Origin of the sequence: Streptomyces aculeolatus, from assembly GCF_020400605.1 — a bacterium.
In the GTDB taxonomy this organism is placed as follows: Bacteria; Actinomycetota; Actinomycetes; order Streptomycetales; family Streptomycetaceae; genus Streptomyces; species Streptomyces aculeolatus.
Genome location: NZ_JAINRD010000018.1, coordinates 112998 through 197591, shown reverse-complemented (window position 1 = coordinate 197591; position 84594 = coordinate 112998). Strand labels below are relative to the sequence as shown.

General features: G+C 71.6%; 64 protein-coding genes and 4 pseudogenes. 31 read left to right on the top strand and 37 right to left on the bottom strand.

The window, feature by feature from the left end:
• Positions 1–154 precede the first annotated feature (154 nt).
• The 5 genes from LG396_RS26795 (at position 155) to glyA (ending at position 8839) form a co-directional block, all read left to right on the top strand.
• On the top strand, positions 155–2368 hold the full coding sequence (locus LG396_RS26795; protein WP_225796718.1) for a family 20 glycosylhydrolase: 2214 nt from the start codon (positions 155–157) through the stop codon (positions 2366–2368).
• Between the two features lie 307 nt (positions 2369–2675).
• Positions 2676–4106: a Gfo/Idh/MocA family protein gene (locus tag LG396_RS26790; RefSeq protein WP_078524265.1), complete on the top strand. Its 1431-nt coding sequence runs from the start codon at positions 2676–2678 to the stop codon at positions 4104–4106.
• Positions 4107–4260: 154 nt separating this feature from the next.
• Complete coding sequence (locus LG396_RS26785; protein WP_225796726.1) at positions 4261–5196, top strand: beta-sandwich domain-containing protein; 936 nt, start codon at positions 4261–4263, stop codon at positions 5194–5196.
• Between the two features lie 365 nt (positions 5197–5561).
• Complete coding sequence (locus LG396_RS26780; RefSeq protein WP_078524267.1) at positions 5562–7298, top strand: BCCT family transporter; 1737 nt, start codon at positions 5562–5564, stop codon at positions 7296–7298.
• Positions 7299–7558: 260 nt separating this feature from the next.
• The gene (gene glyA / locus LG396_RS26775; RefSeq protein ID WP_308190127.1) at positions 7559–8839 is read left to right on the top strand and encodes a serine hydroxymethyltransferase; all 1281 of its coding nucleotides are present in this window, start codon (positions 7559–7561) and stop codon (positions 8837–8839) included.
• A gap of 36 nt (positions 8840–8875) precedes the next feature.
• Here the strand turns inward: glyA and LG396_RS26770 are convergent, their stop codons facing one another.
• Genes LG396_RS26770 through LG396_RS26755 form a run of 4 tightly spaced genes read right to left on the bottom strand, consistent with a single transcriptional unit; the run spans position 8876 to position 16436 of the window.
• Positions 8876–9514, bottom strand: coding sequence for a sarcosine oxidase subunit gamma (locus tag LG396_RS26770; protein WP_225796717.1), 639 nt, complete (start codon positions 9512–9514; stop codon positions 8876–8878).
• A complete protein-coding gene (locus tag LG396_RS26765; RefSeq protein WP_225796716.1) occupies positions 9507–12701 on the bottom strand; it encodes a sarcosine oxidase subunit delta family protein in 3195 nt (1064 codons plus the stop codon). Before LG396_RS26765 ends, LG396_RS26770 begins: the two co-directional genes overlap by 8 nt.
• Positions 12702–12712: 11 nt before the next feature.
• Positions 12713–13945 carry a sarcosine oxidase subunit beta family protein gene (locus tag LG396_RS26760; protein ID WP_225796715.1) on the bottom strand — a complete coding sequence of 411 codons (1233 nt, stop codon included), beginning with the start codon at positions 13943–13945 and terminating at the stop codon, positions 12713–12715.
• A 52-nt stretch (positions 13946–13997) separates the two neighbouring features.
• Positions 13998–16436, bottom strand: coding sequence for a GcvT family protein (locus tag LG396_RS26755; protein WP_225796714.1), 2439 nt, complete (start codon positions 16434–16436; stop codon positions 13998–14000).
• 300 nt (positions 16437–16736) lie between these two features.
• Here LG396_RS26755 and LG396_RS26750 point away from each other — a divergent pair, with 300 nt between their 5' ends.
• Complete coding sequence (locus LG396_RS26750; protein ID WP_018840793.1) at positions 16737–17483, top strand: IclR family transcriptional regulator; 747 nt, start codon at positions 16737–16739, stop codon at positions 17481–17483.
• A gap of 50 nt (positions 17484–17533) precedes the next feature.
• Here the strand turns inward: LG396_RS26750 and LG396_RS26745 are convergent, their stop codons facing one another.
• The 4 genes from LG396_RS26745 to LG396_RS26730 form a co-directional block, all read right to left on the bottom strand.
• Entirely contained in the window at positions 17534–18667 is a 1134-nt protein-coding gene (locus LG396_RS26745) for an aromatic ring-hydroxylating oxygenase subunit alpha (protein WP_225796713.1), read from the bottom strand.
• 67 nt (positions 18668–18734) lie between these two features.
• Complete coding sequence (locus tag LG396_RS26740; protein WP_225796712.1) at positions 18735–19925, bottom strand: NAD(P)/FAD-dependent oxidoreductase; 1191 nt, start codon at positions 19923–19925, stop codon at positions 18735–18737.
• Positions 19922–20284, bottom strand: coding sequence for a bifunctional 3-phenylpropionate/cinnamic acid dioxygenase ferredoxin subunit (locus LG396_RS26735; RefSeq protein WP_037751222.1), 363 nt, complete (start codon positions 20282–20284; stop codon positions 19922–19924). The genes LG396_RS26740 and LG396_RS26735 overlap by 4 nt, the downstream gene beginning before the upstream one ends.
• A 223-nt stretch (positions 20285–20507) precedes the next feature.
• Positions 20508–21593: an S-(hydroxymethyl)mycothiol dehydrogenase gene (locus tag LG396_RS26730; RefSeq protein ID WP_225796711.1), complete on the bottom strand. Its 1086-nt coding sequence runs from the start codon at positions 21591–21593 to the stop codon at positions 20508–20510.
• A 391-nt stretch (positions 21594–21984) separates the two neighbouring features.
• Here LG396_RS26730 and LG396_RS26725 point away from each other — a divergent pair, with 391 nt between their 5' ends.
• The gene (locus tag LG396_RS26725; protein ID WP_225796710.1) at positions 21985–25575 is read left to right on the top strand and encodes an NB-ARC domain-containing protein; all 3591 of its coding nucleotides are present in this window, start codon (positions 21985–21987) and stop codon (positions 25573–25575) included.
• Positions 25576–25743: 168 nt separating this feature from the next.
• Positions 25744–28278: a twin-arginine translocation signal domain-containing protein gene (locus tag LG396_RS26720; RefSeq protein WP_225796709.1), complete on the top strand. Its 2535-nt coding sequence runs from the start codon at positions 25744–25746 to the stop codon at positions 28276–28278.
• Between the two features lie 302 nt (positions 28279–28580).
• Here the strand turns inward: LG396_RS26720 and LG396_RS26715 are convergent, their stop codons facing one another.
• The 4 genes from LG396_RS26715 to LG396_RS26700 form a co-directional block, all read right to left on the bottom strand.
• Positions 28581–28874, bottom strand: a complete 294-nt coding sequence (locus tag LG396_RS26715; RefSeq protein WP_225796708.1) for a DUF1330 domain-containing protein — start codon at positions 28872–28874, stop codon at positions 28581–28583.
• A 33-nt stretch (positions 28875–28907) separates the two neighbouring features.
• The gene (locus LG396_RS26710; RefSeq protein ID WP_225796707.1) at positions 28908–30341 is read right to left on the bottom strand and encodes an MFS transporter; all 1434 of its coding nucleotides are present in this window, start codon (positions 30339–30341) and stop codon (positions 28908–28910) included.
• Entirely contained in the window at positions 30338–30796 is a 459-nt protein-coding gene (locus LG396_RS26705; protein WP_225796706.1) for a MarR family winged helix-turn-helix transcriptional regulator, read from the bottom strand. Before LG396_RS26705 ends, LG396_RS26710 begins: the two co-directional genes overlap by 4 nt.
• Positions 30797–31034: 238 nt before the next feature.
• Positions 31035–31565 carry a MarR family winged helix-turn-helix transcriptional regulator gene (locus tag LG396_RS26700; RefSeq protein ID WP_225796705.1) on the bottom strand — a complete coding sequence of 177 codons (531 nt, stop codon included), beginning with the start codon at positions 31563–31565 and terminating at the stop codon, positions 31035–31037.
• Positions 31566–31604: 39 nt separating this feature from the next.
• Here LG396_RS26700 and LG396_RS26695 point away from each other — a divergent pair, with 39 nt between their 5' ends.
• The 3 genes from LG396_RS26695 (at position 31605) to LG396_RS26680 (ending at position 34947) form a co-directional block, all read left to right on the top strand.
• Positions 31605–32531, top strand: a complete 927-nt coding sequence (locus LG396_RS26695) for an EamA family transporter (RefSeq protein WP_225796704.1) — start codon at positions 31605–31607, stop codon at positions 32529–32531.
• A gap of 375 nt (positions 32532–32906) precedes the next feature.
• Positions 32907–34376, top strand: a complete 1470-nt coding sequence (locus tag LG396_RS26685) for an MFS transporter (RefSeq protein ID WP_225796703.1) — start codon at positions 32907–32909, stop codon at positions 34374–34376.
• 4 nt (positions 34377–34380) lie between these two features.
• On the top strand, positions 34381–34947 hold the full coding sequence (locus LG396_RS26680; protein ID WP_225796702.1) for a TetR/AcrR family transcriptional regulator: 567 nt from the start codon (positions 34381–34383) through the stop codon (positions 34945–34947).
• Positions 34948–35103: 156 nt separating this feature from the next.
• Here LG396_RS26680 and LG396_RS26670 read toward each other — a convergent pair whose 3' ends face one another.
• The 4 genes from LG396_RS26670 to LG396_RS26655 all read right to left on the bottom strand — a co-directional run bounded on the left by LG396_RS26670 (position 35104) and on the right by LG396_RS26655 (position 40184).
• Positions 35104–35766, bottom strand: coding sequence for a response regulator (locus LG396_RS26670; protein ID WP_027745783.1), 663 nt, complete (start codon positions 35764–35766; stop codon positions 35104–35106).
• Positions 35763–37262, bottom strand: a complete 1500-nt coding sequence (locus tag LG396_RS26665; RefSeq protein WP_372483569.1) for a sensor histidine kinase — start codon at positions 37260–37262, stop codon at positions 35763–35765. Before LG396_RS26665 ends, LG396_RS26670 begins: the two co-directional genes overlap by 4 nt.
• Positions 37263–37330: 68 nt before the next feature.
• Entirely contained in the window at positions 37331–38824 is a 1494-nt protein-coding gene (locus tag LG396_RS26660; RefSeq protein ID WP_225796700.1) for a glycosyltransferase family 39 protein, read from the bottom strand.
• A gap of 523 nt (positions 38825–39347) precedes the next feature.
• On the bottom strand, positions 39348–40184 hold the full coding sequence (locus LG396_RS26655; protein WP_225796699.1) for a helix-turn-helix domain-containing protein: 837 nt from the start codon (positions 40182–40184) through the stop codon (positions 39348–39350).
• A gap of 121 nt (positions 40185–40305) precedes the next feature.
• Here LG396_RS26655 and LG396_RS26650 point away from each other — a divergent pair, with 121 nt between their 5' ends.
• Positions 40306–40635: an antibiotic biosynthesis monooxygenase family protein gene (locus LG396_RS26650; protein WP_225796698.1), complete on the top strand. Its 330-nt coding sequence runs from the start codon at positions 40306–40308 to the stop codon at positions 40633–40635.
• A 94-nt stretch (positions 40636–40729) separates the two neighbouring features.
• On the opposite strand, the gene LG396_RS26645 is transcribed toward LG396_RS26650, so the two are convergent.
• The 6 genes from LG396_RS26645 to LG396_RS26620 form a co-directional block, all read right to left on the bottom strand.
• Positions 40730–41956, bottom strand: a complete 1227-nt coding sequence (locus LG396_RS26645; protein ID WP_225796697.1) for an ABC transporter permease — start codon at positions 41954–41956, stop codon at positions 40730–40732.
• Positions 41953–42726, bottom strand: a complete 774-nt coding sequence (locus LG396_RS26640) for an ABC transporter ATP-binding protein (RefSeq protein WP_037751261.1) — start codon at positions 42724–42726, stop codon at positions 41953–41955. The genes LG396_RS26645 and LG396_RS26640 overlap by 4 nt, the downstream gene beginning before the upstream one ends.
• Entirely contained in the window at positions 42723–44069 is a 1347-nt protein-coding gene (locus LG396_RS26635) for a peptidoglycan-binding protein (protein WP_225796696.1), read from the bottom strand. The genes LG396_RS26640 and LG396_RS26635 overlap by 4 nt, the downstream gene beginning before the upstream one ends.
• Positions 44066–44620 carry a hypothetical protein gene (locus LG396_RS26630; protein ID WP_225796695.1) on the bottom strand — a complete coding sequence of 185 codons (555 nt, stop codon included), beginning with the start codon at positions 44618–44620 and terminating at the stop codon, positions 44066–44068. Before LG396_RS26630 ends, LG396_RS26635 begins: the two co-directional genes overlap by 4 nt.
• A 144-nt stretch (positions 44621–44764) precedes the next feature.
• Positions 44765–46297, bottom strand: coding sequence for a sensor histidine kinase (locus LG396_RS26625; RefSeq protein ID WP_225796694.1), 1533 nt, complete (start codon positions 46295–46297; stop codon positions 44765–44767).
• Between the two features lie 59 nt (positions 46298–46356).
• On the bottom strand, positions 46357–47085 hold the full coding sequence (locus LG396_RS26620; RefSeq protein WP_100301862.1) for a response regulator transcription factor: 729 nt from the start codon (positions 47083–47085) through the stop codon (positions 46357–46359).
• A 565-nt stretch (positions 47086–47650) separates the two neighbouring features.
• Between LG396_RS26620 and LG396_RS26615 the strand changes: the two are divergent.
• Both LG396_RS26615 and LG396_RS26610 read left to right on the top strand, forming a co-directional pair.
• Positions 47651–47746 (top strand): annotated as a pseudogene (locus tag LG396_RS26615) (IS5/IS1182 family transposase); the annotation flags it as partial.
• 253 nt (positions 47747–47999) lie between these two features.
• On the top strand, positions 48000–48887 hold the full coding sequence (locus LG396_RS26610) for an MIP/aquaporin family protein (RefSeq protein WP_225796693.1): 888 nt from the start codon (positions 48000–48002) through the stop codon (positions 48885–48887).
• 157 nt (positions 48888–49044) lie between these two features.
• On the opposite strand, the gene LG396_RS26605 is transcribed toward LG396_RS26610, so the two are convergent.
• Positions 49045–49971, bottom strand: coding sequence for a LysR family transcriptional regulator (locus LG396_RS26605; RefSeq protein WP_225796692.1), 927 nt, complete (start codon positions 49969–49971; stop codon positions 49045–49047).
• Between the two features lie 102 nt (positions 49972–50073).
• On the opposite strand from LG396_RS26605, the gene LG396_RS26600 reads away from it, so the two are divergent.
• Both LG396_RS26600 and LG396_RS26595 read left to right on the top strand, forming a co-directional pair.
• Positions 50074–51225: an aldo/keto reductase gene (locus tag LG396_RS26600; protein ID WP_225796691.1), complete on the top strand. Its 1152-nt coding sequence runs from the start codon at positions 50074–50076 to the stop codon at positions 51223–51225.
• A gap of 328 nt (positions 51226–51553) precedes the next feature.
• Positions 51554–53092: a CYTH and CHAD domain-containing protein gene (locus tag LG396_RS26595; RefSeq protein ID WP_225796690.1), complete on the top strand. Its 1539-nt coding sequence runs from the start codon at positions 51554–51556 to the stop codon at positions 53090–53092.
• Positions 53093–53340: 248 nt separating this feature from the next.
• On the opposite strand, the gene LG396_RS26590 is transcribed toward LG396_RS26595, so the two are convergent.
• The 4 genes and pseudogenes from LG396_RS26590 to LG396_RS26575 form a co-directional block, all read right to left on the bottom strand.
• On the bottom strand, positions 53341–54105 hold the full coding sequence (locus LG396_RS26590) for an SDR family NAD(P)-dependent oxidoreductase (protein WP_225796689.1): 765 nt from the start codon (positions 54103–54105) through the stop codon (positions 53341–53343).
• A 94-nt stretch (positions 54106–54199) separates the two neighbouring features.
• A complete protein-coding gene (locus LG396_RS26585; protein ID WP_225796688.1) occupies positions 54200–55021 on the bottom strand; it encodes a helix-turn-helix domain-containing protein in 822 nt (273 codons plus the stop codon).
• Between the two features lie 124 nt (positions 55022–55145).
• Complete coding sequence (locus LG396_RS26580) at positions 55146–56141, bottom strand: NHL repeat-containing protein (protein WP_225796687.1); 996 nt, start codon at positions 56139–56141, stop codon at positions 55146–55148.
• 514 nt (positions 56142–56655) lie between these two features.
• Positions 56656–56835 (bottom strand): annotated as a pseudogene (locus LG396_RS26575) (GmrSD restriction endonuclease domain-containing protein); the annotation flags it as partial.
• A 249-nt stretch (positions 56836–57084) separates the two neighbouring features.
• On the opposite strand from LG396_RS26575, the gene LG396_RS26570 reads away from it, so the two are divergent.
• Positions 57085–57561, top strand: a complete 477-nt coding sequence (locus LG396_RS26570) for a hypothetical protein (protein WP_225796686.1) — start codon at positions 57085–57087, stop codon at positions 57559–57561.
• Positions 57562–57778: 217 nt separating this feature from the next.
• Here the strand turns inward: LG396_RS26570 and kilB are convergent, their stop codons facing one another.
• From kilB to LG396_RS26545, 5 genes are all read right to left on the bottom strand, one after another.
• A complete protein-coding gene (kilB, locus tag LG396_RS26565; RefSeq protein WP_225796685.1) occupies positions 57779–58264 on the bottom strand; it encodes a plasmid transfer protein KilB in 486 nt (161 codons plus the stop codon).
• Between the two features lie 536 nt (positions 58265–58800).
• Positions 58801–59136 (bottom strand): hypothetical protein, encoded by a 336-nt coding sequence (locus LG396_RS26560; protein ID WP_225796684.1) that lies wholly within the window; start codon positions 59134–59136, stop codon positions 58801–58803.
• A gap of 142 nt (positions 59137–59278) precedes the next feature.
• The gene (locus LG396_RS26555) at positions 59279–59902 is read right to left on the bottom strand and encodes a hypothetical protein (RefSeq protein ID WP_225796683.1); all 624 of its coding nucleotides are present in this window, start codon (positions 59900–59902) and stop codon (positions 59279–59281) included.
• A 653-nt stretch (positions 59903–60555) separates the two neighbouring features.
• The gene (locus LG396_RS39960; RefSeq protein WP_372483567.1) at positions 60556–60906 is read right to left on the bottom strand and encodes a hypothetical protein; all 351 of its coding nucleotides are present in this window, start codon (positions 60904–60906) and stop codon (positions 60556–60558) included.
• 170 nt (positions 60907–61076) lie between these two features.
• Complete coding sequence (locus LG396_RS26545) at positions 61077–62945, bottom strand: serine/threonine-protein kinase (protein WP_225796723.1); 1869 nt, start codon at positions 62943–62945, stop codon at positions 61077–61079.
• A gap of 831 nt (positions 62946–63776) precedes the next feature.
• Between LG396_RS26545 and LG396_RS39955 the strand changes: the two genes are divergently transcribed.
• A complete protein-coding gene (locus tag LG396_RS39955; protein ID WP_225796722.1) occupies positions 63777–63941 on the top strand; it encodes a DUF6313 family protein in 165 nt (54 codons plus the stop codon).
• A 14-nt stretch (positions 63942–63955) separates the two neighbouring features.
• On the top strand, positions 63956–65017 hold the full coding sequence (locus tag LG396_RS26535) for a pentapeptide repeat-containing protein (RefSeq protein WP_225796682.1): 1062 nt from the start codon (positions 63956–63958) through the stop codon (positions 65015–65017).
• Positions 65018–65233: 216 nt separating this feature from the next.
• Here the strand turns inward: LG396_RS26535 and LG396_RS26525 are convergent, their stop codons facing one another.
• Entirely contained in the window at positions 65234–66058 is an 825-nt protein-coding gene (locus LG396_RS26525) for a lipase family protein (RefSeq protein WP_225796681.1), read from the bottom strand.
• 250 nt (positions 66059–66308) lie between these two features.
• On the opposite strand from LG396_RS26525, the gene LG396_RS26520 reads away from it, so the two are divergent.
• A protein-coding gene (locus LG396_RS26520; RefSeq protein ID WP_225796680.1) for an IS3 family transposase occupies positions 66309–67489 on the top strand; the annotation gives its coding sequence in 2 pieces (ribosomal slippage) (positions 66309–66593 and positions 66596–67489; 1179 coding nt in all).
• 184 nt (positions 67490–67673) lie between these two features.
• Here LG396_RS26520 and LG396_RS26515 read toward each other — a convergent pair.
• Entirely contained in the window at positions 67674–67934 is a 261-nt protein-coding gene (locus LG396_RS26515) for a DUF6192 family protein (protein ID WP_225796721.1), read from the bottom strand.
• A gap of 336 nt (positions 67935–68270) precedes the next feature.
• On the opposite strand from LG396_RS26515, the gene LG396_RS26510 reads away from it, so the two are divergent.
• The 3 genes from LG396_RS26510 (at position 68271) to LG396_RS26500 (ending at position 72500) form a co-directional block, all read left to right on the top strand.
• Positions 68271–69551 carry a nucleotide sugar dehydrogenase gene (locus LG396_RS26510; RefSeq protein ID WP_225796679.1) on the top strand — a complete coding sequence of 427 codons (1281 nt, stop codon included), beginning with the start codon at positions 68271–68273 and terminating at the stop codon, positions 69549–69551.
• Positions 69548–70951, top strand: a complete 1404-nt coding sequence (locus LG396_RS26505; RefSeq protein ID WP_225796678.1) for a glycosyltransferase family 2 protein — start codon at positions 69548–69550, stop codon at positions 70949–70951. The genes LG396_RS26510 and LG396_RS26505 overlap by 4 nt, the downstream gene beginning before the upstream one ends.
• A gap of 91 nt (positions 70952–71042) precedes the next feature.
• Entirely contained in the window at positions 71043–72500 is a 1458-nt protein-coding gene (locus LG396_RS26500; protein ID WP_225796677.1) for a polysaccharide deacetylase family protein, read from the top strand.
• On the opposite strand, the gene LG396_RS26495 is transcribed toward LG396_RS26500, so the two are convergent.
• Positions 72493–72906: a transposase gene (locus LG396_RS26495; RefSeq protein WP_225796676.1), complete on the bottom strand. Its 414-nt coding sequence runs from the start codon at positions 72904–72906 to the stop codon at positions 72493–72495. The two genes, LG396_RS26500 and LG396_RS26495, sit on opposite strands and share 8 nt — an antisense overlap.
• Positions 72907–72973: 67 nt before the next feature.
• Positions 72974–73156, bottom strand: a pseudogene (locus LG396_RS26490) (NF041680 family putative transposase); the annotation flags it as partial.
• Positions 73157–73544: 388 nt separating this feature from the next.
• Between LG396_RS26490 and abc-f the strand changes: the two are divergent.
• The 5 genes and pseudogenes from abc-f (at position 73545) to LG396_RS26465 (ending at position 78941) form a co-directional block, all read left to right on the top strand.
• On the top strand, positions 73545–75179 hold the full coding sequence (gene abc-f, locus LG396_RS26485; protein ID WP_225796675.1) for a ribosomal protection-like ABC-F family protein: 1635 nt from the start codon (positions 73545–73547) through the stop codon (positions 75177–75179).
• 81 nt (positions 75180–75260) lie between these two features.
• Positions 75261–76931: an ABC-F family ATP-binding cassette domain-containing protein gene (locus tag LG396_RS26480; RefSeq protein ID WP_225796674.1), complete on the top strand. Its 1671-nt coding sequence runs from the start codon at positions 75261–75263 to the stop codon at positions 76929–76931.
• Between the two features lie 356 nt (positions 76932–77287).
• Positions 77288–78121, top strand: a complete 834-nt coding sequence (locus tag LG396_RS26475; protein WP_225796673.1) for an oxidoreductase — start codon at positions 77288–77290, stop codon at positions 78119–78121.
• A gap of 27 nt (positions 78122–78148) precedes the next feature.
• Positions 78149–78331 (top strand): annotated as a pseudogene (locus LG396_RS39810) (hypothetical protein); the annotation flags it as partial.
• A gap of 118 nt (positions 78332–78449) precedes the next feature.
• Entirely contained in the window at positions 78450–78941 is a 492-nt protein-coding gene (locus LG396_RS26465; protein WP_263979623.1) for an SDR family NAD(P)-dependent oxidoreductase, read from the top strand.
• Between the two features lie 1109 nt (positions 78942–80050).
• Here LG396_RS26465 and LG396_RS26455 read toward each other — a convergent pair.
• Entirely contained in the window at positions 80051–80638 is a 588-nt protein-coding gene (locus LG396_RS26455) for a hypothetical protein (protein ID WP_225796671.1), read from the bottom strand.
• Positions 80639–81302: 664 nt separating this feature from the next.
• Between LG396_RS26455 and LG396_RS26450 the strand changes: the two genes are divergently transcribed.
• From LG396_RS26450 to LG396_RS26440, 3 genes are all read left to right on the top strand, one after another.
• On the top strand, positions 81303–81713 hold the full coding sequence (locus LG396_RS26450) for a hypothetical protein (protein ID WP_225796670.1): 411 nt from the start codon (positions 81303–81305) through the stop codon (positions 81711–81713).
• Complete coding sequence (locus LG396_RS26445) at positions 81689–82165, top strand: site-specific integrase (RefSeq protein ID WP_225796669.1); 477 nt, start codon at positions 81689–81691, stop codon at positions 82163–82165. Before LG396_RS26450 ends, LG396_RS26445 begins: the two co-directional genes overlap by 25 nt.
• A gap of 895 nt (positions 82166–83060) precedes the next feature.
• Positions 83061–84149 (top strand): PP2C family protein-serine/threonine phosphatase, encoded by a 1089-nt coding sequence (locus LG396_RS26440; protein ID WP_225796668.1) that lies wholly within the window; start codon positions 83061–83063, stop codon positions 84147–84149.
• Positions 84150–84594: the final 445 nt, after the last annotated feature.

Here is an 84594-nt window from a genome sequence, read left to right as displayed (position 1 = left end):
ACGGCACGTCGTCTCGGGCCTGACGGCCGGCTCGGTGAAATAAGGCAGACGGCGGGCGGAGACCGAACTCTTCTTTCCCGCCGTTCGACACCCGGGCAATCGTCCGGATGATTTCCTCACCGATATCCCTGTCAGACAGAGGTGAATTGCAACCATGCGTCGTTCGCTACCAGTACTCATAGCGGTCCTTGTCGGCCTCTTCAGCTCCCTCCTCGCGCCTGCCGCGGCCGCCCCCGACCCGCGCGCCGAAGGCGGCCCACCACCCGTGGTACCCCGGCCGGCACAGTGGGAGGACCTCGGCGGCACCGTCGACCTGACCGCCCGCTCGCGCATCCTGCTCGATCCGGGCTCCCGTACCCGTACGACGACCGGGGCCGGCCGCCAGGAGCTGCCCGGTCCGGCCCGGCAGACCGGGCAGGGCCTGGCCGAGCAGTTGCAGGCCGACATCAGGTCGGTCACCGGGCTGCGGCTCGCGATCAGCAGCGGGCCCGCGAAGCCCCGGCCCGGCGACATCCACCTCCGGCTCACCGACGACGCCGAACTCGGCGCCGAGGGCTACCACCTGGACAGCTCGAGCGCGATCAGCATCGAGGCGGCCTCCACGCACGGTCTGTTCTACGGCACCCGAACCCTGCTGCAGACGCTGCGCGCCGGCTCGTCACACCGCGCCGTGCCGCGCGCCCGCAGCACCGACGTGCCCACGCAGCAGGTGCGCATGGTCCAGCTCGACGCCGGTCGCAAGTACTGGGAGATGGACTACCTGGAGAACCTGATCCGCCGCATGGGTGACATGAAGCTCAACACCCTCTTCCTGCAACTGTCGGATTCCGAGGGGTTCCGCCTCTACAGTCCGAAGTTCCCCGGACTCGCCGAGCGCGAGCACAGCTACAGCCGCGCCGACATCGAGCGGCTGAAGGCACTGGGCGCCCGCCAGCACGTCCAGATCATGCCGGGCATCGACGTGCCGGGGCACGCGACCGTGATCAGTGAGGCGTTCGGAATCGGCTTCGGCTCGGGCGCGAACCCGTGCACCGCCGCGCACACCCACTCCCACCTCACCCCGGACTGGATCATCGACATCACGGACCGGGACGCGATCGAGGTGACCAGGAGGCTCGTAGCCGAGTTCACCGACTGGTTCGACGCCCCGCTGTTCAGCATCGGCGCCGACGAACTGCCCGGGCAGCTCGCCGAGTGCCCCCGGGTGAAGCGCCACCTCGCCGAGGACCCGGACGTCAGCACCCTCGGGGACCTGCTCAACAGCTACATCAACACCCTCGACGACGTGGTGACGGCCCACGGCAAGCGGACCGCCATCTACAACGGCACCGAGCACCTGGCAGCGCCGCAGCAGCAGGTCAACTCCCCCGTGGTCTTCCTGACCTGGGAGGGGACCGGCACCGACCCCATCATTCCGGGCCACGACGAGATCGCCATCGGCCCCTTCTACGTGACGCCGAACAACTACCACAACCTCTACCCCGACGAGCGGTGGATGTACGAGACGTGGGTGCCGAACACCGCGGACGACATGCTCGGCTCCGGCGTGATGAACTGGGCCGACTACAACTTCTGGGCCGAGGACCAGTACTTCGAGCAGGTCATGGCCGCCCCCCGGGCACTCCTCGCGGACCGGGCCTGGAACGGCTCTGCGGCCCCCGACACGCTCGCCGGGTTCCGGGCCCGGACGGCCGCGCTCGGTGACCCGCCCGGCGTCACCACCGCGCCACAGACGCCCCGGACGGACGACGGCCGCCCCAGCCACCACTGGACGTTCGACGCCGCCTCGTACCCGGCCGGCTGGACGTACGCCAGCAGCCCGCCCAACACGATCATGGCCGAAGACGTCGCCGGCGACCTGCCCGGCACGACGTACATCATCAACAACCCCACCCTCGTCGAGGACGGGGTACGCGGCCAGGCGTTCCGCTTCGACCACAACCGGGACGGGGTGGGCTTCGGCGGCACCGACGTCGCAGCGCCCTGGACCGCCTCCGCATGGGTCAAGCTCACCGCGACCACCAGCGACCAGGTGCTGCTCAGCTCCCGCGCCGGCGCCCTGAAGCTGCAGCAATACGGCAGCGGCAAGGTGGGCTTCACCCGCTTCGGCGCCGCCGACCACAGCTTCGACTACACCGTGCCGCTGAACCGCTGGGTCCACCTGACCTGGGTGGCGGAGCCGGACCGCACCACCCTCTACGCCGACGGCGAACCCGCCGGCACCGTGAACGCCTCGATCCCCCTCCCGCTGCGCTCCATCGGCACGCCCAACGCCGGCGTCCGCGGTGACCTCGACGAACTCGTCACCTGGGACGAGGCGCTGACGCCCGCACAGGTGCGGGAGCGCTACGCCGCATACGGGCGCTGACCGGCCGACGGGCAACTCGAACGACCGCGCTTCCTGGCTGCGGCCGGCCTTGCGGAGTGCCCTGGTGCTCCGCAAGGCCGGGAGTCTGCGGTGATCGTCCAGCTCTGGCGATGCCCTTTTGCACCGGTGTGTCCGGTGTCAAGTCCACCCAGCTGCAACGTCCGGGCCGACCTGGACAGAGGACGCCAACGCCGCACGCTTTGCTTGAAGTTGCTTGAAAAGAGCAACTTTCGCGCACATATTGACATGCTGTTCTGCCTCCGGGAGATTCTTGGGCACCAGCGATGTCCAAGCCGGGGAGCAACACATGCAGGAAGCATCTGGAGTCTCGAGACGCGCAGTACTGGGCGGAGCAGCGGCCACTGGAGCCATGGCCGCGCTGGGCACTGCGGGCACCGCGAGGGCCGCCGAAACGACCGGAACGGCCGGGACGCCCGGTCGGCCGGCGGGGCAGACCTCGATGGTGAAGCAGGCCTTCGACGTGTACCCGACCGTGCGGGTCGGGGTGATAGGAATCGGCAACCGCGGAAGCGGGATGGCCAACGGGTGGGCCGCCGTGCCCGGATGCGTGGTGCGCGCGGTCTGCGATGTGCGGGCCCCGCGCGCGAAGGCCAAGGCCGATCAGCTCGCGGCGGACGGCAAGCCGAGGCCCCTGGAGTTCGGCGGTTCGCCGGATGCGTACAAGGAGATGCTCAAGCGCGACGACATCGACCTCGTCTACATAGCCACCCCCTGGGAGTTCCACTACGAACAGGGCAAAGCCGCGTTGCTCGCCGGGAAGCACGTGCTGGTCGAGTTGCCCATCGCCACCGAGCTGGACCAGTTGTGGGATCTGGTCAACACCTCGGAGCGGACCCGTCGTCACCTGCTGCTCTCGGAGAACGTCTCCTACGGCCGCAACGAACTGGCCATGCTGCGCATGGCCCACGACGGCGCCTTCGGCGACATCACCAACGGCCACGGTGGCTACCTTCACGACCTGCGCGAACTGCTGTTCTCCAACACGTACTACACCGACTCCTGGCGGCGGCTGTGGCACACGCGCTCGACCGCCTCCTTCTACCCGATGCACGGCCTGGCCCCCATTGCGGCCGCGATGGACATCAACCGCGGAGACCGGATGGTCACCCTGCGCGCCACCGCCACCGAGCCCAAGGGACTGGCCGACTACCGAGCCCGGTTCGTGCCCGAGGGACACCCGTCGTGGCAGGAGACGTACGTCAACGGCGATCTCGTCACCTGCTTGATCGACACCGCCGACGGCCGCATCATCCGGGCCGAGCACGACGTCAGCTCGCCTCGCCCCTACAGCAGGATCAACACGATCGCCGGCAGCCGCGGAATCTTCGAGGACTACGCCGGCCCGTCTCCGACCGGTGGCCGGATCTACATCGAGCCCGACCACGGCGGCCATTCCTGGCGGGACTTCAAGTCCTACCGTGACGAGTACGACCACTGGCTGTGGAAGAAGATCGGCGACGACGCCGCGAACAACGGCGGGCACGGCGGCATGGACTACGTGCTGCAGTGGCGCACGGTCCAGTGCATGCGTGCCGGCCTGGTACCGGACATGGACGTGTACGACGCGGCGGCATGGTGCTCGCCGGTGCCACTCAGCGTGATGTCGCTGGAGAACAAGGGGCGTCCGGTCCCGGTGCCTGACTTCACCCGCGGATCCTGGGTGAACATTCGCCTCGGTCTCGACACGCGCGAGTCGGACATGCCGCCCGTGGCCTGAGCAGGGCTCACCCACGTCGTCCCGGATCCACTCCACTCAACCCCGGGCCGCCCATCGGTCCAGTCTCCCCGGAGGAGAGGAAACGCTCATGCCGATCGAGCCATCCCGCACCGCCCTGTCCCGAAGATCCTTCGCCGTAGCCGGAGCGGGGGCCGTGCTGCTGCCCGCCACCGTCCTCGCAGGCACGGCTCGCGCCGCCGACGCCGCGCAGACCGAGGTCACCGTCTCTCCCATCGACCTCGACGGACCGGCCGTCACCACCGTCACCGTCACCGTCCGCAACACCGCTCCCAAGCGGCTGCGTGACGTGCGCGTGAGCTTCTCCGGGCCCGTCGGCTGGGTGGTCGAGCCGGAGGAACGGGCCGTCAGGGGCGGCATCGACCCGAACAGCCACGCCACCGTGACCTTCGAACTGCTGGTCCCGGCACCGAGTTCCGGCTTCCAACTGCTCAACTTCACCGCGACCGCACTGTACGAAGGCGGCGACGGCCTCACCCGCGCCACCGTCACTCGTACGGAGCGACGCGGCGAGCCACTGCCCACGCTCGCGGCGGCCTACAACAACGTCGGCATCACCGACGAATCGAACACCGCGCCGGGCGACTTCGACGGCGGCGGCAACAGCTTCTCCGCCCAGAAGCTCGCCGACGTGGGTCTGAGCCCGGGCGCGTCCGTCACCGCGCTCGGCGCCGATCTGACCTGGCCGGACACCTCGCCGGGAACCAAGGACAACGCGTCCAGCGGCGGCCAGGCGATCTCCCTCAGCGGATCCGGGAGCAAGCTGGTCTTCCTCGGCTCGGGGGTCGGCAACAACGCGGTGGGCACCGCCCGGGTCTTCTACACCGACGGCACCAGCAGCACCGGCAGCTTCGGCTTCCCCAACTGGTCGTTCCAGAACGTCACCGACCACGGCGCGACCCAGATAGCCGCGTCGAACGGCCGCAACCGGCAGGACGGGTACGGGAACGCAGGCGTCACGTACAGCGTCTTCGCCCATTCCGTGCCCCTCGATGCGGGCAAGACGGTGGATCTGGTGGTGCTGCCGGGGCAGGGCGGCATCCACATCTTCGCCATGGCCATCGCCGGCTGAAGTACCACGCGCAGCCTCCGAACCATCGCTGAAGCCGGGCTTGTCGTGTCCTCCGACCGGCGGACAGGACAAGCCCGGGCCTCCCCCGCGCCACTCGCCCGTTCAGCGCGATCAGATCGCTTCGAACCCTCTCGCTCCAGCACCTGAGAGGCACACGACAGCCGGGACCCTCCGCCTCATCGTGTCGAGAGGTCCTACGGCCGGGCTGCCGTCGGAGGTCTTGACGGCCGGGACCAGGGGCTGCTTCCCTGTTGCGCCTACAGAACCGATGTCCCTCATTGCGCAACGTACGTTGCCGCCGCTCCAAGCCTCCCCCCGCTGCGCACGCGCATAACAAAAGGAACGAGAGCATGCCCGCTCCGAACATGGCGAAGCCCCCGAGCGACGGTCCGGACAAGGGCTCCTTACCAACGGGGATACGTCGAACCGATCCGGTGGTCTTCGGCGTCACGGCGGCACTGACCCTCGCCTTCCTCGTATGGGGAGCCCACGACTCCGACTCGCTCGCCGACGTCTCCGGCAACCTGCTCTCCGACGTCATGCGCAACACCGGCTGGGGGTTCGTGCTCACGGCCTCCGCGTTCGTCGTGTTCGCGCTGTGGCTGGCCGCGAGCCGCTACGGCAGGATCACGCTCGGCCGGGAAGGCGAGAAGCCGGAGTTCCGCACGGTCTCATGGGTCGCGATGATGTTCAGTGCGGGCATGGGCATCGGGCTGATGTTCTGGGGCGTGGCCGAGCCGGTCAACCACTACACGACGGCGCCGCCCAACACCTCGCCCGAGGACTCGGGCGAGGCGATGACGACGTCGATGTCCACGACCCTCTTCCACTGGACGCTGCACCCGTGGGCGATGTACGCCGTGGTCGGCATGGCCATCGCGTACAGCGCGTTCCGGCGCGGGCGCCGGCAGACCATCAGCGCGGTCTTCACCCCGCTCATCGGCGCCCGCCACGCGAACGGGAACGCGGGCCGCGTCATCGACATCCTCGCCATCGCCGCCACCCTCTTCGGCTCCGCGGCCTCGCTGGGGCTCGGCGCACTGCAGATCGGCAGCGGCATCCAGGAGATGGACTGGATGGACGAGGTCGGCACGAACCTCCTGGTGGTGATCATCGCCTCGCTGACCCTGGCGTTCGTGCTGTCGGCCGTGTCGGGGATCGCCAAGGGCATCCAGTGGCTGTCCAACATCAACATGGTGCTGGCGGTCATGCTGGTCGTCTTCGTCTTCGCGGCGGGCCCGACGGTGCTGATGCTGGATCTGCTGCCGACCTCGGTCGGCGCCTTCCTCGGCGACCTGCCCGACATGGCGGCCCGTACGGAGGCGAGTGGCGGCGAGGGCATCAGCGGATGGCTGAGCGACTGGACGGTCTTCTACTGGGCCTGGTGGATCTCCTGGACGCCGTTCGTCGGCATGTTCATCGCCCGTATCAGCCGGGGCCGGACGATCCGGCAGTTCGTCGGCGGCGTGATCCTGGTGCCGAGCGCGGTGAGCCTGGTGTGGTTCGCCGTCTTCGGCGGGGCGGCGATGCGCCAGGAGGAGCAGGGCGCCGACCTCATGGGCGAGACGACCGAGGGCCAGCTCTTCGCGGTGCTGCGCGACTACCCGATCGCCACCGTGACCACGCTGGTCGTGATGATCCTCGTGGGCATCTTCTTCGTCTCCGGGGCCGACGCGGCCTCGATCGTGATGGGCACGCTCTCGCAGCGCGGCACTCTGGAGCCCGACCGGCTGGTCGTCATCTTCTGGGGCGCCCTGACGGGCGGCGTGGCCGCGGTCATGCTGCTGGTCGGCGACGGCGAGAACACGGCGCTCACCGGGCTGCGGGACCTCACGATCATCGCGGCCGTGCCGTTCGCGCTGGTGATGATCGGGCTGTGCGTCGCGCTCATGCGCGACCTGCGGCGCGACCCGGTCATCCTGCGCAGCGAGAAGGCCGAGGAAGTCGTGGAGACGGCGGTCATCAACGGACACCAGCAGTACGACGGCGACTTCGAGATCGCCATCACCGCCTGCGGCGACAACGGTGCGCCCTCCGCACCTCTGGACGAGCCCCAGCCGGCGGACGGTCCGGCCGCCGGCGGTCCGGCGGCCCCGGGCTGACGCCGCGGGGCTCCGCCGTCAGCACCTCCGCACCGGTATCTCGCGGCACCCGCCGCGAGATACCGGTGTTCGTTTTCCGGCAGGGGAACGGGTGTTGCCCATGACGCAGCATGAATCACATTGCGGAACCTCATCACTCCGGAGACCTTGACCGGGTCATCTCGCGCTTGCAGTATGTTGCGTATCGCTCAGCATGTTGCTTATTACGCACTACATGCGCGCGCAACGCGCTCCGCGCGCCCCACATGAGGGAGCTGCAGATGACCGTCATGAACACGTCCCTGCAGGAGCTCGACCCGGAGATCGCCGCCGCGATCGGCGCCGAGCTGAACCGCCAGCAGACCACTCTGGAGATGATCGCTTCCGAGAACTTCGCGCCGGTCGCGGTCCTCCAGGCCCAGGGCTCGGTGCTGACGAACAAGTACGCCGAGGGCTACCCCGGCCGCCGCTACTACGGCGGCTGCGAGTACGTCGACGTCGCCGAGCGGATCGCGGTCGACCGGGTCAGGGACCTGTTCGGCGCCGAGTACGCCAACGTCCAGCCGCACTCGGGAGCATCCGCCAACCAGGCCGCCCTCTTCGCGCTGGCCGAGCCCGGAGACACCGTCCTCGGCCTCGACCTGGCCCACGGCGGCCACCTGACCCACGGGATGCGGCTGAACTTCTCCGGCAAGCAGTTCCACGTGGTCGCCTACCACGTCGACCCCGGGACCGGCCTGGTCGACATGGCCGAGCTGGCGGAGCTGGCCAGGGAGCACCGGCCGAAGGTGATCATCGCTGGCTGGTCGGCGTACCCCCGGCAGCTGGACTTCGCGGAGTTCCGCCGGATCGCCGACGAGGCCGGCGCGTACCTGTGGGTGGACATGGCGCACTTCGCCGGTCTGGTCGCGGCGGGCCTGCACCCGAACCCGGTCCCGTACGCGGACGTCGTCACCTCCACCACCCACAAGACGCTCGGCGGCCCGCGCGGCGGCGTCGTCCTGGCCGGGAAGGGCTTCGCGAAGAAGCTGAACTCCGCCGTCTTCCCGGGCTTCCAGGGCGGCCCCCTGGAGCACGTGATCGCGGCCAAGGCGGTGGCCTTCAAGGTCGCCGCCACGGAGGGCTTCAGGGAACGGCAGCGCCGTACGGTCGAGGGCGCCCGCATCCTGGCCGAGCGCCTGACCGACCCGGACGCACGCAAGGCCGGGGTGAACGTCCTCACCGGCGGCACGGACGTCCACCTGGTCCTGGTCGACCTGCGCGAGTCGGAGCTGGACGGCCGGCGGGCCGAAGACCTCCTGCACGAGGCGGGCATCACCGTCAACCGCAACGCCGTGCCCGACGACCCGCGCCCGCCGATGGTCACCTCGGGGCTGCGCATCGGTACGCCGGCCCTGGCTACCCGCGGCTTCACGGCCGGGGACTTCCGGGACGTCGCGGACGTCGTCGCCGAGGTGCTGAAGACGCCCGCAGCCGCCGGTTCGGAAGGCTTCGGTCCGCTGCGGGCCCGGGTGGCTGCCCTGGCCGGCAAGCACCCGCTCTACCCGGGCCGGAACACGTAAACGGCGCTCACGCCCCGGGGCGGCCGCCGTCGCCGGTCACGACGCGGGGAGGGCGGCGGCGGCCGGCCGGCCCGTGATGTACTCAGTCGCCGCGTCGAGCAGCCAGTCCGTGAGATGGCCGGCGAACGACGCGCGGACCAGCACCCAGAACCCGGCCCGGGGTTCGTCCCGGGCGACCACCACGGCCTGGGTACGGCCCAGGGTCGTCTGGGCGCAGCGGCCGGCGCCGAAGGCACGCGGGTGCAGGTCCAGCGGGCAGCCGTGGGCCAGGAGGTCCCGGGCCCGCGGGCCGGAGACGAGGAGCGTGGTGCGCTGGCCGGAGACGTCGGCGACGGCGACGGGTTCGTCCCCCGCGGCCTCCCGGATCCGGCTCTCCAGCTCCCGCCCGCCGCGGGGCGGGCCGACGACCAGCCATTCGTCCGGGCCCAGCCACAAGGCGGTGAACTCCCCGGCGCGCACCGCGGTGTTCGGTTCGAGGGGGAGGCGGAAGCCCAGCGCCGGCCCGAGGGCGTCCACCGCCGGCCCCTTGGGGTCCAGCCGCACGTCGACCTGGGTCAGGAAGGGGACTTCGGCCAGCCGGACCGCGCCTTCGGACGCACGTGTGGCGGCGGCCAGGCGGCCGGCCGCATGCTCCAGCGGGCTGCGGAGCGGGGTGTCCGGGGTGGTGTCAGCCATCGCGGCGGGCTCCCTCGGGGTCGTAGAGGACGGGGCTTGCGACGGTCACCGGGATCACCCGGTCGCCGACGGCCGCGTGCAGCCGCTCGCCGATACGGTCCCGGCCGCCCTTGACCAGGGCGAGCGCGAACGTCCGGCCGAGGGCCGCGCTGCGGTAGCTGGAGGTGACGTGGCCGAGCATCGGGACGGGCGGCGCGGGCAGTTCGCTGCCGGCGACCAGGTGGGTGCCCTCGGGCAGGAAGGCGCCGGGGTCCTCGGGGAGCAGGCCCACCAGGTGCTTGCGGTCGGGGCGGACGGTGTCGGCACGGGCGTGCGAACGCTTGCCGATGAAGTCCGGCTTCTTCTTCGACACCGCCCATCCCATGCCGAGGTCCTGGGGGGTGACGGTGCCGTCGGTGTCCTGGCCGATGATCGGGTAGCCCTTCTCCGCCCGCAGGACGTGCATGGTCTCCGTGCCGTACGGCGTGATGCCGTCGGGCGCGCCGGCCTCGTACAGCGCTTCCCAGAGACCGAGGGCGTGCCACGGCGAGACGTTGATCTCGTAGGCCAGTTCGCCGGAGAAGCTGATCCGGCACACCCTGGCCGCGATCCCCGCCACCGTCGCGTCCCGCCACGCCATGAAGGGGAAGGCGTCGTTGTCCACCGCCAGCCGGGGCGCGAGCGCACCGAACACCCGGCGGGCACGCGGGCCGACCAGAGCGACGGTGGCCCAGTGGTCGGTGACGGAAGTGCAGTGGACCCGCAGTTCCGGCCACTCGGTCTGCAGCCACTCCTCCATCCAGTCCAGGACCGCGGCCGCGTTGCCCGTGGTCGTGGTGGCGAGGAAGCGGTCCCCGGCGAGGCGGATGACCGTTCCGTCGTCGAAGACCATCCCGTCCGGGCGGCACATCACGCCGTAGCGGATCCGGCCGGGTTTCAGGGTGCTCATCATGTTGGTGTAGAGCCGGTCGAGGAAGACGGCGGCGTCCGGGCCCTGGACGTCGATCTTGCCGAGGGTGGAGGCGTCCATGAAGGCCACGGACTCGCGGGCCGCGCGGCACTCGCGGAGCACGGCGGCCGCCATGTCCTCGCCGTCCCGCGGGTAGTACCACGGCCGCTTCCACTGGCCCACGTCCTCGAAGCGGGCGCCGTGCGCGGCATGCCAGGGGTGCAGGGCGGTCACCCGCACGGGGTCGTACAGCGCTCCGCGGGCGCGGCCGGCGAGCGTGGCGAAGGAGACGGGGGCGTAGGGCGGCCGGAACGTGGTCGTGCCGAGCTCCGAGACGTCCACCCCGAGCAGTTCGGCGACCACGCCGCCGGCCAGGGCGCCGGAGGTCTTGCCCTGGTCGCTGCCGGTGCCGGCCGTGGTGTAGCGCTTGGTGTGCTCGACCGAACGCATACCGGCGCCGGTCGCCCGCGCCAGGTCGGCGACGGTGACGTCCCGCTGGAGGTCGACGTAGCGGTGGGCGCCCGAGGCGCCGGGCACGGAGTGGACGTGCATGGGCGGCGTGTGCGGCTGTGCGGCGAACACCGGGAGGTCCGGCGCCGTCGGCGTGCAGCCCTCGGCCCCGGCGGCGCGGGCACCGGCGTCCGCCCCCTGCGCCAGTGCCGCGGCCGGGTCGGACACGCCGCCCGCGCCGCCCACGGCCTCGACCGCCTGCCGGCAGGCGGCGGGGACGAAGGAGCCCAGCGCCTCGTCGTAGCGCAACTCGCCGCCGGCCTGGCTGAACAGGTGCACCGCCGGGTTCCAGCCGCCGGACACCAGGAGCAGGTCGGCGGCGAACCGCTGCCCGGTGGACTCTCCGTACGGGGCGACCGTCACGGCCGTGAGGCGGTCGTCGCCTTCGGTGGCGGTGACGGCGTGCCCGGCCAGCACCCGGATGCCGGCTGCCTCGGCGCGGTCGGCCCACTCCCCCGGTTCTGCGCGGGTGTCGACGATCGCCGCGACCTCGGCGCCCGCACCGTCCAGGTCGATCGCCGCGGCGTAGGCGCTGTCGTTGGTGGTGAAGACGACGGCCCGGCGGCCGGGCAGGACGCCGTGGCGGTTGACGTAGGCGCGGGCGGCGGAGGCCAGCATCACCCCGGGGCGGTCGTTGTCCGCGAAGGCCAGCGAGCGCTCGTGGGCCCCGGTGGCGAGGACGACGTGGCGTGCCCGGATGCGCCAGACGCGTTCGCGGGAGACGTGCGCCGGCGCCGCGGCGCCGAGGTGGTTCGTACGGCGCTCGACGGCGAGGAGGTAGTTGTCGTCGTAGTAGCCGAAGACGGTCGTACGGGGAAGGAGGCGCACCTCGGGTTCGGCGGCGAGGCGCCCGGCGGTCTCCTCGACCCAGTCGAGGCGTTCGCCCGTGCCCAGCAGGCTCCCGCCGGGTCCCGGCCGGTCGTCGGCGAGGATGACGCGTGCTCCGCCGTGCGCGGCGGCCGCCGCCGCGGCGAGTCCCGCCGGTCCCGCGCCGACCACCAGGACATCGCAGTGCGCGTGTACGGCGTCGTAGCGGGCCGGGTCCGGCTCCTCGGTGAGCCGCCCCCGGCCCGGCAGGCTGTGCGCCACCAGACCGTCGTACAGCTCGAGGGTCGTCGCGGGCACCATCGTCTCCGGGAAGGTGCCCGCGACGCGGACGACGGCGTTGGGCTCCTCCACGCCGGCGGTGAAGATACCGCGCGGGCGGCCGTCCCGGACGCTCGTACCGCACCGGATGACGCCGTTCGCGAGGAGGGCGGAGGCAAGGGTGTCGCCTCGGCGGCCCCGGTACGCGGTGCCGTCGAAGGTGAAGGTGAGCGGCGTGCCGCGGTGGTCCCGGGCGCTTGCGGCGCGGCGCGGCGGGCGGCCCTCGGCGGGGCCCCCGGCGGTCGCGGCGCGCCCGCGGCCCGTGTCCTGCCGTTCCGGCTCCGGAGGGATCCGGCGGTGGGACGCCGGATGGACGGGATCCGGCTCCGCGGAGGCGGGCGGCCACTCCCCCGACTGGTACACGGCCAGGACCTCGTTCGTCGAGGTGTCCCGTACCGCGTTGAACCAGCGGCGGCAGCCGGCCGCGTGGCTCCACCGCTCGGCGAAGGGGCCCTGCGGGTTGGCGCGGAAGAACAGGTAGCGGGCCCACTCCTCGTCGGTGAGGTCGGCCGGGGCCTGCGGATACGGCACGTGTGCCTGGCCGCCGTAGCGGAACTCGGCCTCGTCGCGGGGCCCGCACCACGGGCAGGTGATCAGCAGCATGGTTCGGCTCCCTAGTGGGCCACCGCGGCCGCGCCGTGCTCGTCGACGAGGGCGCCGGTGGTGAAGCGGTCGAGCGAGAAGGGGGCGGCCAGGGGGTGCGGCGTGTCGTGGGCGATGGTGTGGGCGTAGACCCGGCCGACCCCCGGCGTGGCCTTGAACCCGCCCGTGCCCCAGCCGCAGTTGAGGTACAGGTTTTCCACCGGGGTGAGCCCGACGACGGGCGAGGCGTCGGGGGTGATGTCGACGATGCCCGCCCAGGTGCGCAGCACATGGGCGCGGGCGAAGACCGGAAAGAGCTCCAGGGCCGCGGACATCTGATCCTCGATGATGTGGAAGGCGCCGCGCCGGGTGTACGAGTTGTACGCGTCGACGCCCGTGCCCATGACCAGTTCGCCCTTGTGCGCCTGGCTGACGTACACGTGCACCGTGTTGGACATGACGACCGTCGGGTGCACCGGCTCCAGGAGTTCGGAGACGAGCGCCTGCAGCGGGCGGCTCTGCAGCGGCAGTTCGAGGCCGGCCATGGCGGCGAGGACCGACGTGTGGCCCGCGGCGCAGAGCGCGACCTTGCCGGCGGCGATCGGACCGAGCGTGGTCTCCACGCCGACGACCCGGCCGCCGGCCTGCCGCACCCCGGTGACCTCGCAATTCTGGATGATGTCGACGCCCGCGGCGTCGGCGGAGCGGGCCAGGCCCCACGCGACGTGGTCGTGCTTGGCGATGCCGGCGCGCGGCTGGTAGGTGGCGCCCAGCACGGGGTAGCGCACGTCGGGTGAAACGTCGACGATCGGGCAGACCTCTTCGACCTGCTCGGGGCCGAGCCATTCGGCGTCGACGCCGTTGAGCCGGTTCGCCTCGACGCGGCGCACGCCTTCGCGTACGTCCTGGAGGTTGTGGGCGAGGTTCAGCACGCCGCGCTGGGAGAACTGCAGGGGGTAGTCGAGTTCCTCCGTCAGCCCCTCCCACAGCCTGAGGGCGTGCTCATAGATGCCGGCGCTCTCGTCCCACAGGTAGTTGGAGCGGATGATGGCGGTGTTGCGGGCCATGTTGCCGCCCGCCAGCCAGCCCTTCTCCAGCACGGCGACGTCGGTGATTCCGTGGTTCCTCGCCAGGTAGTGGGCGGTGGCGAGGCCGTGTCCGCCGCCACCGACGATCACCACGTCGTACGCACGCTTCGGGTCGGGGTTGCGCCACAGCCGGTCGGGGTGCTCGGGGAGGCCGGCGCCGGGTGTGCGGGAGCTCATCGGACGTCTCCGTCTGCTGGAAGGGGCGGATACGGCGGGCACGTCGGCGGCGCTAGCCGCGGAGCCGGGACATCGCCGGGTCGAACAGGGGCTCCTCGGCGACGACCGCCTCGACGGTCCGGTCGAAGTAGCCGATGTGCAGGGCGGTCCCGGGGACGGCGAGTTCCGCGCGGAGCCATGCGTAGGCGATGCCCTTGCCGATCGTGTAGCCGTACGCGGCGCTGGTGACGTACCCGGCCGTGCGGTCGCCGTCGTACACCGGCTCCTTGCCCATGACGACCGCCCGCGGGTCGTCGACGGTGAGGCAGGTCAGCCTGCGCCGTACGCCGTCCCTGCGGCGCTCCAGCGCGGCCTTGCCGATGAAGTCCTCCTTGTCGGGCCTGACGGCGAAGCCGACGCCGGCCTCGTAGGGGTCGTGCTCGTAGGTCATGTCGGTCCCGAAGGAGCGGTAGCCCTTCTCCAGGCGGAGGCTGTTGAAGGCGCCGCGGCCCGCGACGATGCCGCCCAGCGGTCCGGCCGCCCGCCGCAGCGTGTCCCACAGCTTCCGGCCCAGGTCGGCGGTGGTGTACAGCTCCCAGCCCAGCTCTCCGACGTAGCTCAGCCGCATGGCCGTCACCGGAACGCTGCCGACGTGGGCGCGCTTGGCGCGGAAGTACTTCAGGCCGGCGGCGGAGAAGTCCTCGTCGGCGAGCGGCTGGAGCACCTCGCGGGCGAGCGGTCCCCACAGGCCGATGCAGCAGGTGCCGGGGGTGATGTCGCGGACCTGGACCGTGCCGTCGGCGGGGAGGTGGCGGGTGAGCCAGTGCAGGTCCAGGTTCCCGTTGGCGCCGACCTGGAAGAGGTCGCGGCCCAGCCGGGCGACGGTGATGTCGCTGCGGATGCCGCCGTCGTGGTCGAGGAGCAGGGTGTACGTCACCGAGCCGACGGACTTGTCGACCTTGCCGGTGCACATGCGCTGCAGGAAGGCGGCGGCGCCCGGGCCGCTGACCTCCAGGCGCTTCAGGGCCGTCATGTCGTACATCGCGACGGTCTCCCGGGTGGTCTGCGCCTCCGCGCCGACGATGGGCGACCAGTAGCGGGCGGCCCAGTCGTTCGGGGTGGGGACGGAGCGGCCCGCGACGAGGGGGGCGTTGGCCTCGTACCACTGCGGGCGCTCCCAGCCGTTCGCCTCCAGGAAGAAGGCGTCAAGCTCCTGCTGGCGGCCGTGGAAGGGGCTGGTGCGGATCGGGCGCGGCTCCCCCGCCGGCTGCAGCGGGTGCAGGATGTCGTAGACCTCGACGAAGTTCCGGCAGTCGCGGGCCAGGACGTACTCCGGGGCCAACTGGTGCGGCTCGAAGCGGTTGACGTCGCACTCGTGGAGGTCGAAGGAGGAGCAGTAGCCGTCGACGAGCCATTCGGCCATGGCCCGCCCGACGCCCGCGGAGTGGGTGACCCAGACCGCCTCGGCGACCCAGAAGCCCGCGACGTCGGGGGACTCGCCGAGGAGCGGATTGCCGTCGGGGGTGAAGGAGAACAGGCCGTTGATGCCCTCCTCGACCTTCGCCTCCTGCGTCGCGGGGAGCAGGGAGCGGGTCTCGGTCCAGGCGTCGGCGAAGTCCTCCTCGGTGAACGCCAGCACCGAGGGCATCCCCTCGGCCTCGTCCACGGACAGGATGTCGTCCGCGGAGACGGGCATGGGGCGGTGGCCGTAGTAACCGATGCCCAGGCGGTCGAAGCGGTCGCGGTAGTAGAGGTCGGCGTCCTGGTGCCGCAGGATCGGGCGCACCGCCTCCTCGCCCTGGCCGGCCAGGGCGGGGACCGGTCCGGTCCAGGCGAACTGGTGGGCGAGCGGGGTGAGCGGGAGGCTCATGCCGGCCATGCGGGCGATCCTCGGGCCCCAGATGCCGGCGCAGCACACGACGATGTCGGCGGGCAGTTCGCCGTGGTCGGTGCGGACGCCGGTGACGCGGCCTCCGCTCTGCAGGACGTCGAGGACCTCGTGGCGGGCGAGGAAGCGGACGCCGCGCGCGGTGGCCCGGCGGATCTGCGCCTCGACGGCGGGAACGGCCTTGGCCAGCCCGTCCGTCGGCACCAGGAGACCGCCGAGGACCCTGTCCCGGTTCAGCAACGGGTGCCGCTCGGCGCACTCCTCGGACGTCAGCAGGCGGGCCTCGACGCCCCAGGCGGTGAGCCAGCCGTACCGGCGGTGCAGCTCCGCGAGGCGGTCGGGGGCGGTCGCCACCTCCAGACCGCCGACCCGCAGGAAGCAGGGCTCGCCCGCGACCTCGAGGGAGCAGAACTTCTCGACGGTGTAGCGGGCCAGTTCGGTCATGGTCTTCGACGGGTTCGCCTGGAAGACGAGCCCGGGGGCGTGCGAGCTGGATCCGCCGGTGGCGGGGAGCGGGCCCTGGTCGACCACGGTCACTTCGGTCCAGCCTCGCGCCGAGACCTCGTCCGCGAGCGCCGCGCCGACGACGCCCGCTCCGATGATGACCACTCGGGGTCCCGCCATGGCCGCACCTCCGGATTGAAAGCCCAGTCCAGTGGTTGCTATATACGCAACATGACTCGTTCTACGCAACAAATGTTCGCGGCGGGCAGGCGGGGTGTCAAGGGGTGCCGGGGCGCTCGGACGCACGCCGCCAGGTCCGTGGGGAGCGGTCCGGCGGCGCCATCCACGGCCAACGGCCGCAACCGGGTGCGGCTTCCGTTCCCTCGCGTCACGCTCAGTAGCGTTGTTTACTGTGGGTATAGTTTCGTTGTGAGCAACGACAATCCTTTTTCCGAAACCCCGACACCGCCCGCCGGCGGGGTGCAGTCGGTCGACCGCGCCATCAGCGTTCTGGAGATCCTGGCCCACCACGGTGAGGCGGGGGTGAGCGAGGTGGCCGCGGAGATCGACGTGCACAAGTCCACCGCGTTCCGCCTCCTCGGCGCCCTGGAGGCCCGCGGTCTGGTGGAACAGGCCGGTGAACGCGGCAAGTACCGCCTCGGCTTCGGCATCGTGCGCCTGTCCGCCTCGGTGACGGGACGCATCGACATCACCCAGCAGAGCCGTCCGGTCTGCGAGCGTCTGGCCGAGGAGCTCGGCGAGACCGTCAACATCGCCGTACTGCAGGAGCACTTCGCGATAAACCTGTACCAGGTGCGCGGCCCGGGGGCCGTCGCCGCGCAGAACTGGGTCGGCCAGCTGACCCCGTCGTACGCCACGTCGAGCGGCAAGATCCTCCTGGCCCACCTGCCGGCTGAGGAACGCGCCGCACTGCTGGCCGAGACCAGCCTGAAGAAGGTCACCCCGCACACGATCTCCGCGAAGACGAAACTCGAGAAGCACCTCACCGAGGCCCGCCGGCGCGGCTACGCGTGGAGCCTGGAGGAGCTGGAGGTCGGGCTCCACGCCATGGCCGCTCCGATCCGCAACCGGTACGGAGACGTCGTCGCGGCGGTGAGCGCCTCGGGACCCGCGTACCGGCTCACCGAGGAACGCCTGCACGAGCTGTCCGAGTTGCTCGTCAAGGGCGCGGAGGAGATCAGCCATCGGATCGGCTACCCGGACTGAGCTGCCCGGCCGCCGGCTGCTCCGGCCGTCGCGCCCCCGGGCGCCGGGCGCTACCGCGGCTGCCGCGTGCCCAGGCGCTCGCGTACCCAGTCGTGGAAAGCGCCGATGTGGTGCTCGCTCGGCACCAGTACCCCTCCCTTGGCGTACATCCGTGAGCTCATTCCGGGCTGCGTGCGCTCGCACGCCTCGAAGTCCTGCCGGTTGACCCGGTCGAAGAGCTCGACCGACCGGCTGAGGTCCCTGCCGCCGTCGACGACGTGCGGGAGGTACAGCCAGTCGCACTCGACGACCGTGCGGTCGACGGCAGCCGGACGGACCCGGTGGAAGATCACGTGGTCGGGGACGAGGTTGATGAAGACCTGCGGCTTGACGGTGATCGCGTAGTAGCGCCGGTCCTGGTCCTCGGCGACGCCGGGGATGCGGTCCATGCCCGCGGAGCCGTCGACGGTGAAGCCCTCGATCTCCGCACCGAACTCGGCACCGTGGCCGACGTAGTACTGGGCGGCCAGGCCGTCGGTGAACTCGGGGAGCACCTCGGTGAGTTCGGGATGGATCGTGGCGCAGTGGTAGCACTCCATGAAGTTCTCGATGATGAGCTTCCAGTTGGCCCTGACGTCGTAGACGATCCTCTTGCCGACCGAGAGGCCGCCGATGTCGTAGTGCTCGACCGCCTCCGCGTCGCCCAGGCGGGCGACGACGTCGCCGACGACATCCTCCTCGAAGGAGGGCGGATGCTCCGCGAGGCAGACCCAGACGTAGCCGAGCCATTCGCGGCTGGCCACGCTCGCCAGGCCGAACTCGGTGCGGCCGACGTCGGGCATCCTGGTGAGGTTCGGCGCCGCGATGAGCTTGCCCGTCAGGTCGTACGTCCAGGCGTGGTACGGGCACTGGAAGGCCCGCGCGACCTCACCGCTCTCCTGCGTGCAGAGCTTCGCTCCGCGGTGCCGGCAGACGTTGAAGTAGGCGCGGACGGAGCCGTCCCGGGCGCGGGTGACGAGGATGCTCTCGCGGCCCACGTCGACGGTGCGGAAGGCGCCGGGCTTCGCTATGTCCGACGCGCGCGCGACGCAGAACCACATGGTCTCGAAGATGCGCTCCTGCTCCAGGGCGAAGACCGCGGGATCGGTGTAGGAGGAGCCGGGGAGGGTGGCGATCAGGCTGTCCGGCAGGCCGGTCGAGGTCACGGTGCACTCCTCGGCAATCGTCGTGGATCCGTCATGGGCGACCGCGGCAGGGGATGCCCCGGCGGTGTCAGGCGGCCGTGGGCGTGAGCTGCTTGCGCCAGCGGGTGAACATCCGCGGCTGGTTCATACCGAGCACGGCGACCGGATGGCCCGCGCGCCGGTAGACGGCCAGGACGTTGCGGTCGTCCGGGGCGCCTTCCTCGATCGTCACGCTGTCGGCGCCGGACGCGTGACCGGCAAACTGGATGCGCACCCCGTACTGGTCCGACCAGAAGTACGGCGGCCGCGGCGGCCGCGGGTGCGCCGCCCCGCCGGAGAGCAGCGTCGCGACGGCCAGGTCGGGGCGCTCGCGCGCGCCGGTCCAGTGCTCGACGCGGCGGTGGGCGCCCGCGAGCGGGTCGTGCCAGTTGGCGCAGTCGCCGACCGCGACCACCCCGGGCACGCTGGTACGGCCGTCCGCGCCGCACTTGACGCCGTTGTCGAGCGCGACGCCGGATCCCTCCAGCCACCCGACGCACGGCCGGGCACCTACACCGGCCAGCACGACGTCGGCGGGGATTTCGCGGCCGTCGTCGAGCAAGACCGCGCCGGCCCGCCCCCGGACACCGCCCGTAGAGGACCGCCCGGTCCCGTCCACGCCCCTGACGCCGACTCCGCACAGGAGCCGTACGCCGTGATCCGCGTGGAGGGCCGAGACGACGCCGCCCATGGTCTCGCCGAGCGGCCCCGAGAGCGGCGTCGGGGCCGCCTCGACCACCGTCACCTCGTGGCCGAGGGCGCTGGCGGTGGAGGCGACCTCGGCACCGATGAACCCGCCGCCGATCACCACCAGCCTTCCGCCCGAGGCCAGTTCCGCCCGCAGCCTGCGGGCGTCGTCCAGGGTGCGCAGGACGTGCACCCCGGCCAGCCCTTCGGTGCCGGGGAGGGTGCGCGCCGCGGCGCCGGTCGCGATGACGACGCCGTCGGCGCGGACCTCCCGGCCATCGGCGAGCCGGACGGAGGGGCGCGTGCGGTCGAGCGCGGTGGCGCGGGCGCCGAGCAGCCAGTCGGCCCGCAGGTCCTCGTCGTCCGCCTCCAGGGCGAGTTCCGCCTCGCCGATGTCCCCGGCGAGGAACTCCTTCGACAACGGGGGCCTGTCGTACGGGCGGTGGCGCTCGTCCCCGATGACGACGAGCCGCCCGTCGTAGCCCTGGCGCCGCAGTGCCCGCGCCGCCGACAGCCCGGCCAGCGACGCGCCCACCACGGCCACGGTCCTCACCCGCCGGCCCCGGCGAGCCGGGCCGCGACGCAGGCCGGCAGGTTGGGGGCGGCCGTGGACAGCTGGACGTAGATCATGCCGTCCTCGATCACGACCTCGTGGGTCCGCACGGGCCGCTTGGCCGGCGGCGCGTCGACGGCGCCGGTCCTCAGGTCGAACTTGGAGGCGTGCAGCGGACACTCCACCCAGCAGTCCTCCAGCCAGCCGTCGGCGAGCGAGGCGTCCTGGTGGGTGCATGTGTCGTCGATGGCGAAGACCTCGCCGGCATCGGTGTGGAACACCGAGACGGGCGGGTCGCTGTCGAGCCGGAAGGCCTCTCCCCGCGGAAGGTCCGCGAGTCGGCACGCGGGAATCATCATGACACCTCGGTGCGTATGGCGAAACAGAATGCGGTCAGCGCAACATCAGTCTGCGGCGGCCCCTCCCCCTTGTCAAGGCGTTTGCGGGCCACCCAGTTGCCTATGAAACAACTTCAATCTCCATACGAAACGTTGACGGAGGGGAGCGCAACGCCGGAACCGGCCTCTCCCAAGGACGGGCCGGCGTGCGCACCCGCACACCGGCCCGGGTCCAGGTCGACGGTCAGAGGACGACCACGGAGCGCAGCACGCCGCCCTCGCGCATGCGCTCGAAAGCCGCCTCCACACCGTCCAGCGCGATGGTCTCCGTGACGAAGGCGTCCAGGTCCAGCCGGCCCTGCAGATAGAGGTCGATGAGCATCGGGAAGTCCCGGCCCGGCAGACAGTCGCCGTACCAGGACGACTTGAGCGCACCGCCCCGGCCGAAGACGTCGAGCAGCGGCAGCTCCAGCTTCATCTCCGGGGTCGGGACACCGACGAGGACGACCGTGCCGGCCAGGTCGCGGGCGTAGAACGCCTGCTCGTACGTCTCGGGGCGGCCCACCGCCTCGACGACCACATCGGCGCCGAAGCCGCCGGTCAGCTCCCGGATCGCCGCGACGGGGTCGGCGTCCCGGGAGTTGACGGTGTGGGTGGCGCCCAGCTTCCCGGCGACCTCCAGCTTGCGGTCGTCGACGTCCACCGCGATGATCTTCGCCGCGCCCGCCAGGTACGCCCCGGCGACCGCGGCCGCGCCGACCCCGCCGCAGCCGATGACGGCCACGCTGTCGCCCCGCCCGACCCCGCCGGTGTTGACGGCCGCACCGAGGCCGGCCATGACCCCGCACCCCAGCAGACCCGCGGCGGCTGCCGACGCGGCCCGGTCGACCTTCGTGCACTGCCCGGCCGCGACCAGCGTCTTCTCCGCGAACGCGCCGATGCCCAGCGCCGGCGACAGTTCGGTGCCGTCGGCCAGGGTCATCTTCTGCTTAGCGTTGCGGGTGTCGAAGCAGTACCACGGCCGCCCGCGCAGGCAGGCACGGCACTGCCCGCACACCGCCCGCCAGTTGAGGATGACGAAGTCGCCGGGGGCCACGTCGGCGACGCCCGCGCCGACCGACTCCACGATGCCCGCGGCCTCGTGGCCCAGCAGAAAGGGGAAGTCGTCGCTGATGCCCCCCTCGCGGTAGTGCAGGTCCGTGTGGCAGACGCCGCATGCCTCGATCCGTACGAGCGCCTCTCCCGGCCCCGGGTCGGGGACGGTGATCGTTTCCAGGCTGACGGGGGCTCCTTTCGCCCGCGCGACGACGGCACGTACCTGATGGGTCATGGCCACTCCTCGACTCATGTTGCTTATTGCGGCACGCGGTTCATGTACCGCAACACAGAATCGTGGCGTGCCGGACCGGGGTCAAGGTGCGCCCCAGGACGACGAGCGTGGGCCTGCGGACATCCGGGCTGCCCGGTGAACGCACCGCCGGACCTCGTCCACTCCGCTGCACGGATTCACTCGCGGCTCGACGGCGCCACCGGCGACGGGACGTGTCGGCGGTGCACTCGGGCCTAGACTCGGTCAGACCCTAGGACAGGCGCGAAACGGGGGTGCGGGAGTGCGGCGGCAGACGGGAGGGGCACTCCTCGCCGGTGTCGGCGTCCTCGTCGGGGGGTTACAGGGGTCCTCCGACGTGTCACTGCCCGGCGGATGGGCAGTCTTCGGGGCGTTGGCCCTGGCCGGAGGCGGCGTTGCCGCCTGGGGGAGCTGGCGGCAGGAATCCGCGCCCGCCGCCCCGGCCCAACCGCCCGCACCCGAGCCCGGCACCGTCCCGGCGTGGTTCGTCGACCGCGAGGAGCGGCGGCGGGCCGAGGACGCGGTGTGCGAACTCGGATCGACGGTGGGCATCACCACGTCGCTGTGGGGCGCGGGGGGCTTCGGCAAGACCACGCTCGCGGAGATGGTGTGCGCCGGCCCGCGGGTGCGCAAACGGTACGAGGGCGGGGTGTACCGCTTCACGATCGGCCGGGAGGTACGGGGCCGGGCGGACATCACCGCACGGGTCGCCGAGATCACCCGGTTCATCACCGGGGACGGCGAACAGTTCACCGACCCTGCCGACGCCGGCCGGCACCTGGGCCGGCTGCTCGACCAGCGCAAGCCGGTCCTGCTGCTCCTCGACGACGTGTGGACCGCCGAGCAGTTGGATCCCTTCCTCCACGGCGGCAGGAAGTGCCTCCGGCTCGTCACCACCCGCGTCCCGGCCCTGCTGCCCGCCGGAGCCCGCGCGATCCAGGTCGACCAGATGACGCTCGACCAGGCCCGTACGGTCCTGACGTGGGAACTCGACGACCTGCCGCCGCGGACCACCGGCGCCCTGCTGGACACCACCGGTCGCTGGCCCCTGCTCCTCCGCCTCGTGAACCGGCAGATCCGAGCGCGCGCCGACACCGGACAGAGTCCGGCCGGGGCCGCCCAGGAGGTACTGCAGGAGCTGCTCCTCCACGGCCCCCAGGGCGTCGATCCCAGGCGCGTCACCGTCGACGTGGACCGCCCGGAAGAACGTCGGCGTGCGGTCTCCGCCACCGTCGAGGCGGCCACCGGGCTGTTGCCCGAGGGCGGCAGGGCGCGGTTCGCGGAACTCGCGGTCTTCGCGGAGGACGAGGCGGTGCCGCTGCCGCTGATCGCCCGCCTCTGGGCGGCCAGCGGCGGGCTGAGCGAACGCGACTCCCGACTTCTGTGCAGCGAGTTGGCAGGGCTGTCCCTCCTTTCCCTCACCCCGGAGAACAGCGGGCGCGTCAGCCTGCACGACGTGATCCGCGACTACCTTCTCAGCACCCACCCCCCGTCCCGGCTCGTCGCGCTCCATCGCGAGCTGACCGAGGCTGCGGCCGAGGGCCTTCCCGGCGCGGGACCGCCGCTCGGTTACGGGGAGACCCGCTACACCGCGTGGTGGGAGCTGGCGGACGGCTACCTCCAGGACCACCTGATCGAACACATGGTGGCGGCGGAACGCGTGGAGTTGGCCGAGGCCGTCGCCAGTGACCTCCGCTGGGTGGAGCAGCGGCTGGTCCGCCACGGCGCCAACGCGCCCGTACGCGACCTGAGCCACATCCCGACCGGCCTCGCGGGAGCCCGCGCCCGCGCCCTGGCCCAGTGCACCCATCTCCTGGCCCCCGCCGACCCGGCCCCGCTCGTGCTGAACACCCTTTACAGCAGGCTGGCGTTCTCGCCGCCCTGGAGCGGCCAGACCACCGACCGCCTGTCCGGCCGTCCCGCACTGCCGCTCCTGGCCGACACGGTCTCCCCACCCGACCTCCCGGACCAAACCCTGCTCGCCACCCTGACGGGCCACACGTGGGATGTGCTGTCGGTGGCGATCTCCCCCGACGCCACCTGGCTCGCCTCCGCCGGCGACCGGACGGTCCGCCTGTGGGACCGCGTGAGCGGCGCCTGCACCGCAACGCTCACCGGCCACACCACAACCGTCAACGTGGTGGCGATCTCCCCCGACGGCACCTGGCTCGCCAGCGGTGACACGGACGGAGCGGTGCGGCTGTGGGACCGCGCCAGCGGCAGATGCACCGCCACCCTCGCCGGCCACACAGCCCGGGTCACATCGGTGGCGATCTCGCCGGAAGGGACCTGGCTCGCCACCGCCGGCGACGACGCGAAGGTGCGGCTGTGGTCCCAGATCAGCGGCAAGTGCATCGCCACCCTCAACGACTTCGGCGGAAAGCCGGAATCGATGACGATCTCCTCGGACGCGCGCTGGCTCCTGGTGTGCGCGGACAGGAAGATGCACCGCTGGTCCCCCACCACCGGCACGACCGTGTACCCCTTGGCCGACTACGCGGCAGGAGGTCTGTCAGTCGCGATCTCCCCTGACGGGGCATGCCTCGCCGCCGGCTCCGCGGACGGGACGGTGACGCTGACCGGTGGTGGGTGGATCGAACGAGGGGGCCTCACCCCTCGTACCCCCGGCACCGCCCCGGTGACCTCGGCGGCGATCTCCCTTTCCCGCCGCCGGGGCACGGCCCGCAGAGCGGACCTGACGCCGCTGTCGCCACTCCCGTGGAACCCCGTCGGTTCCCGGCCCATCGAACTCACCGGCAACCCCGACCCGGTGCAAGCGGCGGCCTTCTCCACTGATGGCGGCTGGCTCGCCACCGGTGACGACATGGGGAACGTCCGCCTGTGGGACCGCGCCACCGGCCTGTGCCTGGGCATCCGCGCCGGCCACACCAAGCGGGTGAACGCGGTGGCGATCTCACCGGACGGCACCTGGCTCGCCACCGCCGGCGCGGACGCGACGGTGCGGCTGTGGGACGCGAGTGCCGGAGTGATCGGGCCCGCTTCGGCGGTGCCGCTCCGGGACGGCGATCCCGCACGCCGCGGCCCGGGTACGACCGCACGGCCGCGCGGCGGGCCCGAAACCGCCGTCGACGCCTTCACCGGCCACAGCGGCTGGGTCTCGGTGGCGGTCTCACCGGACGGCACGTGGCTCGCCACCGCCGACGAGACGGGGAACGTACGCCTGTGGGACCGCACCACCGGCGACTGCACGGCCACCCTCTCCCACGTTCCCGGCGACACCTACGCATCAGGCCGCGTCTCCCGCGTCTCGGTCGCGATCGCGCCGGACGGCACCTGGCTTGCCACCAGCGACAGGCCGGGGCGCCTCCGGCTGTGGGACCGCGCCGGCGGCCCGTCCCGCGTCTTCCGCGGCGGGCACCCACTCGGGCCGGTGGCGATCTCCCCCGACGGTCTGTGGCTCGCGACCGGTGGCGACAAGGAACTGCCGTTGTGGGACAGCCGTACCCACAGACGTACCGCGCTCCTCACCGGTCACACACGCGCGGTGACATCGGTGGCGATCTCCCCCGACGGCACCCGGGTGGCCACCGCAGCCGAGGACGCGACCATACGCGTATGGGACGCGGCGTCCGGCGAGTGCACCATCACGGTCAACGCCCCTCGAGTGCACTCGGTGGTGTACTCCCCCGACGGGACCTGGCTGGCCTCCGCCGGCAACGACGGGACCGTACGCCTGTGGGACTCGATGACCGGCGAGTCCACGGCGGTCCTCACCGGCCACGCCGACCGCGTGAACGCGCTGGCGGTCTCACCTGACGGCAACTGGCTCGCCACCGTGGTCCCGGGCGGGGAGATCCAGGTGTGGAACGTCCACGACCCGAGCCTCGCGACGCTCGTCCGCACCGACGACGAGCTGACGGGCTGCGCCTGGGCGGGCCGCACCCCGGTCCTCGCCGCCGCAGGCGCCCGCGGCCAGCACCTCTTCGAGCTACGCACCCGTTGACAGGCTCAGGCGGCGTACTCAGCGCACGCGCGAGCGCTTCACCACGCGCATAGGACCCGCCTGTTGATTTCTGATTGTTTCTGTGGGGTATCTGGACGGTTGATGCGTACGGTCGTACGGTCCCAGCGTGCCAGGGCGACACCGGCCTTCGAAGGGACACGGCAACGTATGTCCACGGATGTGCAACCCCCCAACAGACGGTCCTTCCTCGCCCGCTCGGCCGCGGCCGTCGTCGGCGTCGCCGCGGGCGCGCCGCTGATCCTGCCTGCGCGGGAAGCCGCGGCCGCCGGCGGCCGGGCGGGCACCCCGCCGCCGGAGGTGTCCGGCGTCTTTCCGTCACTTGCGATGTTCAACGACGAGGGCGAGTGCGGGACCGGTGCCGTCGTCCCCTGGGCGGGCCGGCTCTGGGCCGTCACCTACGGTCCGCACCTGGTGCGCGGCTCCAGCGACAAGCTGTACGAGATCACCGGGGACTTCCGGCAGGCCGTCCGGCCCGAGAGCGTCGGCGGCACGCACGCGAACCGGATGATCCACGCCGAGTCCCAGCAGTTGTTCATCGGCCCGTACGTGATCGACGGGTCCGGCGGGGTCCGGGTGATCCCCCGCGCCGAGATGCCCGGCCGGCTCACCGGGACCGCCCGGCATCTGACGGCTCCCGCAGAGCGCGTCCACTTCGCGACGATGGAGGAGGGCCTCTACTCCGTCGACGTCGACACCCTCGAGGTCTTCGGCCACATCAAGGACGGCAACGGCGGCCTCACGAGCCCGACCAACCCGGCCACGATCGACTCCGCGCTGCCGGGCTACCACGGAAAGGGGCTGTACACGGGCGCCTCCGTCCTCGTCTACAGCAACAACGGCGATGCCGCCCCCGAGGCCCTGACCGACCCGCGCACGACCTCGGGCGCCCTCGCCGAGTGGAACGGCGAGGGCGACTGGTCGCTGGTACGCCGCAATCAGTTCACCGAGGTGACCGGACCCGGCGGCATCGCCGGCGGCAACACCGGCCCCGACGACCCGGTGTGGGCCGTCGGCTGGGACTACCGCTCGCTGATCCTGATGGTTCTCCACGGCGGTGGCTGGCACACCTACCGGCTGCCCAAGGCCGGCCACTGCTACGACGGCGCGCACGGTTGGAACACCGAGTGGCCGCGTATCCGCGACATCGGCCAGAGCAGTCTGCTGATGACCATGCACGGCGCCATGTGGCACTTCCCGCCGGGCTTCAAGCCGGGCGCGACGAGCGGGATCTCGCAGCGCTCCACCTATCTGAAGGTCGTCGGGGACTTCTGCCGCTGGGGCGAGAACGTCGTCTTCGGCACCGACGACACCGCCCGCAACGAGTTCCTCAACAAGCGGCGGCACAAGGGGAACATCGTCGGCCCCGGCCAGTCCCAGTCCAATCTGTGGTTCGTCCGCCCCGACCGGCTCGACCGGCTCGGCGTACGTCGCGGGCAGGGCGCCGTGTGGGACGACGAGCCGGTCGAGGCCGGCAGCGTCTCCGACCCCTTCCTCTTCGCGGGCTTCGAACGACGCGCGCTGCATCTCACCCACACCGCACCGGGGCAGGTGCAATTCGCCGTGGAGATCGACCGCGAGGGCACGGGATCCTGGACGCCCCTGACCCGGATCACCGTGCCCGCGGGCGGCTACCGGTGGACCGGCTTCCCCGCCGGCCTGCGCGCCGAGTGGGTGCGCCTGCGACTCGACCGCGACTGCCCCACCGTCACCGCGACGTTCGCCATGTCGGACAAGGACCGGCGCCCGAGCACCCCGGCCGCCCTCTTCGACGGCCTCGCCGGCGTCGGCGACACGGCGGTCTCCGGCGGTCTGGTCCGGGCACGCGGCGCCGACCTGCGCACCCTCGCCCTGGTCGCCGACCGCCCGGCGGGTTCCGGCGGGCAAGAGCCGGTCGGCTACTACGAACTCGACGGCGAACTCGCCCTGCGCCGGGTGGACGACCCCGACTCCGCGCAGTACCACCGCGACAACGTGGCCATCCCCACCGACGTCCTGACCGTCGACAGCGCGTCCGTGCTGGTCGTCGACGACGCCGGCCGACGCTGGCGGCTCCCCAAGGGCGACCCGGCCTTCGACGGCGACGGCCCCCTGGGCCCCGAGCGTCTGGACCGCGAAGTGGTGACCGAGCGCGACCTGTTCAACTGCCACGGCACGGCCTACGAACTGCCCGCCGAGAACGCGGGCGGCTTCGCCAAGATGCGTCCGATCGCCACACATAACCTGCGCATCAAGGACTACTGCTCCTACGTCGGCCTCGTCGTCCTCTCCGGCGTACGGGACGACGCACCGGCGGGCAAGCACATCCTGCGCTCCGACGACGGACGGACCGCGCTCTGGGTCGGAGCCGTGGACGACCTGTGGCAACTCGGCCGCCCACGCGGCGAGGGCGGCCCCTGGCGGGAGACCGGCGTCACGGCGGGCGTCCCCTCCGATCCGTACCTGATGACCGGCTACGACGACAAGCGCGTCCGCCTGTCGCACGACGCCCCGGGCCCGGTCGGCATCACGCTCCAGGTCGACCTCACCGGAGACGGCAGGTGGTGCACCTACCGGACCTTCACCGTCGGCACCGGCGTTACGGTCTCGCACACCTTCCCCGACGACTTCTCGGCCTACTGGGTACGGTGCGTCGCGGACAGAGACTGCACCGCCACGGCCCGACTGACCTACGGACAGCCCTGACACGACGCGATCGCCCCGCGAGGAAGGGCGCGGGGGCTCAAGCAGGAGTGGCACCCGCCCGCCGGACACAGCGACCACGGCGACTGCGATCGCCCTCCACCTCGCGGTGGCCCCCGCGCAGTTGCGGCACCTCCACACCCCCGCAGCACCGAAGACATGCTCGCGCGGTTCGCGGTGACGGCATCTCGCCGCCTGGACGACGTACGCGAGCAGTTCACCGCCCTCACCCAGCGGACCGGTGATGATCTGAACCGCAGTCGTGTGAGCGAGGAAGCTTCAGGGAAGATCCGACCGGACCTCGGTCAGTCAATGCCTTCGACGATGCGGAAGTCGCGCTCGACGCCGTCGGAGAGGGCGACCAGCGCCTCCTGGTAGGCCGCACTCTCGTACGCCGCGACGGCCTGCTCGAAGCTGTCGAACTCGACCAGGACGGTGCGCTCGGCGATTCCGGCGTCATACGCCACGACCCGACTGCCGCGGGCGAGGGTCCGGCCGCCCCCGGCCTGGACGGCCGGAGCGGCCAGCTTGTTGTAAGCAGCCAGCTTCTCAGGGTCTGAAATGGTGCGGTAGGCGCTGACCCAGTAGCCCTTGGGCATGGAACCTCCGATGTGGGGATGAACGCATCTGACTTACGGGTGGGTCTCGGACGAGCATCGGCGGGCAAGAGCGAGGCTTGCCAGCGTCGTGATCGCCATGGCGCCGATGCCGACCAGCGCCGCGGTGGTGTAGGCGCCGTCGTCGGGGAAGCGGTGACCTGGGCCAGTGCCCGCGGTGAGGATCAGGCCGCCGATGGCGCTGCCCAGGGAGTACCCGACGCTGCGGACGACGTAGTTGAAGCTCATGGCGCTCGACGTCTCGCTCTCGGGGGTGACGGCCAGGATGACGCCGGGCATCGCGGCCGAGAAGCCGCCGACGCCGAAGCCGAGCACGCCCATCGCCACGAACAGTTCTGCCAGGTCCGACCGGGCCGCCGCGAACAGGGCGAACCCGCCGCCGACCACGACGGCGCTGCCGGCCAGGAGCAGGGGGTCGGCGATACGCGTCCGGACCCGCGGCGTGAGCTTGCCGGCGACGAACCCCAGCACCGAGAACGGGATGAGGACCAGCCCGGCGACGAAGGTCGTCAGCCCGAAGCCGTAGCCGGCGCCGGGCGGCGTCTGCGCGTACCGGGTGATGAGGGTGAGCAGGAGGTACATGCCGATCCCGCCGGCGAACATGGCGAGGTTCGCCCCGGCGACTGCCGGGTGCCGCACCGCCCGCACATCGACCAGGGGCGTCGTGCTGCGCAACTCGATGAAAACCCAGACGCAGAGCAGCACCACGGCGACGACGGCGAGGCCCGGCGCCACGGCGAGGTACCGGCTCCACAGATTCCGTTCGCCGGCGAGGAACAGCACCAGGAGCAGCGCAGCGGCCAGGACGACCGCGCCTGCCACGTCCACGTGGGCGGAGCGGCCTTCGGGGGCTTCGGGTATGAAGCGCCACGCGGTCAGGAGGGCGGCGGCGGTGACGACCAGGCCGAGGCCGTAGGCGGCCCGTACCCCGCCGAACTCTGCGAGCAGTGCGGCCAGCGGGTAGCCGACGCCGGCCCCGATGACCGAGACCACCGAGATCAGGGCGATCACGGCCGCGCTGCGCTCCTCGGGGAGGTGGTCCCGGGCCACGCCCATCATCAGCGCCGTCAGCCCGAGCCCGACGCCCTGGGCCACCCTGCCGGCCAGCAGCCACGCGAACGGCAGCGGCAGCACGGTGAGCGCGCTGCCGGCGACGACGACCGCCAGCGTGGCGAGGATCGTGGCCCGCCGGTGCGGGCCGGCCCCGAGCCGGCCCAAGAGCGGCGTGGCAACGGCGCCGCTGAGCAATGCGACGGTCAGCGTCCACTGCGCGCTGCCGAGAGAGACGTGGAACGAGGTCGCCACGCTGGTGATGAGCGGCGTCCCGAGGCTGCCGACCGCCGCCACGACCAGAGCGATGAACACCAGGGCGGGGACCAGCAGCCTCGCCTCGGAACGCGCCACCGGCAACGCCTTCGCCGCGACCCCGCCGACCGGCTGCCCGGTCACTGCTTCGGCCCTTCGCGGTCCTGGCTTTCGAGCTCTGCCAGATGCTTCAGCGCCGGAAGGGCCGCCATCAGCGCCTCGATCTCGTCGCCGGAGAGCTCGCCGATCAACCGCTCGAACGCGTGGACGCCCGCCTGGCGCCGCGTCCGGACATAGGAGGCGCCGGCCTCGGTCAGGCACACCAGCGTGACCCGCTTGTCGGCCGCGTCGCCCCGCCGCTCGACCAGGCCGGACTCCTCCATCACCCGTACCAGGGCGGTCATCGCGGGCTGGGTGACACCCTCGACCGCGGCCAGATCGGTGATACGCCGCGGGCCGGTCCGCTCCAGGGTGGCCAGGGTCGCGGCGGACGTCAGGCTCATATCCCGCGGCAGACGTCTCACGGCCCTGGTGGCCAGGCCGTAGAGGGCCGCCCCGATGGCGGTGGACGCGCCAGGAGCGGCTTCGTGCCGACTCATGCCAGAACCATAGCATTTTTATATTCATTGCTTATGTAAATACCCGGGCGGCTACGACGCAGGGGCCATGGTGCTTGCCGGCAAGAACTCCTGGAGACCACCGACCGGTTCGCCGCGGCGCTGGAAACGGTGCGGGGCCGGCAGCTCGGCTTCCTGACCGGCGAAGTCCACGAGGCCGCCGAGGACCTCGCCGCAACCGTCGCGATGCTCCCGCCGCACCGCACCCCCCAGCCAGGGGTCAAGTCCCGTCCGGCTGCTCCAAACGGGCCAGCCACGCGGTCAGGAGGGTCCGCAGTTGGGCTGCCTCCTCGGGGGAGACTGCGTCGAGGAGGTCGCGCTCGTTGCGCATGTGGTCCGTGAAGGCCCGGTCGATCAGCTTGCGACCGGCCGATGTGAGGGCGACCACGCGGCCGCGGCCGTCGCTCGCCGAGCGGCGCCGGGTGACCAGCCCGTTGCGTTCCAGACGGTCGATCCGCTTGGTCATCGCGCCCGTTGTCACCATGGTGTGCGCAGCCAGTTCGCCGGGCGCCCGCTCGTACGGGTCCCCGGCCCGCCGCAAGGCCGCCAGCACGTCGAACTCGCCCTCGCTCAGCCCGTACTGGTCGTAGACGAGGCACAGCCGCCGCGTCAGCAGGGCACCCAGCCGGTGCAGCCGGCCGATCACCGCCTGCGGCGTGACATCCAGGTCCGGGCGCTCCCGAGCCCACTCGGCCTGGATCCGGGCGACATGGTCCAGGGGTGCTGTGCTGCTCTCCTCCACAGGGGCCATGCTAGCGCACTAGCTTCCAAGGAAGATATATTCGCTTCCATGGAAGCTACCTTGCGCTGGTCGGCGATCACGGCGATCGCACCGGTGGCGTGGGGCACGACGTACTACGTCACCGGGGAGTTCCTGCCGCCCGAACGACCGCTGTACGGCGCGGCGATACGGGCCCTGCCGGCCGGGCTGCTGCTGCTCGCCGTGCGCCGGGCGCTGCCGCGCGGCTCGTGGTGGTGGCGGTCCCTGGTGCTCGGCGTGCTGAACATGGGCGGATTCTTCGCCCTCGTCTACGTGGCCGCGCAGCGCCTGCCGACCAGCGTGGCCTCGACCGTCATGGCCACCGCCCCACTGGTCATGACGGTGCTGGCCTGGCCCCTGGTCCGCGAGCCGCCGCGAGCACGCCATCTGGCAGCGGCGGTGACGGGCGCGGCCGGCGTGTGCATCATGCTGCTGACCGCGAGCGCGTCGATCGATCCCGTCGGCATCCTCGCATCGGCGAGCGCCATGGCGATGTCCTCATGCGGCTACCTCCTCGCCAAACGCTGGAGCGACGGCACCGACACCCTGGCCACGACGGCATGGCAGCTCGTGGCCGGCGGCCTGATCCTGCTCCCGGCGGCCGCGGCCGTCGAAGGCCGGCCACCGGCCCTCGATGCTCCGGCACTGCTCGGGTTCGGCTACGTCGCGCTCGTCGCCACAGCGCTCGCCTTCGCCGCCTGGTTCGCCGGCCTGCGCCGGCTGCCGGCGGCGACCGTCGGCCTGGTCGGCCTGCTCAACCCGGTCACCGGCGTACTGCTGGGCACCGCGGTCGCGGACGAGACGCTGACCGGACGCCAACTAGCGGGGCTGGCACTGACCTTGGCGAGCGTGGCCCTCGCCCGTCCCGCCACACGCCGAGCCGAGCGAGGCCGGACGGCCGACGAACCGCTCGTCACCTCTGCTCGTCCTCCGGGATCAAGGACAGCAGGCGGTTGATGTGGTCGACGACCAGGCGCAGTCAGGTCGTCGGAGCCTCGAACGCCGGCTGGTTGGTGCGTGTTCCCTCGGCGGCCGCACGCAGTCGGCGCAACGGGTCGTCGTACACGGCCGCGACCAGCGCTTGACGCGTCGGAAGGTACCGGCTGAGCGTCGCGTTGCCGACGCCGGCGGCGCGAGCGATGTCGCCCGAGGGACCGGCCCCGGCATCGGTGCACCTCGGCCAGCAGGTGGGCGGTCTCGTCGGTGCGCGGGAGCGCTGCCTGGGGTCACCAACGAACTGGGTGCTTTCCTTCCGCACAAGTGAATTTCTATTCACCTGATACGGTGAATAGAAATTCACCGCATCGTGCCGAGTCACCGGAGAGCGCGTAAATGACGGAACCCGCCCCGATACCCGGCCTGCGGGGTCGGTTCACCATCCCGTCACTGGCCTTCGGCGGGATCCTGATGGCGGTCATGCAGACCGTCGTCGTACCGCTCCTTCCGGACCTGCCGAGGCTTACCGGCGCCTCGGCGGGAACGGTGTCCTGGACGGTGACCGCGACACTGCTCGCAGGCGCCGTACTCACTCCGGTGCTCGGCCGGGCCGGCGACATGTACGGCAAGAAGCGGGTGCTCATCTCGGCGCTGACGCTGATGACGGTCGGGTCGGTGATGTGCGCGCTCTCCTCCGATATCACCGTGATCATCACGGCCCGTGCGCTGCAGGGTGCGGCGGCCGCCGTGGTACCGCTGTCGATCAGCATCCTGCGCGACGAACTGCCGCCGGAGCGCCGCGGATCGGCCGTCGCGATGATGAGCTCCACCGTCGGGATCGGTGCCGCCCTCGGCCTGCCGCTGGCTGCCCTGGTGATCCAGTACGCCGACTGGCATGTGATGTTCTGGCTGACCAGCGCCCTGGGCGCGCTGGGAATCGCAGCCGTTGCCTGGGCGGTACGGGAGTCGCCGGTCCGCGAGCCGGGCCGCTTCGACGTCGTCGGCACCCTGGGGCTCGCCGCTGGTCTGGTGTGCCTGCTGCTGGGCGTCTCCCAGGGCGGGCAGTGGGGCTGGACCAGCGGCCCCATCCTCGTCCTCTTCCTCGCCGCCGTGGTCGTCCTGGCCCTGTGGACGTGGCATCAGCTGCGCGCGAAGGCACCACTGGTGGATCTGCGACTCGCAGCACGGCCGCGGGTCGGCCTGCCGCATGTGACCGCCCTGCTGACCGGCTTCGCGTTCTACGCCAACACCCTGGTGACGGCCCAGTTGGTGCAGGCGCCGAAGGCCACCGGCTACGGGCTCGAACTGTCCATCGTCGCCACCGGCCTGTGCCTGCTGCCCGGCGGTATCACCATGCTCCTGTTCTCGCCTGTCTCCGCCCGGATCTCCGAGGCCCGCGGGCCGCGCGTCACCCTGGCGCTGGGCGCCGCCGTCATCGCCTGCGGCTATGCGGTGCGCATCGCCGACAGCCGCGATCTGTGGATGATCATCGCGGGTGCGACGGTGGTCTCGACCGGCACCACCCTGGCCTACTCGGCGCTCCCCACCCTGATCCTGCGCGCGGTCCCGGCGGAGCAGACGGCCTCCGCCAATGGCGTCAACGTTCTGATGCGTACGATCGGCCAGGCCACGTCCAGCGCCGCCGTCGCAGCCATCCTGGTACACCACACCAGTGAAGTCGGCGGTGTCCAGGTCGCCACGCTGCACGGCTATCTGCTGACATTCACCATGGCCGGCGCAATCGCCCTCGTGGCGTGCGCCGCAGCCCTGGTCATCCCGCGCGACGCGGCGGCGGCCGAACCGCCGCGCCAGGCACGCCGCGGGGTCCACGCCGTCGCCCCGGAGAGGACCGAGAAGGGAGCGTAAGGGCATGAGCACCCCCGCACCCGCCCCCCGGCGGGACGCCGAGACGAGCAAGCTCGCCATCCTCCGCGCGGCCCGGTACCTGCTGGCCCGGCGCCCGCACGCCGAGATCACTCTGAAGGACGTTGCCGAACGCGCCGGGGTGAGCCCCCCGCTGATCGTGAAGTACTTCGGCAACAAGAACGCCCTGTTCGCCGGAGTCATGTCCTTCGAAACCGACGCCCGTGCTCTGCTGGACGCCCCCCTCGGCGAGCTGGGTGCCCACATGGTCCGGCACATCCTCGAAGGCCAGCGCGAACGGGGCGTCGACCCGCTCCTGCGGATCGCTTTCGCTCCGCTGCACGGTGAGGACGGCGATGTCCTGCGGGTGAACTTCCGTACCCAGGTGGTGGATCATCTCGCCCGCCGCCTGGCAGGCCCCGACGCCGGGTTGCGTGCCGAGCTGGCCGTGGCCCAGTTGGTGGGCCTGGGAGTGATGTACGGGATCGCGCGCGGCCCCGAGCTGCGCACGGGGGCGATCGAGGACGTGGTGCGGCGCTTCGCCCCGACGGTGCAGGTGCTGCTGACACCGTGACGCCGTCGGACGGTCCGCCAGCACGGATCGCGCCACGCTCCGTCGGATACTCGACTCCTGCCTGCTCACCGACGCCGAGTACGCCGCGGTTCCGGACGGCTGGCGGGCGCTGTCGACCGTCTTCGACGCGCTGCTGGGCGTCCCCGCCTGACCCGGTCAGCCCGCGGGCTGTACGAGGCGCGTCTCGTAGGCGAAGATCGCGGCCTGGGTGCGGTCCCGCAGCCCCAGCTTCTCCAGGACCCGGCCCACATGGGTCTTGACCGTGGACTCGGCGACCACGAGGCGGGCCGCGATCTCGGCGTTGGACAACCCCTGCGCGATGAGGGCCAGGACCTCGGTCTCGCGGCCGGTGAGACCGGCGACGCGGGTCTCCGCCGGGAGGTTCAGCACCGGCTTGCGCTCGGCGAAGACGGTGATCAGGCGCTTGGTGACGGTGGGCGCGAGCAGGGCCTCCCCGGCGGCGACGACGCGGACGCCCTCGGCGAGCTGGCGGGCCGACGCGTCCTTGAGGAGGAAGCCGCTGGCGCCGGCGCGCAGGGCCTCGTAGACGTACTCGTCGAGGTGGTACGTGGTGAGGATCAGGACCTTGGTGCCGAGCCCGGCGCCGGCGATCCGGCGGGTCGCCTCCAGACCGTTGACCTCCGGCATCCGGATGTCCATGAGCACGACGTCGGGTGCGAGCAGGCGCACCTGCTCCACCGCCTCGCCGCCGTCGGCGGCCTCGCCGACGACCTCGATGCCGGGCTGGGCGTCGAGCAGCACGGTGAACCCCTCGCGCACCATGGACTGGTCGTCGGTGATGAGCACCCGGATGGTCATGTGCCGGCCGCCGTCTCGCGGATACCCTCGGCGGATCCGGCCACGGGGGCGGCGCCGCGGACGTCGGCGGGGGCGGGGGCGGCGTCGTCGGCCGGGCCTTCGAGGGGGTCGTCGGCGGGTTCGTCGGTGAGGAGCAGCACGGCCACCTCGTAGCCGCCGTCGGGGGTGTCGCCCGCGGTCATCCGGCCGCCGAGCATCGCGACGCGCTCGCGCATCCCCGTGACGCCCTGCCCGGCGCCGTGCGACGGCGGCCGCTCGCCGGCCGGCGCCTCATTGACGATCCGCAGGGCGAGACCGCCCAGGACGTACGACAGCTCGACCTTCGCGGGGGCGCCCGGGGCGTGCCGCAGGACGTTACTCAGGGCCTCCTGGACGATGCGGTACGCCGACAGCTCGACGCCCTGCGGGAGTTCGCGCCGCGCGCCGGTGACGGTCTTCTCGACGGTCAGGCCCGCGTCGCGGACGTTGCCGAGCAGCCGGTCCAGGTCGGCGAGGGTCGGCTGGGGGGCGGACGGCGTCTCGTAGTCCTCGGTGCGTACGACGCCCAGGACGCGCCGGAGTTCGGCGAGCGCGGCGACGGCGTTCTCCCGGATCGTCGCGAAGGACGCGGTCAGTTCGGGCGGCGGGTTCTCCACCCGGTAGGGCGCGGCCTCCGCCTGGATCGCGATGACGGACATGTGGTGCGCCACGACGTCGTGCAGCTCGTGCGCGATGGACGTCCGCTTCTCCAGCCGCGTACGCCGGGAGCGCTCCTGGGCGGTGAGCGCCCCGCTGGCCTCGGCACGGCGGCTGGCGGCGGTCCAGCCGCGTACGGAGACGGCGACGGCGACGACGACCGCCGACGCCACGGCCATTTCTACGACGTTCGCTCCGTCGTTGACCCGCGAACCCGCGCACAGCCACTGCGCGACGGCACTGGTCAGGACCGTGAGGAACCACATCGCGACAGCGGTTCCCGTGCCGCGGCGCAGCGCGGCGACCGTCAATACGACCAGGTGCGAGACGAAGGTCGCGTACGCCCAGGGCCAGGCGTCCGCCCAACTGACCGTGGCGGCGATGCCGAAGCACATCACCATGGACAGCCACCAGGCACCGACCGGCCGGAAGAGGACCAGCAACAGAGGGAGGGCGGCGGCGAGTCCGACGGGAAGCCCCACGTGATTTTCCTCAAGGGTGCCGAGGTCGGCAAAGCCGTCGTCCGCGGCGGACCAGTACCAGCCGCTGCCCCAGCCGAAAAGGAACAGGGCGAGCGCGACGATCGCCATGTGCGGCAGCCGGACGGCCACGCGCCTGACGGCGGGCGGGACGCCCCGCACCACCGGGGCGTCCGAAGGCAGCACGGGCAGCGGCGTCAGCGCGAACGCTTCCCTGAACAGCTCGCGGCGCGTCGCACGTGTCCGGTGCATCGCACGGCCCAGCAGCCGCCAGCCGTCCCGGATCACCTCGAACTCGCCGCGGACGCGGGGGGCTTTGCGTGTGGACTCGGTCACCCGCACACCGTACGGGCGTGCGGGGCCCGGCGGCGTCCTTCCGGATACGGATCCGGGCGGGTCCTCCTCAGGTACTACGCCGGGTCGCAGCGGCCGGGCCGGGCGTAGACCGTGACGCGCGCGCCGTGCACCTCCGTGGTGCCGCAGGGGCGGAAGTGCGCCCGCAGGACTGTCCGTTTCACTTCTTCGACGCGGGCGGCGTCGGCCGGTGCTCCGACCGGGTCGCGCAGCGCGATGATCCGGTCGGCCCGGAGCATCCGGGCGTGGACGGCGGCGGGCGGCAGTTCCATGCCGTAGAGGGTCCCGGACGTACGCGGGTCCTTCCGCAGGGCGAGGTCGACCAGCCCGGCGTACGCCGCGGGGTCGGCCGCCTGCCAGCCGCGGCGCCTGCCCGGCATGAAGAGCAGCCCGTCGCCGGGCCGCCCCTGCGCCTGGACGGCGCGGGCGATGGCGCCAAGGTCGTCCTGGCGGCTCTCCGGGCCGCGCAGATGCAGCCCGACCGGGACCAGCGCGACCAGCGCGCCCGCCGCGGCGAGGGCTGCGAGCAGCCGCCGGTGGCACCGGCGGCGCCAGAGGTGGTCCAGCGCGGCGCCGAGGAGCAGCGCGAGGCCGACCTCCTCGTAGAGGACGTAGCGGGAGACGTAGAGCGGCACGATCGCGGAGGAGAGCAGCAGGAGTCCGCCGGGCAGGATCAGCAGCGCCAGTGCCATGGACCGCAGCGGCCGCGCGGCCGCCGGGAGGAGCGCGGCGCAGAGCAGGCCGGCGAGGGCGGGGACGACGTAGCCGAGGAGCGCGCCGGCGCCGGGCGGTCCTATCCAGGCCACCTGCGCCGACTGCCGGGAGCTGAGCACGGCCAGCGGGGCCAGCGCCGCCGCCACTGCGCCCGCCGTCCGGGTCCAGGCCCGCCGGTCGCGGCGGGAGCGCGGCGAGACCCACAGGACGGCACCGTGCGCGGCGACGGCGAGCACCGCGAACTCGTGCAGCAGGCAGCCGGTGAGGGCCACCGTCCCGTAGCCCGCCCACAGCCGGGTCCGGCGCTCTTCCAGGGCGCGTACGAAGAGCCAGGTCGACCAGGTGACGGCGGCGCAGACGAGGGCGTACGAGCGGCCCTCCTGCGCGTAGCGCTGGACCGCGGGCAGCAGCGCGAAGGCCACGCCCGCGAGCAGCCCGGCGCGGGGCCCCGCCAGGCGGCCGCCGAGCAGCGCGACGCCGGCGGCCGCGGCGGACATGGCGAGCAGCGAGGGCAGGCGCAGCGCGTACAGGCTGTCGCCGAACACCGCGAACACCCCGTGCATCAGCAGGTAGTACAGGCCGTGGACCGCGTCCACGGTGGCGAGCGCGTCGAGGAGTTCGGGGAGGCCGCGCCGCGCCATGTCGTACGTGGCGGCCTCGTCCCACCACATCGACCCCCGTCGGGTGAGCCCCCACAGCCCGAGGACGAGGGTGACGACGGCGGGGGCCAGGGCGAACAGCCATGGCGGCGGGTCGGACCGGCGGAGGATGGCGCCTGCGGGCAGGGCGGGCGCCTGAAGGCGGCGGGCGGGGGCGGCGGGCCGGGTGAGGGCCATGGGCGGTCTCCTGTACGCGGGGCGACACGCGCGCCGCCCGCCCGCCGTTGCCGGCTGCGGACCCGCGGCCCGGCGGTTTCAGGGCAGGGGGCGGTAAGGCGGCGGCGGAGCTAGGGGTGCGGGTGAGGCGGTGGCGGAGGACGGCGGGCGGCGTGCGCTCACTCGGGAAGCGGGGCGCCGCGCGTCTCTTCGGTACGAACGCTGGGGTTTCGGTCCCGCCACAAACTAGGACGGCGGCGGCCCCGGGCACCTCCCCCGCGATGCGGAACCCCGAAGGTCCGCCTCAAGTACCGGACGTGAAGACGATCTTCGCAATCTCAGCCGTTCAGGTGCCCATGTGTTCTTAACATGCGTTCTGTCCCGATTCGCCTCCCTACGCGATTACTCGGCTCGGCGGCCCGGGGAGGGACGTATGGGTGAGGGGCGGACCGGTGGCGCGGCGGTGGTCCGGGGCCGGTCAAGGAGGGCCGGGGTCGATTCGGCTGGTCCCCGGCTGTTCTCGCGGTCACGGACACCGCAGGGGCTACGCGGGCGGACCGCCCGGGCCGTCGGTGCCGAGGAGACGGCGCAGCGCGGTGGGCGGGTGGCCGACGTGGGTGCGCAGCGTCCGGGTGAGGTGGGCGTGGTCGGCGAAGCCGAGATCGGCGGCGAGGCCGGACAGGTCGGACTCGCCGGCCTCGATGCGGTCGAGGGCGTGGTGGATGCGCAGTTGAAGACGGAACTGGCTGAGTGTCCGCCCGTGGTGGCGGTGGAAGATCCGGCTGAGGTGGTGCGGTGAGACGCCCAGCGCACGGGCCAGTTGTGCCGGGGAGAGCCCGGCCGGGTCGGCGGCCAGCAGATCGCGGGCGTCGCGCACGATGCGCCGCTGGGCCCGCAGCGTGGCCGGGCGCTGCGCCCCGGCGGGCCGCGGGGCGGGCTGCCTCAGGACGGCGGTGGCCAGCCGGATCGCCTCTTCGAAGACGGCGAAGGGGTCTGCGCCGCGCCGGGTGTGCCGCAGCAGGAGGCGGTGGCGCAGTTGCGTGCGGCCGTCGACGGCGACGGGCCGGTCGGGCAGCCCCGCGCCGCCCGCGGTGAGGTCGTCGAGCAGGGGCGGCTCGAGGGTCAGGACGGTGCACATGTCGCGGGCGCCGGCGCCGTGGGCGATGGTCTGCTCGTCGCCGGGGGCGGCGGCGAAGGCGCTGACCGGATCGAGGGTTGCCTGCCAGCCCCGCAGCCGCACGGCGTACGAGCCCCGGCGGCCGAGGACCAGCGCGTGACGGGCGTGGGCTTGCACGGGCCACCAGCGGTCGGTGTCGGAGTGCATCCGCTGCTCTTCGAGGGTGAAGCCGTCACCCCGGGCGAGAGGCGTGGTGTGCCGCATCGACTCATCGTAGGCCGGGGTGCGGATGAGCACGGATGTTCAAGCCGGAGCCCTGTGGCCGGGCCGAGACTGTCGCCCGGGGAAGACCCCCACCCCGCAACCGTACGAGAGGACACCGGCGATGATCCTGCGTGACTGGAGCGCGACCGCCACCCCCGAGGGCGCCGGCGAGTACACCCGGCACTTCACGGCCGCCGTATTGCCGCGGCTGCGTGCGCTACCCGGCTTTCACTCCGCCTTTCTGCTGACCCGGACCGACGCGGGGCTCGTGCACATACGGGTACTGACCGTGTGGGAGTGCTTCGACGCTGTCCGTGCCCTCGCCGGCTCCGATCCGACGGTCGCCGCGGTCGAGCCCGCGGCCCGGTCCGTCGTTCTCGACTACGACCGCACCGTCACCCACTTCGAGATCGCGGACCTGCCCCCGGTGGCCCTGGACGCCCGCCCGTGACCGGTGCGGAACCCGGCGGGGCCCGGGCCGGGGCCCGGCCGGGGCTCCCGCGGGTTTGACGGGCATCATGGTGGCCTGAGGCTGCCGGTGAGTGTCACCTGGCGGCGAGGGCTTCCGTGGGAGGCAGGCGGGCGGCGCGGACGGCGGGGTAGAAGCCCGCGAGCGCGCCGATGGCGAGGGTGGCACCGACACCGCCGGCCATCGCCCACAGGGGTACGACGGCGGGCCAGCCCTGGTACGAGGCGTAGCCGGCGGTGACGCCGATGCCCAGCAGTACGCCGCCGATCCCGCCGAGGGCGGACAGCAGCAGCGACTCGCAGAGGAACTGGGTGCGTATCTGGCCGCGGGTGGCGCCCAGCGAGCGGCGCAGGCCGATCTCCGCGCGCCGCTCCAGCACCGAGATGACCATGGTGTTGGCCACCCCGACGCCGCCGACCAGCAGCGCCACTGCTCCGAGTCCGAGCAGCAGCCCGTTCAGCGCGTCGTCGGTGGCCTCCTTGGCCGCCAGCGCGTCGGAGGGGCGGGAGACCTCGACGGAGGTCGGCTCCTGCGGGTTCGCCGTGGCGCCGAGCACGGCCTGGACGTCCTCGACCGCCGTTTCCTCGGTGCGCGTGTAGATGGTGGTCGCGTAGCCGTTGAAGCCGACCTCCTGCTCCGCGGCCGGCCAGCCGATGAGGGCGGCGGCGTCGAGTTCGGGGGCGAGTTCCGTGGGGGCGAGCAGGCCGACGACGGTGAACCACCGCCCGCCCAGCCAGACCTGCACCCCGGGTCCGGCGGCGTGCACGCCCAGTTGGGCCGCCGCGTCGGGGCCGAGTACGACGGCCGGGTAGGCGGTGTCGGCGGTGTTCAGCCAGCGCCCGCCGGTGACCCGGGCGCCGACGGTCGCGGGCAGGTCGGTGCGTGCCGCGTAGACGCCGATGCCGCCGGTTTCCTCAGCCGGTATGCGGTCGTTGCGGTAGACCCGGGCCTCGGTCAGGCCGACGGCGGAGACGGACTGGACGGGGGCGATGTCGCCGATCATCTCGGTGGCCTCGGCAGGCAGGTGGGCCTCGCCGCCGCCGACGGTCTCACCGGGCGCGACGGTGAGCAGGTTGGTGCCCAGTGCGTCGAGCTTGCGGTCCAGTTCCTCCGTCGAGGAGGTGGAGATGCCGACCACGCCGATCATGGCGGCGATGCCGATGGCGATGCCGAGCGCGGAGAGGAACACCCGCGCGGGGCGCGAACGCAGCCCGGAGCCGCCGGTGCGCAGCACGTCGAGGGGGCTGAGCCGGGCGGGGCGGAGGCGCCGGGCGGGGGCGGCCGGTGGTGCGGTGGCGGTCACGGCCTTGCCTCCCGGAGGGCGCGGCGGTCGCGGGCGCCGGGACGGTCGGCACGTGTGGGGCCGGTGCGGCCGCCCCCGTCGGCGGTGTCGGTCTCGATCCGCCCGTCCCTGAGCCGTACCTCGCGGGGCAGCGCGGCGGCGATCTCCCGGTCGTGGGTGATGACGACGACGGTCGTGCCGGCCCGGTGCAGGCCGTGCAGCAGCTCCATCACCGCCGCCCCGGAGCGGGAGTCGAGCGCACCGGTGGGCTCGTCGGCGAGCAGCAGCGCCGGTGCGCCGGCCACCGCACGGGCGATGGCCACGCGCTGTTTCTCGCCGCCGGAGAGCTGGTGGGGTTCGTGCCCGAGCCGGTGTCCCAGGCCGACGCGGCGCAGCGTCTGCTCGGCCAGCCGGCGCCGGCGGCGCAGCGGCCGGCCGCTGTAGAGCAGCCCGTCGGCGACGGCGTCCAGCGCCCGTACCCCCGGCGCCAGGTGGAACTGCTGGAAGACGAAGCCGATGGCGGTGGCCCGCAGCGCCGACAGCTCACGGTCGGTCAGCTCGTCGATGTCGTGGCCGTCCACGCGGACGGCGCCGGTGGTGGGGCGGGCGAGGGTGCCCATGATGTTGAGCAGGGTGGACTTGCCGGAGCCGGACGGGCCGACGACGGCGAGCAGTTCGCCGCGGCGTACGGTCAGGTCGGCGCCGGCCAGGGCGTGCACGTCCGCGTACGTCTTGGACACGCCGTGCAGCTCCAGCACGGGGGTGGCGGGGGCGCCGTTCGCGTCGGTCACTTCGGGACTCCCACGACCATGCCGGCGCTGACGCCCTCGCCGGAGACCTCGACCATGCCGCCGGCGAAGATGCCGAGCTCGACGGGCACGTACGCGATGCCCTTGGCGCCGACCGTCTCCAGCGCGTAGCCGCCCTCCTGGAGCGCCACGAGGGCGTTGATCGGCACGGCGAGTACGTCCTCGCGGGTCTCGGCGGTGACCGTGACGTCGACGGGCGCGGCCTCATAGCGGCCCAGTTCCTTCTGCTTCCCGACCGCCAGGGTGACCGGCAGCGTGGCCTCCGCCGCGGCGCCCGGCGCCGCGTCGCCTCCGCCGGCGTCGGAGGGCTCGGCGGTGGCCGCGGTGCCCACGTCGGTGACCTCGGCGGCCACGGTGGTGCCGTCGGGCAGCTCGACGGTGCCCTCGGTGCCCTCGTCGACCAGGTCCTCGTACTGCACCTCCAGGTCGACGGTGACGATCCGCTCGGTGCCGGTCCAGGTCAGGATGGACCCCGAGGGGGCGCTGCCGCGTACGGCCTGGACGTCGGCGATCCGCCTGGCCCCGCCTGCGACGACGGCGTCCCCGATGGCGACGGTGCCGGTCTGTTCGCGCCCGAGGTCCTCCTGCCAGCTCTCGACGGCGCTCGCGGTGCCGTCGGTGTACGTGTCGTCGACGGTGAAGCCGGAGTGGCCGAGCGCCGCGAGGTTGGCTTCGAGCATCTGGACGTCCTTGCCCTCGGCTCCCACGTCGAGGGTGCGGTAGAGGGGGGTCGAGCCGTACAGCAGCGGCACCTTGCCCTCGTCGATGCTGTAGACGGCCGCGCCGCGCTTGACGACGTCACCGGGGTCCGGCAGCCAGGTGACGACGCCGCTGCCGGCCGCGGCCCCGTCGCTCTGCCCGTCCTGGGAGGAGCCGGACCCGGAGGACCCGGCCGCCGGGCCGGAGGAGTCGCCGCCCGTCGCGGGCGGTGCCGGGGTAGCGGCCTGGACGGCGGTGGCGGTCCCGTAGCCGAGGTTGCCGTCGACGGTCTCGGTGCGGGTGAGCGTGGTGCGTTCCACCTTCGCCGTCTTCGGCGGGGCGGACGGCGCGGTCGGCTCCGGCTCGCCGCCGTCACCGCCGAAGGCGCCGGTGGCGGCGATGCCGACCACGCACGCCACCGTGACGACGGCGGCGCCCGCCCCGACGGCACGCGCCGAACGTCCCCCGCGGCGGCCCCGCTTCGGGGCATCGGGCGCCACGGTGCCGGTCCCGGCGCCGTCCTCGAAGCCGCCGCCCTCGACGGCATCGTCCTCGACGGCACCGCCGTCGAAACCGGCGTCCTCGCGTGCACCGTGCCGCCTGCCGATGTCGTCCCCGGGGGTCACCGGTCGCCTCCGGAGCCCACGACGAGCTTGTCGCGGCAGGTGTCCAGCGCGCTCTGGTAGTCGGCGTCCTCCGTCGGCATGGCCTGGGGGTCGATGCCCTCGGGGCCCGGGTCCTCCATCGCCACGCCGTTGTCGCGCATACAGTCGGTGAACTCCTGCAGCGCCTCCGGGTTCTGCTTGCTCTCCCCCGCGTCCTGCAACGACTGCGGGGCCACATCACGGCAGGCGTCGAGTCCCTCGCTCAGCGCCTTCCGGTCGGCGCCGCCGCCGACGATCTCCTCGAGGTTCAGCTTTCCCGTCTGCGGGTCGGGGTCCTCCATCTCGATGCCGTTGGCGCGCATGCAGTCGACGAACTCCTGCGCCTGCGCCGCGTCGTCACCGTCCGAGTCGTCCTTGGCACCGCCGGACTTCCCGTCCTCGACGGTGGCCACCTGGGAGCTGTCGTCCCCGCCGGATCCGCAGCCGGCGAGCAGCCCCGTGGAACACACCGCCAGCGCCGCCAGCAACGCCGCGGTCGCCCGCATGCGTATCCATGTCCTGTTGCACTTCATCGCCACTCCTCCTCGTCGCTGTTCGCTACGAGCGGCGATGCTGGCAGCCCAGCCTGGCCGTGCTCTGCGCCGCGCCTCGACAGCGCCTGAAAGAAAGCTGGAAGTCACACACGAGCGCGCGGTACGGGCGGAAGCGGGCCCGCCTCACTCCACCGGGAGCAGCAGCCGGAAGACCGCCCCCGAGCCGGGAGGCCGGTCGGCCAGCTCGATGCGCCCGCCGTGCGACTGCGCCAGTCCGGCGGCGATGGCGAGGCCGAGACCGCTGCCGCCGCGTGGGCGCGCCGTGTCGGCCCGGTAGAGCCGCTCGAAGACGTACGGGGCGTGCCCGGCCGGCACACCGGCACCGGTGTCGGCCACCTCCACCACTGCGGCCGCCGTCCCCGCGGCGGGCCCGGTGCCCGCCACCGCGACGACGCCGTCCCCCGCGTTCCGGCCGGCGGCCGGCTGAGACCCCCCGCCCACCGGATGCCCGACCGCGGCGGCCCGTCCCACCCGCACCGTGATCACGGCGTCCGGTGGGGTGTGCCGATCGGCGTTGGCCAGCAGGTTGCCCACCACCTGCCGCAGCCGCAGGGGGTCCCCGGCCACCACCACGGGCTCGGGCAGGCCCGCGTCGTCCAGCCCGGCCAGGCGGATGTGCCGCCCCGGCGACCTGGCGTGCAGATCGCGCAGCAGATCCGCGCACAGCTCCAGCATGTCGACGGGGCGGCACTCCAGCCCGCGCTGCTCGTCCAGCCGCGCGAGCAGCAGCAGATCCTCCACGAGCACCCCCATCCGCTGCGCCTCGGCCTCGATCCGCCGCATCGCATCCGCCGGGTCCCCACCGCGCCGGTACAGCTCGGCGAAGCCGCGCATCGACGTCAGCGGCGTACGCAACTCGTGGGACGCATCCGCGAGGAACCGGCGCAGCCGCTGCTCGGACAGCACTCGGGCGGCCATCTCGGATTCCACCCGGGCGAGCATCGCGTTCATCGCTGCGCCGAGCCGGCCCGGCTCGGTGTGCGCGTCCGCGTCGTCCACGCGGCGGGAGAAGTCGCCTGCGGCGATGGCGCCGGCGGTCACCGTCATCCGCGTCAGCGGCCGCAGGCCCACCCGGACGACCAGCGCCGCGGTGACCGCCAGCACCGCCAGCACACCGGCGGTGACCGCCAGGTCGATCAGCAGCAGCCGCTCGTACGTGGCCTGTACCGTCGCCAGTGAGGTGGCCGTCACGGTCAACTCGTCATCCGCGTCGGCCTCCTTGGGCCCCACGGCCACGCGCCAGTCGGCGTCCCCCTCCTCGGCGGGCACCGTGAACGGCGGGTCGCCGGCGCGCGCGGCCAACTCGGCGCGCCCCGGCAGCCGCGGCCCCGGCGACTCGGCCTCCTCGGGAAACTGCTCGACGCTGCCGTCCTCGGCTACCGCGTAGATCCGGGTCGTCGCCCCGGCACGCTGCGACAGGATGTGTTCGGCCGAGCCGCCGTCGCCCAGGGGCCCCGCCTTCAGCTCCGCGATGCGCTCCCTGTCGAGGGCCGACGAACTGCCCGTGTTGGCCAGCTGCTGGTCCACGCGATCGACGAGGTACGCCTGCAACAGCACCAGTGCCGCACCGTTGACGGCGACGAGGGCCAGCGCGGCCAGCGCCGCGATCACCACCGCCAGCCGCGCCCGCAGCGTCCAGCGGCGCCAGCCCCGCACCCGCCACCGCGGCCTGCCGCGCCGTGGTGCCGGGGCGGCAGGCTGCGGTGGCCGGTGCGTCAACTCCGGTCCCGCGGCAGGCGCAGCGCGTAGCCGACGCCGCGCACGGTGTGGATGAGCCGCGGCCCGTGCGCGTCGAGCTTCTTGCGCAGGTGGTAGACGTACGACTCGACGATCCGGCTGTCGCCGCCGAAGTCGTAGGACCACACCCGGTCGAGGACCTGTGCCTTGCTGACCACTCGCCCGGCGTTCGCCAGCAGAAACCACAGCAGCCTGAACTCCGTCGGAGTCAGCTCCACCAGACGCCCGCCGCGGCGCACCTCGTACGCGCCCTCGTCCAGCTCCAGATCCGCGTAGCGCAGCACCTCGCTGTCAGCCGGCGCGGCCGGCTCCGCCGGGGCCGCCCGGGTACGCCGCAGGATGGCCCGGATCCGCAGGACCACCTCCTCCAGGCTGAACGGCTTGGCCACGTAGTCGTCGCCACCCGCCGTCAGGCCGGCCACCCGGTCGGCCACCGTGTCCCGCGCGGTCAGGAACAGCACCGGCGCCTTCCCTCCGCCGGCACGAAGCCGTCGGGCCACTTCGAACCCGTCGATGTCCGGCAGCATCACGTCCAGCACCACGAGCCCCGGAGCCTTCGCCTCTGCCGCCGTCAGCGCCTCGAACCCGCTCGCCGCCGTCCGCACGTCGAACCCGACCAGCCGGAGCGTCTGCGACAGCAGGTCGCGAATGTTCTCCTCGTCATCGACGACAAGGACAGTGGCGTGGGCGTCAGGGCTGAGGGTCACACCTTCCGGTGTAGAGGAGAAACCTCAAAGAACTCTGAGAGCCACCTGAATATCGCGTCGGATGCGGCTGTGGTGCCGGAGCCGCCGAAGCGCGCCGACGCCGACCAACTCGCCGGCGTGGCGGTGTCCGCCTCCGATGCTGGTCAAGCCCTCTCAGTCAGGTGCCGTGGACCCGGGCGCAGCAACTCGTCGAAGTCCGTCACATGGCCGGACTTGATCGGCCGCCCAACGACGGCGGTCCGCCCGACTTTGTCAGGGCCCGTTACCCCGGTGCCAGGTCACGCGCTGGTCGCACGGTGATGAGTGGGCGAGGCGCCTCGCCCGAACGTCACATCCACCGCCATTCGTCCACCCCTGAACCAGGTCGAGGCGACGGGCACCGCACGATCGGTCTCACGGCGCCCTCCTGCGGGTTGAGGCCCGGTGAGTATGAGGGCAGCTGAACGACAGTGAGCTCCTTCGAGGTGGCCACCGATCAGGTGACGGTTCGCGAGCCGCGACGAGCGAGGCCCCGGGCTGTTGATCGAGATGTCGGACGTCCCAATCCCCTAGCTCGGGAGCCTCGTTGGTCATCCATCCTGCCGCACTCGCCCTGCCGCGTGCGCTCGTGGAGTGGGTCACCATGCTGCTTGTCACTCGCGAGGGCGACCGGCGCTGCAAACCCGTCAAACACGGCGTTGCCGCCTGAAGTCATGGCGGATCTCCCGCAGATCCCGATGCAGTCCCACCCGCATGACGTCATCACCAAGGCCGTTCTCACCCTGGCGTTGCAACGCTGAAGAGGCTCACTGCCTGTCCTGCGGATTGCTCCGTGTAGGTGAAATCTGTGGATTCACCGGCGCGCCCACCCCGAATTGCCCTGCCTTTCGGGTGAGGAATGAAAGGTTCCGTTGCTTTCTGACCGAGGAGGGTACATGGCTGAACGCATCGTTCGTCGACGCGGGTATCGACAAGGACTCGGCGGCGAGATGGCTGCCGAGTTCCTGGGCACGTTCGTCCTGATTCTGCTGGGTGTCGGGTCGGTGGCTGTCGCAGTCGCCGGCCTGCCGGGATCAGGCCGGCAAACGGGCGACTTCGGGCCCGCCAACTGGCTCATCATCTCGTGGGGATGGGGGCTCGCCGTGGTATTCGGCGTGTATGTGGCCGGAGGCGTCAGTGGAGCACACCTCAACCCCGCAGTGACCCTCGGCTTCGCGGCTCGACGGGATTTCCCCTGGAGGAAGGTCCTGCCCTACTGGCTGGCGCAGGTCGTGGGTGCCTTCGTCGCCGCCGCGCTCGTCTACGCGTCCTACAGGTGGGCCATCGACGCGGCCAACACAAAAGCGGGCGTCCCGCGAGACAAATCGCTGCCCACCTACTCGATCTTCGCCACGTTCCCCGCCGAATACTTCGGAGACTCCTGGTGGGGCCCCTTGCTCGACCAGATCGTGGGGACCGGCATCCTGCTTCTGCTGATCTGCGCACTCATCGACAAGCGCAACACTGCCCCGATGTCCAATCTCCACCCGTTCCTCATCGGTTTGGTGGTCGTCGCGATCGGTTTGACTTTCGGCACAAACGCAGGATACGCAATCAATCCCGCACGTGACTTCGGTCCCCGATTGTTCACGTATTTCGAAGGCTGGGGCTCTATCGCTTTCCCCGGCACGTTCGAGTGGTTCAGCGGCTATTGGTGGATCCCCATTGTCGGCCCGCTCATCGGCGGACTCGCCGGAGTCGCGGTGTACGACCTGCTCATCTCTCCGCTGATCAAGGCCAGGAGCGTAGAGCCCGAAGAAGGCCCCGCCAGGGAAGAGCCGTAGAACACGAAGCAGGCTCCGTCCGGCAATGGCAGTACCCGCCATGGGACGACGCTCACTCCGCGTCTCGGCCGCCCGGATGACCGTACTCCACAGGCGCATGCTCACCTTCCGCCCCGCCCTCCCCCACCGCTCCTCCACCACACGCCGAGTCGGTCGTTCAGGCATCGGAGCCGGCGTCGGGGGAGGTGCCGGCGGTCCAGCCCTCGGCGGCGCTCAGGGCACGGGCAGTGCGGACCAGCGCAGCGAGAGCGGGCGCGTCCCGCGCGCCGCGGTGGACCAACCGCAGGGGCACGGGCGGCAACGGGTCGGTGAGGGTCAGGCGCGCGGCGGCGGGGAGCAGGTGCTCGGCGACGGAGCGCGGCAGCAGCATGAAGCCGTCGGTGAGGACGCCGAGATGGTTGCGCAGCCCGGGGACCGGGTTGTGCCAGACGGCGAAGTCCTCACCGGTGCTGCGAGCGGCGGCCAGGACCGCGTCGTGGTAGTCGGGGGCCAGGTCCCGGGCGAGGAAGCGGAAGGTCTCGCCGCGCAGGTCGCGCAGGGCCACGGCACCGCGGCCGGCGTACCGGTGGCCGGCGTGCACCACGGCGACGTACTCCTCGGCGCGCAGCGTCAGCGCCCGGCAGTCCCGCGGGGTCGGCAGGTGACGGCCGAGCGCGGCGTCGAGCCCGCCGGTGCGCAGACCGTCGACGAGACCGGGGTCCCAGGACTCGACCGCCTCCACGGTCACTTCCGGGTGCGCCTCGGCGAGGGCGGCGAGGAGCAGGGGCATCTCGGAGTGCGCGGTGGTCGGCCCGTAGCCGACGCGCAGGGTTCCGGTGGCGGTGCGGGCGGCGCGGCGGGTGACGGCGACCGTCCGCTCGGCGGCGGCCAGCGTCTCCCGCGCGGCGTCGACGAACACCTGCCCCGCGCCGGTGAGCCGGGTCGGCCGGCGCTCGAAGAGGGCGACCCCCAACTCGCCCTCCAGTTGCCGTATCTGGCGGCTGAGCGGCGGCTGGGCGATGTGCAGCCGCTCGGCGGCGGCCTGGAAGCCGCCGGTCTCGGCGACGGCGATGACGTAGCGCATCAGGCGCAGATCCAGCGACATACCTTCAGGGTATGTGCCCAGACCAAACCGGTCTGTGCGTTCCTCCCACGTCCCGGCCTACGCTCCGAGCGGCAAGTGCCCCGCCACCGATGGGAGTTGGCTATGACGACCGACGACAGCCCGACGACAGCCACCCGCGGCACCACCCGGCGCCGCGTGCTCCAGGGGACCGGCGGCCTGGCCGTGGCGGCGGCAGCGGCCGGCGCCGGGACCGCGGTGGCGCAGGGGCGGCCCGGCGCACCCGGGCCGCGGGAGTCGCGGGAGCTGATCACCCGGGAGGTGCCGGGCACCGGGGAGCGGCTGCCGGCCGTCGGGCTCGGCACGTTCACCACCTTCGACACCCTGCCGGGCGCACCCACCGGCCACATCGCCGAGGTGGTCAGGAAGTTCTACGAGGCGGGCGGCCGGGTGGTCGACACCTCCCCGCTCTACGGCGCCGCCGAGACCAACACCGGCGCCGCCCTCACCGGCTTCCAGGACCGGGTGTTCCTGGCCGACAAGATCTGGTCCACCGGCGACTTCCTCTGGGACGAGGGCCACGCGCTGGCCAGTCTCGAACGCTCCATGGAACGCCTCGCGCGCGGGCGGCCGCTGGATGTCGTACAGGTACACAGCCTGGTCAACATCGACTGCGTCCTGCCGATGCTGCACGCGTGGAAACGGGAGGGCCGCATCCGCGCCATCGGCGTCACCCACCACGAGCCGGCCTACTTCGACGTGCTTGCCGACTGGATCGAGCGCGGCGACGTCGACTTCGTCCAGGTGCACTACTCCGTGCGTACCCGCGCCGCCGAGGAGCGCGTGCTCCCGGCGGCGGCGGACAACGGCGTCGCGGTCCTGGTGAACATGCCGCTGGAGAAGGCACGGCTGCACCACGTCGTACGCGGCCGGGAGGTGCCGGACCTCGTGAGGGAGTTCGGGGCGGCCACCTGGTCGCAGTTCTTCCTGAAGTGGGTGCTCGGCCACCCGGCCGTCACCGCCGTGCTGCCGGCCACCTCCGACCCCGACCACCTGACCGAGAACGTCGGCGCCATGCGCGGCGAGCTACCCGACCGCGCGCTGCGGCGGCTGATGGTGCGGTACATGGAGAAGGTGCCGGGCTTCGACTCTCTGCCCACCGCCCCCTGGTACCCCGGCAAGTCCTACCCGGGGCTCGTCACCCGTGCCCAGTCGGCGATCCGGGAGCGCAGTCCCTGGTGGCCGCCGGTGCCGGCAGCCCGCAGTCCCTGGTGGCCGCCGGTGCCGGCAGCCTGACACCGCTCCGCTCCCGCCGCCGGACCGCCCTCCGCGCACACCCGCGCCCGGGATGCCGGCGGCGGGAGGGGCCGCCTGCAGTCAGGCGGCCGGTCCCCCTCGGTGCGGGCGCGGTAGGCGGCTCCGTCGGCCCGTAGCGCTCGGCCTCTTCGTATTCCCCCAGCTCCTCCAGGTGGAACGCCTGCGACTCGCGGGCCGCCGGGGCTCCCGGTGGTCGGCGCCCTCGACCCGAGCGAAGTCGGCCGCGACCTCGGCCACGTTCAGCCGTTCGTTGGATTCAACGTCTTCGTACGGGTTTGAGGGGTGCGATTTGGTCAACCTCGACGGTATGGCCCAGGCGAAGCAGGAGACGGAGCGCAAGTACGCGGCGGCAGCGGCCGAGGGCATCCCCTGGCTGCCCGAGCTGACCGCAGTGCACCCGGTCGCCTCGCTGGCAGAGGGCGGGATGCAGGAGCTGGACGCCGTCCACTACGACACCGGGGACCTGCGGCTGACCCGCACGGACGCGTCGCTGCGCCGCAGAACCGGCGGCACCGACGCCGGGTGGCACCTGAAGCTGCCCCTGGAGGGCGACGGCCGGGAGGAGATCCAGGCCCCGCCATCGTCGGAGGACGTCCCCGGGGAGCTACGGGAGCTCGTTCTGTCCCGCACCCGCGGCGCGCCGCTGCGCCCGGTGGTGCGGATCCGCTCCACCCGCTCCCTGCACCGCCTCCTCGACGCCGACGGCGACCTGCTGGCCGAGCTGAGCTTGGACGCGGTGCACGCCGAATCGCTGCTGGAGTCCGGCGGGCACGCGGTGTGGACGGAGATAGAGGTCGAGCTCGCCGACGGCGAAGACCCCGCGCTCTTGGACGACCTCGAGAAGGTGCTGCGCAAGAACGGCGTCGAACGCGCCGGCAGCCCGGCCAAGGCGGTCCGCGCCCTGGCCGGGACCGCGGGCCTGCCGCAGCGGACGCCGAAGAAGCGCCGCGGGGTCGCCGCGGGGTCGGCCGGCGACCACGTGCTCGCCTACCTGGACCGGATGACCGCGAAGCTCAGGGACCTCGACCCGGCCGTCCGGCGCGACACGCCCGACGCGGTGCATCAGATGCGCACCACGGCCCGCCGCCTGCGCAACTGTCTGCGCTCCTACCGCTCCGTCCTCGCTCGTGACGTCACCGATCCGATCCGCCGCGACCTGCGGTGGCTGGCCCGGGCGCTCGGCGCGGAGCGCGACCACGAAGTGCTCAACGAGCGGCTGGCCTCCGGCGTACGGGAGCTGCCCGGCGAGCTGGTACGCGGCCCGGTCGCCGCGCGGCTGCAGGCCTGGGACGTGGCGCAGCGGGCCGAAGGCCGCCGGCGCACCCTCGACGCGCTCGCCTCGCCCCGCTACCTGGAGCTGCTGAACCGGCTGGCGGCGCTGACCGACGCTCCGCCGCTCCGCCCGAAGGCCGCCGGGAAGCCCAAGAAGGTAATGGTCAAGGCCCTCCTCAAGGAGTACGACCGGCTCGCCGAACGCATGGACCGCGCGCTGGAGACGCCCCCCGGACCCGAGCGCGACGCCGCGATCCACCACGCCCGCAAGACCGCCAAGCGACTCCGGTACGCCGCGGAGACCGCCGGCCCGGCCCTGGGGAAGCCCGCGCAGCGGCTCCGCAAGCGCGCCAAGGCCGTCCAGCAGGTGAGCGGCGACCAGCACGACGGCGTCGTGGCCCGCGAAGCCCTGCTCCGCATGGCGGTCTCCGCTCATACGGCGGGCGACACCGCCTTCACCTGGGGCCTGTTGTACGGCGCAGAGCGGGCCGCGGCCGGCGCACACGAGAGGCAGCTCCCCGAGGCGTGGGCCCGGGTACACCCGGCGGCCCGGCGCAAGGCCCTGCGCGGCTGAGTCGACGATGGCATCGAGCATCGGGTCCGGCTTGGGTGTGGCTGTCGAACGTGAAGAGCCGCCGCGCGACGCTGACCGCTGAGCGCGCCGAGGCGCTGGACGAACTCGGGCTCGGAAGCAGCGGCAGGCTCTCCCGATGCTGCTCCAGCACCTCAGCGACCGTGGGGACGGCTGCGGCGACGTGTTTGAACGTTGCAACCCCCGGGGACGGCCGGGGCGGCCCGGGGGCCGACCGGACGCGGGCGGGGTCAGTCCGGGATGGAGGCGACCAGTCCGCCGTCGACGACGAGGTCCTGGCCGTTGATGTACGCGGCCTCGGCAGAGCCGAGGAACGCCACAGCGTCGGCGATCTCCGCCGGGCGCCCGAAGCGGCCGGCCGGGACACGGGCGCGGCTGGCGGCGGCCACCTCCGCGGGGAGGTCGGCCTCGGGATACATCGGGGTGTCGATGTAGCCGGGGCTGACGGAGTTGACGCGGATGCCGCGCGGCGCGAGGTCGGCGGCCAGCGTACGAGCCAGGTTGTGCACGGCGGCCTTGGTGGCGGAGTACAGGGTGAGGAGGCTCCCGCCCCGGTGCAGGGTCCAGGAGGCGTTGATGATGACGTTCCCGCCGGGCGGCAGCAGCGGGACGGCCCGCTGGACGGTGAAGAAGACGCCCTTGAAGTTGACGTCGACGGCGAGGTCGAAGTCTGCCTCGGTGATCTCGGCGCTGGGCTTGAAGACGCCCGCCCCGGCGTTGGCGAAGACGACGTCGAGGCCGCCGTAGCGGGCCTGGATCGTCTCCATCAGGGCGTCCAGGGCGGTGAGGTCGGCGGCGTCGGCGGTGACTCCGAGGACGGAATCACCGCCGAGTTCCTCGACGGCGGCGTCGAGCCGGCCCCGGTCGCGGCCGGTGATGACGACCTGGGCGCCCTCGTCGCGTAGCCGGCGGGCGGTCGCCAGGCCCATGCCGCTGGTGCCGCCCGTGATGAGCACGGTCTTGCCGGTGTACCGGGCTGCGGTGGATTCACTCATGCTCAGAGCTTGTGCGCGGCACGGCAGGCGAGACAGAGCGGAACGATCCCGGGTCCCGTACCACCAGGATCGGCGGGCGCGGGCGGCCCTTGCCTCAGGCGGCCTCGACCAGGGCCGCCAACTGCTCCATGCGCTCCAGGGTGCCGGTGTCCGGCGCCGGGTTGTGCAGCACCATCTCGTACCCGGGATGGTCCAGGAGTGGCAGGCGGCGGTACTCGAAGACCAGTTCACCGCAGCGGGGGTGGGTGAGGGTCTTGGTGCCGTGCGCCGTGTCGGTGACCTCGTGCCGGGCCCAGAGGGCGGCGAACTCCCCGCTGACCGCGCTGAGATCATCGGCGAGCCGGCCGAACTCCGGGTCGTCCGGGTGGCGGGCCGCTTCCGCCCGGAAACGGGCCACGACGTCCGGCGCCGCCTCTTCCCAACGGGAGTAGGCGGCGCGGTAGCGGGCGCTGGTGAAGAATGCCACGAGGCAGTTGTAGTCCCGCTCGCCGAATCCGAACACCTCGCGGGCCGCGCCGTTCACGGCCGCCAACCCCCAGTGGCGGTCCAGGATGTAGGCCGGGCGGGGCGACCAGGCGTCGAGCATGCGGCGGAGCTCCGCGTCGATCGCGGCGCGGGGAGCGGGTTCGGCGGGCGGCGGGCTGAGCCCGGCCAGCCGGAAGAGGTAGGCGCACTCGTCGGGGGTCAGCAGCAGGGCCCCGCTGATGGCGTGAAGCACCTGCGCGGACACCTTGATGTCCCGTCCCTGTTCCAGCCACGTGTACCAGGAGACCCCGACCCCGGCGAGGACCGCCACCTCCTCGCGCCGCAGGCCCGGGGTACGTCGCCGCCCCGCGTGGGGGAGGCCGACGTCGGCGGGGGTGAGCCGGGCCCGACGGCCTCGGAGGAAGTCACGGAGCTGCTCTCGGCGGTCCATGCCCCCCAGCGTAAGCAGGACCGGGCGGAACCGAAGAGGGCCGCCACCTCCTGTCGAGCGGCAGGGGGCGGCGGCCCGGGGGCACGGCGGGCGGTGCCTCGGCCCGGCGTTCGGGCAGCGCCGGTCAGGCTCCGCCGGACTGCCGGCCGCGGTCCGGCACGGGGATGCTGGAGATGGTGAAGGGAAGCGACTCCGGCGGTAGCCCCTGGATGTAGCGGTTGTACTGGGTGTTGAGCACGAGAAGCCGCCCCTGCCCGGTGAGCGCGGCCTGGGCCGGGTGCAGCAGGCCGCCGGGCGGGACGAGGCTGTCGGTGATCTCGGCGCGGGCGAGGTTGCGGCCGAAGTCCACGACGGCGACGCGGGGTTCGCGGTTGCCCGCGGCGTAGAGGTTGCCCTGGGTGACGTACACGCGGCGGCCATCGTCGGAGATCATCACATCGCCGCTGGGCAGCAGTTCCCCACCGAGGTCCACCTCGGTGACCTTGCGGGTGTGGCGATCGATGCGCCACACCTGCCCGGTGTTGCTCTGCATCGCCAGCAGGTGGCGGTGGCCCACGGCGAGGATGCCGTTGAGGTTGTGCTCGCCGTCCACCCAGTCGATGGGCGAGTCGGCCAGTTCCAGCCAGGGCTTCATGGTCCACTGCCCGCGCCGCTCGGTGATCCGGTAGATCACGGGGAGCCGGGAGTCGGTGACGAAGGCGGAGCCGTCGTCGGCGATGGTGATCTCGTTGACGAAGCCGCCGTCGCGACCGGAGAGTTCGGCGAGCAGTTCACCGTCCGCGGGGTCGTAGACGCGGACCACGCCGGTGTCGGCACCGTTGACGTAGAGGCGGCCCTCGCCGTCCATGGCCATCCCGGCGGTGACGGTCCGTCCGTCGGCACCGTCGGGCGACCACACCTCGGCCGCCCTGTCGTCCACGTGCCCCCGGTAGAGGGTGCCGTCGGCGGCGCTGCCGGCGTAGTAGCGCCCGGTATCCGGATCGTAGGCGAGACCGACGGGGAAGGCGCGGTCACCCGGTATGACGTAGTGGTCAAGGGGCTCGGGCGCCGGCGCCGCAGGGGCCGTGCCGACGAAGCCGAGAGTCAGGACGGCGGCCAGGCCGAGAAGGAGGGGACGCATGCGAAGGTACATGGCACGTCGGTCCTTTCCGAAGGTACGGAGCTGGTCCCCGCATCCTCTGCCACTCCTCGCCCCGTTGCCGAAAGGTGCCGATCCCCTGCCTCGCCATCCTGGGTGTGCCACACCTGGGATGACCGCGGACCGCGTAATCCCTGGAGCCGCCGACGCAACGGGTGATCGGCCCAGTTGCAGAGAACGACGCAAGCGCGGGTCATCGCCCCGCACGGCAACATCCTGAGCTTCACCCAGCCGTCATCCGCACCGGAGTCGGCCACCGGGCAGAGCGCGCCGCAGCACGCGGTGCGCTGCGCCCGGAACACCGCACCGGCTCTGGAGTGCCCCACGCGCCCGCAGGGTTGGTCCCACAAACGGTCCGGTGAGGTTGGTCTCGCCCAGTGGCCGCCCTCTCAGTCCGGGCGCCGTCTCATACGCGCAACCGAGCTGCAAATCGCGCCCCTGCGGCTGGCACCGCCGACCTGCGATCACATGACTGTCGGACCAGCAAACGATCTGTGCGGTCGTCCTTGCTGCGGTTGGAGCGGGCCGTCACCGTGATGAGCGAGGTTTCGGCGCCGAGGTCGTTGGCGTACGCCTCACGCCGCTTCGCATCCCAGTTCGAGGCTCCGCTGTCCCAGCTTTCGGCGAGCGGTACCAGGTGGTCGATGTCCAGGCTGCGGGCGCCGTCGTAGTAGCTTTTCTGCGCCGATCGGGCTGGAGACCTGAGCCCGGGCGGACCCGAGAGTCCCGGCGGCTACCGGCGGCGCCGGTGCAGCGGTCCCACCGCGGCATCCCTCCTTTCGGAGAGTGGGCGCGCGGGGCAACGAATCGGGACCGCTGCCCAGCGGTCCACCGCGGCCCCGGCCGCCCACCGTGGCTTCACGGATGGGCCTCGCGGTACACCCGGTCACACATCGACAGCACCGGAATCGGCTAGCCTCTGCCAATGTCGCACTGGATATTTGCCCGCGTCGTGCCCGGTGTCGTGCTCGCGGCGACGGCACTCCTGCTTGCGGGGATGCTCACCTCGTGCACCGCCAACTACTTCGGGTGCGGCATCAGTCGGCTCGATGACGAGGTGAAGGCCGGTAACCTGGACGGCCGTTATGTCGGGAGTGAATATGGCACGCTCCGGCTTTTGCCCGGCGGGAAGCTGCGCTTCGGTGACTGGCGGCATTTCGATGCATTCAGTGACCTCGACGGCGAATCAATCAACATCCCACCCGGGGTGGGCAGATGGGAGTTCGCTCGCACGGAAAGCGCCGACGAACTGGCTATTCACCTGAGTGTACCGCATTCAGTTTCCGAAGATGGCGAGGTGACCTACGAGTTGCGTGCTGACGGGTCGGCCGACGACCCCACGCTGTACCAGATCCTTGGCGATCCCGACGCGTGCGACCTGAACACTCTCGAACGTAAATGATCTCCCTAGGGGCAGCAGGTGCCCGGAATGCCGGTATCGCCGTCATCGACGCCACCACCGGGGAAAGACGCTGCTGGATAGCTGGTCGAACCCGAAGCCGCGATCACCCTGAGGACGTACGGGGGTGTAGGGGTGAGGGCAGAACACGTCGATCAGCCGTTTGAGGGCTAGCCTGTTACGTGGTCTCCCGACGTTCGCAACCTCCCGGACGGACTTCCTAGTGCCCTTCACCCGGTACGGCGGTATGCGGCTTCGCCGTGCTGATGAAGTTGTAAACCAGTGTGCGGGATGTCACCCGCTCTTGATCGAGTTCCGTCCGGGTCTCTGCCCGATCTATCTGGTCGATCGCCCGCACAGCACGTCGAGCCGCCTCCACTACGTCGGATGCCTCCGTCAGCAGCTGCACGCGGAACATAGCCTCTAGCGCAGCCGCCCGAAGCCGTTGTGCCTCTCGCCGCATCTCGAGCAACTCCGATTCGGCATGGTGTACGTGCATCGCGAACCACAGATCCATTTGCCCTCGGCGGTAGTTCGCCAGCGCACCGCCGAACACGCTGAATGCGTCGATGCGCTCTTGCCTCAGCCTCTCGCCACGCGTGAACCGCTCCGAACGGATGACGGTACGCCGCTGGAACACATGCGTCACAACGGATCCCAGCAACGTGCCGAAGACGGCGACAACGCTCGCGGCCACAACTTCCATTTCCCCAGCAGACCACGGCCTTCCGTGACTCGTCTGGCATTTCCGAAAGCTCGGAGGAGGTCAGAACGGGCATGTACCGGGTACGCAGCGACGAAGATCCCGACCGCGAAGCGTCGATGATTCCCAGCCCGATGAGGTAGACCGGCGGGCCCACATTCGAGCACGGCGACGCCTCGTGCCGTGACAGCGCCTCAGCGGGTGTGATGCCTGAGCGCTGTGAGTACCGAGGCGCCCTTCCTCGCCACCCCGTCGGCGGTACCGCCGACGGGGCTGAGCCTGGGGTCAGGAGCAGGGCGTGCAGGGGGCGCGTGCGGGTGGGGGCGGGGATCTCCAGCGCGGCCAGCCCGGCGCGGCGCAGCGGGCTGTCGGTCTTCCATCGCATCTCGATGGGTTAGCGGCTTCGGGATCTTTGAGTTCGGCGGGCTGTTCGGGCAGAGTGAGGCGGGCGATGGTGATGCGGCCGGCGTCGCGCCAGCCGATGAGGTCGCCGCGGGCCTGGCGGGGGATGACGCGGTCCAGCCCGTCGAACTAGGCGATCACGTCGTCGCGCGGTGCCCGACCTGCCACTGGGTCCGGGGCGATGCCGTGCAGGGTTTGAAGGGCTGGGCGAGGGAGTCGCCGCGGCGCCATAGGCGCAGCATACTCGCGCCTTCGCATGCCAGTTGCTCGCGCCCGGCAATCTCGAACACGAACTGAACGCCGCGGGTGCGCCCTGCCAACTGGCCGCGCAGCTCGGCGTAGGGGTTGCGGCCGGTGAACAGGCAGCGGGTTATGTGCTGGACCATCCGCTCATCGCGGTGGGCGTCGACGGCCAGGTCGACGTCGTGCGGTTCCGCCTCCGGTACGGAACCCCGGGCTCGTGATGACCCCAAGCCATCTTCGGTCCCGCCACGCGCGACTGATCAGCAGGCGGCAGGATACAGGACGACGTCGGCGCCATGACGAGGTGCAGGGAGGGCGAAGCCTTCTTCGTGTGTTCGCTATCGCCTGCCGGTCGTTGGAAGTGCGTGCTGCCTACTGCGCCGCATGAACCGGCCTCACAATATAGTCTTTGCCTTCGTTGTCGAGGGTGGTACTCCTCCTTTCTCCGCCCTGCACCCAGTCAATCGTCAAGTAAAAGCGAACCTCGTGCCTACGCGCCTGAAATTCCATGTGCAAGTATTCCGGGTCACTGGCGGAAACCTTGTATGGGAAATCGGACTCCGCTTCGTCCGGACGCATCATGGGAGGTTGGTCATCCAGGTCGACCGTGAAATTGCGCGTCGGCATGCCGGATGTGCAGATTTTTCGTGGATTCTTCGATGAGATCTTCCGCGACAGGACGGTGACGTGTGCGGAGGTAACAACAATCGGGTCGTCACTTTCCGATTGAAGCACCACGGAGAGGCGTGCTGGACTATATCTTCCCGGGAAGTCGGGCGCCTTCTTGGGAATGCCCTGTAGAGGAGTTTCGCTGTAGTGATGTTCAGGGCAGCCGCGCGGGTCGAGGTAGCCTGTAGGGGGCGGTTGAGGCTGGAGCATCGTTTCGTTGACTTCGAGGGGCTCGGGAGTGTCGGTATGACGCGAAAGGCTCCAAAGGTATCCCCCTAAACCGATGATGAGGGCAGAGAATGCGGCAACCAGCACTGGCATGGCCACGTGAGAGATCCAGAAGGCCCTACTTCGGTATGAGGGATCATCTCCTGCGCTGCGTGGTGAGTCGTCTTCATCGCCTTGGCCGCTTCCTGGACGCTCTGAGATCTGGCGGCCACTCGCCCGCGAGGCGGGCACGGGGTCGTGACTGTCCGGGTGGTCAGCGCGCGAAGGAGCATCGTCAGGCATCAGTGCCTCCCCCACGTCCACGGGGGTGGATCAGTCGAACGCGGCGTTTCTGTCCGGCCCTCGTGACGCTCAGCCGCACCCTGACCTGAACTGTTCGTCTGAGGGCTGAAGCCGTTCGAGTCTGCTGTCACGTCCACACCCGCCTGAGTCGCTTCCCTTGAGCTCTTTGAGCCCGGCTCCTGAACCGGAAAAACATCCCCGCCGCCGAAAGAATGCTGCATCCGTCCGCGCTGCGCCAGGAGTCCACGAGCGCGTCCGAGCTTGTGGCCGACCCGGAGACCAGGGCAAGGCAGGTGTCCGGCTGGGTATCTGGTCCTCCAACGTGCCCCAGGGCACAGGGCCTGACTGATACCGGAGCGTGTCGAGCAGTTGAAGGAGTTCGGGCTGCGCTGTGCGTAGCAGCGCCCCGCCCTGCCCGCTGGTGGTTGCCGTGTGCCGGTGGGGCGTTGCCGGACCCGGCCCCAGCCCATTCAGGCGGCGGTGCTGCGCCGGGCGGCCAGCTCGGCGAGCTTGGCCTCCCGTAGGTCTTCCCACGAAGTCATGGCGAGGGGCAGGCCGTGGGCGGCGATGTGCTCCAGGGCGCCGACGAGTTGGTCGGCGTCGGCGCGTTTCTTCGCGGTGTAGGCGCGCACCGCGTCTGCGGACTCGGCGTCCAGCGGCGCGCGCCCCGCCGCCGACCGGAGGTCGTGGTCCTGGAAGTATGCCTGCCGGAGTCCCGCGCCGAGAAGGTCCCGCAGCTCGGCTTCGCCGGCGCCGGCGCCGTGGCGGGTGAGGAGCTGGCCGGTGATGCCGGGCGGGAGCTGCTCAGTGATGCGGCGCACTTGCTCCGCGGCAGCGGCACCACGACGATCGTCATGCTGTCCATCGTCGCCGTTTTGATCGCGCTCATCCTCCTGATGGCCTGGGCCGACTCGAAGTCACGGAAGCGGAAGCAACAGCGCGGCTGATCCGCTGCCACCGCGACGGCGAGCTGTCGACGGGGGTCGGCTGCTCACTCCTCCGCCTTACCTAGGTTCCAGGCGTGGACCTGGCGGGAACGCAGCGTGTCGGGATGATCTGGCCCGAGGACGCGCGCCCGGTCAGCGACAACCCCGTCCAGTAGCCGGGCAGCCTCCACATACTCACCTGCCTCACCTAGGCTCCAGGCGTGGAGGTGGCGGCAGAGCAGCGTGGCGGGGTGATCCGGCCCGAGGACACGCGCCTCGTCAGCGGCCAACTCGGCGAAGAGCCGGGCCGCCTTCGCACGCTTACCCGCCCCAGCAAGGTTCCAGGCATGGTCCTGGCGGGAACGCAGGGTCTCGGGGTGATCCGGTCCGAGGTTACGCGCCCGGTCAGCGACGACCCGGGCCAGCAGCCGGGCAGCCTTCGCACGCGCACCCGCCTCACCAAGGTTCCAGGCACGCTGATGGCGGGCGCGCATCGCGTCGGGGTGATCCGGCCCGAGGAGACGCGCCCGGTCAGCGGCCAACTCGGCGAATAATCGGGCCGCCTCCACACTCTCACCCGCCTCACCAAGGTTCAACGCACGCAGATGACGGTAGAACAGGACGCGGTGGTCATCTGGCCCGAGGACACGGACCCGTTCAGCTTCCAGTTCGGCGAACAGCCGGACCGCCTCCGCATTCCCACCCGCCTCACCGAGTTGCCAGGCGTAGAGCTCTCGGGTGCTCACGGTGGCGGGATGGTCAGGCCCGAGGACGCGCGCCTGGTCGGCTTCCAGTTCGGCGAACAGCCGGGCCGCCTTCGCGTGCTCGCCCGCCCCACCAAGGAAAAGGGCGTGGTTCTGGCGGGCGCGCATCGCGTCGGGGTGATCCGGCCCGAGGAGACGCGCCCGGTCAGCGGCCAACTCGGCGAACAACCGGGCCGCCTCCGCATACTCACCCGCGTCACCGAGTTTCCAGGCCCGCTGATTCCGGGCGTGCAGGGCGTCGGGTTGATCAGAACCGCGGACGTCCGTGGGCGGGGAATGCGGGGTGGTGGCGGGTATGGCGCGTGTCTGGATGAGGGGGTTCAGTTTCTGGGGCCGTGGTGGGGCGGGTGGGATGTCGTCGGGCGGAGCCCAGTGCGTGAGGATTTCGCGGAGGAGTTGGGTGGTGGTGGGTCTGTCTGCGGGGTTTTTCGCCAGGCACGCGGCAATCAGGTCGCGTAGTGGGCCGGTCAGTTTGTCCAGTTGCGGCTCGGCGGTGGCTACGCGGTACAAGACCGCCAGCGGCCCGCCCCCGCCGAAGGGCTTGACTCCGGTGGCGGCGAAGGCGAGTACGGCTCCGAGGGCGAAGACGTCACTGGGCCGCTCGACCCGGCTGCCCGCGGCTTGTTCGGGGGACATGAAGCTGGGTGTGCCGACGGTCTTGCCTGGTTCGGTCAGCACGGTAGCGTCCAGCGCCCGGGCAATCCCGAAATCGATCACCCTCGGGCCGTCCGCGGCAAGCAAAATGTTCGACGGCTTGAGATCGCGGTGGAGCAGGCCCTCGGCGTGGATAGCCTGCAGTGCCTCGACCAGCCCGGCGGCCAGAGGCCACACCGAACCCACCGGGAACCTCCCGGCCTTGGCCACGGCATCGGTCAGGGTCGGCCCGGGGATGTAGGCCGTCGCGATCCACGGCGGGTCGTCCTCCGGCCCAGCGGCCACCACCGGTGCGGTGTACGCGCCACCGACCGCCCGCGCGGAGGCCACCTCCCGCCGGAAGCGATGCCGGAACTCCGCCTCACGCGCCAGATGCGGATGCACCACCTTCACCGCCACCGCCATCCCGCCCGGCGACCGGCCCAGAAACACCTCCCCCATCCCGCCCGCGCCCAGCCGGCCACGCAGCACGAAATCCCTCACGCGCACCGGATCCCCCGCCGCCAGCGGCTCCATCACGCCCCCTCCACCGGATTCACACACCAGCAACCAGTACGAGACCTACCCAACCACCAGGACGCACCGGGCGGTTCAAGAATGGGCGCTCAACTGAGGTCGACGTCGAGGTGGTCGATGTCGGTGACAGTCACTTCCAGGCCGGCGGCGCGGCGGCCGCGGTCCTGGAAGTAGGCGTGCCCGAGCCTGGCGCCCAGGAGGTCCCGCAGCTCCGCTTGAAAAGCGCAACTACTCCGGCCGGTGGGTGTGCGTCACCAAGAGCGGCGGGCCCATCCACGACCTCCGCGGCTGCAACCTCAACGACTGCGGCTGAGCCCCCCGGCGACCACCCGGGGTCTCACCTCCCTGGAAACGCGGCTTGCCCCGCCGCGGCGGCCGACCCGCGAATATGCGAGCGGGCTGCCGAGGGCGGCGGCGAACTCGGCGCCGGGTGGGATGGCGGGCGGGTTCGGCGATGAGTTTCGCGCCCTGCGCGGGTAGGCCGTCGTTCGGGGCCTGAAGTCCTCTTTGGTCGTACGGGACTCTCGGTCGGGCGTATGTTGCGGGACTTCAGCAAGCGCAAGGGTGCCGCCCTCTACGCTGGGCGGCGTGTCTGTCCTGTCACCGCCGCCTCCGCCCAGTATCGGGCAGCGGGCCGCGACGTGGTGGGCGCGTCGGCACGCGCTCGGCCGTATGCCCTTCTGGCTTCTGACCCGCGCGGTGTGGGTACTCGGGCCGTGCACCGCGCTGTTTCTGCTGAACGGGTTACTGGTGGGGTGGGTTGGCGCCTACGAGGTGCTGGTCGGCATCGCTTCTCCTGCCGATGTGGATCCCGGGTGGGCGGCGTAGCCGCTGTCCCTCGTCGGCTGGGCCGCTGTGCCCGCCCTCGTCGGAGGGGCGGCTGGCTACCTGATCGCTGATCAGATCCAACGCCACCAGAGCCAGGAATTCGCCGCCGTGATGGCGGAACTCATCAGCCGGACCCGATCCCCCGACGACGCCGGGGACGGCAGATGATCACTCTGCACGAGTTGCACCGGTGCGGCGGTGACCTCGCCGAGGCTGTCACCGCCTTCGGCAACCTCCACCCGCACGAGGGCCCCGCTGAAGTCCAGCCGCGCGAACCGGACTGGAAATTCGCCGAGGAGCACTTCCGGAGAATCCAGACCCTCATCCTTGAGAAGGCCCACGTGCCGGGGGCGGGGCTGCGTGAGCGCGAGCGGCGGGCCGCGAACGCCGCCGCCGACGTCCTCCTGGCGCTCGCCCGGGTGATCTCGCTCAGCCCCCGTTCCGGCCGGTGCCCGGTCTGCCGAACCCGTGACCCGCGGCAAGACCGCGCCTGGCCTGGAGTCGTGGTGGACGATCCCGAGACGCAGAAGCAGGCCGAGATCCTGCGCGGGCTGCTCTACCTCGCATGCCCGGATGCTCCTACCGCCGCGCTGGAGGACACGGCGTCCGCCATCGCACAGCGCTCTGCCGCCGCTCAGCCGCCCGCACGTGCCGTTCCACCAGCCGAACGCCTCGCGGCGCCCCGGCCTGTCCCGGACCGCGCCCGCGATCTTCGGCGCGCGGTGCTCACCGGCGGGGATCTGACGTCCGCGGACCTGCGGGGCGCGGACCTGTCCTCGGCCGATCTGTCCGACACGCACCTGTCCGGCACGAACCGGACGCGCGTGGATCTGATCTGCGCGAAGCTGTCCGGTGCGAACCTGGCCGGCACACGCCTGGCGCATGTGAACCTCATCGGGGCGAACCTCTCTCGTGCGAACCTGGCCGGCACACGCCTGACGCATGTGAACCTGACCGGCGCGAACCTTTCCCATACGGATCTGTCCCACGCGCTCCTGGCCGCCACCGTGATCCTGACCGACGTGAACCTGTCCGGCGCGAACCTGGTCTACGTACAGGAACTCCCCCTCGTGCCCGGAATCGAGTGGAACGCCGACACGCAATGGCCCCCGGACTTCAACAGGGAGATTCACCTGCTGTCCGACGAGGTACGGCCCGGGGTCTTTCGCGTACGGGACCCGGCAGCCGGAACCGACCACACAGGTTCGGAGGGACGGGGGCGGCCAGGGCACGCCGGCCGGTGAGGCTACTGACGTCTGGAGTGGCGAGCAGCTCCGAGGGCGAAGACATCACTGGGCTCCGCGACCCGGCCGCTTGAGGCTTGTTCGGGGGAAATGAAGCTGGGTGTCCCGACGGTCTTGCCGGGTTCGATCAGCACGGTGGCGTCCATCGCGCAGGCGATCCCGAAATCGATCACCTCGGGCCGTCCGCGGCGAGCAAGATGTTCGAGGGCCGAACCGTCAGGGGAGGTTCTGCTCGATGGCGGCGATGTAGCGCTTGATCGAGTGGTCCCGGACGCCGTCCGCAGCGGGGGCGAAGGCGTCCGCGGTCAGTCCTTTGGCCCGGTCCGCCAGACTGCCGAGCAGGCCCATGGAGTCGTGCAGTTTGCCGCCCGCGTCGATGTACCTGAGCGCCTCGACGTGCGTGAACACGGGCTCGGGAGGCAGTTGGGGAACGATGTCGTTGTTGTTGACGAAGCGGTACATGCGGTTCGTGAAGCCCTTGTTGCAGGCGGCTGCCAGGATGCGGTCGCAGGTACGGGGCTGCCCGTAGGTGTAGACGCCGTCCGCCTGGAGCCGCGGGTCCTCCAGGTACATCCGCGCACCGGCGAGCATGGCGAGTGCACCGCCGAGACTGTGGCCGGTGAACCACACCGTCTGGTTCTCGGTGCGCAACTCCGCAAGGGTGTCCTTGACCCCGGGGAAGATCGACTGGAGTGCCTCGGCGAAGCCGTGGTGCACGTAGCCCGTGGTGGCCGGGCCCGGCCAGGGGGGAGTGCTCGCGTCGGACAGCCAGTCCCGGATCTGCGCCGGCTCCGTGCCGCGGAAGGCTGTGATGATCATGTGGTCGCTGGCCGCGGTGTACGCCTGGCTGTCTTCGAGCGGGAACGGGGGAGTGAACCGCGTCTGATGGTGGCGCACCTCGTCGAAACCCCAGGCGCGGGCCCGGGAATCGATGGTGGCCTCGTCCTTGTACGCAAGATCGGATGCCTGGGCCAGCCAGTAGGCCAACGGGAGGCTGTATCCGGTCCTCGCATGGTGATCGATCGCGGATGGTGCCGACATACGGGCTCCTTTCGTGGTGCGCTGCGTTCGCGTCGTGCGGTGGCGGGACACACTCTGGCCGCGCTACGGGCCGGCGCGTGTGGACACCCTTCAGGGATCACTGAAACGGGTGGCGACGGCTTCGCCGTAGACGGCGAGGGCGCGGCAGCGGCGGCGACCTCATCGACGTCCTCGTCATCGCCTGGGACTGCTGCAGGGTCGGGTGACACCTGACCTGGCTTGCTGAGAGGCGGCCTGGAAGGATGTCGCAGTGCCCAAGCCGTATCCGAAGGAGTTCCGCGAGGACGTCGTACGGGTCGCCCGCAACCGCGAGCCCGGCGTCACGCTGGAACAGATCGCCACCGACTTCGGGGTCCACCCGATCACGCTCGCGAAGTGGCTGCGCCGCGCAGACACCGATGAGGGCACCAGGCCCGGGACGACATCGAAGGAGTCGGCGGAGCTGCGCGAGGCCCGCAAGCGGATCCGGCTGCTGGAGCAGGAGAACGAGGTGCTCAGGAGGGCCGCGGCGTATCTGTCGCAGGCGAGTCTGCCGGCAAAATGATGTACCCGCTCGTCCGCGAGCTGGCCGCCGCCGATGCCCGGGTGCGGGTGCCTGTGGCGGTGACGTGCCGGGTGCTGAAGCTGGCCCGTCAGCCCTACTACCGGTGGCTGGCCCGGCCGGTCACCGACGCCGAACGGACCGCCGCCTATCGGGCCAACGCCCTGTTCGACGCGCATCGCGATGACCCCGAGTTCGGCCACCGCTTCCTCCTCGACGAAGCGCGGGCCGCGGGTCATGTGATGGCCGAGCGGACCGCCTGGCGGATCTGCCGGGACAACCGATGGTGGAGCGCCTTCGGCAAGCGAAGGGGCCGCGGCAAGAACGCCAAGGCCGGGCCGCCGGTGCACGATGACCGGGTGCGGCGTGACTTCACCGCCGACGCGCCCAACCGGCTGTGGCTCACGGACATCACCGAGCACCCGACCGGTGAGGGCAAGCTGTATCTGTGCGCGGTCAAGGACGTCTACTCCGGCCGCATCGTGGGCTACTCCATCGACGGCCGGATGAAGTCCCGGCTCGCGGTGGCCGCGCTTCAGTCCGCGGCGGCCCGCCGCGGCCAGGTGACCGGGTGCATCGTGCATTCCGATCGCGGATCGCAGTTTCGGTCACGCAAGGTCGCCGCCGTGCTCACCCGGCACGGCCTGGTCGGCTCCATGGGGCGGGTCGGGGCGGCCGGCGACAACGCCGCGATGGAGAGCTTCTTCGCGCTGCTTCAGAAGAACGTCCTCGACCGCCGCAGCTGGGCCACCCGGCAGGAGTTGCGGATCGCGATCGTGACCTGGATCGAACGCACCTACCACCGGCGCCGTCGCCAGCGACGCCTGGGCCGATTGACCCCTGTCGAGTACGAGACCATCATGACCCCACCCGCAGCGCTCGCTGCATAAACCCCTGTCACCAACCCGTGCAGCAGTCCCCCTACAGGGTTGTCCTGGCTGCGTACGCGACCACAAGAAGCAGCACTCCCCGACCGCCCCAACACCGGGGATCCGGCAGCCTGTTTCTGTAACCGCGGCATTCGGAGCTCGGTCAGAGTTGCTTACTGCACTGGTTGCGCAGTTCGAAGTTGCGCTACCTCCAGCGCGTCTTCGCGCGATCGGGCTGACATACGCGGTCCACGCATACGACCAGCGCAGGAACTCGACGGTGTACCTCCTCGTTGCAGGTCAGGTGCTGGACCGCGCGGACCCGCTCGGCAGCCGGCAGGACGGAAGCGGTCTGCGGACGGCTCAGCAGACTGGCCGCGGCCGGCGCCGCGACCTCGTCATCGCGGGTGAGGTCCTTGACCGCCCGGGCCTTCTCGCTTCCCCGCCTTACCGAGTGCCCAGGAATGGAACCGCAAGAGCCCCGTCATGCCCACCGACCAGATCGGACGCTGGACCAGCGTCGATGACTCCGCCAACCTCACGGAGGATGGCGGCCTGGATACCGCGCTGGCGTGCAGCTTGCACGCGCTCAGCGAGGTCTCCCAGGGTGTCGAGCGGGCCCCGGCCGCCGCGCGGCTGATCGTCGCCCCGCCCGGACGGTACCCCGCTGGGCGTGCTGGCCCTCGACGCCCAGGACGCCGGGATCGAAGCGACAAATACCCCTATCTAGGAATCTCTGCCGGTATGTTCTACGCAAAGGACACACTCGGACAATTCCTCTTCGCCGGCGGGTGGGCTCACCATGCGATGGTCTTCCGGAACGGTGGCGGTCGTCGGGCTCGGCTACGTCGGCCTGCCCACCGCGCTCGCGCTGCTCGCCGTCGGAGCGCCGGTTATCGGCCTCGACAGCGACCCGGGCCGGCTCGCCGACATCAGGCGCGGCCGGGTAGATCTGCTGCCCGAGGACCGGGACCGGCTCACCGCGCACGCCGGCGGCCCGTCGTTCGACCTCACTACCGACCCCGCCCGGCTGGCCGGTGCGGACGCCGTTGTCATCTGCGTCCCCACGCCCGTCGACGCCCACCGGCTGCCCGATCTGCGGGCGCTGAAGGCCGCCTGCGCCGCGGCCGTCGCCCACGCCCACCCCGGCCAGACCCTCGTCCTGGCCTCCACCAGTTGGGTCGGCACCACCCGCGAGCTGCTCCTGCGCCCTCTCGAAGCCCGCGGGCTCAGCCCCGCGCACGACGTCTTCGTCGCCTGCGCCCCCGAGCGCATCGATCCGGGCAATGTCGGCCGCCCTCAGCGCACCGTCCGGCGCGTTGTCGGCGGCGCGAGCCCCGAGTGCGCCCGCCGCGCCGCCGCGTTCCTCGAACCGGTCGCCGCCGGGGTCCACGTGGTCGGCTCGCCCGAGGCCGCCGAGCTGACCAAGCTCCTGGAGAACACCTTCCGGGCCGTCAACATCGCCCTGGCCAACGAGTTCGCCGACATCGCCGGGCACCTCAGCCTGGACGCCGCGGAGATCGTGGACGCCGCCGCCACCAAGCCCTACGGCTTCCTGCCCTTCCAGCCCGGCCCGGGGGCCGGCGGCCACTGTATTCCCTGCGACCCGCACTACCTGCTGTGGCAGCTGCGCGGCGGGCGGGTGGCGGCGCCGGTGACCGAGACCGCGATGGCCGCGCTCGCCGCCCGGCCGCACACCGTCGCCTGCCGGGCCCTGGACCTGCTCGCCGAGCGCAGCGCAGCGCCTGGCGGCGGCGTGCCCCGCGGCGCGCGCGTGCTGCTGGCCGGCGTGGCGTACAAGCCGGGCGTCGCGGACTGCCGCGAGTCGCCCGCGCTCGCGATCATGGCCGACCTCGCCGAGGCCGGCGCCGACGTCGCGTACACCGATCCGCTGGTCCCCGAACTCCGCCTGGGCACCCGGCTGCTGCACAGCCACCCGGACCCGGGCGGCGCCCGATGGGACCTGGTCCTTGTGCACACCCTGCACCCCGGACAGGACACCGGCTGGCTCCATGCCCAGCCGGGTCCCGTCCTCGACGCCACCTACCGGTTCGACAGCCTCAAGCACAGGTACCTCGTATGAAGGCCACCACCCGGCCGGCGACCGCCGACCCCAGCGTCCGCCATGCGCTGCGCCGCCTGGTCACCCTGCTCGCTCTCACCCCGCTGCTGGTACTCCTCGCCACCCGGGCGCCCGGACTCAGCCGCGCGCCCCTGCTGCTCGGCTACGGCTTCCTCGTGCTGGCGGGCACCACCGCCATGCTGTTCATCGCCTACGCCCACTACGACGATCCCGCGGAGGGACCCCTCCGCCACCGCCCCCGGAACGCCGCCGACTTCCCCGCTCTGCCGGCCCGCCCCCGGGTGAGCTTCCTCCTCGCCGTCAAGGACGAGGAGGACCGCATCGAGGCGTGCGTACGCTCCATGATCGCCGGCGACCACCCCGACACCCAGGTCATCGTGGTCGACGACGCCTCCACCGACCGCACCCCGGCCATCCTGCGCGCCCTCGCCGCCGAACTTCCCGTCCGCGTTGTCTGCCTGGATGCGAACGTCGGCAAGAAACGCGCCCTGGTCCGCGCCGCGGCCCTGGCCGACGGCGACGTGCTCGCCTTCACCGACTCCGACTGCGTACTCGCCCCCGACGCACTCTCCCGCTGCGTCGCTGCCCTGGTCGCGCACCCCGAACTCGGCGCCGTCGGCGGGCACGCCCGCGCCCTCAACGCCGACGACACCCTCCTCACCCGCATCCAGGACGTCTGGTACGAGGGCCAGTTCCGCATCGCCAAGGCCGCCGAGGCCGTCTTCGGCGCCGTCACCTGCATCTCCGGCCCGCTGGCCGTCTTCCGCCGCGACGCGGTCTACAACTACCTGCCCGCCTGGGCCGACGACCGCTTCCTCGGCCGCGACTTCCGCTTCGCCACCGACCGCCAGCTCACCGGCTACGTCCTCGGCCAGCGCCGGCTGGGCCGCCGCCTCAAGGAACGGCACGCCGACTCGCCGTTCGTCACCGCCGCCGACCACCCCGAGCTGCCCTGGCGCACCGGCTACGTCCGCTCCGCCGCCGTGCACACCACCGTGCCCGCCCGCTTCCGCCCGTTCCTGCGCCAGCAGGTCCGCTGGAAGAAGAGCTTCATCCGCAACATCTTCTTCACCGGCACCTTCATCTGGCGCTGCGGCCCCGGCGCCGCCGCCCTCTACTACGGGCACGTGCTCTGGGTCCTGGTCGCCCCCGTCATGGCCGTCCGCCACCTGATCTGGGCGCCGCTGACCGGCGCCGCGGTGCTCACCCTCCTCTATCTCGCGGGCATCCTGCTCAAGGGCGCGGTGTGGGGTGCCGCGTTCCGCCTCGACCACCCGGGCAGCACCCGCTGGCGCTACCGGCCGCTGATGAGCCTCCTCTCCGCGACCCTGCTGTCCTGGCTGCTGGCGTGGTCGCTGCTCACCATCCGGCGCGGCGTCTGGTCGAGGAGCGCCACATGAACCGGCTCCCCGGGGCCCTGGCCGCGACCGTCACCGCCCTGGTCCTGGCCGCGCTCTACCTGCTGGTCCTCGGCCGCGGCCGGTGGCCGCAGTGGCCCGGGCTGTGAATGCCCGGCTGGCCCGGGCGGGCCTCGGTCTGCTGACCGCCGCCGTGCTGGCCGCGCCGTTCGCCGCCGCCTGGCACCTGCAGGAGGGCACCGGCCAGGTCGCCGCGCAGCACGCCGCGCCCACCGCCGGGGCGGCACCCGGGCAGATGGCCGCATGGCGGGAGCTGGGCGTCGGCCTGCCGGACCGCGCCGCGCCGGTCGTCCTCGCCTACCACGACATCAAGCCCGGCTCTGGCAGCCGCTACACCGTCGCCCCGAAACGCTTCGACGCCCACCTGAGCGCACTGCGCGCGGCGGGCTACCGGACGCTGACCGCCCGCGAGTTCGCCACCTACGTGGCGGGCGGGCCGGTGCCGCCACGCTCCGTCCTGCTCACCTTCGACGACGGCACCAAGGGCCTATGGGTGCATGCCGACCGCATCCTCGCCCGGCACCGCATGCACGGCTCGGCGTTCCTCATCACCGGCCGGGTCGGCGACCCCCGCCCCTACTACCTGACCTGGACGGAGGTCTCCCGCATGCGGCAGAGCGGGCGCTGGGACCTGCAGAGCCACAGCCACGACCTGCACCACCGGCGCGGTGCCGCGGCGACCTCCCCGAGCGCGGCCCGGCGGGACCTGGAACGTTCATTGGCCGCGTTCGCCGAGCACGGCCTGCCGCGCCCCGTGCTGTTCTCCTACCCCTTCTCCGAGACCCGTGGCTTCGCCGACGAGGTCGTCGGCCGGCTGTTCACCGCCGCCCTCACCAACCGCAGCGCCACCCCGCTCCCGCCCAGCCGGCGGGCCGCCGCCGCGGGCCGGTTCGAACGCCTGGAGGTGCTGTCCGGCACCACGGCCGGCGCACTGGTCCGCGAGGTCGCGCGGCGCACACCGCGGCCGCCCGAGGCCGAGCCGCTGGCCGCACGCCACGACTGGCGCTCAGTAGACCGCCGCCCCCTGGACCCCGGTGACTTCCCGTTCAACGGCGCGCGCCGACCGCGCGAGGGCGACTACCAGTACGCGGAGTACACCCCGCACGCCACCGCGGACTGGGACCACTACACGGTGCGGGCGGACGTCACCGGCCTGGCGCCGGAGGGCGCGACGTTCGGCCTCACCGCCCGGGTCGGCGGGACGCCGATGCAGGTGCGGATCTCCTACGGCCGGGCCCGGCTGGCCGGGGACGGGCAGGTGGTGGCCGAGCGCGAGCTCCCCGGCGCGGAGGTGCACCGGATCGAACTGACGGTCAGCGGCAGGCGGGCGGCCCTGCGGGTCGACGGCGCGGTCACCCTGACCACCACGGTCCCCGGCCCGGTGGCCACCGGCGGCATCGCCGTCTCCGCGTCCCGCCCCGACCGCGACACCCCCTGGCCAGTGGTCACCGCGCTGCGCGTCGGCCGATGTGCAGGGGGCTGCGCCGGGGGTGACGATCTACAGGGGCTCCAGCGTCAGGTAGTCAGATGAGTCGGCGCCAGCAAACGCACCCGGCCACGCCGTCGACGGCGTCGGGGACCCGCCGACCGGCTCGAAACCCAGACGCTCGGACAGCCGCCTCGACTCGCCGACCCGCTCGGCCCGGCCGGTTCCCTTTTTTCAGGATCTCGATCGTCCTGGCCTGGTCGGTGGCGAGCTTGCGCAGCCGCTTGAGTTCCTCCCGCTCGACCGCGTCCGGTCCGCTACCGGCGGCCACCGGCGCGCCCGCAGCGGCTTGCCCGACACCGCTGGCCTTCTTCACCCAGCCCCGCAGGCTCTCCGAGGTGATGTGGAGTTCCGGGGCGACCTCAGTCACCGTCCGGCCCGGGGAGGCCACAAGCGCGATGGCGTCCCGCTTGAACTCCTCCGAGTACCGCTTCGTGTACTTGCTTCCCACCTGGCACTGCTTCCTCTGGGCTCACACGTCCCAGTCTCCAGGTGTCCATGATCAAGGGGAAGCTTCAGTTCCTGGCGCCGAGTGGTCGTCCGGGGCCGGCGCCGCGGGGTTGGGGACACGGGCCGGGCAGGCGAGGTGAGCGCGGATGTTCCTGAACCCCCGGCGGGACCCGGGCGGGGGTGAGCCGGCCGGGGGCGGTGGGCTTCTCCCAGGGCCGGCGGAGGTCCGTGGCGAGAGGGCGACAGCGACGCCGGTTGGCACGGACGGGATCGGGACCGATCTTGCGAGGACCCGGCTCCGTGGCTGCGGCTGCCCACCGGCCTGGCTCCATAGTCGGCGGGGCTCGTACGGCATCACCGCTATGCCCCAGAACATACGAGTGGCCGGCCCCGCCGCGAAGGACGGCCGCCCCGGTGACGGGTACGTCGGCTGTTAGCCTGTGAGGGACGTGGACTGTGTATTGAGGAGTCGCAGACGTGGTGGGTGAAGACGACATCTCGGGGTGAGACCCGGATCTGACGGCCACCGGCCGGCGCTCAGGAGCGCTGCCGAGGTGGTCCGTTTCGTCGCGCCCGCTTCCCTGTCTGTCTCAGGGCGGGACTCTCCGCTCCGCCCTCTGTACCTTTGAGGTCGTCTCCATGTCCGACGCCGCCATCGTCTGCTCAAATCTCTCCTTCGCCTGGCCGGACGACACTCCGGTCTTCCACGGCCTGTCCTTCACCGTGAACCCGGGCCGTACCGGCCTGGTCGCCCCCAACGGCTGCGGCAAGAGCACCCTGCTCAAGCTGATCGCGGGCGAACTGCGGCCTGCCACCGGTTCGGTCTCGGTGAGCGGCACGCTGGGCTACCTCCCGCAGAGCCTCCCCCTCACCGGCGACCTGACGGTCGGAGAGGTGCTCGGCATCGCCGACGTGATCCGCGCCCTGGACGCCGTCGAGTCCGGGGACGTGAGCGAGGAGCACTTCACCACCATCGGTGACGACTGGGACATCGAGGAACGCACTCGTGCCCAGCTCGACCGCCTGGGCCTTGCCGACCTCACCCTGGACCGCGTGCTCAGCACGCTCAGCGGCGGCCAGGTCGTCGCCCTCGGCCTCGCCGCCCAACTGCTCAAGCGCCCCGACGTCCTGCTGCTCGACGAACCCACCAACAACCTCGACACCGAGGCCCGGCACAAGCTCTACGACGTGCTCACAGACTTCCACGGCTGTCTGCTGCTGGTCAGCCACGACCGCGCGCTGCTGGACCGCATGGAGCGAATCGCCGAACTCGGCAGCGACGAACTGCGCCAGTACGGCGGCGACTTCACGGAGTACGAGGAGTCCGTGCGCGCCGAGCAGGAGGTCGCCGAGAAGAACGTCCGCAACGCCGAACAGGAGCTGAAGCGGGAGAAGCGGGAGATGCAGCAGGCCCGCGAACGCGCCGAGCGCCGGGCGAGCAACGCCGCCAAGAACCTCAAGAACGCCGGTCTGCCGAAGATCTTCGCCGGCAACATGAAGCGCGGCGCGCAGGAGGCGGCGGGCAAGTCCGGCACGATGCACGCCTCCCGGGTCAGCGAGGCCAAGGCCCGCCTCGACGAGGCCGGCCGGGCACTGCGCGACGAGCAGCGCCTCACCCTGGAACTGCCCGACACCCGGGTGCCCGCCGGGCGCAACCTCTTCCTCGGCGAGGGGATGCAGGTCCGGCTCGGCGACCGGGACGTGTTCGCCGCGGGCGGTGTCGACCTGAGCATCCGCGGTCCCGAACGCATCGCGCTGACCGGTCCCAACGGCGCCGGCAAGACCACCCTGATGCGGCTGGTCACCGGCGATCTCTCCCCGGACGCCGGGGAGATCAAGCGCAACGACGGCCGTATCGCCTACCTCTCGCAGCGCCTGGACCTGCTGGACCTGGACCGCACCGTCGCGGAGAACTTCACCGACTTCGCCCCGGAACGGGCCGAGTCGGAGCGGATGAACCTGCTCGCCCGCTTCCTGTTCCGCGGCGCCCGCGCACACCTGCCGGTCGGGGTGCTCTCCGGCGGCGAGCGGCTGCGCGCCACGCTGGCCTGCGTGCTGTGCGCGGAACCGGCGCCCCATCTGCTGCTCTTGGACGAGCCGACCAACAACCTCGACCTGGTCAGCGCCGGCCAGCTGGAGAGCGCGCTCAACTCCTACCAGGGCGCGTTCATGGTGATCAGCCACGACGAGCGGTTCCTCGCCGAGATCGGGGTGAACCGCTGGCTGCGGCTGTCCGACGGGGCGCTCAAGGAGACCGGAGCCCTCGCGGTGTGAGCCTCCGGCGCGTGCAGTGGCCCGCGTCCGAGGCCGTGCGCCCGGCGGGGCCGACCCACCGACCACCCGGGACGGATCCCTGTGCCCCAACCCGCTCTGCTCGCCCACGACATCGTCCGCTCCCTCGGGGGCCGGCGAGTCCTCGACGGCGTTTCCCTCACCGCCTCCCCAGGCCACCGCATCGGCCTGATCGGGGAGAACGGCGTCGGCAAGTCCACCCTGCTGCGGCTCCTGGCAGGCGTGGACGAACCCGACTCGGGAAGCGTCACCCGTCCCGAGGGCCTCGGGTTCCTCCATCAGGAGATGCCGTTCGAGCCCGGCATCGCCGTCGCCGAGGTGCTGGACGAGGCGCTGCGCGAGGCCCGGGAGGACCTCGCGGAACTCGACCGGCTCGGCGAGGAACTCGCCCGCGTCCCGGAGGACGATCCAGGCCAGGAGCTGCTGGACGCCTACAGCAGGCGGCTGGAGCAGGCCCAGGACCGGGAGTCCTGGGACGCCGACCGCCGCGCCGCGCTCGTACTGGAGGGCCTGGGACTCGGCACGTTCGACCCCGGGCGCACGCTCGGTTCACTCTCCGGCGGGCAGCGCGGCCGGCTCGCCCTGGCCGCGCTGCTCGTACGGCGTCCGCCGGCGCTGCTCCTCGACGAGCCGACCAACCACCTCGACGACGGCGCCGCCGCCTTCCTGGAGGAGCAGGTGCGCACACTGCCCGGAACCGTGGTGATGGCCAGCCACGACCGGGCGTTCCTCGACGCCGTCTGCACCGATCTGGTCGACCTCGACCCGGCGGTGGAGGGCCCGGTCCGCTACGGCGGGAACTACAGCGCATACCTGTCCGAACAGCGCGCCGGGCGCGCGCGCTGGGAGCGGCGGTACACCGAGGAGCAGGAGGAACTGGCGCTGCTGCGGCAGTCGGCGGGCGTGAGCGCGCACCGGGTCGCGCCGGACCGGGGCCGCACAGACCACGAGAAGATGGGGTATGGCCATCGGGCGGGCCGGGTGCAGAACCAGATCTCCCGCCGGGTGCGCAACGCCACCCGGCGGCTGGAGGAGCTGGAGCGCGTCCAGGTTGCCGAGCCGCCGCGCCCGCTGCGCTTCGCGGCGGGGGAGCTGGCCGCACGAATCCAGGACGCCGACGAGCCACTGGTGTCCCTGCGCGGCGTGCGGGTGCCGGGGCGGCTGGTACTGGACGACCTGGAGGTGCCGGCCTGTGACCGGCTCCTGGTGACCGGCGGCAACGGCGCCGGCAAGTCGACACTGCTCGCCGTGCTCGCCGGGCGGCTCGCGGCCGCGGGCGAGGTGCGCCGGCGGCGCGGGCTGACGGCATCACTGCTCACCCAGGACACCGTCTTTGAACGGCCTGGGCGCACGGTCCGGGGCCTCTACGAGGAGACGCTGGGCGCGGCACGGGCCGAGAAGGTGCCGCTGGGCTCCCTCGGTCTGCTGCACGAGGCGGATCTGGACAGACCGGTCGGCCGGCTCTCCGTGGGACAGCGCCGCCGGCTCGCGCTGGCCCTGCTGGTGGCGCGCCCGCCGCAGCTCCTGCTGCTCGACGAACCCACCAACCACCTCTCCCCCCGGCTCTGCGACGAACTGGAGGAGGCCCTGGGCCCCGGCCCCGGCGCGATCGTCGTGGCGAGCCACGACCGCTGGCTGCGCCGACGGTGGCAGGGCCGCACCCTCCGGCTGGAACCGGACCGCACCGGACGGGAGGACGGAGAACCGGCTGACCCGAAGCCCTGCCCCGGGTGATGACCTGCGGAGACGCGCAGGATGCCGTAGGTTCGTCGACACGCCGGAAGGAGACCGGACCGTCCGAAGCGGTGACGATCCTCGCGTCGCCCGGGGGTCACCTGTTACGACTCCTACGCGGTTTTCCCGCCCTCGGCCCAAAGGCCGCCGGAGACGGACCGGTGTGGGTGTGTGACAGATCCGTCCGATGACTTACATCGGGGAGCCGGGTGCGGTCGCGACACGAACAAGTCGAAGTCAGATGACGGACGTCTTTCGCGGGATCATCTCCGACATTGGTAGCTAACTGGCTGATATCAGGCTTGTTCCGCTCTTCCCGGTGCGGGACATCACCAATGAAGATCGAAGGACAGGACATGTCTCGTACATGGTTGATCACCGGCGCCTCCCGTGGATTCGGGCGTGCCCTGGCGGAAGCGGTCCTGGCGGCCGGTGAGCGGTTGGTGGCCACCGCCCGCCGTCCCGAGCGGCTGGCCGAGCTCGTCTCCCGCTACGGCGACCGGGTGGTGCCGGTGGCCCTGGACGTCACCGATGTCGCAGCCGCCCAGCGCGCGGTCCAGTCGGGCGTCGATGCCTTCGGCCGCCTGGACGTGATCGTCAACAACGCCGGCTACGCCAACAGCGGCCCGATCGAGGAGATGACCGAGGAGGACTTCCGCGCCCAGTTCGAGGCGAACTTCTTCGGGGTCGTCAACGTGACCCGGGCCGCCCTCCCCGTCCTGCGCGAGCAGCGCTCGGGAACCTTCGTGCAGTTCTCCTCCCTCGGCGGCCGGGTCGGCGGCACTCCGGGCATGGGCGCCTACCAGAGCGCCAAGTTCGCGGTGGAGGGCTTCTCCGAGGTGCTGGCCAACGAGGTCGCCCCGTTCGGGGTCAAGGTCGTCATCGTCGAGCCGGGCGCCTTCCGCACCGACTGGCAGGGCTCGTCGATGGAATTGCACGCCGTGGGTCCCGACTACGAGGAGACCGTCGGCGCCATGAACAAGTACCGGGCCGAGAGCAACGGCAACCAGCCCGGCGACCCGGTGCGCGCCGCCCAGGTCCTCCTCGACGTCGTCGGCGACGACGATCCGCCGCGCCGGCTCCTGCTCGGCGCCCAGTCCGTGACCATGGCCCTGGAAGCGGGCGAGGCGCGCGCCGCGGAGACCCGGAAGTGGGCTGCGGCCAGCGGCGCCGCGGACTTCCCCGCGTAGGACCACAGTCTCGCGTGGGGCCGGCCGGTGCGTTCCCACGTCAGGCACTCCGCTCCCCCCGCGCGCCCGCCACCCTTCCCAGGGCCTCGTAAGACCTGGCTCATCACCGGCGCTTCCAGCGGATTGGGCAAGGTCCTGGCCGGACACGTCCTGGCCCACGGCGACCAGGTGGTGGCGACGGCCAGCTCGACCCAGGCCGCCACCGAGCTGGTCTCCCGGTACCCGGAGACCGCGCTGGCGGTACGCCTCGACGTCACCGAGCCGCAGACCGCGAGGCCGCGGTGCGCGCTTCGGTGCGGTCGCCCTCACCCGCGCGGTGCTGCCCGGCATGCGCGCACCTCGCAGCGGCACCATCGTCAACGTTTCTTCCATGGACCGTCTGGCCAGCCTCCCGGCCAACGGCTACTACTCGTCCAGCAAGTTCGCGCTGGAGGGCTTCACCGAGGCGCTCTGGCAGGAGATCGAACACGTCGACCTGCGCGCGGTGATCATCCAGCCCGGTTCGTTCCGTACCGGCATCGAGAACCGGACGAAGGCGTCCGGCGAGGCAATCGCGGACTACGCCGACACGGCCGGTGCCTTCTGCGGCCTGATGGGCAGCCTCGCCCCGGAAATGTTCCCCGGCGACCCGGAGCGGGCCGCCGGGGCGATCTACGAGGTCGCGACCGCGCCGCAGACGCCCCACTGGGTCGTCCTGGGCAGCAGCGCCCAGCGTCGCATCGGCGTCAAGCTGGAACAGCTCACGGCGGAGTTCGAGGCCGGCAAGGACCGGGCGTACAGCACGGACTTCCCGGGCGCTGCCGACAACGCGGTGCTCTGAGACCCCGCCCGTCCGACTCGCAGGATCGTCATGAGCAGGGTCTGGTTGATCACGGGGAGTTCGCATGGAATCCGGTTGCCCGGCCTTGGCGTTCTTGCCGCGGCCCTTTCGCTTGCCGATGACGCTCCACCAGCCGTTTTCCCGGCAGATCCGCCAGGCGGTCCGCTCAGCCATCGCCTCGCCTGCGGCACGGGCCTCGTCGAGCAGGAACCGGTGCCCGAACTCGGGATCGTCACGGTGTGCGTCGGACAACGCGTCGACCCGGTATGCCTCGGCCGGCTCGACGCCGGTGACCGGCCGGGCCGGCCACCGGTAGCAGGGCTGGCGGGCCAGCCCCAGCACCCGGCACGTCACCGCCACGGGCACGATAAGGGGCATCAGCGGCGCAACCTCGTCCACCGCCTTCCGGGGCCGCCGTGCTGCGGCCTCCCTCTTCGGCGGCGCAACCGAGACGGGGTCCTTCAGGTACTTGCCGACCGTCCGCCGGTTCAGCCCCGTCTCCCGCGCGATCTCCCGCAAGCCCATCGCACCGGACTCATCCAGCGGACGAACCCGCCTCAACTCAGCCATCGATGTGGATCCAGCACCATCACCAGCCGCCTCCCTGCCACCCCGAACCGACAGCAGCGGACTCACGGCCCTCACCCGTCACCACACCGAGAACGGTGCACGTTCCTCCGTACGAAGTGGCGCACGTTCACTTGTACGCCGACAAGCGACGACGATGACCCTGCGCAGCACGCTGCAGATGACGCGGACGTTGTCGCTGTCGTCGGCTTACAGCGGCCAACGCAATACGGTGGATCGGTCCTGGCCGCCGTGTCCAGGGCGGGAGTTGAGCGTTCGGTGCGGTGTGCGACGGCCGCGGCACCCCACCGGGTCGCGGCCGTCCGGGTCAGCACCGCGGCAGCAGTACGGATAGCGAGGTGCCCTGGCCGGGTTGGTGGCGGTCATACCATCGGTGACGCCGCCGGACCGATGCCGGTTGCTACGAATCGGGAGAGCCCGCTGGACGAAGGCCGGCCCCCACAGCAGAGGAGCCCCGCCGAGGACACGAAGGCCACCGTCTGACCCCGTCAGGGGTCAGTCCCCTTCCGAATGGCGAAGACTCATCGTCGGCGATCACGAGCAGCGGGAGGCGGAGGCGGTGGTGGCGGCGGCGGAATGCGACTCACCCAGGCATTTCGGAAATAGGCGTTGCTCGCCGGGAAGTAGACCAGCACCAGTGCAGGGACGGAGACCGCAAGCGCGACTATGGCCTGCACCGCGTAGACGGGGCCGAACTTCTCGCCCTCGGGGCCGAAGACGTCGTAGGCGTCGGTGAAGCCCAGCCAGCAATAGGGCGTCATCATAAAGAAGACGAGGGCCGTCATGATCGGCGCCCCGATCCGGGCCGACGACCTGCCGCTCCGGGCTCGGAAGGCGAAGAGGAGGTACAGCCCGAGCACCGCCATGTAGTAGTACGTCGCATACGGTGTGGACGGTTCAGATGCACCCGGGGACTCGAACTCAGATCGCTTCAGCGACTCGTCGCTGACGACCACGATGCTGCACAGCACCGTAGCGCCGACCATCAGGCCCCATGCCCACTGCAATTGCCATGGCCGGGAGGGGCCAGCCGGCGGGGGAGGCGCGTAGGGGTTGTGGGGCGGGTAGGCAGGTGGGCCAGTCATGAGCTTCTCCTCGATGCCAGGCATGTGAGGTGCGGAACCTGCCATTCATCGTGCGGCCGGCGCCCCGGGACCCCTCCCTGCCTCCCAGGAGGAGGGCGCCCGCGCACTCGCCTGCCACCGGCGCGGTGCCGGACACCCGCGAAGCACCTCGTCAACCATCTCCACATGCACGCCGAGCAATTGAGCCGGCCGGGCCAGGACGCCGAGGGCGTAGCGTGCCTGCGGGGAGGAGGTGGAGCCGCGCGGGAGTGGCGAAGGGCGGCCGCACCAGCTCCCCTTGGCGTAGGGCGCGCTCGTCGGGGCGCTCCTGGCGGCCGGGCAGACCGACCACGCCAGGGCATACGCCGAACGCGCCACCGCCCTGCTGGCGGGCCGGTCTGCAGGTCGAACAGGGCGCGCGTGCCGACCTCGACGGCTTCCATGACCCGTTCGTCGACCAGGTCGTCACCACCCCCGACGGCTGGCGCGGCGATCTCCCCCACAGCAACTCGCGCAGATCCGGCAGGAGTGGGACAGCGGCGACCAGTCCGCGCCCTTGACCGATCAGGACGGCCGGGGCGTCGATGCCCTCGCCCTGATGCGCGCCCTCACGGCGCGAGACTGACGCCGCGCGCGGCAATCGTGTCTTCTCAGCCATTGCGGGTGCTGAATCGGGCAACTCGGGACGAACAGTGGTGTGCCGTGCGGCGTGCCGCTCGGTGACCAGAAACCGGCGCTCGCCGTCGATGGCTACGATCCGTTCCTCTGCGCGACGCTCAACCACCAGGGCTGCCGCCCCTCCGGCTGGTACGAGATCCGCTCGCTGCTGGCCGGCGCACACCTGTCGTGGACCAGCCGGTTCTTCACCCTGCCGATGGACGAAGGGAACGACCACTCCCCGCGGCCTGTGTTCATCGTCTGTCCGTACCTGGACGCAGTGAACCTGGACCAGGACGGCGGCGACGGCAGGAGCGTGATCACCGAACGGCACTGGCGGGCCGGCCACTCCTCGGTGAAGAACAGCCTCGCGGTACTGGTACGGGTGATGGAGCAGACTGTCCGTGACGGCATGATCGCCCTGAACCCGCCGCGGTCGTGGGCTGGCAGTCGGGATACCTGAAGGCCGAGGACGAACTCGACGACCCGCGCGCCCTGGCCCTCTCCGACTGGGCCGCCCTCACCGCGCTGGCAAGCGCGCTGGTCGAAGCGTCGTTCCAGCAGTTCGCCGGGTGGGGCGATGTGGTGCTCTTTGCCGCATGCACCGCCGCCCGGATCGGCGAGGTCTCCGGTGTCCGCGTGAGGGGCATCGACCCGGTCAACTGGGTCTGGACCGTCCGCCGCCAGACCACCCCTGCCCCGGGCGGACTGATCGACAAGGCAACCGAAGGAAAGATGGCCCGACGCGTCCCGCTGATCGAAGAAGTGCGGCCCATGGTGGCCCAACGCCTCCTGACGGCCGGCCCCGATCCTGATGCCCGGCTCTTCACCGGACCCCGCGGCGGCCGGATCACCACCGCCGTGCTGCGGAACGCCACCCACTGGGACGACGTGGTCACCGAACTCGGCTACTAGCACCTCCACCGGCACGACCTCCGCCACATCGGCCTCACATGGATGGCCGACGCCGGAGTCCCCCTGCACGTGCTGCGGATCGTCGCCGGGTACGGCTCACTGTTGAGCGCACAGCGGTACCTGCGTCCCGATCTCCAGGCCCTGACGCGGGCGGGGCATTCGTTCCGTGCCCATCTGTCGGGTGCGCCTACGGCCTCAAAGACGCTGGCGGCAACACTTCGAGCGTTGTAGGGACCATACAAAGCAGATGTGATCTTGGTCCCCAAGAGAACGCTCTGATCAGGGGTTTTTCCCGGTCCGTGGTCCCCAAGTGGCCCCACGGGCCTGATGTGGGGTCAGATCGATGGGTGTCAGTGAATCGCGAAAGGCCCTCTGATCTGGGATTTCTCCCGCCCAAAAGGGCCTCTTCAGCACCGTCGGGACGGCGGGATTTGAACCCACGACCCCTTGACCCCCAGTCAAGCCATCAGGGTGATTTTTCCGTCAAACAGGGGAAACTTGCCGTGCACTTCGTTCGATTTCGTCTTAGTCGTTCACCAACACGCAGGCCGTGTGATCCCCAAGTGGTCCCCAAGAATGCTTGGGCACCTGACCGCCACCCCTTGTCCAGGGTTTGCCGGAATGCGATAACGCCACCTTATCGCGAGGAGGCGGAAGGGCAGCTGCTGGCGCCGACCGCGGCAGGCCGGCGCCCGGGTGCCGGCCTCCGGCTCCGTGGGACGGCTCGCCGCCGCGCTCGAAGCTGGACGGCTCAGCTCGTGAAGGGTCCATCCGAGGTCGAAACCATCGGGTACGTATCACACACCGGGGATGGTGCAGTTTCTGACAGTATGTACTTCTTGTGGTAGGTGGGCCGGGTGCCGGGAGGAGGTTCGGTGGAGGGATTCCGTTGCGCGTGGTGAAGGTGCCGTGGGTCCTGGCGGCATGCGTTCTGGTGGCCGGTGGACTGCTCACCGCCTTCGCGCCCAAGCCGTACCTGGGGCTCCCTCTGCTGGCGGCTTCGCCCCTGATCGCCGGGGCGCTGCTGTCGTTCCGCTTCGCCGTGTTCTTCGCGTGCGCACCGGTTGCGGCTGCGGCGGGCCTGGACCTCTACCGGGAGCGGTCGATGGCGTCGCTCCTGGTGGATGTAGCGGTGGTCGGTGTGATCGGGGCTCTGGCCCTGCTGGTGAACGTGCTGCTGGAGCGCCAGGGCCGCCGGCTCGCGGACGCGAGGGACGTCGCGGAAGCGGTCCAGTTGGCGGTGCTGCCGCAACCCGCCACCCGGGTCGGGCCTTTGGCGGTTGCTGTCGGCTACACCGCGGCCCAGGCCGAGGCCCGTATCGGCGGTGATCTGTTCGCGGTGCAGGACACCGCCTTCGGCGTCCGCATGATCATCGGGGATGTGCGCGGCAAGGGCCTCCAGGCCATCGCGACGGTGGCGGTGGCGATCGGCGCGTTCCGCCAGGAGGCCGAGTACGCCCCCAACCTCTCCGCCCTGGCCGAACGGATGGACGACGCGCTGTCCAGGGACGCCGGGCGCAGCCTGGAGCCCGGCATCGCCCCCGAGGAGTTCACCACGGCCCTGCTGGCCGAGGTGTCGCCGGAGGGGGACGTGCTGCGGCTGCTCAACCGCGGGCACCCGGCGCCGTACCTGATCCACGCGGGACGGCTGACGAGGCTCGATGCGGCTGTCCCGCAGCTGCCGTTGGGCATGGGGCTCGCCGAGATCGGGCCCTCCGTGGGGACGGGGCATCCTGTCACCGAAGTCATGCCCCTGCCCTCGGGGGCGTCACTGCTGATGGTCACGGACGGTGTCACCGAGGCACGCAACCGCGAGGGCGTCTTCTACGACCCCTGCCGGTCTCGGCTCTTCCGGGCCCGTTTCGACGACCCGGAATCCCTGGTCCGCGCCCTGACGGCGGATGTCCACCGCTGGACCGAGGGCGCGCAGCAGGACGACATGGCCATCCTCGCCGTCACCCGACGAGATGCCGAATCTGCATGACCAGGCTGGTCAGTTGTGTTCCGTGGAGGGGGTGCTCGTCCGGTTTGCTGCGGCGGCAGTGGGGTCATTCACCAGGTGATGTCGGGCAGGTTAACCTCTTCCCGATCTTGGCCGTTGTCGAACGCGACAGGGGTCGGCAGGATGATGGGCATGGCTGTGTCACCAGCAACACGTCAGCTGTGCGACCCCACGTTTCCGGATGCCGAAGCTGCGAGCGTCCTGTCACTCCTTGATCTCTATGGAGGCGCGGAGCGTGAACGTGTGCATCAGGCTGTCGTCCGGCTGAGCGGAGGACGACTCGGCAGGCTTCGCATGTGGCTCGATGAGGCCAAACGCAACCCGGAGACTGTCCTGTGGTTCGGCGAGTCGCCCTCCGACGTCTCGGCTGCTGGTGAGGATGCTGGCTGAGTGGCTTCCCCGGCCCCCTTCGCGATGGACAAGGCCG

Coding starts and splice junctions, on each gene's coding strand:
- LG396_RS26570 (WP_225796686.1), top strand. CDS start 57,085: ATGTCGCACTGGATATTTGCCCGCGTCGTGCCCGGTGTCGTGCTCGCG.
- LG396_RS26465 (WP_263979623.1), top strand. CDS start 78,450: ATGCGCGCACCTCGCAGCGGCACCATCGTCAACGTTTCTTCCATGGAC.
- LG396_RS26760 (WP_225796715.1), bottom strand. CDS start 13,945: ATGAGCTCCCGCACACCCGGCGCCGGCCTCCCCGAGCACCCCGACCGG.
- LG396_RS26700 (WP_225796705.1), bottom strand. CDS start 31,565: ATGGCCCCTGTGGAGGAGAGCAGCACAGCACCCCTGGACCATGTCGCC.
- LG396_RS26715 (WP_225796708.1), bottom strand. CDS start 28,874: ATGCCCAAGGGCTACTGGGTCAGCGCCTACCGCACCATTTCAGACCCT.
- LG396_RS26755 (WP_225796714.1), bottom strand. CDS start 16,436: ATGGCGGGACCCCGAGTGGTCATCATCGGAGCGGGCGTCGTCGGCGCG.
- LG396_RS26660 (WP_225796700.1), bottom strand. CDS start 38,824: ATGGCCCTCACCCGGCCCGCCGCCCCCGCCCGCCGCCTTCAGGCGCCC.
- LG396_RS26685 (WP_225796703.1), top strand. CDS start 32,907: ATGACGGAACCCGCCCCGATACCCGGCCTGCGGGGTCGGTTCACCATC.
- LG396_RS26780 (WP_078524267.1), top strand. CDS start 5,562: ATGGCGAAGCCCCCGAGCGACGGTCCGGACAAGGGCTCCTTACCAACG.
- LG396_RS26510 (WP_225796679.1), top strand. CDS start 68,271: ATGCGATGGTCTTCCGGAACGGTGGCGGTCGTCGGGCTCGGCTACGTC.
- LG396_RS26765 (WP_225796716.1), bottom strand. CDS start 12,701: ATGCTGCTGATCACCTGCCCGTGGTGCGGGCCCCGCGACGAGGCCGAG.
- LG396_RS26730 (WP_225796711.1), bottom strand. CDS start 21,593: ATGACCCATCAGGTACGTGCCGTCGTCGCGCGGGCGAAAGGAGCCCCC.
- LG396_RS26630 (WP_225796695.1), bottom strand. CDS start 44,620: ATGAAGTGCAACAGGACATGGATACGCATGCGGGCGACCGCGGCGTTG.
- LG396_RS26590 (WP_225796689.1), bottom strand. CDS start 54,105: ATGAGTGAATCCACCGCAGCCCGGTACACCGGCAAGACCGTGCTCATC.
- LG396_RS26610 (WP_225796693.1), top strand. CDS start 48,000: ATGGCTGAACGCATCGTTCGTCGACGCGGGTATCGACAAGGACTCGGC.
- LG396_RS26525 (WP_225796681.1), bottom strand. CDS start 66,058: ATGTCGGCACCATCCGCGATCGATCACCATGCGAGGACCGGATACAGC.
- LG396_RS26735 (WP_037751222.1), bottom strand. CDS start 20,284: ATGATGATTCCCGCGTGCCGACTCGCGGACCTTCCGCGGGGAGAGGCC.
- LG396_RS26585 (WP_225796688.1), bottom strand. CDS start 55,021: ATGGACCGCCGAGAGCAGCTCCGTGACTTCCTCCGAGGCCGTCGGGCC.
- LG396_RS26600 (WP_225796691.1), top strand. CDS start 50,074: ATGACGACCGACGACAGCCCGACGACAGCCACCCGCGGCACCACCCGG.
- LG396_RS26680 (WP_225796702.1), top strand. CDS start 34,381: ATGAGCACCCCCGCACCCGCCCCCCGGCGGGACGCCGAGACGAGCAAG.
- LG396_RS26705 (WP_225796706.1), bottom strand. CDS start 30,796: ATGAGTCGGCACGAAGCCGCTCCTGGCGCGTCCACCGCCATCGGGGCG.
- kilB (WP_225796685.1), bottom strand. CDS start 58,264: ATGGAAGTTGTGGCCGCGAGCGTTGTCGCCGTCTTCGGCACGTTGCTG.
- LG396_RS26455 (WP_225796671.1), bottom strand. CDS start 80,638: ATGCCTGGCATCGAGGAGAAGCTCATGACTGGCCCACCTGCCTACCCG.
- LG396_RS26505 (WP_225796678.1), top strand. CDS start 69,548: ATGAAGGCCACCACCCGGCCGGCGACCGCCGACCCCAGCGTCCGCCAT.
- LG396_RS26595 (WP_225796690.1), top strand. CDS start 51,554: ATGGCCCAGGCGAAGCAGGAGACGGAGCGCAAGTACGCGGCGGCAGCG.
- LG396_RS26720 (WP_225796709.1), top strand. CDS start 25,744: ATGTCCACGGATGTGCAACCCCCCAACAGACGGTCCTTCCTCGCCCGC.
- LG396_RS26545 (WP_225796723.1), bottom strand. CDS start 62,945: ATGGAGCCGCTGGCGGCGGGGGATCCGGTGCGCGTGAGGGATTTCGTG.
- LG396_RS26670 (WP_027745783.1), bottom strand. CDS start 35,766: ATGACCATCCGGGTGCTCATCACCGACGACCAGTCCATGGTGCGCGAG.
- abc-f (WP_225796675.1), top strand. CDS start 73,545: ATGTCCGACGCCGCCATCGTCTGCTCAAATCTCTCCTTCGCCTGGCCG.
- LG396_RS26795 (WP_225796718.1), top strand. CDS start 155: ATGCGTCGTTCGCTACCAGTACTCATAGCGGTCCTTGTCGGCCTCTTC.
- LG396_RS26650 (WP_225796698.1), top strand. CDS start 40,306: ATGATCCTGCGTGACTGGAGCGCGACCGCCACCCCCGAGGGCGCCGGC.
- LG396_RS26580 (WP_225796687.1), bottom strand. CDS start 56,141: ATGCGTCCCCTCCTTCTCGGCCTGGCCGCCGTCCTGACTCTCGGCTTC.
- glyA (WP_308190127.1), top strand. CDS start 7,559: ATGACCGTCATGAACACGTCCCTGCAGGAGCTCGACCCGGAGATCGCC.
- LG396_RS26475 (WP_225796673.1), top strand. CDS start 77,288: ATGTCTCGTACATGGTTGATCACCGGCGCCTCCCGTGGATTCGGGCGT.
- LG396_RS26770 (WP_225796717.1), bottom strand. CDS start 9,514: ATGGCTGACACCACCCCGGACACCCCGCTCCGCAGCCCGCTGGAGCAT.
- LG396_RS26695 (WP_225796704.1), top strand. CDS start 31,605: ATGGAAGCTACCTTGCGCTGGTCGGCGATCACGGCGATCGCACCGGTG.
- LG396_RS26605 (WP_225796692.1), bottom strand. CDS start 49,971: ATGTCGCTGGATCTGCGCCTGATGCGCTACGTCATCGCCGTCGCCGAG.
- LG396_RS26790 (WP_078524265.1), top strand. CDS start 2,676: ATGCAGGAAGCATCTGGAGTCTCGAGACGCGCAGTACTGGGCGGAGCA.
- LG396_RS26655 (WP_225796699.1), bottom strand. CDS start 40,184: ATGCGGCACACCACGCCTCTCGCCCGGGGTGACGGCTTCACCCTCGAA.